The 113643-nt window shown below is 72.9% G+C and carries 108 protein-coding genes, 2 rRNA genes and 1 riboswitch (2 of these 111 only partly in view); of the genes, 34 read left to right on the top strand and 76 right to left on the bottom strand.

The annotated features are described in order from the left end of the window. Positions 1–84: the beginning of a GNAT family protein gene (locus tag O7542_RS02435; protein ID WP_281605619.1), read on the bottom strand. Its footprint begins 456 nt before the window's first position; the window shows 84 of its 540 coding nt (coding positions 1–84); the start codon lies at positions 82–84; its stop codon lies beyond the left edge, outside the window. A 78-nt stretch (positions 85–162) separates the two neighbouring features. Between O7542_RS02435 and O7542_RS02430 the strand changes: the two genes are divergently transcribed. Genes O7542_RS02430 through O7542_RS02410 form a run of 5 tightly spaced genes read left to right on the top strand, consistent with a single transcriptional unit; the run spans position 163 to position 2839 of the window. Then, positions 163–1086, top strand: a complete 924-nt coding sequence (locus tag O7542_RS02430; protein WP_064448156.1) for an ABC transporter ATP-binding protein — start codon at positions 163–165, stop codon at positions 1084–1086. A gap of 36 nt (positions 1087–1122) precedes the next feature. Further along, complete coding sequence (locus O7542_RS02425) at positions 1123–1914, top strand: ABC transporter permease (RefSeq protein ID WP_281605618.1); 792 nt, start codon at positions 1123–1125, stop codon at positions 1912–1914. Further along, the gene (locus O7542_RS02420; protein ID WP_281605617.1) at positions 1911–2462 is read left to right on the top strand and encodes a TetR/AcrR family transcriptional regulator; all 552 of its coding nucleotides are present in this window, start codon (positions 1911–1913) and stop codon (positions 2460–2462) included. The genes O7542_RS02425 and O7542_RS02420 overlap by 4 nt, the downstream gene beginning before the upstream one ends. 33 nt (positions 2463–2495) lie before the next feature. Next, positions 2496–2750, top strand: a complete 255-nt coding sequence (locus O7542_RS02415; protein ID WP_043329066.1) for a type II toxin-antitoxin system prevent-host-death family antitoxin — start codon at positions 2496–2498, stop codon at positions 2748–2750. Continuing rightward, positions 2747–2839: a type II toxin-antitoxin system VapC family toxin gene (locus O7542_RS02410; RefSeq protein ID WP_166456724.1), complete on the top strand. Its 93-nt coding sequence runs from the start codon at positions 2747–2749 to the stop codon at positions 2837–2839. The genes O7542_RS02415 and O7542_RS02410 overlap by 4 nt, the downstream gene beginning before the upstream one ends. A gap of 3 nt (positions 2840–2842) precedes the next feature. Here the strand turns inward: O7542_RS02410 and O7542_RS02405 are convergent, their stop codons facing one another. The 10 genes from O7542_RS02405 to ppdK all read right to left on the bottom strand — a co-directional run bounded on the left by O7542_RS02405 (position 2843) and on the right by ppdK (position 14575). Next, a complete protein-coding gene (locus tag O7542_RS02405; protein ID WP_043329065.1) occupies positions 2843–3385 on the bottom strand; it encodes a hypothetical protein in 543 nt (180 codons plus the stop codon). Then, positions 3385–5283, bottom strand: coding sequence for a DNA primase (gene dnaG / locus O7542_RS02400; RefSeq protein WP_043329063.1), 1899 nt, complete (start codon positions 5281–5283; stop codon positions 3385–3387). The genes O7542_RS02405 and dnaG overlap by 1 nt, the downstream gene beginning before the upstream one ends. 73 nt (positions 5284–5356) lie before the next feature. After that, a complete protein-coding gene (locus tag O7542_RS02395; RefSeq protein WP_013287928.1) occupies positions 5357–5602 on the bottom strand; it encodes a helix-turn-helix transcriptional regulator in 246 nt (81 codons plus the stop codon). A gap of 10 nt (positions 5603–5612) precedes the next feature. Further along, entirely contained in the window at positions 5613–6464 is an 852-nt protein-coding gene (locus O7542_RS02390; RefSeq protein ID WP_043329061.1) for an ABC transporter permease, read from the bottom strand. Beyond that, entirely contained in the window at positions 6461–7435 is a 975-nt protein-coding gene (locus tag O7542_RS02385) for an ABC transporter ATP-binding protein (protein WP_084789631.1), read from the bottom strand. The genes O7542_RS02390 and O7542_RS02385 overlap by 4 nt, the downstream gene beginning before the upstream one ends. A gap of 44 nt (positions 7436–7479) precedes the next feature. Next, complete coding sequence (locus O7542_RS02380) at positions 7480–9114, bottom strand: BCCT family transporter (RefSeq protein ID WP_069088860.1); 1635 nt, start codon at positions 9112–9114, stop codon at positions 7480–7482. Between the two features lie 172 nt (positions 9115–9286). Then, the gene (locus O7542_RS02375; RefSeq protein WP_113972670.1) at positions 9287–10123 is read right to left on the bottom strand and encodes a siderophore-interacting protein; all 837 of its coding nucleotides are present in this window, start codon (positions 10121–10123) and stop codon (positions 9287–9289) included. A 38-nt stretch (positions 10124–10161) separates the two neighbouring features. Beyond that, entirely contained in the window at positions 10162–11397 is a 1236-nt protein-coding gene (locus O7542_RS02370; RefSeq protein WP_281605616.1) for a deoxyguanosinetriphosphate triphosphohydrolase, read from the bottom strand. After that, entirely contained in the window at positions 11384–11749 is a 366-nt protein-coding gene (locus tag O7542_RS02365) for a VOC family protein (RefSeq protein WP_043329055.1), read from the bottom strand. Before O7542_RS02365 ends, O7542_RS02370 begins: the two co-directional genes overlap by 14 nt. A gap of 117 nt (positions 11750–11866) precedes the next feature. Then, the gene (gene ppdK / locus O7542_RS02360) at positions 11867–14575 is read right to left on the bottom strand and encodes a pyruvate, phosphate dikinase (RefSeq protein ID WP_281605615.1); all 2709 of its coding nucleotides are present in this window, start codon (positions 14573–14575) and stop codon (positions 11867–11869) included. A 310-nt stretch (positions 14576–14885) separates the two neighbouring features. Between ppdK and O7542_RS02355 the strand changes: the two genes are divergently transcribed. After that, a complete protein-coding gene (locus O7542_RS02355) occupies positions 14886–16646 on the top strand; it encodes a beta-N-acetylhexosaminidase (protein ID WP_281605614.1) in 1761 nt (586 codons plus the stop codon). 725 nt (positions 16647–17371) lie between these two features. Then, complete coding sequence (locus O7542_RS02350; RefSeq protein ID WP_064446171.1) at positions 17372–18028, top strand: C39 family peptidase; 657 nt, start codon at positions 17372–17374, stop codon at positions 18026–18028. Positions 18029–18087: 59 nt separating this feature from the next. Here O7542_RS02350 and dusB read toward each other — a convergent pair whose 3' ends face one another. Then, positions 18088–19251, bottom strand: coding sequence for a tRNA dihydrouridine synthase DusB (dusB, locus tag O7542_RS02345; protein ID WP_069087966.1), 1164 nt, complete (start codon positions 19249–19251; stop codon positions 18088–18090). A 178-nt stretch (positions 19252–19429) separates the two neighbouring features. Here dusB and O7542_RS02340 point away from each other — a divergent pair, with 178 nt between their 5' ends. Continuing rightward, complete coding sequence (locus O7542_RS02340) at positions 19430–20401, top strand: type IV toxin-antitoxin system AbiEi family antitoxin domain-containing protein (protein WP_043329045.1); 972 nt, start codon at positions 19430–19432, stop codon at positions 20399–20401. A 56-nt stretch (positions 20402–20457) separates the two neighbouring features. On the opposite strand, the gene O7542_RS02335 is transcribed toward O7542_RS02340, so the two are convergent. The 3 genes from O7542_RS02335 to O7542_RS02325 all read right to left on the bottom strand — a co-directional run bounded on the left by O7542_RS02335 (position 20458) and on the right by O7542_RS02325 (position 22860). Then, positions 20458–21837: a glycine--tRNA ligase gene (locus O7542_RS02335; RefSeq protein WP_013475540.1), complete on the bottom strand. Its 1380-nt coding sequence runs from the start codon at positions 21835–21837 to the stop codon at positions 20458–20460. A gap of 113 nt (positions 21838–21950) precedes the next feature. After that, positions 21951–22424, bottom strand: a complete 474-nt coding sequence (locus tag O7542_RS02330) for a hypothetical protein (RefSeq protein WP_043329042.1) — start codon at positions 22422–22424, stop codon at positions 21951–21953. Between the two features lie 94 nt (positions 22425–22518). Then, a complete protein-coding gene (locus tag O7542_RS02325) occupies positions 22519–22860 on the bottom strand; it encodes an antibiotic biosynthesis monooxygenase family protein (RefSeq protein WP_030503150.1) in 342 nt (113 codons plus the stop codon). Positions 22861–22887: 27 nt separating this feature from the next. Here O7542_RS02325 and O7542_RS02320 point away from each other — a divergent pair, with 27 nt between their 5' ends. The 6 genes from O7542_RS02320 (at position 22888) to O7542_RS02295 (ending at position 26823) form a co-directional block, all read left to right on the top strand. Continuing rightward, positions 22888–23151 (top strand): DUF6703 family protein, encoded by a 264-nt coding sequence (locus tag O7542_RS02320; protein WP_030503149.1) that lies wholly within the window; start codon positions 22888–22890, stop codon positions 23149–23151. 88 nt (positions 23152–23239) lie between these two features. Next, positions 23240–24181 (top strand): metal ABC transporter substrate-binding protein, encoded by a 942-nt coding sequence (locus tag O7542_RS02315; RefSeq protein ID WP_210887406.1) that lies wholly within the window; start codon positions 23240–23242, stop codon positions 24179–24181. Then, positions 24178–24942: a metal ABC transporter ATP-binding protein gene (locus O7542_RS02310; protein WP_030503147.1), complete on the top strand. Its 765-nt coding sequence runs from the start codon at positions 24178–24180 to the stop codon at positions 24940–24942. The genes O7542_RS02315 and O7542_RS02310 overlap by 4 nt, the downstream gene beginning before the upstream one ends. Before the next feature lies 1 nt (position 24943). Beyond that, positions 24944–25819, top strand: coding sequence for a metal ABC transporter permease (locus O7542_RS02305; RefSeq protein WP_043329036.1), 876 nt, complete (start codon positions 24944–24946; stop codon positions 25817–25819). 43 nt (positions 25820–25862) lie between these two features. Then, a complete protein-coding gene (locus tag O7542_RS02300) occupies positions 25863–26165 on the top strand; it encodes a metalloregulator ArsR/SmtB family transcription factor (protein WP_030503145.1) in 303 nt (100 codons plus the stop codon). 52 nt (positions 26166–26217) lie between these two features. Further along, positions 26218–26823, top strand: a complete 606-nt coding sequence (locus O7542_RS02295) for a hypothetical protein (RefSeq protein ID WP_274479213.1) — start codon at positions 26218–26220, stop codon at positions 26821–26823. Positions 26824–27222: 399 nt separating this feature from the next. Here the strand turns inward: O7542_RS02295 and O7542_RS02290 are convergent, their stop codons facing one another. The 4 genes from O7542_RS02290 to O7542_RS02275 all read right to left on the bottom strand — a co-directional run bounded on the left by O7542_RS02290 (position 27223) and on the right by O7542_RS02275 (position 31482). Next, positions 27223–29196 carry an acyl-CoA dehydrogenase family protein gene (locus tag O7542_RS02290; RefSeq protein ID WP_274479214.1) on the bottom strand — a complete coding sequence of 658 codons (1974 nt, stop codon included), beginning with the start codon at positions 29194–29196 and terminating at the stop codon, positions 27223–27225. A 108-nt stretch (positions 29197–29304) separates the two neighbouring features. Then, positions 29305–29808 (bottom strand): DUF6328 family protein, encoded by a 504-nt coding sequence (locus O7542_RS02285; protein ID WP_043329032.1) that lies wholly within the window; start codon positions 29806–29808, stop codon positions 29305–29307. A 91-nt stretch (positions 29809–29899) separates the two neighbouring features. Continuing rightward, positions 29900–30649 carry an SIS domain-containing protein gene (locus tag O7542_RS02280; protein WP_030503141.1) on the bottom strand — a complete coding sequence of 250 codons (750 nt, stop codon included), beginning with the start codon at positions 30647–30649 and terminating at the stop codon, positions 29900–29902. Continuing rightward, on the bottom strand, positions 30646–31482 hold the full coding sequence (locus O7542_RS02275; RefSeq protein ID WP_199495982.1) for an alpha/beta hydrolase: 837 nt from the start codon (positions 31480–31482) through the stop codon (positions 30646–30648). The genes O7542_RS02280 and O7542_RS02275 overlap by 4 nt, the downstream gene beginning before the upstream one ends. Before the next feature lie 76 nt (positions 31483–31558). After that, positions 31559–31665, top strand: a riboswitch (TPP riboswitch). A gap of 75 nt (positions 31666–31740) precedes the next feature. On the opposite strand from O7542_RS02275, the gene O7542_RS02270 reads away from it, so the two are divergent. The 3 genes from O7542_RS02270 to O7542_RS02260 all read left to right on the top strand — a co-directional run bounded on the left by O7542_RS02270 (position 31741) and on the right by O7542_RS02260 (position 34655). After that, entirely contained in the window at positions 31741–32331 is a 591-nt protein-coding gene (locus O7542_RS02270; RefSeq protein WP_064448685.1) for an ECF transporter S component, read from the top strand. Positions 32332–32439: 108 nt separating this feature from the next. Continuing rightward, positions 32440–33858: an ABC transporter ATP-binding protein gene (locus O7542_RS02265; protein WP_113972677.1), complete on the top strand. Its 1419-nt coding sequence runs from the start codon at positions 32440–32442 to the stop codon at positions 33856–33858. Further along, positions 33855–34655: an energy-coupling factor transporter transmembrane component T gene (locus O7542_RS02260; protein ID WP_113972678.1), complete on the top strand. Its 801-nt coding sequence runs from the start codon at positions 33855–33857 to the stop codon at positions 34653–34655. The genes O7542_RS02265 and O7542_RS02260 overlap by 4 nt, the downstream gene beginning before the upstream one ends. 275 nt (positions 34656–34930) lie before the next feature. Here the strand turns inward: O7542_RS02260 and O7542_RS02255 are convergent, their stop codons facing one another. After that, the gene (locus tag O7542_RS02255; protein WP_069087973.1) at positions 34931–35224 is read right to left on the bottom strand and encodes a hypothetical protein; all 294 of its coding nucleotides are present in this window, start codon (positions 35222–35224) and stop codon (positions 34931–34933) included. 344 nt (positions 35225–35568) lie between these two features. On the opposite strand from O7542_RS02255, the gene gndA reads away from it, so the two are divergent. Continuing rightward, positions 35569–37011, top strand: coding sequence for an NADP-dependent phosphogluconate dehydrogenase (gene gndA / locus O7542_RS02250; RefSeq protein ID WP_281605613.1), 1443 nt, complete (start codon positions 35569–35571; stop codon positions 37009–37011). Between the two features lie 15 nt (positions 37012–37026). On the opposite strand, the gene O7542_RS02245 is transcribed toward gndA, so the two are convergent. The 4 genes from O7542_RS02245 to recO form a co-directional block, all read right to left on the bottom strand. Continuing rightward, positions 37027–37251 (bottom strand): hypothetical protein, encoded by a 225-nt coding sequence (locus O7542_RS02245; RefSeq protein ID WP_043329023.1) that lies wholly within the window; start codon positions 37249–37251, stop codon positions 37027–37029. Positions 37252–37372: 121 nt separating this feature from the next. After that, the gene (locus tag O7542_RS02240; protein WP_013287960.1) at positions 37373–37558 is read right to left on the bottom strand and encodes a hypothetical protein; all 186 of its coding nucleotides are present in this window, start codon (positions 37556–37558) and stop codon (positions 37373–37375) included. Positions 37559–37628: 70 nt separating this feature from the next. Further along, positions 37629–38441: an isoprenyl transferase gene (locus O7542_RS02235; protein WP_166457763.1), complete on the bottom strand. Its 813-nt coding sequence runs from the start codon at positions 38439–38441 to the stop codon at positions 37629–37631. Next, complete coding sequence (gene recO / locus O7542_RS02230; protein ID WP_043329020.1) at positions 38438–39310, bottom strand: DNA repair protein RecO; 873 nt, start codon at positions 39308–39310, stop codon at positions 38438–38440. Before recO ends, O7542_RS02235 begins: the two co-directional genes overlap by 4 nt. Positions 39311–39412: 102 nt before the next feature. On the opposite strand from recO, the gene O7542_RS02225 reads away from it, so the two are divergent. After that, positions 39413–40192 carry a DUF4097 family beta strand repeat-containing protein gene (locus O7542_RS02225; RefSeq protein ID WP_043331022.1) on the top strand — a complete coding sequence of 260 codons (780 nt, stop codon included), beginning with the start codon at positions 39413–39415 and terminating at the stop codon, positions 40190–40192. 6 nt (positions 40193–40198) lie between these two features. On the opposite strand, the gene O7542_RS02220 is transcribed toward O7542_RS02225, so the two are convergent. The 8 genes from O7542_RS02220 to O7542_RS02185 form a co-directional block, all read right to left on the bottom strand. Beyond that, positions 40199–41377, bottom strand: coding sequence for an acyltransferase (locus O7542_RS02220; RefSeq protein WP_043329018.1), 1179 nt, complete (start codon positions 41375–41377; stop codon positions 40199–40201). A 150-nt stretch (positions 41378–41527) separates the two neighbouring features. Next, on the bottom strand, positions 41528–42424 hold the full coding sequence (era, locus tag O7542_RS02215; RefSeq protein WP_064448689.1) for a GTPase Era: 897 nt from the start codon (positions 42422–42424) through the stop codon (positions 41528–41530). Further along, complete coding sequence (locus O7542_RS02210) at positions 42421–42807, bottom strand: hypothetical protein (protein WP_030503128.1); 387 nt, start codon at positions 42805–42807, stop codon at positions 42421–42423. Before O7542_RS02210 ends, era begins: the two co-directional genes overlap by 4 nt. Continuing rightward, positions 42800–44209 (bottom strand): hemolysin family protein, encoded by a 1410-nt coding sequence (locus tag O7542_RS02205; RefSeq protein WP_181373794.1) that lies wholly within the window; start codon positions 44207–44209, stop codon positions 42800–42802. Before O7542_RS02205 ends, O7542_RS02210 begins: the two co-directional genes overlap by 8 nt. Then, a complete protein-coding gene (ybeY, locus tag O7542_RS02200) occupies positions 44185–44658 on the bottom strand; it encodes an rRNA maturation RNase YbeY (RefSeq protein WP_030503126.1) in 474 nt (157 codons plus the stop codon). Before ybeY ends, O7542_RS02205 begins: the two co-directional genes overlap by 25 nt. A 38-nt stretch (positions 44659–44696) precedes the next feature. Continuing rightward, positions 44697–45755 carry a PhoH family protein gene (locus tag O7542_RS02195; protein WP_030503125.1) on the bottom strand — a complete coding sequence of 353 codons (1059 nt, stop codon included), beginning with the start codon at positions 45753–45755 and terminating at the stop codon, positions 44697–44699. Between the two features lie 134 nt (positions 45756–45889). Next, positions 45890–47266 carry a serine hydrolase domain-containing protein gene (locus O7542_RS02190; protein ID WP_281605612.1) on the bottom strand — a complete coding sequence of 459 codons (1377 nt, stop codon included), beginning with the start codon at positions 47264–47266 and terminating at the stop codon, positions 45890–45892. Beyond that, the gene (locus O7542_RS02185) at positions 47263–47607 is read right to left on the bottom strand and encodes a histidine triad nucleotide-binding protein (protein WP_013475524.1); all 345 of its coding nucleotides are present in this window, start codon (positions 47605–47607) and stop codon (positions 47263–47265) included. The genes O7542_RS02190 and O7542_RS02185 overlap by 4 nt, the downstream gene beginning before the upstream one ends. Before the next feature lie 93 nt (positions 47608–47700). Here O7542_RS02185 and O7542_RS02180 point away from each other — a divergent pair, with 93 nt between their 5' ends. After that, positions 47701–48462, top strand: a complete 762-nt coding sequence (locus tag O7542_RS02180) for an SDR family oxidoreductase (RefSeq protein ID WP_069087978.1) — start codon at positions 47701–47703, stop codon at positions 48460–48462. A 14-nt stretch (positions 48463–48476) separates the two neighbouring features. Here the strand turns inward: O7542_RS02180 and O7542_RS02175 are convergent, their stop codons facing one another. The 3 genes from O7542_RS02175 to hrcA form a co-directional block, all read right to left on the bottom strand. Continuing rightward, positions 48477–49211: a 16S rRNA (uracil(1498)-N(3))-methyltransferase gene (locus tag O7542_RS02175; protein WP_064448691.1), complete on the bottom strand. Its 735-nt coding sequence runs from the start codon at positions 49209–49211 to the stop codon at positions 48477–48479. A 1-nt stretch (position 49212) separates the two neighbouring features. Next, positions 49213–50358 (bottom strand): molecular chaperone DnaJ, encoded by a 1146-nt coding sequence (gene dnaJ / locus O7542_RS02170; RefSeq protein WP_176722776.1) that lies wholly within the window; start codon positions 50356–50358, stop codon positions 49213–49215. Positions 50359–50431: 73 nt separating this feature from the next. Beyond that, positions 50432–51454, bottom strand: coding sequence for a heat-inducible transcriptional repressor HrcA (hrcA, locus tag O7542_RS02165; protein ID WP_030503120.1), 1023 nt, complete (start codon positions 51452–51454; stop codon positions 50432–50434). Between the two features lie 233 nt (positions 51455–51687). Between hrcA and O7542_RS02160 the strand changes: the two genes are divergently transcribed. Further along, positions 51688–52332: a DUF4870 domain-containing protein gene (locus O7542_RS02160; protein WP_082931180.1), complete on the top strand. Its 645-nt coding sequence runs from the start codon at positions 51688–51690 to the stop codon at positions 52330–52332. Between the two features lie 39 nt (positions 52333–52371). Here O7542_RS02160 and hemW read toward each other — a convergent pair whose 3' ends face one another. Then, a complete protein-coding gene (hemW, locus tag O7542_RS02155; RefSeq protein WP_176722777.1) occupies positions 52372–53595 on the bottom strand; it encodes a radical SAM family heme chaperone HemW in 1224 nt (407 codons plus the stop codon). Between the two features lie 19 nt (positions 53596–53614). Here hemW and O7542_RS02150 point away from each other — a divergent pair, with 19 nt between their 5' ends. After that, positions 53615–54400 carry an enoyl-CoA hydratase-related protein gene (locus O7542_RS02150; protein WP_043331020.1) on the top strand — a complete coding sequence of 262 codons (786 nt, stop codon included), beginning with the start codon at positions 53615–53617 and terminating at the stop codon, positions 54398–54400. A gap of 149 nt (positions 54401–54549) precedes the next feature. Beyond that, complete coding sequence (locus tag O7542_RS02145) at positions 54550–55410, top strand: hypothetical protein (RefSeq protein WP_030503116.1); 861 nt, start codon at positions 54550–54552, stop codon at positions 55408–55410. 14 nt (positions 55411–55424) lie between these two features. On the opposite strand, the gene O7542_RS02140 is transcribed toward O7542_RS02145, so the two are convergent. From O7542_RS02140 to O7542_RS02110, 7 genes are all read right to left on the bottom strand, one after another. Then, a complete protein-coding gene (locus O7542_RS02140; protein ID WP_064448692.1) occupies positions 55425–56258 on the bottom strand; it encodes a carbohydrate ABC transporter permease in 834 nt (277 codons plus the stop codon). Further along, positions 56255–57241: a sugar ABC transporter permease gene (locus O7542_RS02135; protein WP_064448693.1), complete on the bottom strand. Its 987-nt coding sequence runs from the start codon at positions 57239–57241 to the stop codon at positions 56255–56257. The genes O7542_RS02140 and O7542_RS02135 overlap by 4 nt, the downstream gene beginning before the upstream one ends. Then, complete coding sequence (locus O7542_RS02130; protein WP_187694229.1) at positions 57238–58530, bottom strand: sugar ABC transporter substrate-binding protein; 1293 nt, start codon at positions 58528–58530, stop codon at positions 57238–57240. The genes O7542_RS02135 and O7542_RS02130 overlap by 4 nt, the downstream gene beginning before the upstream one ends. Before the next feature lie 222 nt (positions 58531–58752). Continuing rightward, complete coding sequence (locus O7542_RS02125; protein ID WP_043328998.1) at positions 58753–59037, bottom strand: transglycosylase; 285 nt, start codon at positions 59035–59037, stop codon at positions 58753–58755. A gap of 250 nt (positions 59038–59287) precedes the next feature. Continuing rightward, positions 59288–59575, bottom strand: a complete 288-nt coding sequence (locus O7542_RS02120) for a GlsB/YeaQ/YmgE family stress response membrane protein (RefSeq protein ID WP_043328996.1) — start codon at positions 59573–59575, stop codon at positions 59288–59290. 220 nt (positions 59576–59795) lie between these two features. Then, a complete protein-coding gene (lepA, locus tag O7542_RS02115; protein ID WP_187694230.1) occupies positions 59796–61673 on the bottom strand; it encodes a translation elongation factor 4 in 1878 nt (625 codons plus the stop codon). 106 nt (positions 61674–61779) lie between these two features. Next, positions 61780–62316: a DUF4240 domain-containing protein gene (locus tag O7542_RS02110; RefSeq protein WP_043328995.1), complete on the bottom strand. Its 537-nt coding sequence runs from the start codon at positions 62314–62316 to the stop codon at positions 61780–61782. Between O7542_RS02110 and O7542_RS02105 the strand changes: the two genes are divergently transcribed. Both O7542_RS02105 and rpsT read left to right on the top strand, forming a co-directional pair. Then, a complete protein-coding gene (locus tag O7542_RS02105) occupies positions 62315–63391 on the top strand; it encodes a phosphotransferase (RefSeq protein WP_281605611.1) in 1077 nt (358 codons plus the stop codon). The genes O7542_RS02110 and O7542_RS02105 overlap by 2 nt on opposite strands. Positions 63392–63841: 450 nt before the next feature. Further along, positions 63842–64108 (top strand): 30S ribosomal protein S20, encoded by a 267-nt coding sequence (gene rpsT / locus O7542_RS02100; RefSeq protein ID WP_030503107.1) that lies wholly within the window; start codon positions 63842–63844, stop codon positions 64106–64108. Positions 64109–64281: 173 nt separating this feature from the next. Here the strand turns inward: rpsT and O7542_RS02095 are convergent, their stop codons facing one another. The 10 genes from O7542_RS02095 to pepN all read right to left on the bottom strand — a co-directional run bounded on the left by O7542_RS02095 (position 64282) and on the right by pepN (position 75294). Beyond that, positions 64282–64746, bottom strand: coding sequence for a hypothetical protein (locus O7542_RS02095; protein WP_043328992.1), 465 nt, complete (start codon positions 64744–64746; stop codon positions 64282–64284). Further along, positions 64743–65723: a DNA polymerase III subunit delta gene (gene holA / locus O7542_RS02090; RefSeq protein ID WP_043328991.1), complete on the bottom strand. Its 981-nt coding sequence runs from the start codon at positions 65721–65723 to the stop codon at positions 64743–64745. The genes O7542_RS02095 and holA overlap by 4 nt, the downstream gene beginning before the upstream one ends. 122 nt (positions 65724–65845) lie before the next feature. Next, positions 65846–68197, bottom strand: coding sequence for a ComEC/Rec2 family competence protein (locus tag O7542_RS02085; RefSeq protein WP_348651586.1), 2352 nt, complete (start codon positions 68195–68197; stop codon positions 65846–65848). Between the two features lie 59 nt (positions 68198–68256). Then, the gene (locus O7542_RS02080) at positions 68257–69135 is read right to left on the bottom strand and encodes a ComEA family DNA-binding protein (RefSeq protein ID WP_281605609.1); all 879 of its coding nucleotides are present in this window, start codon (positions 69133–69135) and stop codon (positions 68257–68259) included. A 126-nt stretch (positions 69136–69261) separates the two neighbouring features. Further along, the gene (locus tag O7542_RS02075; protein WP_281605608.1) at positions 69262–70038 is read right to left on the bottom strand and encodes an SDR family oxidoreductase; all 777 of its coding nucleotides are present in this window, start codon (positions 70036–70038) and stop codon (positions 69262–69264) included. Positions 70039–70047: 9 nt separating this feature from the next. Next, complete coding sequence (locus O7542_RS02070; protein WP_069088002.1) at positions 70048–70902, bottom strand: DegV family protein; 855 nt, start codon at positions 70900–70902, stop codon at positions 70048–70050. Positions 70903–70950: 48 nt separating this feature from the next. Further along, positions 70951–71580, bottom strand: a complete 630-nt coding sequence (locus tag O7542_RS02065) for a histidine phosphatase family protein (RefSeq protein ID WP_166457743.1) — start codon at positions 71578–71580, stop codon at positions 70951–70953. Continuing rightward, complete coding sequence (gene rsfS / locus O7542_RS02060; RefSeq protein ID WP_013287996.1) at positions 71577–71981, bottom strand: ribosome silencing factor; 405 nt, start codon at positions 71979–71981, stop codon at positions 71577–71579. Before rsfS ends, O7542_RS02065 begins: the two co-directional genes overlap by 4 nt. Positions 71982–72091: 110 nt before the next feature. Next, a complete protein-coding gene (nadD, locus tag O7542_RS02055) occupies positions 72092–72688 on the bottom strand; it encodes a nicotinate-nucleotide adenylyltransferase (protein ID WP_030503098.1) in 597 nt (198 codons plus the stop codon). 89 nt (positions 72689–72777) lie between these two features. After that, positions 72778–75294, bottom strand: coding sequence for an aminopeptidase N (pepN, locus tag O7542_RS02050; RefSeq protein WP_281605607.1), 2517 nt, complete (start codon positions 75292–75294; stop codon positions 72778–72780). Between the two features lie 66 nt (positions 75295–75360). Between pepN and O7542_RS02045 the strand changes: the two genes are divergently transcribed. Beyond that, entirely contained in the window at positions 75361–75579 is a 219-nt protein-coding gene (locus O7542_RS02045) for a DUF397 domain-containing protein (protein WP_013287999.1), read from the top strand. A gap of 7 nt (positions 75580–75586) precedes the next feature. Here the strand turns inward: O7542_RS02045 and O7542_RS02040 are convergent, their stop codons facing one another. Continuing rightward, positions 75587–75973, bottom strand: coding sequence for a hypothetical protein (locus O7542_RS02040; protein WP_210887427.1), 387 nt, complete (start codon positions 75971–75973; stop codon positions 75587–75589). A gap of 239 nt (positions 75974–76212) precedes the next feature. On the opposite strand from O7542_RS02040, the gene O7542_RS02035 reads away from it, so the two are divergent. Together O7542_RS02035 and O7542_RS02030 are read left to right on the top strand one after the other, a co-directional pair. Continuing rightward, a complete protein-coding gene (locus O7542_RS02035) occupies positions 76213–77478 on the top strand; it encodes a cytochrome P450 (protein WP_281605606.1) in 1266 nt (421 codons plus the stop codon). Between the two features lie 125 nt (positions 77479–77603). Beyond that, positions 77604–78725: a glycosyltransferase family 2 protein gene (locus tag O7542_RS02030; RefSeq protein WP_281605605.1), complete on the top strand. Its 1122-nt coding sequence runs from the start codon at positions 77604–77606 to the stop codon at positions 78723–78725. A 16-nt stretch (positions 78726–78741) separates the two neighbouring features. Here O7542_RS02030 and O7542_RS02025 read toward each other — a convergent pair whose 3' ends face one another. The 3 genes from O7542_RS02025 to O7542_RS02015 are packed head-to-tail and all read right to left on the bottom strand — an operon-like array spanning position 78742 to position 80649. After that, entirely contained in the window at positions 78742–79383 is a 642-nt protein-coding gene (locus O7542_RS02025) for a DUF3618 domain-containing protein (RefSeq protein ID WP_043328975.1), read from the bottom strand. Then, positions 79380–79832, bottom strand: a complete 453-nt coding sequence (locus O7542_RS02020) for a phage holin family protein (protein WP_210871270.1) — start codon at positions 79830–79832, stop codon at positions 79380–79382. Before O7542_RS02020 ends, O7542_RS02025 begins: the two co-directional genes overlap by 4 nt. Before the next feature lie 31 nt (positions 79833–79863). Next, positions 79864–80649, bottom strand: coding sequence for a hypothetical protein (locus tag O7542_RS02015; RefSeq protein WP_064448719.1), 786 nt, complete (start codon positions 80647–80649; stop codon positions 79864–79866). Between the two features lie 209 nt (positions 80650–80858). Here O7542_RS02015 and O7542_RS02010 point away from each other — a divergent pair, with 209 nt between their 5' ends. Further along, positions 80859–81323: a DUF4383 domain-containing protein gene (locus tag O7542_RS02010; RefSeq protein ID WP_197494991.1), complete on the top strand. Its 465-nt coding sequence runs from the start codon at positions 80859–80861 to the stop codon at positions 81321–81323. 85 nt (positions 81324–81408) lie between these two features. Next, positions 81409–82068 carry a DUF6766 family protein gene (locus tag O7542_RS02005; protein WP_043328972.1) on the top strand — a complete coding sequence of 220 codons (660 nt, stop codon included), beginning with the start codon at positions 81409–81411 and terminating at the stop codon, positions 82066–82068. 16 nt (positions 82069–82084) lie between these two features. Here the strand turns inward: O7542_RS02005 and O7542_RS02000 are convergent, their stop codons facing one another. From O7542_RS02000 to O7542_RS01955, 10 genes are all read right to left on the bottom strand, one after another. Beyond that, positions 82085–82534 (bottom strand): GNAT family N-acetyltransferase, encoded by a 450-nt coding sequence (locus O7542_RS02000; RefSeq protein WP_064448720.1) that lies wholly within the window; start codon positions 82532–82534, stop codon positions 82085–82087. 59 nt (positions 82535–82593) lie between these two features. Continuing rightward, the gene (gene obgE / locus O7542_RS01995) at positions 82594–84045 is read right to left on the bottom strand and encodes a GTPase ObgE (protein ID WP_043328970.1); all 1452 of its coding nucleotides are present in this window, start codon (positions 84043–84045) and stop codon (positions 82594–82596) included. A gap of 89 nt (positions 84046–84134) precedes the next feature. Beyond that, positions 84135–84389, bottom strand: a complete 255-nt coding sequence (gene rpmA / locus O7542_RS01990; RefSeq protein ID WP_013288010.1) for a 50S ribosomal protein L27 — start codon at positions 84387–84389, stop codon at positions 84135–84137. A gap of 11 nt (positions 84390–84400) precedes the next feature. Further along, positions 84401–84715 carry a 50S ribosomal protein L21 gene (gene rplU, locus O7542_RS01985; RefSeq protein ID WP_018787289.1) on the bottom strand — a complete coding sequence of 105 codons (315 nt, stop codon included), beginning with the start codon at positions 84713–84715 and terminating at the stop codon, positions 84401–84403. A 294-nt stretch (positions 84716–85009) separates the two neighbouring features. Beyond that, complete coding sequence (locus O7542_RS01980) at positions 85010–88441, bottom strand: ribonuclease E/G (protein ID WP_281605604.1); 3432 nt, start codon at positions 88439–88441, stop codon at positions 85010–85012. A gap of 130 nt (positions 88442–88571) precedes the next feature. Beyond that, entirely contained in the window at positions 88572–89291 is a 720-nt protein-coding gene (locus O7542_RS01975) for a TIGR03936 family radical SAM-associated protein (RefSeq protein ID WP_083296969.1), read from the bottom strand. 388 nt (positions 89292–89679) lie between these two features. Next, positions 89680–91119 carry a type VII secretion-associated serine protease mycosin gene (gene mycP / locus O7542_RS01970; RefSeq protein ID WP_281605603.1) on the bottom strand — a complete coding sequence of 480 codons (1440 nt, stop codon included), beginning with the start codon at positions 91117–91119 and terminating at the stop codon, positions 89680–89682. Between the two features lie 10 nt (positions 91120–91129). Then, positions 91130–92617: a hypothetical protein gene (locus O7542_RS01965; RefSeq protein ID WP_281605602.1), complete on the bottom strand. Its 1488-nt coding sequence runs from the start codon at positions 92615–92617 to the stop codon at positions 91130–91132. Positions 92618–92630: 13 nt separating this feature from the next. Continuing rightward, on the bottom strand, positions 92631–93068 hold the full coding sequence (locus tag O7542_RS01960) for a hypothetical protein (RefSeq protein WP_030503083.1): 438 nt from the start codon (positions 93066–93068) through the stop codon (positions 92631–92633). Positions 93069–93235: 167 nt separating this feature from the next. Further along, the gene (locus tag O7542_RS01955; RefSeq protein WP_043328969.1) at positions 93236–95221 is read right to left on the bottom strand and encodes a TIGR03960 family B12-binding radical SAM protein; all 1986 of its coding nucleotides are present in this window, start codon (positions 95219–95221) and stop codon (positions 93236–93238) included. A gap of 217 nt (positions 95222–95438) precedes the next feature. Between O7542_RS01955 and O7542_RS01950 the strand changes: the two genes are divergently transcribed. After that, positions 95439–97361, top strand: coding sequence for a hypothetical protein (locus O7542_RS01950; RefSeq protein WP_281605601.1), 1923 nt, complete (start codon positions 95439–95441; stop codon positions 97359–97361). Positions 97362–97365: 4 nt separating this feature from the next. Here the strand turns inward: O7542_RS01950 and O7542_RS01945 are convergent, their stop codons facing one another. The 3 genes from O7542_RS01945 to O7542_RS01935 form a co-directional block, all read right to left on the bottom strand. Next, complete coding sequence (locus tag O7542_RS01945) at positions 97366–98058, bottom strand: lysophospholipid acyltransferase family protein (RefSeq protein ID WP_069087994.1); 693 nt, start codon at positions 98056–98058, stop codon at positions 97366–97368. 143 nt (positions 98059–98201) lie between these two features. After that, positions 98202–101348 (bottom strand): isoleucine--tRNA ligase, encoded by a 3147-nt coding sequence (ileS, locus tag O7542_RS01940; RefSeq protein WP_281605600.1) that lies wholly within the window; start codon positions 101346–101348, stop codon positions 98202–98204. A gap of 301 nt (positions 101349–101649) precedes the next feature. Continuing rightward, positions 101650–103209 (bottom strand): alkaline phosphatase D family protein, encoded by a 1560-nt coding sequence (locus O7542_RS01935; protein WP_113972702.1) that lies wholly within the window; start codon positions 103207–103209, stop codon positions 101650–101652. A 193-nt stretch (positions 103210–103402) separates the two neighbouring features. Between O7542_RS01935 and O7542_RS01930 the strand changes: the two genes are divergently transcribed. Beyond that, positions 103403–103843, top strand: a complete 441-nt coding sequence (locus O7542_RS01930; protein ID WP_043328964.1) for a carboxymuconolactone decarboxylase family protein — start codon at positions 103403–103405, stop codon at positions 103841–103843. Between the two features lie 60 nt (positions 103844–103903). Here the strand turns inward: O7542_RS01930 and ndk are convergent, their stop codons facing one another. Beyond that, positions 103904–104329, bottom strand: coding sequence for a nucleoside-diphosphate kinase (gene ndk, locus O7542_RS01925; RefSeq protein ID WP_069087997.1), 426 nt, complete (start codon positions 104327–104329; stop codon positions 103904–103906). Positions 104330–104473: 144 nt separating this feature from the next. On the opposite strand from ndk, the gene O7542_RS01920 reads away from it, so the two are divergent. Then, a complete protein-coding gene (locus tag O7542_RS01920; protein WP_274479232.1) occupies positions 104474–105805 on the top strand; it encodes a glyoxalase/bleomycin resistance/dioxygenase family protein in 1332 nt (443 codons plus the stop codon). A gap of 87 nt (positions 105806–105892) precedes the next feature. Here the strand turns inward: O7542_RS01920 and O7542_RS01915 are convergent, their stop codons facing one another. From O7542_RS01915 to O7542_RS01905, 3 genes are read right to left on the bottom strand one after another with little or no spacing between them, the layout of a single operon-like run. Beyond that, the gene (locus O7542_RS01915) at positions 105893–106294 is read right to left on the bottom strand and encodes a DUF4233 domain-containing protein (protein ID WP_043328962.1); all 402 of its coding nucleotides are present in this window, start codon (positions 106292–106294) and stop codon (positions 105893–105895) included. After that, positions 106291–107643: a folylpolyglutamate synthase/dihydrofolate synthase family protein gene (locus O7542_RS01910; protein ID WP_209962937.1), complete on the bottom strand. Its 1353-nt coding sequence runs from the start codon at positions 107641–107643 to the stop codon at positions 106291–106293. Before O7542_RS01910 ends, O7542_RS01915 begins: the two co-directional genes overlap by 4 nt. Next, entirely contained in the window at positions 107640–110258 is a 2619-nt protein-coding gene (locus O7542_RS01905) for a valine--tRNA ligase (protein WP_113972704.1), read from the bottom strand. Before O7542_RS01905 ends, O7542_RS01910 begins: the two co-directional genes overlap by 4 nt. Before the next feature lie 69 nt (positions 110259–110327). Here O7542_RS01905 and O7542_RS01900 point away from each other — a divergent pair, with 69 nt between their 5' ends. Further along, entirely contained in the window at positions 110328–111005 is a 678-nt protein-coding gene (locus tag O7542_RS01900) for a hypothetical protein (RefSeq protein WP_043331013.1), read from the top strand. A gap of 346 nt (positions 111006–111351) precedes the next feature. Here O7542_RS01900 and rrf read toward each other — a convergent pair. Continuing rightward, positions 111352–111468 (bottom strand): 5S ribosomal RNA (gene rrf, locus O7542_RS01895). Positions 111469–111542: 74 nt separating this feature from the next. Then, positions 111543–113643, bottom strand: a 23S ribosomal RNA gene (locus O7542_RS01890); it runs 1008 nt beyond the window's last position.

The raw sequence follows: 113643 nt of genomic DNA, 5'->3' as shown, positions 1-113643 counted from the left end.
CTCCGGGTCGCTGTGCAGGCGGAACAGGTCCGGCGCGTCGTCGGGGGTGGGCGGGCGCAGCCGTACGCGCTCGGTGGCGAACATGCCGCGACGCTAGCGGCGGCAGGGCAGGTCGACAACCGGATTTGGCCACCCTACCGACCGGTCGGTAGGGTGGCGGGCATGACGCCGCTCGTCCTCGCCTCCGCCCTGACCAAGACCTACGGGACACGCGACGCCCTGCGCGCGCTCGACCTCGCCGTCGCGCCGGGCAGCCGGTTCGTCGTGCTCGGCCACAACGGCGCCGGCAAGTCCACGCTGCTGGAGATCATCGCCACCCTGCGCACCCCGACCTCGGGCTCGGTGCGCGTCGGCGGCTTCGACACCGTGACCCAGGCGCGGGACGCACGGCGGCTGATCGGCCTGGCGCCGCAGTCCAACGCGCTGGACCCCCTCGCCACCCCGGCGGAGGTGCTCGACTTCCACGGCGTGGCGCTCGGGCTCGGCCGCCGGCAGCGGGCCCGCCGCACGCGGGAACTCGTCGACCTGTTCGGGCTGGGCGAGCACCGCTCGTCCCGGGTGGCCAAGCTCTCCGGCGGCACCCGCCGCAAGCTGGACCTGGCGGTGGCGCTCGTCGCCGAGCCCGCAGTGGTGATCCTGGACGAGCCGACCACCGGCCTGGACCCGCTCGCACGCATCGACTTCTGGACCGAGCTGACCCGCCTCAACCACAGCGGCACCTCGCTGCTCATCTCGACCCAGGACCTGCACGAGGCCGACGTGCTGGCCACGGAGATCGCCGTGCTACGGGACGGCCGGGTGGTCGCCCAGGGCCCACCGGCGTCGCTCAAGGGGCGCGTCGGCGCCCGAACGCTCACGCTCGACCTGTCCGACGCCGCCGCCGCGACCGCGCTCGTCGCCGCGTCCGAAGCCGGGTTCCGCGCCGACCCCGACCACCCGGACCGGGTACGCCTCAGCGTCCCCGACGACCCCCGCGCGCTGACCGCTGCCCTGCACGAAGCCGGCGCGATCGCCGCCGACATCACCCGGCTCCATCTCACCGAGCCCTCCCTCGACGACGTCTTCGTCGCCCTCGCCGCTCGCTGAGGCGCGCCCCCACCGCACCCCGAAAGGCCCGACACCGTGCTCCCGCTCGCGCTCACCCCGCACCGCCGCTCCCCGGCCCCGGTCGTCCTCGCGGCGATCAGACGCTCGACCCGGGCCGTGCTCCGTACCCCGGCGCTGCTCGTGGCCCCGGTCGCCCAGTCCCTGTTCTTCCTGCTCGTCTACGCCGGGCAGCTCGACGCCGTGGGCAGCACCTACCTGGGCGGGACGAGCTTCATCGCGTTCCTGCTGCCGCTGATCCTGCTCACCGGCGTCGCCACCGGCGCGGGCGCGGCCGGCACGCTGGTGCTGGGCGACATCACCAGCGGATACCTGGACCGCCTCCGGCTCGCCCACGGGACCACGACGCCGTTCCTCGTCGGCCCGGTCGTCGCCGCGCTGCTCGCTGTCGTACTCCAGATGGTGGTGACCGTCGCCGGGGCCGTCGCGATCGGCTACCGGCCGGCGAGCTGGTCCGGCGTCGCCGGAATGCTCCTGCTGATGCTCGCGCTCGGACTCGGCGTCGCGCTGCTGAGCACAGCGCTCGCCATCCGGTCGGGCTCGGCGTCCACCACCAACCTGGTCACGCTCGTCGTGTTCGGCCTGTCGTTCTTCACCGGCGTGTTCGCGCCGGTCGACGAACTCGCCGGCTGGATGCGGGTGATCGCCACGGTCAACCCGCTCACCTATATCGTCGACACCGCCCGGCAGCTCGGCGGCGGCACGCCGCTCGCCGCGGCCCCGATCGGCGTCGCGGCGCTCGCCGCCCTCACCGTCGGCGGAACCGCCGCCTGCGCCCTCGCCCTCCACCACGCCAGGAAGAACCGATGAGCGACACCCGCACCCAGATCATGGACGCCTTCGCCGAACAGCTCGCCGCGACCGGCTACCAGGGCATCTCCCTGGTCGGCGTCGGCCGCAGCGTCGGCATCCAGAAGCCGTCCATCTACCACCACTTCCCGGGCGGCAAGGAGGACCTCTACATCGCGGTGGCGGAGCGGTACATCCGGGACGTCGGCGGCAGGATCTCGGCGGCGCTGGCCGGCCCCGGCGACGTGCCGCACCGGCTGCACGCGCTCGCCACCGTCGCCGCCGGGCAGCACGGCGACGCGATCACGTTCGAGCAGCGCATCTACGACACGCTGCCGCTCGTCTCCGCCGAGACCAGCGAGCACGTCTCGGGCCTCTACGTCGCCCTGATGCTGGCGCCGGTGACCCGGTTCTTCGCCGACGCGAAGGCGGAGGGCGCCGTCACCGGCGAACCGGAGTTCCTGATGAACGCGTTCCTGCACCTGGCCCGGGCGACCGACCTCACCGACGAGACCGGCCCCGCCCGGGTCGTCGCGCTCTTCCTCGACGGCGCCCGCCCACGTGCCTAAACTAAGAACTTAGCTAACCGAGGAGGGCGCGCCATGTCGGCTGAGGCTGTGCACTACAACATGCATGATGCCAAGACCCACCTGTCGCGCATCATCGAGCGGGTGGAACGCGGCGAAGAGATCATCATCGACCGGGCGGGCACCCCCGTGGCGAAGGTCGTACCGCTGGTGCGCCGGACCGACCGCACGGCGATCGGCTCCCTCGCGGGGCAGGTGGACCTCTCGGGTGACTGGGATTCGCCACAGACCAACGCCGAGATCGCCGCCGACTTCGGGATCGGCGCATGACCCTGCTGCTGGACACCCACGTCGCGCTCTGGGCCATCACCGGCGACGCCTCCATCCCGCTCTACGAGGTCGACGTCCTCAAGGTGTAGACCTCAGACGTCGGCGGGGGTGGTGGCGGCCCGCGCCGCTGCGACCAGCCGGGCGGTCTCGGCGGCCACGTCCTCGTCGTCCGTGGGCGTCCCCGGGTCGTAGCGGACCGTCCAGGTCAGCCCGTCGACGCCGGGCACCCGCCGGGCCGCGATCCGCCCGGAGCCGCCGGGCATCTCGTGGTGCGAGGTGTACGCCACCGAGCCGGTGACCCGGTCCCGGACCTGGTGCGGCAGGTCACCCGGGTCGACGAGCAGGTACGTCTCGGGGAGGCCGTCCGCCACCACCAGGTAGCCGTCGCGCTCGGCGACCGGCTCGGCCGGGGTGACAGTCAGCTCGCGGCCGGACCAGACCGCCTTGAGGATGTCGTGCCAGCCGAGGCGCTCCACCCGGCCGGGCAGCCAGAGGCCACGGTTGCTGGCGACCAGCACGCCGTCGTTGCCGCCCTCGCCGGTGCCGGCGGCGGCCCAGGCGAGCACCCGCTCGTCGGCGGCCAGCGGCGGCCGGTCGGCGGACGGCAGTTTCGGCCGGCGGTTGAACAGTCCCATCACAATCCTCCGGCGGCCTGCTCGCGCAGTGCCCGTGCGTGCTGTTCCAGCGACAGCAGTTCCCCGAACAGGGCGAAGTACTCGTCCTTGTTGCTCACCGGGTTGACCCGCTGGATCTTCGACTTGAGGTCACGGATGCGGCCGGTGACCGAACTCCACTGGAGCCGGGCCATGGTGATCGAGACGTACCTCGGGTCCGGCTCGCCGTCGATGCGCAGCGGCTCCACCGCCAGCTCGCCGATGAGCGCCTGCCCGGCCAGGTCGTCGCAGGCGTCGCGGACCCGTTCGATCCAGACCGCGCCGCCGGTGGCAGTGGACGCGCCGCCGGCCGCCGCCACGGCGGCGCGTACCGCGACGTGCACCGGGTGCTGGTAGTCGGTCACCTCGACCGCGTCGAACATCGGACCGGCCAGCACCGGCTCCTGCAACGCCAGCTTGAGCGCCTCCCGCTCCACCATGGAACGCGGACTGTCCACAGCGGGCGTGGCCCGGCCGGGGCGGGCCGGGGCGGCGGGGGCGGCGCCGCCGGCCTGCGGCCCGTGTGCCGCGTTGAGCACCGCGCGCTGCACCGGCTCGATCTCCATGCCGAGGTCGCCGGCGAGCTTGCGCACGTACTCCGGGCGCTTCTCCCGGTCCTTGATCTTCGCCACGAGCGGCGCGGCGCGGCGCATGGCCTCGACCCGGCCGTCGACGGTGTCCAGGTCGAACCGGCTGATCACGTGCCGGAGCGCGAAGTCGACGAGCGGCTCGCGGCGGGCCACCAGGTCGCGCACGGCCAGGTCGCCCTTTGCCAGGCGCAGCTCGCACGGGTCCATGTTGTCGGGGCTGACCGCGATGAAGGTACGCCCGACGAAGCGCTGGTCGTCCTCGAACGCGCGCAACGCGGCCTTCTGCCCGGCGGCGTCGCCGTCGAAGGTGAAGATGATCTCGCCGGCCCGCTCGTCGCTGTCGAACAGCACCCGGCGCAGCACCGAGATGTGGTCGCCGCCGAACGCCGTGCCGCAGGTCGCCACCGCCGTCGGCACGTCGGCGAGGTGGCAGGCCATCACGTCGGTGTAGCCCTCGACCACCACCACCTTGCCCTGCTTGGCGATCTCCCGCTTGGCCTGGTCGATGCCGTAGAGCACGTGCGACTTCTTGTAGATCGGCGTCTCGGGGGTGTTCAGGTATTTCGGGCCGTCGTCGTCGTCGAACAGCTTGCGGGCGCCGAAGCCGATCACGTCACCGGTGATGTCCCGGATCGGCCACATCAGGCGGCGGCGGAACCTGTCGATCAGCGAACCGGAGCGGGCCGGGCGGGACAGCCCGGCGGTGACCAGCTCGTCGTGGGTGAAGCCCTGCTGGCGCAGGTGCTTGGTGAGCAGGTCCCACCCGTCGGGGGCGAAGCCGCAGCCGTACCGCTCGGCGGCGGACCGGTCGAAGCCGCGCCCGGCGAGGAACTCGCGGGCCGGGCGCGCGCCGGCGGTGGTGAGCTGGGACCGGTAGAAGTCGACGGCGGCGGCGTGCGCGGCCACCAGGCGCTGCCGCTGCCCCTGCTGCGGGCGGGGACGCGGCGCGGACCTGTCGTCCTCGACGTAGCGCAACTGGATGCCGGCGCGGGCGGCCAGCCGCTCGACGGACTCGACGAAGCTGAGGTGCTCGGCGTCCATCAGGAACTTGATCGCGTCGCCGCCGACCCCGCAGCCGAAGCAGTAGAACACGTTGCGGGCGGGCGAGACGTTGAACGACGGGCTCTTCTCGTCGTGGAACGGGCAGAGCCCCTTGAGGTTGCCGCCACCGGCCGACTTGAGCGTCACCACCTCGGAGATGACGTCCGCGATGGCGGTGCGCTCGCGGACCAGCGCGATGTCCTCGTCCCGGATCCGCCCCGCCATGACCGCCACCCCCTCGGCGTACATCCTGCCCTGCCGGACCGACGATCCGGCGGCCGGGGGGACGGGCGTGTGGCCGACCACGCCCGTCCCCGCCGGCTCAGGCCGAGCGGGCCGCCGCGGGGTCGCCGATACGCGGGAACGGCTCGATGGAGAAGACCACCTCGACCGGCACCTCGAAGTACGCGGCGATGCGCAGCGCCAGGTGCAGGCTGGGCCGGAACTCGCCGCGCTCCAGGTAACCGACGGTCTGGTAGTGCACACCGAGCGCGTCGGCGAGCTGCCGCCGGGAGATGCCCCGTTCGGCGCGCAGCACCGCGATCCGGTTGTGCACGGTCTCGCTCATCGACGCCCTCTCATCCGACCCGCTGCATGGCCCGCTCCCGCCGGGCCGCGACCCGCGAGCCGGACTCCCGGCGGGCCATCCGGCGCAGCACCACCGGGGCCAGCACGAGCCCGAGCACCGCCCAGGCGCCGAGCACGCCGACCGTCTCCAGGTGCCGCCAGGAGCCGCCGAGTTCGACTGCTGCCAGGTCGCCGGGGAGCAGCGCCGAGCGCATGCCCAAGCCTAGCCAGTAGAGCGGGAACACCTGGGCGACGCCCTGCAGCCAGCCGGGCAGGCCGTTGATCGGATAGAAGATGCCGGACAGCGCGATCAGGCCGAAGATCGGCATCACCACCAGGCCCATGTTGCGCGGGTTCTCGATCAGCGAGCCGATCACCGCGCCCAGCGGCAGCGTCGCCACCAGCCCGAGCGGCACCACCCAGGCCAGCGTGAGCCAGGCGCCCGGGTCGCCGAGCCGCAGCCCGTCCAGGAAGAACAGCCCGGGCGTGAGCTGGATGACCACGCCGATCAGCGCGACCGCCGAGACCAGCACGATCTTGCCGACCAGGTAGCCGAGCATGCCGTCCGGGATCGCCTTGGCGCGCAGCAGCGTGCCGTCCTCCCGGTCGATGACGAGCTGGTTGGCCAGCCCGAGCAGGCCGCCGAAGAGCAGGCCCATCCCGAGCGCGCTGGGCAGCGTACGGGCGCCGAGCGAGAAGTCGGTGCCCGGCACCGTCGAGCCGCGCATCCAGAACACGGCGATCAGCAGCACCACGGTGGGGAAGAAGTAGGTCCAGAGATCCTGGCCGTTTGTGAACGTCGCGCGCAGCTCGATCACGCCGCGCCGCAGCCCGGCCCGTAGCGCGTTCGTGGTCGGGTTCATCGGTCCGCCTCCTGCTGCCACACCCGCTCGGCCCGGCCGGTCCGGATGCCGGTCTCCTCCTCGTGCACCAGCGCCAGGTACGCGTCCTCCAGGCTGGCCCGGCGCACCTCCAGCTCGCCTATCCGGTCGCCGTGCTCGCGGAGCAGGTCGCGCAGGAACGCGGTGGCGTCGGGGGTGGCGTGCACGTACCGCTCGCCGTCACGGGTCCAGCGCACCTCGGCGTCCCCCGCGACGCGCCGGGCGAGCTGGTCGGGCGACCCCTCGGCGATGATCCGGCCGCCGGCCAGGATGAGGATGCGGTCGGCCAGCTTCTCCGCCTCGGCCAGGTCGTGCGTGGTCAGCACGATCGTGGTCTCGTCCAGGTCGGCCAGGCGGTGCACCAGTTCGTGGAACTCGCGCCGGGCGGCCGGGTCGAAGCCGACAGTGGGCTCGTCCAGGAACAGCAGCTCCGGGCGGCCGACGATGCCCACCGCCACGTCCAGCCGGCGGCGCTGACCGCCGGAGAGCCGCGCCACCCGGCTGCCGGCGTGCGCGGTCAGGCCCACCGTCTCCAGCAGCTCGTCGACCGGCCACGGGCGCGGGATCCGGTCGGTGCCGTACGGCGCGTAGAAGTCGCCGAGGTGCGCGAGCAACTCCCGCACCCGCCACTTGCCGTGGTCGCGCCAGGACTGGAGCACCACGCCCAGCCGCGCGCGCCACCGCTCGTCGCCGCGGGCCGGGTCGCTGCCGAGCACGCGCACCGTGCCGGCCGAGGGCAGCCGGAAGCCTTCGAGGATCTCGATGGTGGTGGTCTTGCCGGCGCCGTTGGGCCCGAGCAGCGCCACCACCTCGCCCCGCCGGGCGGTCAGGTCGACGCCGTGCAGCACGTCGACGGCGCCGTAGCGCATACGCAGATCCCGCACGTCGAGGACGAGATCCTCGTCGGGCGGTCGGGGGGACGCGACGGCCCCAGGAAGTTCGACCGCAGTCATGCCTCGAAATGTAGCACCTATACTACAAACCGAGGTACCCCCACTCAGCGGCGCCGACTGTGGAACCAGCGGGTGACGGGGGCCGGCTCCTCCTCCTCGTACGACCGGGCCGCGTTCACCGCGGCGGCCAGGCCGGAGCGGCGGGGCCGGGGCCCGGCGCGCAGCACCGGATCGGCTGCCATCTCCCGGAGCACCGCGACGGCCAGGCCCAGCATCACCACGACGAACGGCAGCGCGACCAGGATGGTCGCCTGCTGCAGCGCGGCCAGCCCGCCGGCCAGCAGCAACGCCGCCGCGACAGCGCCGATCAGCACACCCCAGAGCACCACCACCCCGCGGTGCGGCCGCAGCGCGCCGCGCGAGCTGAGCGAGCCGAGCACCAGCGACGCCGAGTCCGCGCTGGTGACGAAGTAGAGCGCGATCAGCACCATGGCGAGCACGCTCGTCAGCGTGGCCAGCGGCAGCGCGTCGAGCAGCCCGAACAGCGCCTGCTCGGACCCGGCTTCCACGTCGGCCACCAGGTCCCGGGTGCCGGTGGTCTGCGTACGCAGGGCGGTCCCGCCCATCACCGCGAACCAGACGGTGCTCGCGCCGCTGGGTATCAGCAGCACCCCGATCAGGAACTGGCGGACCGTACGGCCGCGTGAGATGCGGGCGATGAACGTGCCCACGAACGGCGCCCAGGAGATCCACCACGCCCAGTAGAAGATGGTCCACGAGCCCAGCCAGGCCGGATCGGAGAACGCCCCGGTACGCGTCGACATGCGCACCAGGCCGCTCAGGTAGTCACCGACCGAGGCCGGCAACACCTCCAGCGTGTAGACGGTCGGACCGACCACGAACACGAACAGCATCAGTACGACGGCGATCAGCACGTTCGTGGTGGACAGCCACTTGACGCCCCGGTGCAGTCCGGAGAAGGCGGAGACGACGAACGCGAGCGTGAGCGCGCCGATGATCGTCAACTCGACGGCCCGGCCGTCCGGCACACCGGCCACCAGGTCGAGGCCGGCCGCCACCTGGAGCGCGCCCAGCCCGAGACTGGTCGCGGAGCCGAACACGGTGGCGAAGACGGCGAGCAGGTCGATCGCGCGGCCGAGCGGGCCGTCGGTCCGGTCGCCGAGCAGCGGCGTGAACGCGGACGAGATGCGGTTGCCCCGCCCCTTGCGGAACGTCGAGTACGCCAGGGCCAGCGCCGCGATCGCGTAGATGCCCCACGGATGCAGCGTCCAGTGGAAGAGCGTGTACTGCATGGCGGTCGCGGCGGCGGCCCCGGTCTGCGGCGCGACGCCGGAGGCGGGAGGCGGCGTCGCGTAGTGCTGGATCGGTTCGGCCACGGCGAAGAACACCAGGCCGATTCCCATGCCGGCGCTGAACATCATGGCGACCCAGGCCAGCGTGTCGAACTCCGGCTCGTCGTCGTCGGCGCCCAGCCGGATCCGGCCGAACCGGGAGGCGGCCACGACGACCGCCAGCACCAGGAAGGCGTCCGCCGCGAGCACGAAGAACCAGCCGAACGTGCTCACGGTCCAACTCAGCCCGGCCGCGCCGAACGACGCCAGGGAACCACGCGCGAACACGCCCCAGGCCACCACGGCCAGCACCCCGGCCACGCCGACCCCGAGCACCACCCGGTCGGCCGGCTGCGTCCCGGCCCGCTCCCCCACGTCTTCCCCCATGACCCCATCCTGGGCAGCGCAGCCGCCCGGGTAGGACGAAACGCCCACTCCGCCTCCGTCGATCTTGGAGTTGCGGCGCCCAGGATGCCCGCTTCACACCGGTATCAGAGGCGCCACAACTCCAAGATCGGCGTCGGGAGCGGGGGCGGCGGGCGGCGAGCGGCGAGGGCGGTCAGGAGGGGACGGCGGTGGCCTCCTCGGCCTCCACCGCGGCGTTCCAGGCCGGCTTGGTGGATCGCCAGCCCTCGTCGTCCAGGCCCTGCCGCCAGTAGCCGGAGATGGACAGGTCGCCCCGGGGCACGCCGCGCTCGACCCGCAGCAGCCGCCGCAGCTCCTTCACCGCGCCGGCCTCGCCGTGCACGAACGCGTGCACCCGGCCGGGCGGGAACTCCAGCGCCCGTACCGCCTCGACCAGCGGCTCGCCGTACGGGCGGCCGTCGCGGTGCAGCCAGCACACCTCGACAGCGCCCGCACTGGTCAGGGGCAGCTCGTCGGCCGGGCCGCCGACCTCGACGTACACCTTCGCGGGCGCGCCCGCCGGCAGCCGCTCCAGGGCGGCGGCGATGGCCGGCAGCGCGCTGTCGTCGCCCGCCAGCAGGTGCCAGTCGGCGGCCGGGTCCGGCGCGTACGCGCCGCCCGGCCCGGTGAACAACACCCGGTCGCCGGGACGCAGCGCCGCCGCCCACGGCCCGGCCAGCCCCTCGTCGCCGTGGTGCACCACGTCCACCGTCATCTCACCCGCCGCGGCGTCCCAGGCCCGCACCGTGTACGCGCGCAGGCGCGGCCACTGCTCCGCCGGGAACTCCCGCTTGATCGTCGCCAGGTCGACCGGGTACGGGTAGGTCACCCCGGCCGGCGGGAAGACGAACTTCACGTAGTGGTCGGTGTACGCGCCCACCGGCAGCCCGGCCAGCTCGGGACCGCCCAGGACCAGGCGGATCAGGTGCGGGGTGGGCCGCGTGGTCCGGACGACCGTGGCGGCGGTGAGCTTCTTCGGGCGGTCCGTCATGCCACTTAGGCTAGCCTAAGCTCGCCGGGTTGATCCGGTCAGCTCGGCGACACCAGGCGGGCGTGCCAGGCCATCGCGGCCGGATCGGTGAGCGAGGCGACCTGGTCGATCACCACGCGCAGCCGCGTGGCGTCGTCCGCCGCGTCCCGCCACAACGGCGCGAACACCGGGTCGAGCGCGTCCGGCGCCCGGTCCAGCAGCGCCGTCACCAGCCCGGCCAGGACGTCGCGCTGCCGCGCGTACCGGCCCTCGGCACCGGGGCGGCGCATCACGTACCGCAGCGCGATGCCCTTGAGCAGCGCGCACTGCGCCCGGGTCCGGCGCGGCACCTCCAGGTCGGCGGCGTAGCGGCGGTGCGGGCCGGGCCCGTGGCGCTGCTGCGTGGCGGCCACCACGCGGGAGACGAACCGGCCGGTGAGCACGCTCGTGGTGGCCTTCAGCGCGGCGAGCGCACGGTGGCTGCCGTCGTACGCGGCCAGCGGGGCGAGCACCGGGTCGGCGAGCAGGTCGGCGAGCACCTCGCCCAGGTCCTCCGGCGCCTCACCCGAGTACGTGGCGGACACGTCGGCGCAGAGCGCCCGCCGTTCGTCCGGGTCGGCCAGCAGCGGGCGCAGGTCGACGTATCCGCCGTGGATGCCGTCCTCGACGTCGTGCACCGAGTACGCCACGTCGTCGGCCCAGTCCATCACCTGGGCCTCCAGGCAGCGCCGGGTGCCGGGCGGCGCGCCCTCGCGCAGCCAGTCGAAGACCGGGCGGTCGTCGGCGTACACGCCGAACTTGCGCTCGCCGGGCCGGCGCGGCCACGGGTACTTGCTCACCGCGTCCAGCGCGGCCCGGGTCAGGTTCAGCCCGGCCGAACGCCCGTCCGCTGTGAGCACCTTGGCCTCCAGCCGGGTGAGCACCCGCAGCGTCTGCGCGTTGCCCTCGAACCCGCCGCAGGCGGCGGCCAGCTCGTCCAGCGCGTACTCGCCGTTGTGCCCGAACGGCGGGTGACCCAGGTCGTGGGCCAGCCCGGCGGTGTCCACCACGTCCGGGTCGCAGCCGAGCCGGGCGCCCATCTCGCGGGCGATCTGCGCGACCTCCAGCGAGTGGGTCAGCCGGGTACGCAGGAAGTCGTCGGTGCCGGCGGTGTGCACCTGCGTCTTCGCGGCGAGCCGCCGGAACGCCGCCGAGTGCAGCACCCGGGCGCGGTCCCGCTCGAACGGCGACCGGCCGTACCCGGTGTCCTTCGGCGCCTCGTCGACCAGCCGCGCCGCGTCGTCAGCCCCGGTCACCGTTGCCGCGTTGGCGCAACACGCAGAACTCGTTGCCCTCCGGGTCGGCGAGCACCGTCCACTCCACGTCTCCCTGGCCGATGTCGACGTGCCGCGCGCCCATGTCGACCAGGCGCTCGACCTCGGCTTCCAGGTCGGCCGGGCGCAGGTCGATGTGCAGCCGGTTCTTCCCCTCCTTCGGCCCGGCGACCGGGACGAAGACGAGACCGGGCAGCGTGTCGGGGGTGCGGCGGATCTCCACCTCGTCCGGCTTGTCGGTGACCACCTGATAACCGAGCGCCTCCGCCCACCAACTGGCGAGCCGGGACGGGTCCCGGGCGTCGATGGTCAGGTTCTCCCAGACGGCGGTCATGCGCCCACCCCTCCTGATCGACACGTGGCGGAAGCTCAGGTTACGCCGAGGAGGCCGGAAAGGCGCGCCAGGCGGTACGCGGGGCCGTCGATGAACACCGGCGGCCCCGCGTCGGCGTCAGCGGGAGTCGGAGCCGGTGGTGGTGATCGCCGCCCGGCCGGCCTCCAGGCGCGCCACCGGCACCCGGAACGGCGAGCAGGAGACGTAGTCCAGGCCGACCTCGTGGAAGAAGTGCACCGAGTCCGGGTCACCGCCGTGCTCGCCGCAGACACCCAGCTTCAGGCCCGGGCGGGCCGCCCGGCCCTCCTCGGCGGCGATGCGGACCAGCCGGCCGACGCCGTCGGTGTCGATCGACTCGAACGGCGAGATGCCGAAGATGCCCAGCTCCAGGTAGCGCCAGAAGAACGCGCCCTCCACGTCGTCGCGGGAGAAGCCCCAGCCCATCTGGGTCAGGTCGTTGGTGCCGAAGGAGAAGAACTCGGCCGCCTCGGCGATCTGCCCGGCGGTCAGCGCCGCCCGGGGCACCTCGATCATCGTGCCGATCAGCACCTCGACGCCGCTGTCCCCGACCACCTCGGCGATGATCCGCTCGGCCTCGGCGCGTACCGTCTCCAGCTCCTGCACGGCCCCGACGAGCGGCACCATGATCTCCGGGCAGGCCCTGCCGCCGTCGCGGACGACCGCCACGGCGGCCTCGGCGATCGCGCGGACCTGCATGGCGAACAGGCCCGGGATGACCAGGCCGAGCCGGACGCCGCGCAGGCCCAGCATCGGGTTCTCCTCGTGCATCCGCCGGACGGCGGCGAGCAGCGCCTCCTCCTTCGCGACGTCCTCACCGCGCTCCTGCGCGACTGCGACGTTCACCGCGAGCTGCTCCAGCGGGGGCAGGAACTCGTGCAGCGGCGGGTCGATCAGCCGCACGGTGACCGGCAGGCCGTCCATCTCCCGGAAGATCTCGATGAAGTCGGCCCGCTGCAGCGGCAGCAGCGCCGCGAGCGCGTCCTCCCGCTCCCGCGCGCCGGAGGCCAGGATGAGCCGCTCGACCAGCTCGCGCCGGTCACCGAGGAACATGTGCTCGGTGCGGCACAGGCCGATGCCCTCGGCGCCGAAGCGCCGGGCCCGGGCCGCGTCCGCGCCGGTGTCGGCGTTCGTGCGCACGCGCAGCCGCCGCGCCGCGTCGGCGTGCGTCATGATCCGGTGTACGGAGCGGACCAGCGCGTCGTCGGTGTGCTCCGGGTCGAGTTCGCCCTCGAAGTACTGCACCACCTCGGACGGCATGACCGGCACCTCGCCGAGGTACACCTTGCCGGTGGTGCCGTCGATCGAGACCACGTCGCCCTCGTTCACCACGTGGTCGCCCACGGTGAACCTCTTCGCCGGCACGTTCACGTCCAGCTCGTCGGCGCCGGAGACGCAGGTCTTGCCCATGCCGCGGGCCACCACCGCGGCGTGGCTGGTCTTGCCGCCTCGGGAGGTCAGGATGCCCTTGGCGGCGATCATGCCGTTGAGGTCGTCCGGGTTGGTCTCCCGGCGGACCAGGATGACCGCCTCGCCCTCGGCGGCCAGCTCGACCGCCCGGGCCGAGGTGAAGACGACCTTGCCGGACGCGGCGCCCGGGGAGGCGCCGATGCCCTTGGCGACCGCCTCGAACTCGTGGTCGAGCTGGAAGCGCGGGAACATCAGCTGGGCGAGCTGCGCGCCGTTGACCCGGTGCAGCGCCTCGTCCAGGTCGATCAGACCCTCGTCGACGAGCTGCCCGGCGATGACGAACGCGGCGGCGGCGGTGCGCTTGCCGACCCGGGTCTGCAGCATCCAGAGCTTGCCGCGCTCGATGGTGAACTCGATGTCGCAGAGGTCCTTGTAGTGCTCCTCCAGCCGGGCCATGATGCCGAGCAGCTGGTCGTAGGAGGTCTTGTCGAGCTGCTCCAGCTCCTGCAACGGCACGGTGTTGCGGATGCCGGCGACCACGTCCTCGCCCTGGGCGTTGGCCAGGTAGTCGCCGTAGATGCCCTGCGCGCCGCTGCCCGGGTCGCGGGTGAACGCGACGCCGGTGCCCGAGTCGGGGCCGAGGTTGCCGAAGACCATCGCCACCACGTTGACGGCGGTGCCCAGGTCGGCCGGGATGCGCTCCTGGCGGCGGTAGAGGATCGCCCGCTCCGCGTTCCACGAGTCGAAGACCGCGCGGATGGCGAGGTCGAGCTGCTCGCGCGGCTCCTGCGGGAACTCGCGGCCGGTGTGCTTGACGAAGATCTTCTTGTACGCGTCGACCAGCCCCCGCAGGTCGTCGGCGTCCAGGTCGAGGTCGTTGTGGGTGCCCTTGGCGCTCTTGATCTCGTCCAGCGCGTGCTCGAACTCCTCGCCCGGCACCTCGCAGACGGTCTTGCCGAACATCTGGATCAGCCGGCGGTACGAGTCCCAGGCGAACCTGTCGTTCCCACCCGCCTGGTTGCTGAGGCCGACCACGCTGCGGTCGTTGAGACCCACGTTGAGGACGGTCTCCATCATGCCGGGCATGGAGAACTTGGCGCCGGAGCGTACCGAGACCAGCAGCGGGTCGTCCGGGTCGCCGAGGCGGCGGCCCATCTCGCGCTCCAGGGACTCCAGGTGCGCCTCGATCTGCGCGGCCAGGCCGTCGGGCTCACGCCCGGTCGTCAGGTACGCCTTGCAGGCCTCGGTGGTGATCGTGAAGCCGGGCGGAACCGGCAGGCCGAGGTTGGTCATCTCGGCCAGGTTGGCCCCCTTGCCGCCGAGCAGATCCTTCAAATCCTTGTTGCCCTCGGCGAAGTCGTACACGTACTTGTGCTCGCCCGATTCCTGCGCTTCCACCAGAGCCTCCAACGCGCGCCATTGACACTTAACGAAGGTTTAGTTCGGACATACCCCGGGAGTGACCACCGGTAATCCCGGCTCGTCAGCGTCGGTGGGCCGAAGGCTAGGCGAGTTTCGTGAAACCTGGGAGCGTTCGGTGACTTTCGGCACAACGGTCGCCACTATGCGCGTTCGTACGGGTTGTTGGGAACGCTTCCACGAGCACGATCACGCAATTCCGCTTCCCCTCGTACTCTTGACTGACTGCGTCCCGCGGATCCTCACCTTTGCCATATCCCGCGCGAATACACCCCTCGGAGCCGTCGCCGTGCCGACCACACCCACCGCCCCGGAGACCGGGCCGGAGCCGACCGACACCCGTCCCACCAGCACGTCGGGTGAATTGCTGCCCGGCGTGGCGACGCCTGCCGCCGAGCTGGCGCGTGTCGCCGCGGGCCGTGCCACCGAGGTGCTCGCCGGACCGGCGCCGGTCCGGCTCGACGACGTGGTGCCCGCGCCCGAGCAGGTGTTCCCGGACCCCGCGGGCGACTTCACGCTGGGAGCGGACGCGGCGCTGCGGGTCAGCCCCGCCGGGCGGGACGTGGCCGAGCAGCTCGCCGCCTGGCTGCGTCCGGCCACCGGCTTCCCGCTGCCGGTCACCGACGTCCCCGCCCGGGGGGACGGCCCGCTGACGCTCACGCTGTCCCCGTCCGCCCCGGATGCCGCCGCTGCTCCCGGGACCCGGGCGACGGACGACGGCTCCGGCGGGCCGGCCGTCGGCGGGCTCGAGGGCGAGGGCTACCACCTCGACGTGACCGCCACCGGCGTCCGGATCACCGCCGCCACCCCGGCCGGCCTGTTCCACGGCGCGCAGACGCTACGGCAGCTCCTGCCGGCGGCGATCGAGAGCCCCACGCCGGTCGCCACCCGCTGGGCAGTATCCGGCGGCACGGTCGTCGACCGTCCGCGTTTCCCCTATCGGGGCGCCATGCTCGACGTGGCCCGGCACTTCTTCCCCGTCGAGGACGTGCTGCGGGTGGTCGACCACCTGGCCCGGTACAAGCTCAACCACCTGCACCTGCACCTCACCGACGACCAGGGCTGGCGGATCGCCGTCGACTCCTGGCCCCGGCTCACCGAAGTAGGCGGGGCGACAGCTGTCGGCGGCGGCCCCGGCGGCTGGTACTCCCGCGACGACTACCGGCGCATCGTCGCGTACGCGGCCCGCCGGCACGTCACCGTGGTGCCCGAGATCGACCTGCCCGGCCACACCAACGCGGCGCTTCTCGCGTACCCCGAACTGGCACCCGGCAAGGTCGCGCCACCGCCCTACACCGGCACCGAGGTCGGGTTCAGCTACGTCGACCCCGCCGACGAGCGGACGTACGCCTTCGTCGCCGACGTGGTCGGCGAGGTGGCCGCGCTCACGCCGGGGCCGTGGCTGCACCTCGGCGGCGACGAGGCGTTCAAGGTGCCGGCCGAGAGCTACCGCGCCTTCGTGGAACGGGCACAGCGGCTGGTGCAGGCCACCGGCAAGACGGTGGTCGGCTGGCACCAGCTCGCCCCGGCCGGGCACGTCGACGGGCGCGTCCTGCAGTGGTGGGGCACGAACGGCGACGACCCGGAGACCGCCGACGCGGTACGCCGGGGCGCCCGGGTGATCCTCTCCCCCGCCAACCACGCGTACCTGGACATGAAGTACGCGCCGGACACCCCGATCGGGCACGACTGGGCGGGTCTCATCGACGTGCGCCGGGCGTACGAGTGGGATCCGGGCACCCACGTGCGGGGCGTACCGGCCGAGGCCGTGCTGGGCGTGGAGGCGCCGCTGTGGACCGAGTCGGTGAGTACGCGGGCCGAGGTCGAGTACATGCTCTTCCCCCGCCTGCCCGCCGTCGCGGAGCTGGGCTGGTCACCGCGTGCCACGCACGACTGGCAGCGGTTCCGTAGCCGCCTCGCCGGCCACGGCCCGCGCTGGGCCACCGCCGGCATCACCTTCCACCCATCCCCCGAGATCCCCTGGCCCCCCACCCCCACACCCGTCCCCACCCCGCGCCGCCGCCCGGAGGACAGCCCTCGTCGATCATGAAGGTGGCGGCGACAAACCGGACACAAACCGCCGTCCACCTCATGATCGCCCGCTGCTGGCGGGAGGTCTTGGGGCACCGCGGCTTGATCGACTCCAGCTCGGCGAGGTGGTGGCATCAGAGGCTCCGCGACACCACCACGTCGGCGAGCTGGAGTTGATCACTACCCAGGGCCAGGGCAGCGCGCCGGAAAACGGACAGGTCACGCCCGCCGGAGCCGCGAACACCCCTCACCAAGCGCGTTGTCGACCAAGGAGTTTGCGGGATCTTGCAGTTGCCGCCCCGGAAAAAGGTGCGAATCGGGCACCTCAAGGGCCGCAAGTGCAAGATCGCGATCGAGGGTTGGGCGCTCGGGTGTGATCAAGGGGTTTGTGTCTGTTCTGGGTGGTCTGTCGGACACGAACTCCTTGATCAACGCCGGGCGGGCGCTGGGTGGATTGTCCGGGTTCGGGGTGGTGGGCGCCACGGCTGTGCTGGAATCGGGGCGGGGTGCGGGGCGTTGTACATGGCAGACCGCGCCACACCCGCCAACCACCCCGCCCCGCCCCGCCCCCGGCGGGCTGGGAATGAGGCCGGGACGCCGGTCGTTACATCCCCGAGCCGCCGGAGCAGGCCGTCCCCCTGGCCGCCCGAGCGAGCCACCGGCCCGACGCACATACCGGGCCACCTGATCTTTCTCTGCGGCATCCCCCATCGCCGCGTACCCCCGACAGAGAGGCAACTGATCATGGCTACCACTCTGCTGCGCAAGACCGTTCTGACCGCTGCCGGTGTCGTCGCCACCGCCGGTGGGATCGCCGGCCCCGCCGTCGCCGCCCAGGCCACCCCGGCCGAGCGCGCCGCCGCCCAGGTCACCACCGACCGCAAGGGCCACGGCGAGCGGGAACTCGACGTCCGCTACGAAGCCCAGCCCAACTTCTACTTCTGCGGCCCCGCCGCCGCCCGCAACGCGCTGAGCGTGCAGGGCAAGAACATCGACGTTCACGCCATGGCCGAGGAGATGGGCACCACCGAGGCCGGCACCAACTCCATCAACGACATCACCCCGGTACTGAACAAGGAGACCGGTAAGGACGTCTACAAGTCCACCGAGATCCCCGTGGACAAGGCCCGCGACCGCGACAAGGTCGACAAGCTGCGCGCCGACGTGGTCAAGACCGTCGACGACGGCCGTGCCGTGGTGGCCAACATCGCCGGCACCGCGACCGACACCGACGGCAACGCCCACTCCTTCGAGGGTGGCCACTACATCAGCGTGGTGGGCTACCGCGACGGCGGGAAGGTCGTGACGATCGCCGACTCGGCGAACCCGAACCAGGCCTCCTACCGGATGGACGTGGACGAGCTCGCCCGCTGGATCGCCAGCCGCGGCTACAGCTCCTGACCGAACACGAAGGGCCCGACCCCCACCACGGGGTCGGGCCCTTCGGCGTACCCGGGTTGTCAGCCGCCGGAGTCGTCCAGCTCGGCGCCGTCCGGCGGGGTGTCGTCGTCGCGGCTGGCCAGCCACCCGTCGGGCAGGAAGACCTTGCCCGGGGAGTTGGTGCGGCCGCGCGGCTGGCCGAGGTTCTCCACCGGGAACGGTACGGCCGGGTCGAGCTTGCCGAGCAGGTCGTCGAGCTGCGCCAAGCTCTCGATCATGGCGAGCGAGCGGCGCAGCTCGCTGCCGATCGGGAAGCCCTTCAGGTACCAGGCGACGTGCTTGCGGAAGTCGGTGCAGCCGTCCCGCTCGCCCCGGGCCGGGTTGCGGGCACCGGCCACGAACTGCTCCACCAGCAGCTCGGCGTGCCGGCGCATGGTCACCGCCACCTCGCCGAGCGAGGGCAGCCGCCGCTCGGGGCTGCCGTTGAACGCGGCCTCCAGGTCGGCGAACAGCCACGGCCGGCCCAGGCAGCCGCGCCCGATCACCACGCCGTCCACGCCGGTGTGCGCGACCATCCGCAGCGCGTCGTCGGCCTCCCAGATGTCACCGTTGCCGAGCACCGGCACGTCGAGCGCCGACTTGAGCGTGGCGATCGCGTCCCAGTCGGCGGTGCCGGAGTAGCGCTGCGCGGCCGTACGCCCGTGCAGGGCGACCGCCGCGACGCCCGCGTCCTGGGCCGCCAGCCCCGCCTCGACGTACGTCAGGTGGTCGTCGTCGATGCCCTTGCGCATCTTGACGGTGACCGGCACCCCGGCCGGTGACGCGGCGTCCACCGCGGCCCTGACCAGCCGGGCGAACAGACGGCGGCGCCACGGCAGGGCCGAGCCGCCGCCACGCCGGGTGACCTTGGGCACGGGGCAGCCGAAGTTGAGGTCGATGTGGTCGGCCAGGTCGCGCTCGACCACGATCCGCACGGCGGCGGCGGTGATCTCCGGGTCGGTGCCGTAGAGCTGGAGGCTGCGGGGCTGCTCCTCGGCGCCGAAGGCGATCATGCGGAGCGTCTTCGGGTTCCGCTCGACGAGCGCCCGGGTGGTGATCATCTCGCAGACGTAGATGCCGCCGCCCTGCTCGCGGCAGAGCCGGCGGAAGCCGACGTTGGTGATCCCGGCCATCGGCGCGAGCACCACCGGCGGCCACACCTCGTGGGGGCCGATGGTCAGCGCGGGCAGCGTAGGGGCAGTCACCGACCAAGTGTAAGGAAGGGCCCCTTATTAACGTCTCCGGTAGTGCAGGGGCCCCTTGTTAACAGGGCGCATATCACAGCCGGCCCGCCTCGCGGACGCGCTCCACAGCCGGGCCGGCTGTCCACAGGGCGGGCGAGCGGGCCACAGAAGGATCGGCGCAGCCCGCACGCTGCCGGGCATGCCCGAACAACCACCCGAACTCGGCGACCTGGCGGAACGCCAGCAGCAGATCGTCACGCGGACGCAGCTTCTCGGCGTCGGATACGACGACATGTACCTGTACCGGCAGACCCGGCGCGGCCTGTGGCAGCGCGTGCTGCCGGCCACGTACGCGCTCGTCACCGGCACCCTCACCGACGAGCAACGACGCATCTCGGCGGCGCTCTACGCAGGCGCCGACGCGCAGCTCACCGGCCTGGCCGCCCTGATCTGGTACGGCTTCCGGCACAGTCCGCGCACTGCTGACGTACACCTGATCCTGCCGCACCACGTGCGGCGCCGCTCGGCCGGTCACGCGGTGATCGCGCGGGCCCTGGAGCTTGATCCGCGGGCCCGGCGGACCACGCTCTATCCGGTGTGCTCGCCGGCGCGGGCGGTGGTGGACGCGGCCCGCGACCTGCGCCAGTTGCGGCCGGTACGGGCGACGGTGGCGGAGGCCGTGCAGCGCGGCTTCACCGATCTGGACAGCCTGGACGCGGAGATCCGCCGGGCCCGGCGCAGTCGCACCGCCCTGATCCGGAAGGCGTTCGCCGAGATCACGGACGGGGTCCGCTCCGCGCCGGAGACCGAGCTGCGGGAGTGCCTGGGCGGCAGCGGCATGCTCGGCGGGATCCTGTGGAACCCGCGGCTGTCGGCGGCCGACGGCACCCGCCTGCCGACGCCGGACGGCTACCTCGCCGACTGCGCGGTGGCGCTGGAGGTCGACTCGCGGGAGTACCACCTCAGCCCGACCGACTGGGCACGGACGCTGGACCGGCACAACGAGTTGAGCCGGTACGGGGTGCTGGTCCTGCACTTCACGCCGGCGCAGATCCGCAGGGAGCCGGGCCGGGTGCGGCGCACGGTCGAGGACGCGTACGCGGCCAGGCGCGGGGTGGGCGCCGCGACCGGCGTACGGGCGGAGCCGATCTCCCCCGGCGACGGGTGTTAAGAAGGGGCCCCTTCTCTACGCGAGGCGTTAAGAAGGGGCCCTTCCTTACAGCAAGGTCAGCAGCCGGGGAGGCGCTCGATCAGGTAGCGCTCGACCTGGTCCAGCGAGACGCGCTCCTGGGCCATGGTGTCCCGGTTCCGGACCGTCACGGCGTTGTCGTCGAGCGTGTCGAAGTCGACGGTGACGCAGAACGGCGTACCGATCTCGTCCTGCCGGCGGTAGCGGCGGCCGATCGCCTGCGAGTCGTCGAACTCGACCACCCAGCGCTTGCGCAGGTCGGTGGCGAGCTGCTTGGCCTTCGGCGACAGCGCCTCGTTACGCGACAGCGGCAGCACGGCGACCTTGACCGGGGCCAGCCGCGGGTCGAAGCGCATGACGGTGCGCTTGTCCACGCCGCCCTTGGTGTTCGGCGCCTCGTCCTCGTCGTACGCCTCGAGCAGGAACGCCAGCACCGCGCGGGTGAGGCCGGCGGCCGGCTCGATCACGTACGGCATCCAGCGCTCGCCCTTGCCCTGGTCGAAGTACGACAGGTCGACGCCGGAGTGCTTGCTGTGCGTGGACAGGTCGAAGTCGGTGCGGTTGGCGATGCCCTCCAGCTCGGCGAACTCGCTGCCGCCGAACCGGAACCGGTACTCGATGTCGACGGTGCGCTTCGAGTAGTGGGAGAGCTTCTCCTTGGGGTGCTCGTAGAAGCGCAGGTTCTCCTCGGACAGGCCGAGGTCGAGGTACCAGTTCCAGCGCTCGGAAAGCCAGTACTCGTGCCACTGCTCGTCGGTGCCGGGCTCGACGAAGAACTCCATCTCCATCTGCTCGAACTCGCGGGTCCGGAAGATGAAGTTACCGGGGGTGATCTCGTTGCGGAACGACTTGCCGGTCTGCGCGATGCCGAACGGCGGCTTCTTGCGGGCGACCGTCTCGACGTTCTTGTAGTTGACGAAGATGCCCTGGGCGGTCTCCGGGCGCAGGTAGTGCATGCCCTCGTCGCTCTCCACCGGGCCCAGGTAGGTCTTCATCAGGCCGTTGAACATCTTCGGCTCGGTGAAGGTGCCCTTGTTGCCGCAGTTGGGGCAGTTCAGCTCCGTCAGCGAGGTCAGCGGCTTGCCGTGCTTGGCCTCGTACGCCTCTTCCAGGTGGTCGGCCCGGAACCGCTTGTGGCAGGACTGGCACTCGGTGAGCGGGTCGACGAACTCGGCGATGTGGCCGCTGGCCTCCCAGACCTTGCGGGCCAGGATGACCGCCGAGTCGAGGCCGACGACGTCGTCGCGCTGCTGCACCATGGTCCGCCACCACTGCCGGCGGACGTTCTCCTTCAGCTCGACGCCGAGCGGACCGTAGTCCCACGCCGACCGGGTGCCCCCGTAGATCTCGCTGGAGGGAAAGACGAAGCCCCGGCGCTTGGCGAGGCTGGTGACGGCGTCGATACGGTCGGCTGGCATGTTTCCTCCTACGCCGGCTGGCGGTCGGCGCGGTTGAGATGGATAAAACCGGGCTGTTCGGGACAACGGTACGACCGCGTTCGTCCCGAGCCCAGCAGAATACCGGGGGCCGGTCAGCTCACCCCGCAGACCTCCACGCCGCCCGTCTGCTGGTCCGGCGCCAGCGTCACGGTCTGCGCCTCCCGCCGACCGCCGGCCAGCGTGACGTCCACCGGGACGGTGAGCGTGGTGATGTCGACCTCGCCGACCCGGTAGCCGGAGATCTGCGGCTCGGTGGCGACGCGCCGCACGAACTCGGGCCGCGGTTCGCGTCGGCGGAGGTCGTCGCAGAGCGTGTCGTACGCCTTGGACCACTCCCGGGCGACCAGTGCCTGGTAGTAGTCGCTGGTGACGGCCCGGCCCTGCTCGCCGATCGCCTGGGCGTTGCTCACGGCCAGGCCGACCACCGCCGCGCCGCCTCCGCCGCAGCAGATCAGCACGGCGAGCGCGCCCGCGCCGAGGCCGAGCCAGAGCCGGGTCCGCCCGCCCTCGGTGGGCGGGGCGGCGAACGGCGGCGCGGCACCGGGCCCCTGCGGCGGCGCGGGCACCCCGGGGTCCGCCGGCGGCGCGGGCGGAACTGACGACGGGGGTGGTGCGGCCGGTCCGGGAGCGGTCATACGCGCCAGGGTAGTGCCCCGGCACTCACCGGTAAGGACCTGCGGCCCGATCGCTGGCGACGACGACGATCTCACCCTCGGGGGCGGCGCTGGCGAGCGTCTCGTACGCCGACGGTTCGTCCACCGATCGGGCGAGCAGCGGCACGGCGGTGACCTTGACGTCGAACCCGCCGAGCGCCCGCCGGTACGCCCCGACCGACTCCCACTCGGTGAGCAGGCACCAGTGGTCCGGGTCGTCGAGCGCCCGCAGCAGCTCACCGCGCAGGTAGCCGGGGCGGGCGGCGAGCGCGGCCAGCGCGGCGTGCGCCTCCCGGGTGAACTCGTCCACCGTTTCGGCTTCCACCACGAACCGGTTGGTGACCAGCACGGCGTTCCTCCTCGTAGAGTTTGTGGCATGCAGCGTACGCAGAGTCCCGTGCTGTCCCGGTTGGCACGGCTCAACCCGACGGCGGTGTTCCTCGCCGTACTGGCCCTGATGCTGGTCGGCCTCTTCGCGCCCGGCCCGGCGGGCGGCGTCCTGCTGCTGGCGCTGGCCGGCGGCCTGGTGTGGCTGATGTCGGTCACCTGGCCGGTGCAGGCGCCGGCGACCCGGATGTTCCGGCTGGTGATGCTCACCCTGTTGATCGCGGTGGCGCTGGCGAAGCTCATGGTCGGCTGACGTACGGAAGCAGAGCCGAGCTGACCTGCGCTGACATGCAATCATGCGTTTTTGACAATAGTTTTCGTTGTCGCGGACAGTTGAGCCCATGACCGTTCGCGCACCCCGCCGTGTCCTGACCGCCACCGCAACCGCCCTGCTCGCCGCCGCCGGCCTGACCGCCTGCGCGGACGGCACCGGCGCCGCGAGCGAGCCGGGCAAGGTCGGCGTGGTGGCCGCGTTCTACCCGCTGCAGTTCCTGTCCGAGCGGATCGGCGGCGACACGGTCTCGGTCAGCAACCTGACCAAGCCCGGCGCGGAGCCGCACGACCTGGAACTCAACCCACGGCAGGTCGGCCAGGTCGTCGACGCCGACGTGGTCGTCTACCTCAGCGGCTTCCAGCCGGCGGTGGACGAGGCGGTGGAGCAGAACGGCGGCGACCGCGCGTTCGACGTGGCGGGCGTGACGCCGCTGCGCGACGCCGCCGCCGGTGGCCACGACCACGAGGGCGAGGCCGGGCACTCCGGGGAGAGCGGCGGCAAGGACCCGCACGTCTGGCTCGACCCGACCCGGCTGGCCACCATCGGCGACAAGCTCGCCGAGCGCCTCGGCAAGGCCGACCCGGAGCACGCCGCCGACTACACCGCCCGCGCGGGCGCGCTGCGCGCCGAGCTGACGAAGCTGGACACCGAGTACGCCGACGGCCTGCGCACCTGCAAGCGCCGGGAGATCGTCACCAGCCACACCGCGTTCGGCTACCTCACCGAGCGCTACCAACTGGAGCAGATCGGCATCAGCGGGCTCACCCCGGAGTCCGAGCCGTCGCCGCAGCGCCTCGCCGAGGTCGCCGAGGAGGCCCGCGAGCACCAGGCCGGCACGATCTTCTTCGAGACGCTGGTCAGCCCGAAGGTCGCCGAGACGATCGCGCGTGAGGTGGGCGCGAAGACGGCGGTGCTGGACCCGCTGGAGGGCCCGCCCGCCGACGGCGACTACCTCTCCGCGATGCGTACCAACCTGCAGACCCTGCGAACCGCTCTGGACTGTTCATGACCCCACCCGTGATCGAGATCGCGCACGCCACAGTCGGCTACGACGGCCGCCCGGTGCTGCGTGACGTCTCGTTGACAGTGACCGCCGGCGAGGTGGTCGCCGTGCTCGGCGCCAACGGCTCCGGCAAGTCGACGCTCGTGCGCGCCGCGCTCGGCCTGGTGCCGGTCGGCGCCGGGTCGGTCGCCCTGTTCGGCACGCCGCAGCGCCGCTTCCGGCAGTGGCACCGAATCGGGTACGTGCCGCAGCGGCTCGGCGCGGGCAGCGGAGTGCCCGCCACCGTACGCGAGGTGGTGGCGTCCGGGCGGCTGGCCCGCCGCGGCGTGCTGCGGCCCGCCGGACGGGCGGACCGGGAGGCGGTGGCGGCGGCGCTGGACGCCGTCGGGCTCGCCGACCGGGCCGGCGACCCGGTGTCCACGCTCTCCGGCGGCCAGCAGCAGCGCACCCTGATCGCCCGCGCGCTCGCCGGCGGGCCGGAGCTGCTGGTGCTCGACGAGCCGACCGCCGGGGTGGACGCGGCCAGCCAGGAGGCGTTCGCCGGGGCGCTGCGCTCGTTCCGCGACGGCGGCGGCACGGTGCTGCTCGTCGCGCACGAGCTGGGCCCGCTGCGCCCGCTGATCAGCCGGGCCGTGGTGGTGCACCAGGGCGGCATCGCCCACGACGGCGCCGTGCCGGAACCCGCCGGCCACCACGCCGACCCCGACCACGAGCACGTGCACCCGCACTGCGACGAGGAGCCCGCCCGGCTCTGGACAGGCATCTGAGATGGACCTCTTCCAGTACGACTTCATGCTCCGCGCCCTGGTCGGCGCGCTGATCATCGGGCTGGCCGCGCCGGCGCTCGGCATCTACCTGGTGCAGCGGCGGCTGGCCCTGATCGGCGACGGGATCGGGCACGTGGCGCTCACCGGCGTCGGCGCGGGCCTGCTGCTCAACCGCTCTCCCGTGCTGGTGGCGGTGATCGCCGCGACGCTCGGCGCGATCGTCATCGAGCTGGTCCGCGCGTACGGGCGCACCTCCGGCGACCTGGCGCTGGCGCTGCTGTTCTACGGCGGCATCGCCGGTGGCGTGGTGCTGGTCGGGCTCTCCGACGCCAGCAGCGGGGCGCTCAACGCGTACCTGTTCGGGTCGCTGACCACCACCTCGCAGGGCGACCTGGTCACCATCGGCGTGCTCGGCGCGGCGCTGCTGGTGACCATGCTGGTGCTGCGCCCGGCGCTGTTCGCGGTCTGCCACGACGAGGAGTACGCGCGCGTCTCCGGCCTGCCGGTACGCGCGCTGAACCTGATCATCGCGGTCGGCACCGCGATCACGGTGACCATCGCCATGCGGGCGGTCGGGGTGCTGCTGATCAGCGCGCTGATGGTGGTGCCGGTGGCCACCGCGCAGCAGGTGACCCGGGGCTTCCGGTCCACCATGGCGGCGGCCATGGCCCTGGGGCTGTTCGCCGCCGGCGCCGGGGTCTGGGTGGCGGCCACCGCTGACACCGCGCCCGGCGCGTCGGTGGTGCTGGTGGCGATCGGCTCGTTCCTGCTGGTCGCGCTCGGCGCGGCCGGTGTGCGGGCGCTGCGACGCCGGAGCGGGAGCGACCGGGCCGCGCCGCCGGTCGAGCCCGCCGAGCACGAGGTGCTGCTCGGATGAGGCCCTACCGGCTGACGCAGCTGGGATTGGTTACCGTTACAGGGTGACCGGCACGAACGGGTACGACGCCTTCGAGGGCGCGGGTGACCTGCTGCGCGCGCTCTCGGCCCCGATCCGGCTCGCGATCGTCAGCGAGCTGGCCGAGGGCGAGCGCTGCGTGCACGAGCTGGTCGAGAAGCTCGGCGCGCCACAGCCGCTGGTCTCCCAGCACCTGCGGGTGCTGCGCGGCGCCGGGGTGGTACGCGGGTCGCGGCGCGGCCGGGAGATCGCGTACGCCCTGGTGGACGACCACGTCGCGCACATCGTGGCGGACGCGGTCAGCCACGCCGGTGAAGGGCCCTCCTGAGGCGCGAAACTGTCTCGTGCCGGCAGGGCCGAGCCGTGGCAGGCTGTCCGGCGTGAAGATTTACGCCGACCGCTTTCCCACCGCCGCCCGCCAGTTCCTCACCGACCTGCTCGTGGTGGTCTGGGTGTACGCGGCGATCCGCTTCGCGCTGTGGCTGCACGACGTGGTCGAGAAGCTCGCCGTACCCGGGCAGAAGCTGGAGGGGGCCGGCGGTGGCCTCGCCGACAACCTGGCCGACGCCGGCGGCAAGGTCGGCCGCGTGCCGCTGGTCGGCGACGAGCTGACCGCGCCGTTCACCCGGGCCGCCGACGCCGCCCGCGCGGTCGCCGAGGCCGGCCGCGACCAGCAGGAGATGGTCGGGCAGCTGGCGCTCGGGCTGACCATCGCGGTGCTGGTGTTCCCGCTCGGCCTGGTGCTGTTCGGCTGGCTGCCGCTGCGGGTGCGCTGGATGCGCCGGGCCGCCGCGGCGAAGGCCCTGGCCGGCGCGCCGGCCGGCCGGGACCTGCTGGCGCTGCGCGCGCTGGCCGGTCAGCCGCTGTCGAAGCTGAACCGGATCGCGCCGGACGTCGCCGAGGCGTGGCGGCGCGGCGACGACGCGACTGTCGACGCGCTCGCCGCGCTGGAGCTGCGCGGGCTGGGGCTGCGCGGCGGCCGCTGACGGACCGGCTCCCGGCTCCCGGCTGATGCACTTCTCGGCGTTATGCCTCTGAGTCATATTTAAATATGCCTGAGAGGCATAACGCCAAAAACAGAGTCCTTCCTCTGGCACCACGTGACACCGCGTAACGGGTCGCTGGCCCCGCCTGAGGACCGCCGGTCCGACGGCACGCCGCAGGTCCGGCACCACGGCCACGGGCCCGGGCCACGCCGCGACACCAGCTCGCTCCCCCGGTTCGGGAACGGAGACCGGTGGGGCGCGGCCGAAGTTCCTGCGCGGCCGGGCAGTCGCCCGCGTGGACCGACGGGCGACGCCGTCCGCAGGCGCAGCACGCCGGAACCCGGCACCGCACCGGCGGACGACGACCGCCGCGCGGGCGCGCCGAGGCGTAGCGGTTGGTCAGCGGGCCGGCGGGATGCGGCGGCGCACGTCCTCGGCGGTGGACGGCCCCGGTTCCCAGCGCGCCACCCACGGCAGGTCGGCGGGCGGCGTGAGGACGCCGTCCTCCAGCGAGGCGTACCGGCCGGCGACGATCCGCTTGGCGGCGGCCACGTCGACCGAGTCGGTGTTCGACCACAGGCCGGTGAACAGCTCGTCGACGCGCAGCCGCGCCTGACGGCAGAACAGGTCGGCCAGCTCGACGTTCTCCGGGTGCGCGTCCCGCTCGGCGTAGGCCCGGACGCAGACCGCGCTCATCGCGAACAGCTCCGCGCCGATGTCCACCACCCGGCCGAGGAACGCCTGCTTACGCTCCATCTTCCCCTGCCACCGGGACATCGCGTAGAACGTCGACCGGGCCAGCTTGCGGGAGGTCCGCTCGACGTGGCGCAGGTGCCCGGCCAGCGGCCCGAACTCCTGGTACGCCCCGGGCGTCTGCCCCTTGCCGACAGCGAGCGTGGGCAGCCACTTCGCGTAGAAGGCGCCGGCCCGCGCGCCCGCCTTCGCCTTGCGGCCCAGCCCGGCGTCCGGGTCGATGATGTCGCCCGCCACCGACAGGTGCGCGTCGACCGCCTCGCGGGCGATAAGCAGGTGCATGATCTCGGTGGAGCCCTCGAAGATCCGGTTGATCCGCAGGTCACGCAGGAGCTGCTCGACGGCGGCGGGCCGTTCGCCCCGGGCGGCGAGCGAGTCGGCCGTCTCGTACCCGCGTCCGCCGCGGATCTGGATCAGCTCGTCGGCGATCCGCCACGCCATCTCGCTGGCGTAGAGCTTGACCAGCGCCGCCTCGATCCGGATGTCGTTGCGGTCGTCGTCGGCGAGCATGCAGGACAGGTCGAGCATGGACTCCATGCCGTACGTGGTGGCGGCGATGAACGACAGTTTCTTCGCCACCGCCTCGTGCTCGGCCACCGGTCGGCCCCACTGGACCCGGTCCGCCGCCCACTCCCGGGCCACGTTCAGCGCCCACTTCCCGGCGCCCACGCACATGGCCGGCAGCGAGAGACGGCCGGTGTTCAACGTGGTCAGCGCGATCTTCAGGCCCTTGCCCTCGCCGCCGATCACGTTCTCGGCCGGCACGAACACGTCGTGGAAGCGGGTGAGGCTGTTCTCCAGGCCGCGCAGCCCGACGAAGGAGTTGCGCCGCTCGACGGTGATGCCGTCGCTGTCGCCCTCCACCACGAACGCGGTGATGCCGCCGCGCCGCCCCTCGCCGGCCGGCACCCGGGCCATCACCACGAGCAGGGTGGCGAGCGTGCCGTTGGTGGCCCACAGCTTCACCCCGTTGAGCCGGTAGCCGGTGCCGTCCGCCGTCGGCTCGGCGGTGGTGGCGAGCCGGGCCGGGTCGGAGCCGACGTCCGGCTCGGTGAGCAGGAACGCGGAAACCTCACCGGCGGCTAGCCGGGGCAGGAACCGGTCCTTCTGCTCGGGCGTGCCGAACATCTTCAGCGGCTGCGGCACGCCGATCGACTGGTGCGCGGAGAGCAGCGCGCTGACCGCCGGGCTCACCGAGCCGACGAGCATCAGCGCCCGGCAGTAGTGCAGGTTGCTCAGCCCCAGTCCGCCGTACTTGCGGTCGATCTTCATGCCGAACGCGCCCAGCCCGGCCAGTCCGTGGAACACCTCGTCAGGGATGCGCGCGTCCCGCTCGATCGCCTCACCGTCCACCTCGGACCCCAGGTACGCCCGCAGCGAGCCGAGGAACTCGTCGGCACGGGCCACCTCGGCCGGGTCGGGGCGGGGCCACGGGTCGATCAGGTCGAGCCGGAACCGGCCGAGGAACAACTCCTTGCCGAAGCTGGGCCGGTCCCAGGCCGACTCGCGGGCCGCCTCGGCGACCTGGCGGGCCTCCTTCTCGGTGACCTGGCCCGCCTCTCCGGGCAGCGGCTCCGCGCCGTCGGGGGACTCGGGCCGGCTGTTCTGTGTCGTGGTCACGGCTGCCTCCTCGTCGGTCCGGCTGCGTCGACGCGCTCGACGAAAACGACGCTACCCCCGGGTGTTACCCAGGGGTAGCGCCGCGTGCACGTCCGATTTGGCGGACGGTCAGCCGCCGGTGAGCGTCTGCGGGTCGTCGTCCTCGTCGTCGATGTCGTCGTCGCCCCAGTTGCGGCGGCTGAACGGCAGGATCGCCCAGAAGATCAGGAACCAGAGGCCGGTGAGCGCGCTGAGCAGGAACGCGATCGGCCGGTCCAGCACGAAGTCGGAGACCAGCAGGACCGAGCTGACCATCGCGATCAGCATGAAGAACAGGCCGCCGGTGGCCATCCGGTGGGCGAAGCGGACCAGTTCCGGCTTGCGGCCCTGGCGGAACAGCGCCCGGTGGAACGCCACCGGAGAAATGATCATCGCGGCGGACGCGGCGGCGGTCAGCAGCGCCAGGATGTAGACGTCACGCTGGAACTCGGTGGTCCGGTCGAACCCGGCGCTGAACGGCAGCGTCAGCAGGAAGGCGAACAGGATCTGCACGCCGGTCTGCGCGACGCGCAGCTCCTGCAACAGATCGGCGAAGTTGCGCTGCCAGCGCTGCTTCTCGGATTCCTTCGACACTCGCGGACCTCCCCGGGAGACGGCACGGCCGGCGGGTGAACGCCCACCGGCAGGACCGCCTGTGCCCCGTACGGATGATCACGAAACCGGTTCAGGAACCGCGGCGGATCCGCCCCGCGTACCGTGCCTCCAGCTCGGCGTTGTGCTCGTCGCCGCCGGTGATGTTCGCGGACAGGTAGACCGGCGGACGCTCCCCCGCCGCGACCAGCCGGGCCACCACCTCGGCGACGATCTGCTGGGCGAGCAGCGCCGCGGTGATCGACGAGACCGCGCCCACCGCGCCGCCGCCCGGCAGCGGCAGCGTGGCGTCGCCGTACGGGGCGCCGTTGTCCAGCACCACGTCGGCGAAGTCGGCGAGCTTGCGGCCGGACGGGTGCCGCGACGTCATCCGGGCCGAGTGCTGCGCCGACGTGATCGCCACCAGCCCGTGCCCGCGTTCCTTCACGATGGACGCGAACTCGACCATCGCCCCGTTCACGCCCGAGTTCGAGGCGAGCACGAACACGTCCTGCGGCCGGATCGGCGCCAGCTCGTAGAGGCGGTGCGCCACCGCCGGGTCGCGTTCCAGCTTCGGGCCGAGCACGTCGGCCGGATCGCCGCCGACCAGCACCAGGTCACGCAACGCGATCCGGTTCGTGGGCACCAGCCCGCCGGCCCGACCGGCGATCTCCATGGCCAGCGCCTCGGAGTGCCCGGTGCCGAACGCGTGCACCACACCATCGGCGCGCAGCGCCGCTGCGATCAGGTCGGCCGCGTCGGCCACGTTGCGCCGCTGCTCGGCGGCGACCCGGCCGATCGTCTCGGTCACCACCGCCAGGTACGCCTCGGCGCTCACCGTCATGCCTCCTCCGTTCCTGCGCACCGGGCGAGGATCGCCTCGGCCAGCGGGCCGGGCGCCTCGTCCGGGATCCAGTGGCTGACGCCGGGCAGCGTCACGAACCGGTAGTCACCTGTGACGTGCGCGGCGCACGCCTGCGCGGCCGTCCGGCCGATCGCCACGTCCTTGTCGCTCCAGACGAACGTGGTGGGCACCCCGACCGGGGCGACCGCCTTCATGTCCGCCCCGGTCATCGCCCGGTACCAGTTCAGCGCCGCCGTCAACGCCCCCGGCTCGCGCATCGGCTCGGCGTACCGGGCCACCGCGCCGGCGTCGCCCACGCCGCTGAGCAGCTTGCGCAGCGTGGCGGCGTTCCACGCCAGCAGCACCCGCTCCGCCGTACCGGGCTTACGGAACAACGCTATGTACGCGGACTTGACCTTCTGCCGCGGGTCGGTGGCGAGCGCGTGCCCCATCGCGGCCGGGTGCGGCACCGACACCGCGGTCAGCGTCCGCACCCGCTCCGGGTGCGCCGCCGCCAGACCCCACGCCACGATCGCGCCCCAGTCGTGGCCGACCAGGTGGGCGCGGGTCACCCCGAGGGAATCCAGCACGCCGGCCGCGTCGGCCACCAGCTCCGGAATCCGGTACGCCCCGACGTCCGCCGGACGCGCGCCGGGCGAGTAGCCGCGCTGGTCGAGCGCGTACGTGCACAGCCCGGCGGCGTGCAGCGCGGGCGTCACCGCGTCCCACTCGCCGGAGTGCTGCGGGAATCCGTGCAGCAGCAGGACCGGGTCACCGCCCTCGGGGCCGCCGGCGCGTACCTCGAACGTCAGTCCCCGCGCATCCACCAGCATGATCGCCACCATACCGACACTCGCCCTGCTGGGCCGGGGCCCGTGGTCGGTGCTAGCGTCTGCGACGAGACAACTTCACATCCGACAGGGGAGCGCACAGCGCTGAGAGTGCGGGCCGGTGCCCGCAGACCCTCGAACCTGATCTGGGTAATGCCAGCGCAGGGAGTTCGGTCGACCTCCAGCCGCGTCGCCGTCCGGTGACCACCGGGCGCGGCGTGCGTCTTCTCCTGGTTCACCTCGACGAACTGGGAGCCAACCGTGAACCACACCGACAGCAACCGCTGGCGTACCGTCGACATCGTCGTCGCCTCGGTCATCGCCGTCACCTTCGGCGTCGTGTTCCAGCTCTGGAACATCCTCTGGAAGGGCAGCGACGGGCCGTTCGCCTTCTTCGCCCCGCTCCAGTCGGTCATGTACGGCGTCTGGCTCATCCCGGCCGTGCTGAGCGCGCTCATCGTCCGCAAGCCGGGAGCGGCGCTGCTCACCGAGACCGTCGCCTCGGCCGTCTCGGTGCTGCTCGGCTCCCCCTACGGTGCGATGGCGATCCTCCAGGGCGCGGTGCAGGGCCTGGGCGTCGAGGCGGTCTTCGCGGCCACCCGGTACCGCCTCCACCGGCCGCTCACGGCGGCGCTCGCCGGCGCGTGCGGCGGCCTCTTCGCCACGCTGTTCGACGCTCTCTACTGGTACCCCGGCACGAGCTGGACGACGTTCCGGCTGCCCTACATCGCGTTCGGCGTGCTCAGCTGTCTGCTGGTGGCCGGCCTGGGTGCGGTGGCCCTCACCCGCGCGCTGGCGAACACCGGCGTCCTGGACCGCTTCCCCGCCGGCCGCGACCGAGCCCTGGTCTGACGGCTCGCCCCGCCCCGGTGATCAAGGAGTTTGCGTCCGCCGGGCACGGTTTTCCGGACGCGAACTCCTTGATCACGCAGGCTGGGCCGGGAGAGGGGGTGGTGGGCGGTGAGCGGGGTGGTGCTGCGGGGGTTCGGGTGGCGGCACGGGGGACGGAAACGCTGGGCTCTGCGCGGGGTGGATCTGCGCGTGGAGAGCGGCGAGCGGGTGCTGCTGCTCGGACCCTCCGGCGCCGGTAAGAGCACGCTGCTGGCGGCGCTGGCCGGGCTGCTGCCGGAGGACTCCGGCGAGCAGGAGGGCACCGTCGAGATCGACGGGCTGGACCCGCGCAAGGCCCGCGAGCGCGTCGGCATCCTGTTCCAGGATCCGCAGACCCAGCTCGTCATGGCCCGTTCCGGCGACGACGTCGCGTTCGGGCTGGAGAACCGGGGCGTGCCCGCCGGGGAGATCTGGCCCCGCGTCGACGAGGCGCTGCGCCGGGTCGGCTTCCCGTACGACCGGGACCGGCCGACCGCCGCGCTCAGCGGCGGCGAGCAGCAGCGGCTCGCCCTGGCCGGCACGCTCGCGCTGCGCCCCGGACTGCTGCTGCTGGACGAGCCCACCGCCAACCTCGACCCGGCCGGCGCCGCGCTGATCCGCCGGGCCGTCGCGAACGCGCTCGACCCGGACACCACGATGGTCCTGGTGGAGCACCGGGTCACCGAGGCGCTGCCGCTGGTCGACCGCGTGGTGGTGCTGGAACCGGGCGGCGGGGTGCGCGCCGACGGGCCGCCCGCTGCGGTCTTCGCCGCGCACGGCGACGCGCTGGCCGCCGCCGGGGTCTGGGTACCCGGCCACGTCACGCCACCCCGGCACGCCACCACGCCGCCCGGCGACGTGCTGCTCACCGCGGAGCGGCTCGGCCTGCCCCCGCGGCTCGACCCCACCGATCTTCGGGTACGCGCCGGCGAGGCGCTCGCCGTCCTCGGCCCCAACGGGGCCGGCAAGTCCACGCTGGCGCTGCTCCTGGGCGGCCTGCTGAAACCCGGCACGGGCGGCGTCACCGCGTCGGCGGAACTGGCCGGGCGGGACGCGCGCACTCCCCCGTACCGCTGGCGGGCGCCCGCGCTGGTACGCCGGATCGGCTCGGTGTTCCAGGACCCGGAACACCAGTTCGTCACCGCCACCGTCCGCGACGAGCTGGCGCTCGGCCCGCGCCGCACCGGGCAGCCCCAGGCAGCGGTCAGCGCCACAGTGGACGCCCTGCTGGAGCGGCTGCGGCTGGACCGGCTGGCCGGCGCCAACCCGTACACCCTCTCGGGTGGCGAGGCGCGGCGGCTGAGCGTGGCGACGGCCCTGGCCACCGCGCCCCGCCTGCTGATCTGCGACGAGCCCACGTTCGGCCAGGACCGGCGCACGTGGCTGGAACTGATCGACCTGCTCGCCGAGCTGCGCGACGCCGGGCACGGCGTGGTGGCGGTGACCCACGACGAGGACTTCGTGGCCGCGCTGGCCGACCGGACGCTCACCCTGGGGGCGTCCTCGTGATCAACGTCGAACCGGTCGCCGCGCCGGGCGCTCCGCTGGCCCGGCGCAACCCGGTGGCGAAGCTGGCCGCCGCGATGGTGTTCACGCTGATCCTGGTGGCGACGCTCGATCCGGTGGCCCCGGCCGTCGCCATCGCCGTCGAACTCGCGGTGCTGCCGCTGTTCGGTGTTCGCTACCGGGTGCTGGCCCGCCGGGCGTGGCCGCTGCTCGCCGGTGCCGTCGGCATCCTGGTCACGCTTGTGCTCTTCGCGGCCGACCGCTCCGGCCCGGTGCTGCTCCAGGCCGGGCCGATCCTGGTCACCGAAGGGGTGCTCGTCACGGCGCTGGGCCTGGTGCTGCGGATGCTCGCGGTGGCGCTGCCCGGCATCGTCGTGTTCGCCACCACCGACCCGACCGACCTGGCCGACGCGCTGATCCAGAACGCGAAGGCGCCCGCCCGGTTCGCCATCGGCGCGCTGGCCGCGTTCCGGATGGTGCCGCTGCTGGAGCAGGAATGGCGGATGATCAGCATGGCCCGGCGGGCCCGTGGCGTGGACGCCGGCCGCAATCCGGTGGCGAAGCTGCGGCTGTTCGGGTCGACCGCGTTCACGCTGTTGGTGGGCGCGATCCGGCGCGGTACACGGCTCGCCGTCGCGATGGACGCCCGGGGCTTCGACGCGGGCACGCCGCGCACCGTGGCCCGCCCGCAGCGCTTCACCGGCGCGGACACGCTGCTGGTCGTGGGAGCGGCCCTCCTGGCCGCCGCCGCTCTGGCGACAAGCATCGCCCTGGGCACCTTCCGCCCCCTGATCGGCTGACCCCACCCTCGCCCCCGCCCTCGCCCTGCCCCGCCCCGCCCCGTTGATCATGAAGTTGACGGCACGGGTTGCCCGTTTTGTCGCCGCCAACTTCATGATCGACCGGCGTCGGGGAAGATCTTGGTAGGAAATGGTCCCTATAGGGGCCGAAATCTTCCTAGATCTCTAGGGACACCGGCGGTGGGGGCGAGCGGCGGGAAGGAGAAACGCTGCCCGGGCAAGGACCCGGATGAGGGGCCTGCCCGGGCAGCGGGCGACGGGAACCGGCCTGCCGGTCAGCTCCGGCGGAACGCGTAGAAGCGGGTCTGGCCGGCGCGCTGGCTGCGCCCGGTGACCCGGGCCTGCCGCCCTGCCGGTGGGCCGGATCGGGGCGGCGTCGCGGGCGCGCTGAGCAGGACCGGAGTCTCCGGTGACGCCGAATGCGGCGCCGCGTCCAGGGACACGGCGGACGCCACCGGCTCCGTCGGGAGCACCACTGCGGGCGGCGCGGTGAGCGCGTCGAGCGCCGGCGCGGTCACCTGCGGCGAGGACTGTTTGCGGGACTTCTTCGGATTGCGCTTCGCGGGCATCCGCGGGCCTCCTGTCGTGCGGGCGCGCCGACCGGGACGCGCCGAGCGAGGACTCCGGCGCATTCCGATCACGACAGACACCGCGACCGACGGTGGCGGGGAAGGATGCGGACGCCCGGAGCAGGACGGGTCCACGGCACTCGCGGCGGTGGACCGGGCTCGGAGGTGGGGCGTCACATACGCATGCGGCAACGCTATCGCGCCACCGGCGAGTCCCGCAGCCGAATTAAGCCGAGGGACGTACGGCCACCCACCGGTCACGCCCTGTGGACACCGTGGCCCACATCCTCGACGGCCGCGATACGGTCGCAGCACGGCAGTACGGACGAGAGGTGGCGGTACGCATGGCAGAGCAGGCGACGGCGCAGATCGGGGTCACCGGTCTGGCGGTGATGGGCCGCAACCTGGCCCGGAACCTGGCCCGCAACGGCTTCGCCGTGGCGGTGCACAACCGGTCGCCGGAACGTACCCGCAGCCTGGTCGCGGAGCACGGCGACGAGGGCACGTTCGTGCCGTCGGAGTCGCTCGCGGACTTCGTCGGCTCGCTGGAGCGGCCCCGCGCGGTGATCGTGATGGTGAAGGCCGGCGCCCCGACCGACGCGGTGATCGACGAGCTGGTCCCGCTGCTGGAGGAGGGCGACATCGTCGTCGACTGCGGCAACGCGCACTTCGCCGACACCCGCCGCCGGGAGGAGGCGCTGCGCGCGCACGGGCTGCACTTCGTCGGTACCGGCGTGTCCGGCGGCGAGGAGGGCGCGCTGCTCGGCCCGAGCATCATGCCCGGCGGGTCGGCCGAGTCGTACCAGAAGCTGGGGCCGATCTTCTCCAAGATCGCCGCGCACGTGGACGGCGAGCCCTGCTGCCGGCACGTCGGGCCGGACGGCGCGGGCCACTTCGTGAAGATGGTGCACAACGGCATCGAGTACGCCGACATGCAGCTCATCGCCGAGGCGTACGACCTGTTGCGGGCCGGTCTGTCGGCGAGCCCGGCGGAGATCGCGGAGATCTTCCGGGAGTGGAACGGCGGCGAGCTGGGGTCGTTCCTCATCGAGATCACCGCCGACGTGCTCGGCCACACCGACGCGGCCACCGGTCAGTCGTTCGTCGACGTGGTGCTCGACCAGGCCGAGCAGAAGGGCACCGGCCGCTGGACCGTGCAGAGCGCGCTCGACCTGGGCATTCCGATCACCGGCATCGCCGAGGCCACGTTCGCCCGGTCGCTGTCCGGGCACGCCGGCCAGCGCGAGGCCGCCCGCCGGGTGTTCGCCGACGCGGGCGAGAAGTGGCAGGTGGACGACCGGGAGACGTTCGTCGAGGACGTGCGCCGCGCGCTGCTGGCCAGCAAGATCGTCGCGTACGCGCAGGGCTTCGACCACATCCGCGCCGGCAGCCGGGAATACGACTGGAACATCGACCTCGGCGGCACGGCCACCATCTGGCGGGGTGGCTGCATCATCCGGGCCGGTTTCCTGGACCGCATCCGCGAGGCGTACGACGCGGAGCCGGACCTGGCGACGCTGCTCGTCGCGCCGTGGTTCGCCGAGCGGGTCAGCGCCGGCGTACCGGCCTGGCGACGGGTGGTGGCCGACGCGGCCCGGGCGGGCGTGCCGGCACCGGCCTTCGGGTCGTCGCTGGCCTACTTCGACGCGCTGCGGGCGCAGCGGCTGCCGGCCGCGCTGATCCAGGGGCTGCGGGACAACTTCGGCGCGCACACCTACCACCGGGTGGACCGGGACGGCTCGTTCCACACGCTCTGGGCGGGCGACCGCTCCGAAGTGGAGGCGTGAGCCCGGCCGGACACCTCACCAGGCCCGCTGGGCGTGCGGGTCGGGCGCCCAGCCGGCCGCCGGCTCGCCGGCCGCCAGTTCGCCGATCTCGCCGGAGCGGACCGCCGGGGTGTGCCCCAGTTCGGCGCACCACCGCTCGGCCAGCTCGGCGCACAGCCCGGCGACCGCGTCCCGGCGGTCCGGTTCCACCAGGTCGGCGGCGGCCAGGGCAGCAGTCATCTCGTACCGGAGATCGCGCATCCTCCACCCCCGTGGCGGGCGCGCACCCGGCGGCGCGCCCTGCGCCGATCGTAGAGCGCAACGCCCCGCGCCCGGCGGTAAAGCCGGATGCGGGGCGTACCGGTCGGGCCGACGTCGCAGGTCAGAAGAACCGGCGACGCCTGGCCTTCTGCGGCCGGATCAGGTCGGCGCCCTTGGTCAGCAGACGGCTCACCCCGGACGGGCCGCGACGGGCCTCCAGGGTGTGGCTGAGCCGGCGCGCACCGGCCGCCGCCAGCGGCACGGCGACCGCCATGACCGCCCACTGCGCGATCCGCTTCTGAATCATGTGGTTCACCTCCGCGTTTGCTGTCTGGAGGTATCGGTACCCAGAGCGGCGCGCCGGTAAGCCTGCCCCCTCAGGCGCCCGGGGCGACCGGGTTGGGCAGGGCGCCGCCGAAGCGGCGGTCGCGCTGGGCGTACAGCTCGCAGGCGTACCAGAGGTGGCGGCGGTCGAAGTCGGGCCAGAGCGTGTCCAGGTAGACCAGTTCGGCGTACGCGGTCTGCCAGAGCAGGAAGTTGGAGATGCGCTGCTCGCCGGAGGGGCGCAGGAACAGGTCGACCTCGGGCACCTCGGGGTGGTAGAGGTACCGCGCGACAGTCTTCTCGTTCACCTTGGCCGGGTCCAGCCGGCCGGCGGCGACGTCGCGGGCGATCCCGGCGGCGGCGTCGGCGATCTCCGCCTGGCCGCCGTAGTTGACGCAGAACTGCAGCGTCAGCGTCGAGTTGCCGCGCGACATCTCCTCGGCGGTCTGCAGCTCGGAGATGACGCTCTTCCACAGCCGGCCCGCGCGGCCCGACCAGACCACCCGTACGCCCAGGTCGACGAGCTGGTCGCGGCGGCGACGGATGACGTCGCGGTTGAAGCCCATCAGGAAGCGGACCTCGTCGGGCGAGCGCCGCCAGTTCTCGGTGGAGAACGCGTACGCCGACAGGTAGGGAATCCCCATCTCGATCGCGCCCTCGACGGTGTCGAAGAGGCTGTGCTCGCCCTGCTCGTGCCCCTTGGTGCGGGGCAGCCCGCGCTCCTTGGCCCAGCGGCCGTTGCCGTCCATCACGATGGCGACGTGCCGGGGCACCGCGGCGGGCGGCAGCGCCGGCGGACGGGCCCCGGAGGGGTGCGGGGTCGGCGGGACCGGCTCGCGGCGGGTCGCCCTCGTCGATCGGATCACTCGGTCATCTCCCTGTTCACACCGGCGACGGGCCCGGCGCCGGAGCGCGGCGGGGCCACATCCGGTCCCGCGCCGCCGGGCGACGGGACCGCGCCGGCCGCCGGGGCGCCCCGGTCGACCAGCGGCAGCGAGCGTAGCGCGCGTTCCAGATGCCACTGGAGGTGCGCCGCGACCAGCCCGCTGCACTCCCGGCGTACGCCGGTCTCGGCCGCGTCGGCGTACCCCCAGTCGCCGGAGGTCAGCGCGGACATCAGCTCCAGCGTGGCGGGCGCGGGGTGGGCGGCGCCGGGGGGCCGGCAGTCCGGGCAGACGGCGCCGCCGGCCGGTACGGAGAACGCGCGGTGCCGGCCCGGCTCGCCGCAGACCGCGCAGGCGGCGAGCGCCGGCGCCCAGCCGGCGAACGCCATGCCGCGCAGCAGGTACGCGTCGAGCACCAGCGTGGTGGCGTGCTCGCCGCGGGCCAGCGACTTCATCGCGCCGAGGGTGAGCTGGAACAGCCGCAGCGACGGTTCGCGCTCGACCGGGGTGAGCCGCTCGGCGGTCTCGGCGATCGCGCTGGCGGCCGTGTAGCGGGGGTAGTCGCCGAGGAACCGTTTGCCGTACAGCTCGATCGCCTCGACCTGGCTGACGGTGTGCAGCGAGCTGCCCTGGTTGCCCTTGGGGTCACCGGCGAGCTGGAGGTCGACGTGCCCGAACGGCTCCAGCCGGGCGCCGAACCGGCTCGTGGTGCGCCGCACGCCCCGGGCCACCGCGCGCAACCGGCCGTGCCGGCGGGTGAACAGCGTGATGATCCGGTCGGACTCGCCCAGCTTCTGCACACGCAGCACCACCGCGTCGTCGCGGTAGAGCTGTCGGCGGTACCCGGCCATCAGGCCATTCTCCCTCCGGGTGCGATCTCAGGGTCGGCTCGGGGTGGACCGGCGGGCGATCCCCGATGTGCCGGGCGCCGGGCCGGACCTAGTGTGCTGGCCATGGCTTCGCTCCGTACCGCGGTGGCCGCGACCGCTGCCGCCACGCTCATCGTTCTCTCCGGGTGTGACACCCTCTCGTTCCGCCGACTCGACTACGACCACACCGAGCAGGCGAAGATCACCCGGATCACCGTGACGGAAGACGGCTCCGGGGACGTCGTGGTCCGGGCCAACGGCCCGGCCGACCAGGTACGGATCAAGCGCGTCGTCCGCTACCAGGGCGACGAGCCGACCAGCCGGTACGAGATCAAGGGCGACGAACTCGTGCTGCCCACCGACTGCGGTCACCGGTGCAGCATCTCCTGGGAGGTGACCGCGCCGCCCGGCGTGGCGGTGAAGGGCGGGACCGCCTCGGGCAACGTCGACCTGACCGAGATCGGGGCGGTGGAGTTCACGCTCAGCTCCGGCGACCTGACCATCCGGGGCGCCACCGGAGAGGTCCGCGCGTCGTCCACGTCCGGCAACATCCGGGTGGTCGAGGCGGCCCGCCCGGTGCGGTTGCGGGCCCGTTCCGGCGACATCGAGGCCCGGCGCCTCGCCTCCGCGGTCGACGCCGAGACCACCTCCGGCAACGTCGTCGTGGAACTGGACCAGCCCGCTCCGGCCCGGCTGCACGCCACCAGCGGGGACGTGGACCTGGCCGTGCCGGCCGGCCGCTACCGGGTGCGGGCCGAGGCGAGATCCGGGGACACCGACGTGACGGTGACCGACGACCCGGGCGCGTCAGTGCTGCTGGACGTCTCCGCCACCAGCGGGAACGTGACGGTCACCAGCCGCTGAGCGCGGTCAGTCGGCGGCCGGGGCGTCCCGCCGGTGGCCGCCCGCGCCCGGCGGCGGGTCGTCCGCCCGGTCCACCGCGCGGCGCGGCGACGGGATCCGGGCGCCGGCGCCCACGAGCCCGTCCTGGGCGCCGGCGGGAGCCGGGCTGGCCGGGGCGGCCGCCGCCCGCTCCGCCACGGTCCGCCGCGGCCTGCCGGGAAGCAGTTCCGGGGTACGCCGGGCGGCCACGTCCTCGACCCAGCCGACCATCAGCGTCACCACGCCGACCAGCGCGAAGACCAGCCCCACCCGCAGCCACAGGCCGACCGGGTCGCGTGGCGACCAGCCGACCAGGCCGACGAGCGGGGTGAGCGCCACCACGAACGGCATGTGCCAGAGGTAGATGGTCAGCGCGCGCCGGTTCACCACCGTCACCGCGCGGCCGAGCGCCGGCACGCGGTCGACCCAGGTCACCCCGGCCGGCGCGCGGCCGATCGCGACCAGGATGAACGCGGCCGACCAGAGCGCGTTGCCCAGCGGGATGTCGTTGATGTCGTACCCGCGCGGGCCGGGATGGGTGAAGATCCAGGCAAGGCCGGCCGCGCCGACGACGGCGGCCACCGGCAGCAGCACCCGGTTGCGCATCCGGCGCAGCAGCCCGTCGTGGTGGGCGAAGCCGAGCAGCCAGGCGCCGAAGTAGAGGCCGAACTCGCGCAGCACCGTCGGCGGGTTCGCCAGGATGCCGGCCTCGATCGCGACCAGGAGCAGGTACGGCGCGGCCAGCGTGGGCAGCGGCGCCCGGCGGAACAGCCACAGCACGAACGGTGAGGCGAGCACGAACCACAGGTAGTCCCGCAGGTACCAGATCGGGCTGAGCGCCAGCCCGCCCCAGTAGTTGGCCGGTGGGTCACTGATCGGGAACAGCCAGAGCAGCACCTTCGGGCCGAACGCCAGCCCGGTGAGCAGCATGGCCGGCACGAAGACGGCGGCGACCACCCACAGCGACGGCAGCAGCCGGCGCAGCCGCCGCCCGACCGCGCCCACCCCGCTGCGGTCCAGCGACGCGGCCATCAGCGACCCGGCCAGGGCGAACATCACCGACATCGCCGGGAACACCAGCGTGAGCGTGGCGTAGCCGGTGACGTGGTACGTGACGACTCGGAGGATGGCCAGGAAGCGCAGCAGGTCCAGATAGCGGTTTCGCATCAGCTCGCGGCGGGGTCCGGGGGCAGAGACAATGGTCCCTACCCTGCTCCCGGACACCTCGAAACAACCACAGACGCCTATGAAAAGTGAGATGTCCCATAGGCCTGACTGATCCTGATCACCCGTCGCCGAGCACGCCCGGCCGAGGGCTCAGAAGCCGAGCTTGCGCAGCTGCTTCGGGTCGCGCTGCCAGTCCTTCGCCACCCGTACGTGCAGGTCGAGGTAGACCCGGGTGCCGAGCAGCTCCTCGATCTGCCGCCGGGCGGTGGTGCCGACGTGCTTGAGGCGGCTGCCCCGGTGGCCGATGACGATGGCCTTCTGGCTCGACCGCTCGACGTACACGTCGGCGTAGATCTTGGTGAGGTTGCCCTCCGGGATCATCTCCTCGACCACCACCGCGATGGAGTGCGGCAGCTCGTCGCGTACGCCCTCCAGCGCCGCCTCGCGGACCAGTTCCGCCACCAGGACCTGCTCCGGGTCGTCGGTGAGCATGTCGTCCGGGTAGAGCTGCGGCGAGGGCGGCAGGTAGCCGGTCATCACGTCGACGAGCGTGTCGACCTGGTGCCCGGAGACCGCGCTGACCGGCACCACGGCGGCGAACTCGCCCAGCTCGCTGACTGCGAGCAACTGCTCGGCCAGCCGCTTCTTGTCCACCAGGTCGGTCTTCGTCACCACCGCCAGCACGGTGGCCTTCAGGCTCGCCAGCTCGCCGGTGATGAAACGGTCGCCCCGGCCGACCGGCTCGTTCGCCGGCACGCACAGGCCGATCACGTCGACCTCGCTCCACGTCTCCCGGACCAGGTCGTTGAGGCGCTCCCCCAGCAGCGTGCGGGGGCGGTGCAGGCCCGGGGTGTCGACCAGCACGAGCTGCGAGTCCGGCCGGTGCAGCACCGCCCGGATGATGTGCCGGGTGGTCTGCGGCTTGTTCGAGGTGATCGCGATCTTGGTGCCGACGATCGCGTTCGTGAGCGTCGACTTGCCGGCGTTCGGCCGCCCGACGAAACAGGCGAAACCGGCCCGGTAGGGACGCGCCTCAGGCGTGGTCACTCGACCACCGTGCCGAGCACGGCGCCGTCCGGCGCGGCCACGTGGATCGGCGCGTCGGCGGACAGGTCACGCACCGCCGCGTGCCCCGCCCCGTCCAGCGTCGACGCCTCGGTCACCACCACAGCGGCCTCCAGCCGGCTCGCGCCCGCCGCCACCGCCGAAGCGACAGCCAGCTGAAGCGCGGTGAGCGTCAACGACGGCAGCGCAACGCTCGCCGCCGCGTACGTCCGGCCGTCCTGGTCGCGGACCGCGGCGCCCTCCACTGCCGCCACCCGGCCCCGCGCGCCCCGGGCCAGCACGACGAGCTTGGCGTCCTCGGCGCTCAGCTCGGCCGGATCGGCCGGGGTGGGCAGGGCGGCGGGCACGGCGGGTGTCTCAGGCATCGGCGGATTGCCTCTCCTCGGAACGGTTGTTGTCGCCACGGGAATCGGGCGGGTCGTTTCGGTTCGCGCCCTCCGGCGCGTCGCCCCGGTCGACGCGGCTCACCAGAACCGTGTCGATCCGGTTGCGCCGGCCGGTGGTGCCCTCGGCCATCAGCCGCAGGCCGGCCACCTCGGCCTCGGCGCCCGGGATGGGCACCCGGCCGAGCGCCTGCGCCAGCAGGCCACCGACCGTCTCCACCTCGTCGGTGGGCAGCTCGGTGTCGAACAGCTCGCCCAGATTCTCCACCGGCAGCCGCGCGGTCACCCGCACGGCCCCGTCCGGCAGATGCTCGACCGGCGGGCGCTCGACATCGTACTCGTCGGTGATCTCCCCGACGATCTCCTCCAGGATGTCCTCGATGGTGACCAGCCCACCGGTGCCGCCGTACTCGTCGACGACGATGACCAGGTGGTTGCGGGCCGCCTGCATCTCCGAGAGCAGGTCGTCCACCGGCTTGGACTCCGGCACGAACGTGGCCGGGCGCATCAGCTCGGCCACCGGCATCTGCCGGGCCGCCTGGTCGCCCTGCACCCGCCGGATCAGGTCCTTGAGGTAGAGCACGCCGAGCACGTCGTCGACGTTCTCGCCGATCACCGGGATGCGGCTGAACCCGGAGCGCAGGAACAACGCCAGCGCCTGGGCGAGCGTCTTGCGCTCCTCGATCCACACCATCTCGGTACGCGGCACCATCACCTCGCGCGCGATGGTGTCGCCGAGCGCGAAGACCGAGTGGATCATCTGGCGCTCGCCGTGCTCCACCACTCCGCGCTGCTCGGCCAGGTCGACCAGCTCCCGCAACTCCACCTGGGTCGCGAACGGCCCCTCGCGGAAACCCTTGCCCGGGGTGACCGCGTTGCCGATCAGGATCAGCAGCGACGCCAGCGGGTTGAGCGCGCGGCCCAGCCAGCGCACCAGCGGCGCGACCGCCCGGCCGACCGCGTACGCGTGCTGGCGGCCGATCGTGCGCGGCCCGACCCCGACCACCACGAAGCTCACCACTGTCATGGCGCCGGCGGTCACCAGCGCCGCCCGCCAGCCCGCGCCGAACGTGTCCACAGCCACCAGCGCGACCAGCGTGGTGGCGGTCAGCTCGGCCAGCAGCCGCAGCAGGAGCAGCAGGTTCAGATGGCGGACCACGTCACCGGCGACCACCTGCAGGGCCCGCCCGCCGCGCGCCCCGTCCCGGGTCAGCTCCGCGGCGCGGGCCGGGGAGACCGCTGCGAGCGCCGCCTCGGTCATCGCGATCAGGCCGGCGAGGACCACCAGCCCGGCGGCGAAGACCAGGAGTTGAAGATCGGGCAGGCCGGCGGGCGCGCGGACCGCCGCCAAGGTGTCCATCACCGCGACCGGGTCGACCGCCAGCTGGCCAGCAGCCGGGCCTGGAGACCGAACATCTCCCGCTCCTCCTCGGGCTCGGCGTGGTCGTAGCCCAGCAGGTGCAGCACGCCGTGCACGGTGAGCAGGTGCAGCTCGTCGGCCGCCGAGTGCCCGGCCACGGCGGCCTGCTTGGCCGCCACCTCCGGACAGAGCACGATGTCGCCGAGCAGGGCCGGCTCACCGCCGGCCGGGGCGCTCTCGCCCGGGCCGTGGTCGACGCTGCCCTCGTCCATGGGGAAGGCGAGCACGTCGGTCGGGCCGTCGCCGCCCATCCAGCGGTGGTTCAGCTCCGACATGTACTCGATGTCGACGAGCAGCACGGACAGCTCGGCGAGGGGGTTGACCCCCATCTCGTCGAGGGCGTGCCGCGCGACGGCGAGCACGGCGTCGGTGTCGACCTCGACACCCGACTCGTTGGCGATCTCGATGGACAACTGTCTTCCTCTGATGGTGTGACGGCTTGCGCCGGTGGTCAGCGGCGCCGGCCGGCCCGGCCGCCCTGGGCGGTCCGCCCGGGTACGGCGTGCACGCTCTGGGCCTGCTGGTTCTCCCGCTCGGCGTCCCAGCGGGCGTACGCGTCGACGATCTCACCCACCAGCTTGTGGCGGACCACGTCGGAGCTGGAGAGCTGGGCGAAGTGCACGTCCTCGACGTTGTTCAGGATCTCCCGGACCACGCGCAGGCCGCTGGTCGTCCCGCCGGGAAGGTCCACCTGGGTGACGTCACCGGTGACGACGATCTTGGAGCCGAAGCCGAGCCGGGTGAGGAACATCTTCATCTGCTCGGGCGTGGTGTTCTGCGCCTCGTCCAGGATGATGAACGCGTCATTAAGCGTGCGGCCCCTCATGTATGCCAGCGGCGCGACCTCGATCGTCCCGGCGGCCATCAGCTTCGGGATGGTCTCCGGGTCGAGCATGTCGTGCAGCGCGTCGTAGAGCGGGCGCAGGTACGGGTCGATCTTCTCGTTCAGGGTGCCGGGCAGGAAGCCCAGCCGCTCCCCCGCCTCGACCGCCGGGCGGGTCAGGATGATCCGGTTGACCTGCTTGGCCTGCAGCGCCTGCACTGCCTTCGCCATCGCGAGGTAGGTCTTGCCGGTGCCGGCCGGCCCGATGCCGAAGACGATGGTGTGCGCGTCGATCGCGTCGACGTACTTCTTCTGCCCGAGCGTCTTGGGACGGATGGTGCGGCCGCGCCGGGAGAGGATGTTGAGCGTCAGAACCTCGGCGGGCCGCTCGGCGCCGCCCTGCTCGAGCATGCCGACGGTACGCCGTACCGCGTCTGTGGTCAGGGTCTCGCCTTTCTCGATCAGTTCGAGCAGCTCACTGAAGAGACGCTCGGCGAGGGCGTTGTCGGCGGGCGCGCCGGTGATGGTGATCTCGTTGCCGCGCACGTGGACGTCGCTGTTGACCGAACGCTCGACGAGTCGCAGGATCTCGTCGCCCGCGCCGAGCAGGTTCACCATGATCTTCTGGTCTCCGACCGTGATCCTGGTCTGCACGCGCGGCGTGCCGGGAGGTGGGGTGCCGGTCATAGGTCGGGCCGTCGGGCCCTGCGCCACCTGCTCTCCGCTTCTCTGTGCCGGGCCCTGCTGGCGCGGCGTACGGTTACCTCCCATCGTATCGGGTCGGCACCGCGCACACCGCGCCCATTTCCGGCGCTCGGCGATCAGTCACCGGCGCGGAAGTCGTACCCGTCGAAGGTCTCCTGGCGGCGGGTGAAGCGGTAGGTCGCCCAGTGCATCCGGACCACCACGCCGTGCTCGTCGCGCGTGAGCCGCAGCAGCTCCCCCACCTCGCGGCCGGAGACCGTGCGGAACACGTCCGGCCGGTCCGGCAGCGGCGCGAACACCGCAGGCGGCTTCCCGGCCGGGTCGTCCGCGCCCCGGGCCCGCAGCGTCCCGTCGTGCCAGGAGAAGACGTACTCGAAACCCTCGCCCCACCAGCGGCCCAGCATGCCGCGCAGGTGCGCCGGCGCGGGCGGGCCGGGACGCCACGGCTCGATCTCCGCCGGGTCGTGCTCGGCGGCGGCGGCGAGCAGCCGGTGCGCCAGGTCGAACACCTCCACGCCGGCGCCGGACGAGCCGAGCACCGCGGCGCCCATCGCCCCGGCGGTGCCCTGCCCGCCGCGCCGCCCGTAGACGGCGGCGAGGAATCCGGGCATCGCGCCGTCGTGCCCCACGTGGGTCACCCGCTCGGGCTGCGGCACCAGGATCAGCCCGAGGCCGAAGCCGGCCGTCCAGACCGACTCGTCGGTGGTGGTGAGCGGCCAGCGCATCTCCTCGACGGTGGCCGCGGCGAGCACCGCGCCGTCCGGGTCGAGCGCCGCCGGGTCGGCCAGGAAGGCGGCCCACCGGGCCATGTCCGGCGCGGTGCTCCAGAGCTGGGCTGCGGGGGCCACCGCGCCGAAGTCGGCCGGTGGCTCCGGGTGGGCCTCGTCGGAGTACGCGTCGACCAGGAACCCGGTCGCGGCACGCTCGGTCGGGGTCGGACCGGTGGCGGTCAGCCCGAGCGGGGCGAGGACCCGGTCGGCCAGCACCTCGGCCCAGGTCCCGCCGCGCAGCCGGGCCACCATCTCGCCCAGGAGGGCCATGCCGAGGTTGGAGTAGTGGAAGCGCCGCCCGGTGGGCAGCACCCGCTCGACCCGGGCCAGATCGGCCAGCAGCTCCTCCACGGCCGGGGCGCGCAGGCTGTCCCACACGTCGCCGTGGGGCTCGCGTTGCAGGCCGGCGGTGTGCGACAGCAGCCGGCGTACGGTCAGCTCGCCGTGCGCCGGCAGGTCGAGGTGCCGCCCGACCGGGTCGTCCAAGTCGAGCAGGCCCTCGTCGCGGCACTGCATGACGAGTGCCGCGGTGAACGTCTTGGTGACCGACCCGATCCGGAACACCGTCTCCGGCCCCAGCGGGGTGTCGTTGCCGGTGTCGCCCACGGCGCAGGTCCAGAGCGGCCGGTCGGCGCGGTGCAGGGCGGCCGACACCGCCGGGATCCGCCCGGTGGCCTGGGCCTGGCGCACCATCCGGCCGAGCCGGTCGGAGACGTCGGTCATCGGCAGAGCATCGGGCCGAGCGGCGCGCCGCCGAGCAGGTGGGCGTGCACGTGGAAGACCTCCTGGCCGCCGTACGGGCCGGTGTTGAACATCAGCCGGAACCCGTCCACGGTCAGGCCCTCCTCCTCGGCCACCACGGCGGCGGTCTGGAGCACCTCCCCGGCCAGTTCGGGCGCGCCCTGGGCCAGCGTGGCCACGTCGGCGTAGTGCTCCTTCGGGATCACCAGCACGTGCGTGGGCGCCTTCGGGTCGATGTCCCGGAAGGCCAGGGTGGTGGCGGTCTCGCGGACGATGGTGGCCGGAATCTCCCCGGCGACGATCCGGCAGAAGAGGCAGTCCATCGCAGCAGTGTAAGGAGGGGCCCCCGCTTAACGCCTCCGGCATGGGAAGGGGCCCTTCTTAACACCCCGGGCCGGTGCGGCAGGATGGCCGCCATGGCGGGACGGGCGGTGCTGGTGACGGGGGCCTCGCGGGGCATCGGGCGGGCGGTGGCGCGAGCGTTCGCCGCAGGTGGGGACCGGGTGGCGATCCACCACCGGGACTCCGCCGAGCTGGCGGAGCGGCTGCGCGCCGAGCTGCCCGGCGACGGGCACGTGGTGGTACGCGCCGACCTGGCCGACCCCGACGCGGTACGCGCCATGGTGGACGAGGCGGCCCAGCGGCTCGGTGGCCTCGACGTGCTGGTGAACAACGCCGGTGTGTTCGGGCCGGCCGATCCCCCGCACCCGGTCTTCGAGAGCAGCTACGAGCAGTGGCGGGCGCGGTGGCGGGAGGTGCTCGACACCAACCTGGTCGGCGCGGCGAACGCGGCCTGGTGCGCCGCGCAGCACATGCGCGACAGTGGGGGCCGGATCGTCAACGTCTCGTCCCGGGGCGCGTTCCGGGGCGAGCCGGCCAACCCGGCGTACGGGGCCAGCAAGGCCGGGATGAACGCGATGGCCCAGTCGCTGGCGGTGGCCCTGGCGCCGTACGGCATCGGGGTGGCCTGCGTGGCGCCCGGCTTCGTCGAGACGGACATGACCAACGAGCACCTGAAGGCAGAGCGGGGCGAGGCGGTACGCGCGCAGTCCCCGTTCCACCGGGTGGCGCGTCCGGAGGAGATCGCGGCGGCGGTGCACTGGCTGGCGAGCCCCGAGGCCGAGTGGGCCTCAGGAACGATCATCGACCTGAACGGCGCTTCCTACCTCCGCTCCTGACCCACCCTCCCCCGCTACCAGTGGGTCAGGCGGGTGGCCAGGACTGTCAGGGCGGCCACGCCCGCTGTGGACGTACGCAGCACCGACGGGCCCAGGCGGACCGTGCGGGCGCCCGCCTCGGCGAACGTGGCCAGCTCGTGGTCGGCGATGCCGCCCTCCGGGCCGACCACCAGGACGATCTCCCCGGCCGTCGGCAGGTCGACTGTGGTCAGCCGGTCCTGCGCGCCCTCGTGCAGCACGAACGCGGCGGCCGCGCCGGCGATCCGGCGGGCCACCGTGGCGGTCGACTCGTCCGGGGCGCCGGCCACCACCGGCAGCCACGGGCGGCGGGCCTGCTTGGCCGCCTCCCGGGCGGTGGCCACCCACTTCTGCCGGGCCCGTACGCCCCGGTCGCCGCGCCACTGCGCCACCGAGCGGGACGCCGCCCACGGCACGATCTCGTCCACCCCGACCTCGGTCATCGCCTGCACGGCGAGTTCACCCCGGTCGCCCTTGGCGATGCCCTGCACCACGACGAGCCGCGGGACGGGCGCGTCCGCGTACCCCCGGCTGGTGACGCGCAGGTCGAGCGTGCCCCGGCCGACGGCGGTGACCACCGCGGCGGCGGTGCCGCCCCGGCCGTCGGCGAGCAGCAGCTCCTCGCCGGCCCGCAGCCGCTGCACGGTGGCCGCGTGGTGGCCCTCCGGGCCGTCCAGCGTCAGCGTGTCACCGGTGGGCAGCGCCTCGACCAGGAACAGCGGGGCGGACACCTCAGGCGTGCCCGTTGAAGGCGTCGCGCATCCGGGAGAAGAAGCCGCCCTGCTTGGTCAGCTCGGCGACCTCCTCGCCGCGGGTCTTGGCGAAGTCGCGCAGCATCCGCTCCTGGTCGGCGTCGAGCTTGGTCGGGGTACGCACGTCCAGGTGCACGTAGAGGTCACCCCGGCCGGTGCCGCGCAGGTGCGGTACGCCCCGGGCGCGCAGCCGCAGCGTGCTGCCGGGCTGGGTGCCGGGCTTGACGTCGACGGTCTCCTCGCTGTCCAGCGTCTTGATGGTCAGCCGGGTGCCGAGCGCGGCGGCGGTCATCGGCACCGTCACCCGGCAGTGCAGGTCGTCGCCCTTGCGGGAGTAGACGTCGTGCGGCCGCTCGTGGATCTCCACGTAGAGGTCGCCGGCGGTGCCGCCGCCCGGGCCGACCTCGCCCTGCTGGGCCAGGCGGATCCGCATGCCGTCCTCGACGCCGGCCGGGATCTTGACGGTCAGCGAGCGGCGGGTACGCACCCGGCCCTCACCGGCGCAGGTCGGGCAGGCATGCGGGATGGTGGTGCCGTAGCCCTGGCAGACGGTGCACGGCCGGGCGGAGACCACCTGGCCGAGGAACGTGCGCTGCACCGACTGCACCTCGCCCCGGCCGGCGCACGCCTCGCAGGTGGCCAGGTGGGTACCGGCTGCGGTGCCGGCGCCGGAGCAGGTGGTGCAGAGCACCGCGGTGTCGACGGTGATCGGCGCCTCGACGCCGAACGCGGTCTCGTTGAGGTCCAGTTCCAGGCGCAGGATCGCGTCCGCGCCGGGCCGGGTGCGCGGCCGGGGTCCCCGGCTGCCGCCCGCCGCGCCGCCGAAGAACGCGTCCATGATGTCCTGGAAGCCGACGAACGGACCGGCGCCGCCGGGCCCGCCCGGGCCGCCCATGCCACCGCCGCCGGGGGCGAGCGGGTCGCCGCCGAGGTCGACGATCTGCCGTTTCCGGTCGTCCGAGAGGACCTCGTACGCGGCGTTGATGTCCTTGAACTTCTCCTGGGCCTCCGGGTCCGGATTGACGTCCGGGTGGTACTGCCGCGCCAGCTTGCGGTAGGCGCGCTTGATCTCGTCGTCGGAGGCTTCCCGGCTCACGCCGAGAATGCCGTAGTAGTCCCTGGCCACTGCGTTAGGTGTCCTCATGTTCGTCTCGCGTCGCTCCGGTCGTCGGCCGCAACCGGCCGTCGGCCCTGACTGGTCAGTTCTGGGCCAGCAGTTCGCCCACGTAGCGTGCCACGGCCCTCACCATGGCGATATTGCCGGGGTAGTCCATCCGGGTCGGCCCGAGCACGCCGAGCCCACCGACGATGGTGCTGCCCGGTCCGTAGCCGGTGCTGACCACCGAGGCGGCCCGCAGGTTGTCGAACTCGTTCTCGTCGCCGATCAGCACGCGGGTGGTGCTCGGCTCGGTCTCGCCGATCAGTTTGAGCAGCACTACCTCTTCTTCGAGCGCCTCCAGGATCGGCCGCAGCGAGCCCTGGAAGTCGAGCAGGCCGCCCCGGGTGAGGTTGGCCTGGCCGGCCAGCGCGAGGCGCTCCTCGTGCCGTTCCACGAGCGTCTCCAGCAGCACCGTGGACAGCGTGGTCATGGCCGGGCGCAGGTGCGGCGCGGACTCGTCCACCAGGGCCTGCACCAGCGGCGGCGTCTCGGAGAGCTGGCTGCCGACGAGCTTCTCGTTCACCAGCCGGCGCAGGTCGGTCACGTCGTCGGCGGGAACCGGGGCGGGCAGCTCGACGAGCCGCTGCTCGACCCGGCCGGTGTCGGCGATCATGACGACCATCAGCCGGGTGGTGGAGATCGGCACGAGTTCCAGGTGACGCACCTTGGACCGGGCCAGGCTCGGGTACTGCACCACGGCGACCTGCCGGGTGAGCTGGGCGAGCAGCCGGACCGTGCGGTGCACCACGTCGTCCAGGTCGACCGCGCCGACCAGGAAGCGCTCGATGGCGCGGCGCTCGGCGGGGCTGAGCGGCTTGACCCGGGAGAGCCGGTCCACGAAGAGGCGGTAGCCGCGGTCGGTGGGCACCCGGCCGGCGCTGGTGTGCGGCTGCCGGATGTAGCCCTCCTCCTCCAGCACCGCCATGTCGTTGCGCACCGTCGCCGGGGAGACGCCGAGCTGGTGCCGCTCGACCAGGGCCTTGCTGCCCACCGGCTCCTGCGTGGCGACGTAGTCCTCGACGATCGCGCGCAGCACGGCAAGTTTGCGGTCGTCGAGACCCATGTCCCCACCTCCTGACACACCTCGGCCGGGCCGGCACGCGGCATCCGCCGGGCGGCTGGCACTCGACTGTAGCGAGTGCCAGTCTACGTCGGCACCCCCACCGACGCGATGATCGCCTGACGGACCTGCGGTGCGGCCCACCACACCGCGCGGCACGCCAGGGCCGAACAGCCGGTCACGCTCGGTCTGTGTCGCCCTGGTGCGACTTGCCCGCTGGCCCTACCGTGACCTCCATGACTGAACCTCCTCGCCCTCCCGGAGCAGGGGACTCCGGCCCCCAGCCCGACCCGTCGGCGCCCTACGGCTCCGGCGAGCCGCCCACCGCTCCACTGTCCGGCGCGCCGGGCGCGGGCGGGTATCCCCCGCCCGGTGACTATCCGCCCCCGGGCGGCTACCCGCCCCCCGGTGCCCAGCCTCCGCCGGGCGGCTACCCGCCCCCTGGTGGTTACCCCCCGCCGGCCGGCGCGCCGGGCTACGGCGCCGGTGGCGGCTATCCCGGCGGTGGCGGCTACGGCCCGGCCGGGTACGCCAACAACGACGAGAAGACCTGGGCCCTGGTGGCGCACTTCGGTGGCGCCGCGGGCGTCATCATCGGTGGCGGTCTGCTCGGCTGGGTCGCCCCGCTGATCGCGATGATGACCCGCGGCCAGCAGTCGCCGACCGTACGCGCCCACGCGGTCGCGGCGCTGAACTTCCAGATCACCTGGACCATCGCCAGCGTCCTCGCCTGGGTGATCACGGTCATCACCTGCGGGATCCTGTTCTTCGTCCCGATGCTGGTCTGGCTGGTGCCGCTGATCTTCGGGATCATCGGCGGGGTCAAGGCCAACGAGGGTGTGCTCTACCGCTACCCGATGACCTACAACTTCGTGAAGTGACACCGCCGGCCGGCCGAGGGGGCGGCCGGCCGGCGCCGGTCACGGCAGCAGGTCGCGTACCACCGCGTCGGCCAGCAGCCGTCCGCGCAGCGTCAGCACCACAAGCCCCCGCGCGTACGCCCCGGCGTCGAGCAGCCCGGCGTCCCGGGCCCGCTCGGCGCCAGCCCGGCCGGGCTCGTCCAGCACGTCCAGCGGCAGCCCGGAGGCGAGCCGCACCCGCAGCATCACGTCCTCCATGTGCTGCTCGTCCGCGCTGAGCACCTCCCGGGCCAGTGCCGGCGAGGCGCCCTCGGCCAGCCGCGCCGCGTACGCGCTCGGGTGCTTGACGTTCCACCAGCGCACGCCGCCGACGTGGCTGTGCGCCCCCGGGCCCAGGCCCCACCAGTCGGCGCCGGTCCAGTAGAGCAGGTTGTGCCGGCACGCCGCCGCCGCCGAGCGGGCCCAGTTCGACACCTCGTACCAGGAGAAGCCGGCCGCGCCGAGCGCCGCCTCCGCGGCCAGGTAGCGGTCCGCCGCCACGTCGTCGGAGGGGTACGGCAGCTCGCCCCGGCGCATCCGCGCGGCCAGCCGGGTGCCGTCCTCCACGATCAGGGCGTACGCGCTGACGTGGTCCACCCCGGCGTCGACGACCTGGGCCAGCGAGGCGGCGAAGTCGTCTGCCGTCTCGCCCGGCGTGCCGTAGATCAGGTCCAGGTTCACGTGCTCGAACCCGGCGTCGCGCGCCTCCAGCGCGGCGGCGGTGGCCCGGCCCGCGCTGTGCCGCCGGTCCAACACCGCGAGCACCCCGGGTGCGGCGGACTGCATGCCCAGCGAGATCCGGGTGTAGCCGGCCGCCCGCAGCGTCTTGAGCGACTCCGGGGTCACCGACTCCGGGTTGGCCTCGGTGGTCACCTCCGCGTCGGCGGCCAGCCCCCAGACGCGGTCGATGCCGTCGAGGATCCGGGCCAGGTCGTCGGCGGGCAGCAGGGTCGGCGTGCCGCCGCCGACGAAGACGGTGTCGACCCGCTGCGGCGGCGAGTCGCCCAGCACCCGGGCGGCCAGCGCCAGCTCGGCCAGCACCGAGTCGGCGTACGTCTCCCGGCTCGCCCCGCCGCCCAGCTCGGAGGCGGTGTACGTGTTGAAGTCGCAGTAACCGCACCGGCTGGCGCAGAACGGCACGTGGACGTACACGCCGAAGCCGCGCGCGCCGACGGCGCGACGGGCGGTGGCGGGCAGCGATCCGTCGCGCGGGACGGGTTCGCCTTCTGGAAGGACGCCGGGCATGGCCACTAGTGTGCCCGGCATGACCTCTCCGGACGCTCTCGTGCGAGTCGCCACGGCCCGTGGGGTGACCACCCTCACCCTGGACAGCCCGCACAACCGCAACGCGCTCTCCACGCCCCTGATGACCCAGCTGCTGGCCGGGCTCGCCGACGCGGTCGCCGACGACGCGGTACGCGCGATCGTGCTCGACCACACCGGCCCGGTCTTCTGCTCCGGCGCCGACCTGAAGGAGACCGCCGCCGCGTACGCCAGCGGCACGGTGCCCGCCGGGATGCTCGGCGACGTGCTGGTGGCGGTGCGGGAGTGCCCGAAGCCGGTGGTCGCGAAGGTCGCCGGGCCGGCCCGGGCCGGTGGGCTGGGCCTGATCGCCGCCGCCGACCTGGCGGTCTGCGCGCAGGAGGCGACGTTCGCGTTCACCGAGGTGCGGATCGGGGTGATCCCGGCGGTGATCTCGGCGACCGTGCTGCCCCGGCTGGACCAGCGGGCCGCCGCCGAGCTGTACCTGACCGGCGACACGTTCGACGGCCGCCGCGCCGCCGAGGTCGGCCTGGTCACCGCCGCGGTGCCGGCCGGCGAGCTGGACGCCGCCGTCGAGCGTTACTGCGCCTCGCTGGTCAGGGGCGCGCCGGGGGCGCTGGCCGGGGCGAAGGAGCTGCTGCGCCGGCCCGCCGCGACTGACCTGCGGGCCGAGATCGCCGAGTTGGCGGCGCTGTCCACCGGGTACTTCCTCTCCGACGAGGGGCGTGAGGGCGTCATGGCGTTCCGGGAGAAGCGTCCCGCCGCCTGGGTGCCCGCCGGAGACTGAGGTGCGCGGCGGGGCCCGGCTGGTCACCTTCGGTGGTGGCGGGCCCCGCGCGGCGGCACGGCGCCGGTCACGTGCTGGCGGGACGGCCACTCGGCCGAGACGCGGCGGCGCGGGGCCGACGTACGCTTGGCGGACTGTCGGGACAGGGGGTGCGGGTGCGGACGCGAGCGGCGATCGTGGCATCTGGTGTTGCGGTGTGCGTACTGGCGCTGCTCGCGGTCTATGTCGTGACCAAGCAGTTCGGCGAGCACCTGCGGCTCCCCCTGGCCAGCCGGACCTGCACGGTGCAGGCCGACGGCGAGGTGGTGCTCGGCGCCGACCAGATGGCGAACGCGGCGACCATCGCGGCCATCGGCATGCAGCGCCGGATGCCCGAGCGGGCGGTGGTGGTGGCGCTGGCGACCGCGTACCAGGAGTCGCACCTGCGCAACATCGCGCACGGCGACCGCGACTCGCTCGGCCTGTTCCAGCAGCGCCCGAGCCAGGGCTGGGGCACCCCGGAGCAGGTCCAGGACCCGCGGTACGCGGCGAACAAGTTCTACGCCGCGCTGAAGAAGGTCAAGGGCTGGGAGCGGATGCGGGTCACCGACGCCGCCCAGCGGGTGCAGCGGTCGGCCTTCCCCGAGGCGTACGAGAAGTGGGCCGACGAGTCGGAGGTCCTGACCCGCGCGTTGCTCGGCCACGCGACCGGCGCGGTGGCCTGCACGGTGAGTTCGCCGCCGACGATGCGCGGGCCGGCCGCCGCCAGCGCCGTGCTGGAGAGCCTGTCGCTGGACTGGGGGCTGCCCCGGCTGGCCACGGCGACGGACCTGACCGCGCTCACCGTGCCGGCGGGCGACGACCGCAACGGCTGGCGGTACGCGCACTGGCTGGTCTCGCACGCCGACGACCACGGCGTGAAGAAGGTCCGCTTCGGCAACCTGGAGTGGACCGCCGAGCAGGGCTCCTGGGCCCGGGTGAAGGGCGACCCGGCCACCGAGGTACGCGCCGAGGTGTTCGCCGCGGCCTGACCGGCCCGCCGCCCTCAGCCCTTCACAGCTCCCGCGACCAGGCCGGAGACCATCCGGCGCTGCACCAGCAGGAAGAAGACGATCACCGGCAGGGTGAACAGCGTGGACGCGGCCATCACCGAGCCCCAGGCGGTGTCGTCGCGGCCGAAGAAGAACGTCATCGCCACCGGCAGCGTGTACTTCTGCTGGTCGTTGATGAAGGTCAGCGCGAAGATCAGCTCGTTCCAGGCGGTGATGAACGAGAAGATGCTGGTGGCGACCAGGCCGGGCGCGACCAGCGGGAACAGCACCTTGCGGAACGTCTGGGCCCGGCTGGCGCCGTCGATGGCGGCGGCCTCCTCCAGTTCCTTCGGCACCGCGGCGACGAAGCCGCGCAGCATCCAGACCGCGAACGGCAGCGAGAAGCCGAGGTACGTGAGGATCAGGCTGGGCAGCGTGTTGTAGAGACCGAGCCGCTGGATCATCAGGAACAGCGGGATGACCAGCGCCTCCAGCGGGATCATCTGCACCACCAGCAGCATGATCAGGAACGTAGTGCGCAGCTTGAACCGGAACCGGGCCACGGCTGTCGCGGCGAGCAGGGCGACCAGCCCGCTCAGCAGCACCGTGGCCCCCGCGACGAGCACGCTGTTGAGGAAGAAGTCGGTGAACGTCACGCCCGGGATCAGGTTGCCGGTGAGGATCTCCCGGTAGTGCTCCAGCGTCGGCTCGGCCGGCACCGGCCGGGGCGTGGACGAGAAGATCTCCCGGTTGGGCTTCAGCGACGTCGCCACCATCCAGTAGACCGGGAACGCGGCGAAGAGCGCGACCAGCAGGCCCGCGCCGTTGAGGGCGATCTTCTTCATCATTCGTCCTCCTGCCGCAGCACCATGCGGACGTACAGGGCGGTCACCACGAGCAGGATCACGGTGAGGATCACGGCGATGGCGGAGCCGAGGCCGTACTTCGGCGGCGGTGAAAACGCCTCCGCGTACGAGTAGATCGACAGCATGAACGTCGACCGGTCCTGGGTGCCGCCGGCCAGCACGAACTGCTGGGTGAAGACCTTGAAGTCCCAGATCGTGGAGAGCACCACGAGGATGCCGAAGACCGGCCGCAGGATCGGGAACGTCACCTTCCAGAACACCTTCCACGGGCCGGCGCCGTCGACCCGGGCCGCCTCCTGCAACTCCGTCGGCACGCTCTTGAGCCCGGCCAGCACGCTCACCGCGATGAACGGGAACGAGTGCCAGACCACCACGAGCGTCAGGATGGCGAAGAACAGCAGCGGGTCGTTGAACCAGCCGTACCCGGTCCAGTCGCTGCGCCCGAACAGCGCCGTGGACAGCCCGTCCGGGAGCTTGTTGAACAGCCACGTGACCAGGCCGCTCGTGTCGTCGAAGATCCACTTCCAGACGATCGTGCCGGTCAGCGCCGGGGTGGCCCAGGCGAGCATCACGCAGCTCGCCACGAACGTGGCCATCTTCTTGCCCAGGCGGTTGAGCAGCAGCCCGACCAGCGTGCCGAGGACCATCGTGAGCGCCACGTTGGCGACCGCGAACAGCACCGTGTTGCGCAGCACCGTACGGAAGAACGGGTCGCCGAGGATCTGCGCGTAGTTGGCCAGGCCGATCCACGGCCACTCGCGGTCGCCGCGCAGCTGCCGGACGCTGTCCAGCTTGTGGAAGGACATCCACACGACCTGGCCGAGCGGCCAGAGCAGCAGCACGGCGATGATCGCCAGGCAGGGCAGGAGCAGCAGGTACGGAAGGTGGTCCACCCGGCGACGGCGCCGCCGCGCGGGGGTCTCCCGCGCGGCGGCCTCGCCGGTGGCCTCGGTCAGCGTGGTCACTTGGCGTTGAGGATGCTTTCGATCTCGGTGGCCGCGTCGGCGGTGGCCTTCTCGACCGTCTTCTGGCCCTTGATGACCGAGCTGTTCATCGCCTGGGTCACCGTCTTGGTCCGGCTGACCTCGACCCACTTCGGGGTGAGCGGGGTCAGCTTGGTGTTCTGGATGGCCGTGGCGAACGCGGCCATCACCTTGTCGTTGGCGTAGTCACCGCTGCTGACCAGGTCCTGGTAGACCGGGAAGAACCCGAGGCTGCTGGCGAACTCCTTGTCCTTCTGCTTGCTCAGCAGCACGGTCATGTAGTCCCAGGCCAGCGCCGCCCGCTCGCTGTCCTTCCAGATGGCGATGTCGGAGCCACCGGCGAACGCCGGGGCGGCCTTGCCGTCCGGGCCGGGGATCGGGAACGTGCCCCAGACCTTCTCGATGTCCGGGTTGTCCTTCTTCATCGCGCCGCCCTGCCAGCTACCGGCGAACGCCATCGCGGCCTTGCCGGTGGCGAACTGGGTACGGGCGTCGACCTCGTTCCACCCGGCGGCGGCCGGCGGGGCGACCTTGTGCACTGTCACCAGGTCGGTCCAGAACTTGACCGCCTTCTGCGCCTCGGGGGTGTTGTAGCCGGACTTCCAGGCGTCCCCCTCCTTGGTGGCGATCTCCGCGCCGGCACTCCAGAGGAAGGAGTAGAACGGCAGCTCGGAGTTGCCGGGCAGGGCGATGCCGTAGGTGCCGGGCTTCTTGGCCTGCACGGCCTTCGCGGCGGCGACCATCTCGTCCCAGGTCGTCGGCGGCTTCACGCCGGCCTCGGCGAACCAGTCGGTGCGGTAGTAGACGGCGCGCACGCCGGCGTACCACGGCACGCCGTACTGCTTGCCGTCGAGCTGAGCGTTCTTGACCAGGTCGGGCAGGATGTCCTTGCCCTCGGACCAGGCGTTGAACTTGTCCGAGACGTCGGCCAGGGCCTCCTGAGCGGCCCAGCCCTGGGTCTCGGTGTTGCCCAGCTCGGTGACGTCCGGGCCCTCGCCACCGGCGAGCGCGGCCTGGAACTTCTTCGGCGCCTCGAGCCAGGGGATGTACTGCACCACCACGTCGGTCTCGGGGTGCTTCTTCTTGAACTCCGCCTCGACGCTGTCGAGGAACGCGGTCTGGGCGTCGCCGCCCTCACCCATCATCCACACAGTGAGCTTGCTGTTGTCGGCGGCCTTGTCGTCGTCGCCGGAGCCACCGCACGCGGTCAGCACCAACGCGGCCGACGCCACGATGGCGGTGACCGGAGCCAGCCGCTTCCACCTGTTCACGCCATATCTCCCTCAGGGCCGTTTGGCACTAACCTTCTCCGCCGCACCTTAGTAGGAAAATTTCCTTTACAACAGGGGGTGTTCGTGACGGAGGGCACAGGCGACCGTATCGCAGCCGGGGCCCGGCCGACATCGATGCCGTCCGGGCAGTTCAGAGCCCACGAACGCCGACGGGCGCCCGGCCGGTGAGGCCGGGCGCCCGTCGAGGCGCGTGGTGCGGGGTCAGTAGCGCGAGACGCCGCGGCGACGGCCGACACCGGCCACCAGGGCCACGCCGATCGCGGCGAACAGCACCTGCAGCATCAGCTCGCGCCAGTCGATGCCGGCGGTCTCGGCGAAGCCGGAGGCCCGGGCGACGAGCGTGCCCAGAAGCGCGGCGCCGACGCCGATCAGCATGTGCAGCCACATGGGCATGTTCTGCCGGCCCGGCACGACCAGCCGGCCCAGCGCGCCGACGATCAGACCAACGACCAGCGCCGTGATGATGCCCCAAACGGTGAGCTCCATGGTCGCCCTCCTCCTTAAGATCCGGTCACACGTTTTTGTGTGGTTACTGTCGTGATCGCTAAGTTCCCGACCGCCCGGAAATCCAAACCGACTCCGATGACGAATTGTTCAGACGTACCCTGACCTGCTGCTTCTCCCCGAAACCCGGCGCGGCGGGCGGGCCCGGCACACCGACGGGGTTCAATGCGCCGAATACGCCGACGGGTGCCCGGCCGATGCGGCCGGGCACCCGTCGAGGCGCGTGATGCGATCAGTAACGCGAGACGCTGCTGCGGCGGCCGACGCCGGCCACCAGGGCCACACCGATGGCGGCGAGCACGACCTGCACGGCCAGCTCGGCCCAGTCGATGCCGGCGGTCTGCGTGGCGATGCCGAGCGCGCGGGCCAGGACGGTGCCCAGCAGCGCCGCGCCGACGCCGATCACCATGTGCAGCCAGATCGGCATGTTCTGCCGGCCCGGCACGACCAGCCGGCCCAGCGCGCCGACGATCAAACCCACGACCAGCGCGGTGATGATGCCCCAGACGGTGAACTCCACGGTCGTCCTCCTAAAGCGATTTCGCACGTTCTGTGCGGTTGCTGTCGTGACCGCTAAGTGCCCGACGCATCGAAAACCGAAACCGGCCGCATCGACCGCCACCCTCCCGGCTGACGCGAACCCGCAGGTGGGAGCGCTGCCAGAGGCTTAAAATCTCCTGGGTACGCGAACGGCCGGCGCCCCTGCGAGGGGACGCCGGCCGCTGCGCGGAGCCGGACCGCTACTTCTTGCCGGCGGGCTTGCCGTCGCCGGAGTCGGACGAGAGCGCCGCGATGAACGCCTCCTGGGGGACCTCCACCCGGCCCACCATCTTCATCCGCTTCTTGCCCTCCTTCTGCTTCTCCAGCAGCTTGCGCTTGCGGCTGATGTCACCGCCGTAGCACTTGGCGAGCACGTCCTTGCGGATCGCGCGGATGGTCTCCCGGGCGATCACCCGGCTGCCGATCGCCGCCTGGATCGGCACCTCGAACTGCTGGCGCGGGATCAGCGAACGCAGCTTCGCCGCGATCGTCGTGCCGTACGTGTACGCCTTGTCCTTGTGCACGATCGCGCTGAACGCGTCGACCGGCTCGCCGTGCAGCAGGATGTCCACCTTCACCAGGTCCGACGCCTGCTCGCCGGAGGGCTCGTAGTCCAGTGAGGCGTAACCCTTGGTACGGCTCTTGAGCTGGTCGAAGAAGTCGAAGATGATCTCGGCCAGCGGCAGCGTGTAGCGCAGCTCCACCCGGTCGGCGGAGAGGTAGTCCATGCCGAGCAGGCTGCCCCGGCGGCCCTGGCACAGCTCCATCACCGCGCCGACGTAGTCGTTCGGGGTCAGCACCGTCGCCCGCACCGTCGGCTCGTACACCTCGGCGATCTTGCCGGTCGGGTACTCGCTCGGATTGGTGACCACGATCTCCTCGCCATCCTCCTGGATGGCCCGGTAGACCACGTTCGGGGCGGTGGAGATCAGGTCGAGGTTGAACTCCCGCTCCAGCCGCTCCCGGATGATCTCCAGGTGCAGCAGGCCGAGGAAGCCGCAGCGGAAGCCGAAGCCCAGCGCGCCGGAGGTCTCCGGCTCGTAGACCAGCGCGGCGTCGTTGAGCTTGAGCTTGTCCAGCGCCTCGCGCAGGTTCGGGTAGTCCGAGCCGTCGATCGGGTAGAGCCCCGAGTAGACCATCGGCTTCGGGTCCTTGTAACCGCCGAGCGCCTCCTTGGCCGGGTTGTTGTTGATGGTGACCGTGTCACCGACCCGGGACTGGCGCACGTCCTTCACCCCGGTGATCAGGTAGCCCACCTCGCCGACGCCGAGCGCCTCGGCCTTGACCATCTCCGGCGAGATGACACCGATCTCCAGCAGCTCGTGGACCGCGCCGGTGGACATCATCTTGATCCGGTCCCGGGCCGAGATCCGGCCGTCGATCACCCGGACGTACGTGACCACGCCCCGGTAGACGTCGTACACCGAGTCGAAGATCATCGCGCGGGCCGGGGCCTCGGCGTCACCCACCGGCGGCACGAACTGCCGGACGATCTCGTCCAGCAGGTACGGCACGCCCTCGCCGGTCTTGCCGGAGACCTTGATGCAGTCCGCCGGATCGCCGCCGATCAGGTGCGCCAGCTCCTCGGCGTACTTCTCCGGCTGGGCGGCCGGCAGGTCGATCTTGTTGAGCACCGGGATGATGTGCAGGTCGTTCTCGAGCGCCAGGTAGAGGTTGGCGAGCGTCTGCGCCTCGATGCCCTGCGCGGCGTCGACGAGCAGGATCGCGCCCTCGCAGGCAGCCAGCGAACGGGACACCTCGTAGGTGAAGTCCACGTGGCCCGGAGTGTCGATCATGTTGAGCACGGCCGTCTCACCGGCCCGTTCGCCCTCGCGGATCGTCCACGGCATCCGCACGGCCTGGCTCTTGATGGTGATGCCGCGCTCGCGCTCGATGTCCATCCGGTCCAGGTACTGCGCGCGCATCTGCCGTGGGTCGACCACACCGGTGAGCTGCAACATCCGGTCGGCCAGGGTCGACTTCCCGTGGTCGATGTGGGCGATGATGCAGAAGTTCCGGATGCGCGCCGGGTCGGTGGCACCAGGAGCGTTCGCGCCGGGATCGAGCGTCGGTGGCACAGCGGTCCGTTCTGGTCGGCTGACGTGAGCGGGCCGGCGCGCCGCCGGCCCCCTCCATGGTCCCACGTCGCCCCGGGAGCGCCCGGACTCCCCCTTTACTCCACTGCTATTCCACGGGTGGCTCCACGAAGAGGGTGGCCAGCCTCGGCAGCCGACGCCGGGCCTCCTCCTCGTCGTCGAAGTCCCAGAAGTCGTTCAGGTCGGGCACCGGCACCGGGTCGCGCTCGGCCGGCAGGTCGGTCGCGGTGGCCTTCCGGTACGCGTCCCACGGCACCGCCAGCATGTCCTCGCACTCGAACTCCTCGCCGCTGAGCGCCGCCGCCCGCACCTGCGGCAACTCGGCGAGCGAGTCCGGGTCGCCGACCGCCTTGGCGAACACCGCCCGGCCCTGGGTCATCAGCCAGCCCCGGAAATACTCGAAGCCGTCGTCCGAGGCGCCGCCGTTGATCAGGTACGCCGCGCCCCAGAGATCCACCCGGTAGGAGGCGGCGAGCACCCGCCGCTGGTGGTGGGCGTACCCGACGATCTCCTCCGGGTCGCGCTCGGCCAGCAGCGCGACCGCCCGGGCGGCGACCGCGTCGGGCTCTCCCCCGGCCCCGGCGCGGGCGTCGTCGATCAGCTGCCAGAACTCGTCGGTCCTCATGGCAGGCAGTCTGGCAGAGCCCTCCGACGCGCCGGTTCGCCGCGCGCCGCCGGTGCGGCGGGGCGGTTCGGCCCGCGTGCGGCAGCATGGTGCGGTGCGTGCGATCTCACTCCCGCCCGTCGCGTACGGGTCGACGGCCGTGCGGCCGGGCTGGGCCGACCTGCCGGCCGGGCTGCGGAACGCGCTGGCCGCCCGGCTCGGCGGCCCACCGGCGGCGGTACGGGTGGCCGCCGGCGGGTTCACCAGCGGATTCGCCGCCGTGCTGACCGGCCCCGACGGTGAGCGCGTGTTCGTCAAGGCGGCGGCGCTGCACGGGCAACGGCACCTGGTCGACTGGTACGCCCACGAGGCGGCGATCCTGGCCCGGCTCCCGGCCGGCCTGCCGGTGCCCCGGCCGCGCTGGGCGCTCACCGAGTCCGGCTGGTACGCGCTGGCGCTCGACGCGATCGACGGGCACACCCCCGCGCTGCCCTGGGCGCCGGCCGAGCTGGACGCCGCTCTCGCCACGTACGCCGAGGTGGCCGCCGCCCTCGCCGACCCGCCTGCGCAGCTGGCCGCGCTCCCGCTCCCCCGGCTCGCGGACCTGGCCCGCGACGACATCCTCTGGTGGGGCGAGGTGGCCGCCGGGCGCGAGCCGCTGCCCGAGCAGGCCGCCGGCGCCCCGCTGGCCGAGCTGGTGGCGCTGGAGTCGCGCCTGCCCGGGTACGCCGACGCGGCCCCCGGGCTGGCCCACGGCGACCTGCGGGTGGACAACCTCCTGATCGACTCCGGCGGGCGCGCCTGGCTGTGCGACTGGCCGTGGCTCTGTCACGGGCCGGCCTGGTTCGACCTGGCCGGGCTGCTGCTCACCGCGTACGCCAGTGGCCTGGACGCGGACGCCGCGTTCGCCGGTCACCCGGCGGTGGCAGGGGCGCCCGCTGATGCGCTGGACGTGACGCTGGCCGCGCTGGCCGGCTACTACCTGACCGGAGCCGCCGCCGAACCGTCGACGGCGTCCCCGCACCTGCGCGCCCACCAGCGCTGGAGCGGCGAGCAGGCGCTCAGCTGGCTGGCCGAGCGGCGAGGCTGGTCCTGACCCCACCCCGCCGGTTCCCCATGACCCACCCGGTTCGGCGAAGTGGCCGCATCCCACCGAACCGGCCCTCTCCCCCCTTGATCCACACCAGCACGGGGAAGTAGCGGCATCACACCGCCCCTGACCCCGCCACCTCCCCGAACTGGCGCGCCCGTCCACCGGCCCTCGCCCTTGATCCACACCAGCACGGGGAAATGGCCACATCACACCGGCCCTGGCCCCGCCACTTCCCCGAAGTGGCGCGCCGCTCGACCAGCCTGGAAACGCCGATCGGACTGGTGTGATCGCTGGGTGCGACGGCATGCTGGTGACGGTGGCAGGTGGGCCCCGGCCGGAGGCGTTTTGGCTCGTCGGGGACCGACCTGGTAGCCTGGCTTTTCGCGCGGCGATGACGCATGCTCGTCGTGCGCGAAAGCAGACCAACCCGAGCTATCAAGACGAGGCTGTCGCGTGGCGAACATCAAGTCCCAGATCAAGCGCAACCGGCAGAACGAGAAGCGCCGGCTGCGTAACAAGTCGGTCAAGTCGTCGCTGAAGACCGCCATCCGGAAGTTCCACGAGGCTGCCGAGGCGGGCGACGCCGAGAAGGCCACCGTGCTGATGCGTGAGGCCACCCGGAAGCTGGACAAGGCTGCCAGCAAGGGTGTCATCCACGCCAACCAGGCGGCCAACCGGAAGTCGGCGATCGCCAAGCGCGTCGCCTCGTTCTCTGCCTGACCGGCACCGCAGATCCCGACCGGAAGCCCCGGGGCCATCGAGCCCACGGGGCTTCCGGCTGTCCCACTCCGATCACGCCGCAGATCTTGGTACGAAACGGCCCCCTGAGGGGCGGTTCCGTACCAAGATCTCCGCGCGAAGGCGCGGGGCGCGGCGCGGGGGAAGAGGCGCTGCTAGCGCTCGGTCGGGCGGTCGAACGTCGCGCGTTGCGGGTGGTGGTAGCGGACGCCCCGGGAGTCGGCTGGCGTGCCGCCCGGCAACGACCGGACGCTCCGGACCGCGCCGCTCGGCAGCGCGCGGGCGCTCGCGGGCACCCGGGCCCGGCCGACCACCGGCTCCATCTGCCGCCGGAAGCGGTCCCGCTCCTGCTCGGGCACCAGCGCCGCGGTGCGGACGACCATCTCGGCGACCACGTCGTTGAGCTTGACCATCGCGGCCACCGCGACCGGCAGCACCAGCACCGCCCACCAGCTCACCAGTTCGGCGAGCGCGAGCAGCACGGCGAGCGCCATCGCGCCCTCGAAGAACAGGAAGCAGAGCACCCCGCCCGGGTTGACGAAGCGCAGGCCCAGCACCCGGGCGTAGAGCGGGCGGTACCGTTCCTCGTCCGTGGCCACAGTCGACCACGATCGGGTCACCGGGCGCCGCCCTGCCGGGCCGCGGCCACCGAGAACACGGCTCGCTCCAGCGCGTACGCCCGGTCGTCGGCGCCGCCCTTGACCGCCGCGTTGCACTCAGCGGCCACCCGCATCGCCTCGACCAGGCCCTCGGGTGTCCAGCCCCGTGCCCGCACCTGAGCCTTCTCGATCTTCCAGGCCGGCATGCCCAGCGTCTTGGCCAGCTGGAACGGGCTTCCCCGCCCGGCGGCGGCGACCCGGGCCACGGTTCGTACGCCGTCGGCCAGCGCGTCGGCGATCGGCACCGGATCGACGCCGACGTGCAGCGCCCAGCGCAGCGCCTCCAGCGCGCCGGGCACGTCGCCGACCATCGTCGCGTCGGCCACCGTGAAGCCGGTCACCTCGGCCCGCCCCCGGTAGTAGCGGGCCACCGTGTCCGCGCTGATCCGCCCGTCCGTGTCGGCGAGCAGCTGCGAGCAGGCGGCGGCCAGCTCACGCATGTCGTTGCCGACCGCCGCGACCAAGGCGTCGGCCGCGTCCGGCGTGCACTTGCCCCCGTTGCGACGGATCTCGTCCCGCACGAAGGCGGCCCGTTCCCGGTCGCCCTTGAGCTTCATCGCCGGCACCACCGTGGCACCGGCCGCCCGAAGCCCGTCGGCGAACGCCTTGCCCTTGGCCCCGCCCAGGTGCAGCACGACGAGCTGCACGTCCGGGTCGGGGTTCTTCGCGTACGCCAGTAGCGCGGTGGACAGGTCCTTGCGGGCGTCCTGACCGGAGCGGAGCACCAGCACCCGGCGGCCGCCGAACAGCGACGGGCTGAGCATCTCGGCGATCTCGCCGACGGTGAGCGTGCCGGCCTGGTATTCCCGCACGTCCACGTCGGGGTCCACCTCGCGGGCCCGGGCGACGGCTTCGGTCACCGCTCGCGTGGCGAGCAGCTCCTCGTCGCCGAGGACGAGCACAATAGGAGGCAGGTCGGCGGGGGTCACGTCGCCCATACTCGCACGCCCTCCGACCCGATCGGACCTGGTCATCGAGGACTGTGACGGCACAGCCCGCACTCAGCGCAAATCCAGACATTTGACTTGATCCACCATCTATCGCAACAAGATTGGCCACCTCACCGCTGTCGTACCGGATCGGGGCCGCGCGTCACCACGGCGAGGCCGGCGCCGACGCGCACGGCGGCCAGGTCACCGCCGGTGTCGGTACGCAGCACCCGCGCGCCGCCCCGGGCCAGCCGGTCCAGCAGCCCGGCGTTGGGATGCCCGTAGTCGTTGTCGACGCCCACGCACACCAGCGCCACCGCCGGGCGCACCGCGGCGAGGAACTGCGGATCCTGGTACGCCGAGCCGTGGTGGGCCACCTTCAGCACGTCGGCCCGGATCGCGGCGGCCGGCATCGTCTCCAGCATCGCCCGCTGCTCCTCCGTCTCGGCGTCACCGGCGAGCAGGACCCGTACCCCGGCCACGGTGGCGGTCAGGACGAGTGAGTTGTTGTTCGGGTCGGACCGGCTGCCCCGCAGCGGGTACGGCGGCCCCACCGCGACCAGGTCCACCGCTCCGGCCCGCCAGCGCCAGCCCGCCTGCGCGGCGGCGAGCGGCGCACCGGCCCGGCGGGCCGCCTCGCGTACCTGGGCGGCGCCGTAGGGCGGCTCGGACCAGGACGGACCCACCACCGCGCCCACCCGCCGGCCCCGGAACACCCCGGCCACGCCGCCGACGTGGTCGACGTGGAAGTGACTGACCACCAGCAGCGACACCTCACGTACGCGCAGGCGGCGCAGGCAGGCGTCCACGCCGGACGGGTCCGGTCCGGCGTCGACCACCACGGCCCGGCCGGCCGCCACCGGCAGCACCACGGCGTCCCCCTGTCCCACCGCGCACGCCACCACCACCCAGCCGCGCGGCGGCCAGCCGGAGGCAAGCAACCGGATCGGCACCGCGCCGAGCACCACCGCCATCACCACGACCGCGACCAGCCGCCGCGCCCGGCGTCGGCGGAAGGCGAGCAGCAGCGCCACGCTCACCCCCGCCAGCAGCAGGGCCCCGGCCACCCCGCCCACCCAGGGCAGGTTCCCGGCCGGCAGGTCCGCCCCGTGCGCGGCCACCGCCACCAGCCAGCGCGCCGGCCAACTCGCCAGCCAGGCCAGGAACTCCGCGCCGCCCGGCCACACCGGCGACAGCACCGCCGCCAGCACACCGAGCACAGTGGCGGGCGCGACGGCCGGCACCGCCAACAGGTTCGCCGGCACCGCCACCAGGCTCACCGTCGCGGACAGTCCGGCGATCACCGGGCCGCAGGCGAGCTGCGCGGCGGCCGGCACGGCGAGCGCCTCGGCCAGCCCGGGCGGTACGCCCCGGCGGCGCAGCGCGTCCCGCCATCCCGGCGCGAGCAGCAGCAGTCCCCCGGTGGCGCAGACCGACAACGCGAACCCCGGGTCGCCCGCGAGGTCCGGGTCGTACAGGACCAGTCCGGTGACCGCCGCGGCGAGCGCGGGCAGCGCCGACCGGGACCGCCCGGCGGCCAGCGCGGCGAGCCCGATCGCACCCATCGCGGCGGCGCGCACCACGCTCGGCGAGGGCCGGACCAGGATGACGAACCCGACCAGGGCGAGCACACACAGCGTGGCGGCGGTACGCGGACCGGCGCGCGCCCAGCGGGCCAGCAGCAGCACCGCACCGACCACTATCGCCACGTTGGAGCCGGACACCGCGTTGAGGTGCGTCATCCCGGTGGCCCGGAAGTCCTCCTCCACCTCGGGCAGCAGCCGGCTGGTGTCCCCCACCACGAGGCCGGGCAGCAGCCCGCCCGGCGCGTCCGGCAGCGGCGCACAGGCGCGCTGGAGCCCTGATCGCAGCACCCCGGCCGCCCGTTGCGGCCAGGACGCGCTGCCGCGCAGCGTGGGCGGGTCGGCGGCGGAGAGCACGGCGGCGGTCAGGTCACCGCCGCGCGGGGCGGACAGCCGCCCCTGGGTGGTGACCCGCTGACCCGGCAGCAGCGGCCGCCAGGCCGGGTCGGTGGCCAGCACGAGGGCGCGTACCGGGCCGGTGACCCGCGCGCCGTCGCCTCCGGTGAGGCGGACCAGGTCGACGCGGACCAGGAGCATCGGTGGCCGGCCGGGGGCACCGCGTACCGGGCGGGGATCGTCGCGCAGCACCAGGTCGGCGGTGACCACTGCGCCTTCGGCGACCAGCGCTCGTACCGCCGTGGCGTCGCGGATCGCGAGCCGGGCGCCGGTGGCGGCCGCCCCGCAGACCACGCCGAGCAGCACGGCGACCGCGATCCAGCCGTAGCGGCGGGCCGGCTCGCCCGGTCGACCGAGCACACCGCAGCGGCGCAGGCCCGCCAGGAGGGCGAGCGCGGCGGCGACGGCGGCCGTCCACACGGTCGCCCGGACGGTGAGGTGCAGCCCGGCCAGCGCGGCGAGCCACGCGGCCGCCGCCAACCCGGCCAGCCGCAGGTCGGGCACGTCGCGGACAGGCGCAGGGTCACCGTCGAGGACGGGCGAGGCAGGGGCACGCCGGCCGGTCACACCGTCACCAGTTCCTTGAGCTGCTCGTACCGGGCGTCGCCGATGCCGTCGACCTGCCGCAGGTCGGACACGGACCGGAAGCCGCCGTGCTGGTCGCGGTGGTCGAGGATCCGCTGGGCGAGCACCGGGCCGACGCCGGGTAGCGCGTCGAGCTGGGCAAGCGTCGCGGTGTTCAGGTTGACCGGTCCGGCCGGCGCCGCAGGTCCGCCCGGCGCACCGCCTGCGCCCGCCGCGGCGGGCCCGCCCGGTCCCGGTGGGGCGGTCACGCCGACCAGGATCAGTTCACCGTCGGTGACCTTGCGGGCGGGGTTGAGCAGCGCGACGTCGACGCCGGGCAGCGCGCCGCCTGCTGCCTCGACGGCGTCGGCCAGCCGGGCGCCGGCCGGCAGCCGGACCAGGCCGGGGCGGCGGACCTTCCCGGCCACCGCGACGACCACCTGACCCGGTGCGCCGGCTGACGCGGGCACCCCGGTGACCGCCTCGGTCGCCGCGCCCACAGGCGCCTCGGAGGGCGCCGTCACCGGCGGCACGGGTTCGGTGCTCGGACGCGAACGCCAGGCCCAGACGGCGGCCACCACGACCACCACTGCCGCCACCGCCGCGAGCGCCCGCACACCCCGGCGGCCGGGATCGAACGCCCCGGGTCCGGGCAGCCGGGACGCCAGGCCGCGCGCGGCCACCGGAGCATCGTGGGACGGGCCTTCGTCGGCGTACGGCTCGGCGGACCAGGGGTTCGCCCCGGACGAGGGCTCCCGCCCGCCGTCGCGCTCCGGGAAGCCGGGACGCAGCCCGAGACCCGGCTCGGCCTCGCCGGGCCCAGGCCCGAACAGCCGGGCGAGCCGCCGCCGTACCGTCGTCTCCTCGTCGTCTGGCACGGCTCGGGACGCTACGGCGACAGCTCGTCCCGCATCGGCCGATGAACGCTCACCTGTGGACAACCAAGGGACTGTGGACACACACCCGATCAAGCCGTGGCCGTGCTAGGTGGCCGAAAACGGCAGTCAGCGCGCCTCCGGGTCCAGGCCGAGCGCGGCCCGTCCCCCGTCGACCGGCACGACCGCGCCGTTGACGAACGAGGCGCGGTCGGAGAGCAGGAACGCGACCACCTCGGCCACCTCGTCGGTACGCCCGATCCGGCCGAGCGGGTGCAGCCGGGCCATCTCCGCGTCGACGTGCGCGACCTCGGCCGGGTCGAGTCCGGCCAGGTAGGCGGCGTGCCGTTCGGTGTGGACGGAGCCGAGCGCCACCGCGTTGGCGCGGGTCCCGTGGCGGCCGTAGTCGACGGCGAGCGCCCGGGTCAGCCCTTCCAGCGCGGCCTTGGCGGTGGCGTACGGCAGCGCGCCCGGCACCGCCCGGCGGGCCTGGTGGGACGAGACGTTGACGATCGCGCCGCCGGTCCGGGCGGCCAGGAACCGGCGTACGGCAGTGCCGGCCCCGGCCACGGCGGGCCGCAGGTTGAGCGTGATCAGGTCGACCACCTCGCTCGCGGGCGCGCGGTGCAGGTCGGCGTCGCGGAAGACGGCGGCGTTGTTGACCCAGCCGGCCAGCGGCGCGTACGCCTCGGCGCGGTCGGCGGCCCGGCCGGTGACCGCCTCGTCGCCGGCGTCCCCGGTCACGGCGTGCAGCCGGTCGGCGAGTGGATGCCGGGCCAGCCAGTCCAGGGCGCTCGTGTCCCGTTCGACCACGACCACGATGCCGCCGTCGGTGGCCAGCCGCTCGACGATCGCCCGTCCGACGCCCCGGCCCCCGCCGGTGACGACATACGACCGGAGGTTCATCCGGCCACCCTAGGGTGTACGGCGGTGGACCACCACGCACGCCAGCCCCGGCCCGGCGTGGGCGGCGACCACCGCTCCGGCCTCGGTGACGTACGTGTCGTGCAGCCGGTCGCCCAGCCGCTCGGTCAGCGCCGTCAGCAACTGCTCGGCCCGCTGCGGCGCGGCGAGGTGGTGCACCGCGACGTCGACCTGGGCGTCGTCTGCCGCCTCGACGGCGAGGTCGACCAGCCGCGCGACTCCCCGGCTGGCGGTACGGACCTTGTCCTTCACCACGATCGCGCCATCAGGCATGTGCATGATCGGCTTTACCGAGAGCGCGGTGCCGAGCAGCGCCTCGGCCGCGTTGATCCGGCCGCCCCGGCGCAGGAACTCCAGCGTGTCGACGTAGAAGTAGATGGTGGTGCGGGCGACCGCGTCCAGCGCCGCGTCGCGTACCCCGGTCAGGTCGGCGCCCGCCGCGGCGGCCGCGGCGGCGGCGAGCGCCGGGAAGCCGAGGCCCATGCCTGTGGATCGGCTGTCGACGACGGTGACGCGGTCGTCGCCGATCTCGGCGGCGGCGAGCCGGGCGGCCTCGACGGTGCCGGACAGCTCGGCGGACAGGTGCACCGACACCACGCCGTCGGCGCCCTCGGCGAGCAGCGTGCGGTAGACCTGCGCGAACTGTTCGGGCGCGGGCCGGGACGTGCTCACCGAGACCCGCCGGCCGCTCAGCGCGCGGGTGGCGTCGGCCGGGGAGGTCTCGACGCCCTCCAGCCCTTCCGCGCCGTTGAGGACGACTGTGAGCGGGACGACGGTGAGCCCGCGTGCGCGGGCCAGGTCGGAGGGCAGGTAGGCGGTGGAGTCGGTGACGACCGCGACGGGCATGACCGGCACGCTAGCCGATGGCGCTGTGACGTGCCGGGGCCGGAGGTGTCAGACCGCGTCGGTGAGCGCCGCCCGGGTGACCAGACCGACGTTGTGCGCCCGCAGGTGCCAGCCCCGGACGCCGTTGTGGCGCAGTTCGGTCCAGTGGCAGTTCGCCAGCGAGCCGAGGCTGCGCAGCACCGTGTGGTCCCAGCCGAGCAGGTGCCCGACGCCCTGCCGGGCGCCGCCGCCGTGGGTGGTCACCACGACCGTGCCGCCGACTGCGAGGTCGGCCGCGTCCTGGAACCCGGCACCGAGCCGGGCGCCCAGGTCACCCAGGGGTTCGAGGCCGGCGCCCGGGTCCGGGTCGCCGGCCCGCCAGCGGGCGTACTCGTCGGGGAACCGTTCGGCCACCTCGGTCAGGGTGAGGCCCTGCCACTGGCCGAAGTGCCGTTCCCGCAGCCGCGCGTCGGTGCGGACCGGCAGCCCGGTCAGCGCCGCGAGCGCGGCGGCGGTGTCGGCGGCCCGGCGCAGGTCGCTGGCGACGATCGCGTCGGGGCGCAGCGCGGCGAGTACCGGGGCGGCGGCGTGGGCCTGCTCGCGGCCGAGGTCGTTGAGGGGCACGTCGGTCTGGCCCTGGACGCGGCTCGCGGCGTTCCAGTCGGTGTTGCCGTGCCGCCAGATGATCAGGCGGGTCATTCGGCGGTGGCGGTGCCGGCGGCCGAGTCGGCCAGGTCGCGATCGGTGAACGGGATCTGCGGGCAGTCCTTCCAGAGCCGGTCGAGCGCGTAGAACTCGCGCTCCTCGGTGTGCTGGACGTGCACCACGATGTCGACGTAGTCGAGCAGCACCCAGCGGCCGCCGCGCTCGCCTTCGCGGCGCACCGGCTTGGCCTTCTCCGGCAGCTCCAGCAGGCGCTCCTCGATGGCGTCGACGATGGCGAGCACCTGACGCTCGTTCGGAGCGGCGGCCAGCAGGAACGCGTCGGTGATCGCGAGCTGGTCGCCCACGTCGATGATGACGATGTCCTGTGCCTTCTTGTCGGCCGCGGCCTGGGCGGCGGCCATCGCCAGCTCGTGCGCGCGCTCGGAAACTGTCACCGTTCTCCTTCGATCAACCGTGCGACCCTCCAAGCCTCTCACACCCGGCGGTGCGGCGACTTGTCAGTTCTGGTCGATTTCAGGCACAAACGGGGACATAAAGCGCGGAATCACCGCTGATAGAGACGTCGTTTCGCGATGTACTGCACCACACCGTCGGGCACCAGGTACCACACCGGTTCGCCCCGGGCGACCCGCGCGCGGCAGTCGGTCGAGGAGATCGCCATCGCGGGCACCTGCACGAGGCTCACCGAGTCGGCCGGCAGGTGCTTGTCGGTCAGTTCGAAGCCGGGCCGGGTCACGCCGATGAAGTGGGCCAGTTCGAGCGCCTCGTCCAGATCCTTCCAGGAGAGGATGCGCTCCAGCGCGTCCGCGCCGGTGATGAAGAACAGCTGCGCCTTCGCGCCGTACTCGGCGTGCAGGTCGCGCAGCGTGTCGACGGTGTAGGTGGGGCCGCCGCGGTCGATGTCGACCCGGCTCACCTGGAAGCGCGGGTTGGAGGCGGTGGCGATCACCGTCATCAGATAACGGTCCTCGGCCGGGGTGACCGCTTCCTCCGCCTTCTGCCACGGCTGTCCGGTGGGCACGAAGACCACCTCGTCCAGACCGAACCGGTCGGCCACCTCGCTCGCCGCCACCAGGTGCCCGTGGTGGATCGGGTCGAACGTGCCGCCCATGATGCCGACCCGCCGGATGTCTTCCTCCACTCAGCGATCGTAGGCCGCCCGCCCGGCGGCCCCGGGCGGGGTCCGCCGTCGAGCGCGCCGGGCGGTCCCCCACCCGGCGCGCTCCCAGCTCAGGCCGACGCGGCGGCCACCGCCGTCCGGGCCACGAGCGCCCGGCGCATGTCGTCGTCCAGGTCGGTCACCCACCGCCGCAGGCCCGGCGTCAGGTCGTCGCGGGCCAGCAGCGCCGCGGCCATCTCCCGGGTGGGCTGCGCCACGGCGTAGCGGGGGTAGGCGGCCACCGTGACCGCGTCGGCCACCCACGCGGTACGCAGACGCGCCGCCGCCGGCATGTCGGTGAAGTAGCGCTGCACGTACCCGGCGGTCAGCTCTGCCTGCTCGGGCTGCCAGAAGCCCTCGGCGGTCGCCTCGACCAGGCGGTTGGACAGCTCGGTGCTGCGGGTGACGATCTCCCAGGCGGCCCGCTTCGCGTCGGCGTCGGGCAGCGCGGCCCGGCACGCGGCGGCCTGCTCGGCGCCGGTGGCGCTGCGGTCGGCGTCGGCCTCGGCGTCGATCTGCGGCGTACCGGCCGCGCCGAGCACCACCAGCCGGCGCAGCACCGCCCAGCGCAGGTCGGTGTCCACGGCCAGCCCCGACGGCACGTCCTTACCGGCCAGCCAGCCGGCGAGCATCGCGGTGTCGGTGGTGGCGGCGATCAGGCCCCGCGCCGCCGCCAGTTGCAGGGAACCGCCCGCGGGGGCCGAGTCGAGCAACGCCGCGCAGGCGCTCGCCACCCGCAGCAACGCCGCGTCCCGGCCGAGCGGGTCGAGGTAGCGGTCGATCAGCCGGCGACTGAGCAGCAGCACGTCCTCGACGATCGTCACCTCGGTCTCGGCGGGCAGCGCCGCCGCAATCAGCGCGGCCAGCGCGCCGGCCGGCCGTTCCCCGTCGGTGACCGCGTCCAGCGCCTCGCCCCAGAGCAGCGCCCGGGCCAGCGGATCGTCGAGCCCCGGCAGCAGCAGCGGCACCGCGTCCGCCGAGGCCGGGTCGAGGCGGATCTTGGCGAACGTCAGGTCACCGGCGTTCGGCAGCACGAGCCCGGTGGCGGGCCGTCCGACCAGCTCGGGCAGCGGCGTCCGGCCGCCGTCGGCGTCGGGGTCGAGGTCGACGTCGAACCGGTACGCCGGGCCGTCGGCGGTGTGGTGGGCCACGCCGATACGGTGCGGCCGCAGCACCGGGTGGCTCGCCGGGGCGGTCTGCACGATCGCCACGTCGGTCCACCGCCCGTCGGCGTCCACGGCGGTGTCGACCCGCAGCGTGTTCACCTGCGCGCGGCGCAGCCAGCGTTCCGCCCAGCCGTCCAGGTCGCGGCCGCTCGCCGTACCCAGGGCGGCCAGCAGGTCGGCGAGTGTCGCGTTGCCGAAGCGGTGCGCGGCGAAGTGCGCGTTCAGCCCGGCCAGGAACGCCTCGTCACCGAGCCAGGCGACGAGCTGGCGCAGCACGCTGGCGCCCTTGGCGTACGAGATGCCGTCGAAGTTCAGCAGCGCCCGGGCGGCGTCTGCCACCTCCTCCGGCGCCACCGGATGGGTGGAGGGGCGCTGGTCGGCGGTGTAGCCCCAGGCCTTGCGACGGCTCGCGAACGTGGTCCACGCCCGGTCGAACCGGGTCGCCTCGGCGGTGACCCGGGTGCCCAGGTATTCGGCGAAGGACTCGTTGAGCCACAGGTCGTCCCACCAGCTCATGGTGACCAGGTCGCCGAACCACATGTGCGCCATCTCGTGGGCGATCGTGGTGGCGCGCAGCTCCCGCTGGGTGTCGGTCACCGCCGAGCGATAGACGTAGTCGTCGCGGATCGTGACCAGGCCCGGGTTCTCCATCGCGCCGGCGTTGAACTCGGGCACGAACGCCTGGTCGTACTTGTCGAACGGATAGCGTTCGGCGAACAGCTCGTGGAAGCGGTCGAAGCACTGCCGGGTGACTGTGAGGATCTCCTCGGCGTCGGCATCCAGGTGCTCGGCGAGCGAGCGCCGGCAGTAGAGGCCGAGCGGGATGCCGTCGTGCTCGGCGCGCAGCACGTGCCACGGCCCGGCGATCAGCGAGACGAAGTAGGTCGCGAGCGGCTCGGTGGTGGCGAACTCCCAGCGGCCGGGTGCGGGCCGGTCGGCGAGCGGCCCGTTGGCGGCCACCGTCCACTCCGGTGGCGCGGTGACGGTCAGCGTCACCGGCGCCTTCAGGTCGGGCTGGTCGAACGCGGCGAAGATCCGCGGCCCGTCGTCCAGGAAGGACATCGCATACAGGTAGGTCTCGCCGTCGGCCGGGTCGACGAACCGGTGCAGCCCTTCGCCGGTGTTGGAGTAGGCCATCTCAGCCTCGACGGTGAGCGTGTTGTCGGCGGCCAGGCCGGTCAGCGGCAGCCGGCCGTCCGCCAGCAGGGCCGGGTCGAGGTCGCTGTCGTTGAGGCGGGCGGCGAGGAGTCGGCGCGGTTTGACGTCGACGAAGGTCTCGGCGCCGGGGGTGGCCCGGAACCGGATGGTGACGGCGGAGCGGAACCGCTCGGCGTCGCCGGTCAGGTCGAGGTCCACATCGTAGGACTCGACGGTGATCGACGCGCGGCGCGCGGTCGCCTCTGCACGGGTGAGGCTCGGCATCCGCTTATCCTGCCCGATGTGGTCCGCTCGGGCCGCCTCGTTACGCATGGCGATGGAGGAGCAGCGATGGGTCAGCACCCCAAGGGCGATTTCGACCTCTCCCGGGCGGTTTGGCAGCGGGCAGAGGGCGACACCTCCGAGGGAGCGGTCGAGGTGGCATTCGTCGACGACCTGATCGGTATGCGCAACTCCGCCGAGCCGGACGGGCCCGTGCTGGTCTTCACCCAGGCCGAGTGGGACGCGTTCGTCGCCGGCGCCCAGGACGGCGAGTTCGACCTGGACTGAGCGCACCTCAGTCACCGTCGCCCCAGCCGAGGCCGCCCGGACCGGGCGCGTGGTGGAAGCCGGGGTGAGCGGCCACGTCGGCGCAGCGCTCGCCGTCGGGCCCGACCGCGTCGCAGAACAGCCGCTCGGCCCGGTGCCAGGCGTCCGCCGGGGACAGGGCCGCCGCGCCGAGCGCCAGCTCCGGGCGGAGCAGGCCGAGCGCTTCGGCGTACGCCACCGCCTGCTCCCGCGCGACGGCGGGATCGGTGGCGGCGAAGCCCAGGTGCACGGTGAAGTACCGCGGTGGGCGGGCCCCGGCGCGCCGGGGCCCGCCGATCAGCGGACCGTCGCGGCCGTCCCCGCGCAGCCCGGCCCACGCCTCGCGGTGCCGCCGTGCCGCGCTGTCGTCACGCATCAGTGCCCTCCCCCGTCGCCGGTGACCCTCGCCGGACACCACGCCGGCGGGCGCCGGACCGGTAGCCGCCGGTCCGCGTGCCTTGAGGGAACCAGCTTTTCCGCCGCCGGGGAGGGGCCAGCGTCCGCCCGACCGGCTGGCCCCTCCCGCGTGCGGCCCGAGCTGCTGAGATGAAGGGTTCGGCGGCGTCGCCCGGGGTAGGTAGGCAGCGCCGCCGAACCGCGTCAGGAGCAGCCGACATGAGCACCATGCCGAGCGACCGGAGCCCGGACAGCACGCTCGCCTTCATCCGGGAGGGCTACCGCTTCGTCGGCTCCCGCTGCGACCGCCTCGGCACGGACGTGTTCCAGACCCGGCTGCTGCTGGAGCCGACGATCTGCCTGCGCGGCCGGGAGGCCGCCGAGCTGTTCTACGACGAGGAGCGGTTCGTGCGGCGGGGCGCCATGCCGATGCGCGGGCAGCGCACGCTCACCGGTGTCGGCGGCGTGCAGGGCCTGGACGGGCAGGCGCACCGGGTCCGCAAGGCGATGTTCATGTCGATCATGACGTCGGCCGCGATCCGCCGCCTCGGGGAGATCTTCGACGAACAGTGGCAGGCCCGGATCCCGGTCTGGGCCCGCAACGGCCCGGTGGTGCTCTACGACGAGGTGGGCGAGATCCTGACCCGTACGGTCTGGGCCTGGGCCGGGGTGCCGCTGGCCGAGGCCGACGTGCCGCGCCGCACCGCCGAGATGCACGCGATGATCGAGGCGCCGGCCGCGCTGGGCCCCCGGCACTGGCTCGGCCGGCTCGGCCGCTACCGCGCGCAACGATGGGCCGGCGACCTGATCGAACGGGTACGCGCGGGCGCGGTGCCCGCCCCGGAGGGCAGCGCGCTGGCGGTCGTGGCCGGGCACCGGGACGAGCGGGGACTGCCGCTGCCCCGCCGGATCGCCGCCGTGGAACTGCTCAACGTGCTGCGCCCCACAGTCGCGGTGGACCGGTACGTGGTCTTCGCCGCGCTGGCCCTGCACGACCACCCGCACTGGCGGGACCGGCTGCCCGGCGACGACGCCGCGACCGAGCGGTTCGTGCAGGAGGTACGCCGCTACTACCCGTTCTTCCCGGTCACCGCGGCCCGGGTGCGCCGCTCGTTCCAGTGGCGGGGGTACACGTTCCCGCAGGGCCGGCGGGTGCTGCTCGACCTGTACGGCACCAATCACCACCCGGACATCTGGCCGGAGCCGGAGCAGTTCCGCCCCGAGCGCTTCACCGGCTGGCGCGACGACCCGTTCGGCCTGGTCCCGCAGGGCGGCGGCGACCACTTCACCGGCCACCGCTGCGCCGGCGAGTGGATCACCATCGAGCTGATGAAGCGGGCCGTGACTAACCTGACCGGCGCGATGGACTACCGCGTACCGCCGCAGGACCTGGCGCTCGACCTGGGCGCCATGCCGGCGTTGCCGCCCAGCGGGCTGGTGCTCGACGGCGTACGCCCGGTCGACGCGGTACGCCCGCTGCGCTGAACGGGCACGCTCCCTCCCCGGACGGTCGGGCGGCACGGGTACACCGACGATGCGCAGCGTGCCCGAAACGGTTTCAGCAGCCGCGTTCCGGGCAAGTCGCGTCACCCGGCACGAGGGGAGACGACATGACCCGACCGACCGCCGCGCCGCCGCGCGACGAGGGCGCCGCGTCCGCGCCGGTCCGGCTGCCGATGGCGTACGTCCTGCCGCTGCGCGCCCACGACGACGGCGGCCTGGACGAGCTGACCGCGTACCTGCGGGAGCTGAGCCGCTGGGTCGACGTGGTGGTGGTCGACGGATCGGCGCCGGAGCTGTTCGCCCGGCACGCCGCCGCGTGGGGCGGGCTGGTGCGGCACGTGCCGCCGGACCCGGCGCTGCGCGGACGCAACGGCAAGGTGCTCGGCGTGCTCACCGGCGTCGCGCTGGCCCGGCACGAGCACGTGGTGATCGCCGACGACGACATCCGGTACGACCTGCCGGCCCTGGCCGCCGTGCACCAGCTGCTGGACGGGGTCGACCTGGTCCGCCCGCAGAACCACTTCGACCCGCTGCCGTGGCACGCCTGGTGGGACACCGGCCGGACGCTGCTCGCCCGCGCGTTCGGCGGGGACTGGCCCGGCACCCTCGGGGTGCGGCGGGGCACGTTCCTGGCGATGGGCGGCTACGACCCGGACGTGCTCTTCGAGAACCTGGAGCTGGTCCGGACCGTGCGCGCGTACGGCGGCAGCACCGCCACCCCGGCGTGGCTGTACGTGCGGCGGCTCCCGCCCTCCGCGGCGCACTTCCTCGGGCAGCGCGTCCGCCAGGCGTACGACGAGACGGCCCGGCCGGCGTGGCTGCTCGCCGCGCTGGCGGTGCTGCCCGCGACGGCGGCCGCGCTCGCCACCCGCCGGCCCGGGCTGCTGCTGCGGGCCGGGCTGGCGGTTGTCGCGGTGGCGGAGCTGGGCCGGCGACGGGCCGGCGGCGCGGCGGTGTTCCCGGCGCACACCAGCCTGGCCGCGCCGCTCTGGGCGCTGGAACGCGGGCTGTGCGCGTGGCTGGCGGTGGGCCGGCGGCTGCGCGGCGGGGTGCCCTACGCGGGCGCCCGGCTGCGGACAGCGGCCAACTCCACACGTGCGCTGCGGCGGCGGACGACCCGGCACCGCCCGGACGAACTGGTGCTCTGGGTGCAAACCGGGTCGATGCCCGCTGAGGTGAAAGGAAGGGCCCCTTCTTATCGCGAGGCGATAAGAAGGGGCCCTTCCTAACCGAGAGCGCGGGCCTTCAGGAGGACCGCGCCTGCTCGGCGCTGTGCCGCACGTCCTGCGCGGCGGCGCGGCCGTCGTCCTTGACCGCGTACGCGGCGTCCTGCGCGGTGGCCTTCACCGACTCGGCGGCGTGCTGCGCGGGCTCGCGCAGCTCCTCCTTCAGCTCACCGGCGACCTCGCCCAGCTTCTCCTTGACCACGCCGCCGTGCTCGGCGGCCTTCTCCTTGACCTGCGCGGCGACCTGCTGCTCGCGGCGGGTGGCGGGGATCAGCGAGGAGACCAGCATGCCGACGCCGAAGGCGATCACGCCGGCGGCGATCGGGTTGCCCTCGGACTTGCGCCGCACCACCTGCGGCGCCCGGTGGGCGGCGTCGCTCACCGTGGCGGCGGCCGAGTGCGCCTTGTCGCCCACCGTGGACGCCATCGAGGAGGCGTGGTCGCCCACCGAGTGGGCGGCGTGGCCGGTGCCGTGGCCGAGGTCCGATGCGGTTCCCATCACCTTGTCCTTCACGTTCGTCAGCGCGCTACGCACGCGCTGCTTGCGGTCGTCGACGATGCGGCCCGGGCTGACCTTGTACGCCAGGGCGTCCACGTCCGAGCTGAGGTTGTTGCGGGTGGCTTCGATCTCGCGGCGGATCTGCTCGGGATCGGTGCTCATCGGGTGACTCCCTCCGGGTGCGGCTTGAGCGCGTCGGGGATGCGCTGCACGCTGTCGTTCGTCTGCTTCAGGCCGCGGATCCGCTCGGCGTTCTTCTTGCCCATCGAGTACAGGACCGCCGCGACAGCGGCCCAGACGACGGCCACGATCAGCGCGGCCAGCCCGGAGTCCATGACGTTGTCGAGGAACTGCCAGATCGCGATCGAGACGAAGAGCGCCACCATGTAGCCGCCGAAGCCGGCGCCGCCGAACAGGCCGGCGGCCTTGCCCGCCTTCTTGCCCTCCTGGCGGATCTCCGCCTTCGCCAGTTCGACCTCCTGCCGCATCAGCGTGGACAGGTCAGTGGTGACCTGGCGCATCAGGTCGCCGAGCGAGCTGCCGCGCACCTCGTCGGCGTGGGGCGGGGCGCCCGCCGCCTGATAGCCGGGGTCCTGCGTGGGTACGGTCATGCCGTCGCCTCCCTTCTGCCGGTGCGGCCGGTCACGGGCGGGGAGCGCCGGTGGACGGGACGCCCGGCAGCGGGTCGGTGCGCTCCGGCGGCGGCAGCGGCTGACCGGTGCCACCCGCCGGGTCGGCCCAGGTGTTCGGGGCGCCGCCGGTCGGGTAGGTCGCGCCCGGCGCGGAGTAGCCCGGGTCCGGCTCGGCGTAGCTGCCCGGCGTCGGGTCGAGGTAGCCGCCCGGCGGCACCTGGTCCGGCACCTCACGCGCGGTCGGGATGACGGCCGTGCGGTCCGGGTCGTACGCCGGCCGCGCGCCGCTGTTGTCGTCGCCGAGCGCGGTGATGTTGCGGGTGAGCCGCCCGGCGACCACGCCGAGCAGCGCGGCGCCGACGAGGAACGTGCCGGGGTTGCGGCGGGCGTAGTTCTTCACCTCGTTGAGCAGGTCGCCCGGCTCGCGCTGCTCCAGCCAGCCGGCCACGCCGTGCACCCGCTCGGCCGCCTGGTGTGCCAGCTCGGTGACCGGGCCGGAGCCGCCACCCTGCTGCGCCATGGTGCGCATCTCGTCGGCGAGCGACCGCAGGCCGCTGGCGGCGCGCTGCTGCTGCTGACCGGCCTGGGCGGTGACCTGGCTGCGGGTCTCGCCGTAGAGGTCGCGGGCCTGTCGCTTGGCCTCGCCCACCACCTCCCGACCCTGCTCCTTGGCGGTCTGCGCCACGGCGCCACCGGCGCTCGCGGCGTCGGAGCCCACCTGGCGGGCCTGGTCACGCACGCCGCCGCCGTTCGTCGACTGGTACGTGGCAGAAGTCGGGGAAAGATCCTGAGTCATGATGTCCCTTCCGCTCGTGTGTTTCCCAGCGGGTGTTCTCGGGGGGTACGCGGATTTGTTTCCGCATGACAATCGCCCTACCCCCGGTCGACCGGTCCATGCCTGATTCGTGATTTCTCTGCGGGAGCGACCCGCTCCGGTCAGAGAATGGAATGCCTGCCCGCCCGGGCGGCGGCGAGTCCACGGGGGTGACAGGGATGGCACGTGACGTGCGCGAACACGCGCCCGCCCGGCCTACGGTGCAGAAGGTCGCCCTCGCGGCGGCAGCCGTCTTCGCGCTGATCGGCGTACTCGGTTTCGTACCCGGCATCACCACGCACTACGGCGAGATGACGTTCGCCGGGCACCACTCCGAGGCGAAGCTGCTCGGGGTGTTCCAGGTGTCGGTGCTGCACAACCTGGTGCACCTGCTGTTCGGCCTGGTCGGTCTGGTCATGGCGCGGCGGCTGGCCGGGGCGCGGGTGTTCCTGGCCGGCGGCGGCGCGCTCTACCTGGTGCTGTGGCTGTACGGCTTCGCCATCGACCGGGATGCCTCGGCGAACTTCGTGCCGGTGAACGACGCCGACAACTGGCTGCACCTGTTCCTCGGTTTCGGCATGCTCGCGGCCGGCCTGCTGCTCAACAACAACCTCGGCACCGGCACCCGGGTGGAGGCCCCGTTCGACCGTCCCTGACCAGGCGCGACACGCCGGTGCGGGGTTTGTCCCGACCCGATGCCGGGCAGGAGGGCAGGCGCGAGCGGGTCGAGGAGGTCCGGCGATGCCACGGTGGTTGCGCGACAACATGCTCTCGGTCGCCATGCTCGGCGCGTTCCTGGTCTTCCTGCTGCTGCAGAGCGTCTTCGGCTGGCAGGTGCACAACGAGGAGCTGAGCCGGTACGGCATCGAGCCGCTGAGCTGGTGGGCCTATCTCGGCACCGGGCACTTCGCCGAGGCGGTGTTCGAGAACTGGGAGTCGGAGTTCCTCCAGATGGGCGGCTACGTGCTGCTCACCGCGTACCTGGTGCAGAAGGGCTCGGCCGAGTCGAAGCCGGAGGACCAGACGGACCGGCCGGAGGACAACCGGGACCACGCCCGCCCCGACTCGCCCTGGCCGGTACGGGTCGGCGGGCTGCCGCTCGTGGTCTACCGGAACAGCCTCGCCATCGCGCTTCTGATGATCTTCGGCGGCTCGTTCCTGGGGCATCTGTTCGGCGGCGTGGCCGCCTACAACCAGGAGCAGGCGCTGGAGAGCGGTGCCGCCCCGATCAGCGCCTGGCAGTTCCTCGGCACCAGCGACTTCTGGTTCCAGTCGATGCAGAACTGGCAGAGCGAGTTCCTCGCCGTCGGCGTGCTGATCCTGCTCAGCATCGTGCTGCGCCAGCACGCCAGCCCGGAGTCGAAGCCGGTCACCGCGCCGCACGCCCAGACCAGCGCCTGAGCGTCAGGCCGGCCGATCAGGCCGCCACCGGCAGCCGCTTGGCGAAGCAGACGCTGTACGGGTTGTCCACGTACTCGCCGTACACCGGGATCGGCTCGTAGCCGCTGGACCGGTAGAGCGAGATCGCGGCCGGCAGGTAGGTGCCCGTCTCCAGGCACACCGTGCGGTGCCCCGCCCGGAACGCCAGCTCCTCCAGCGCGACGAGCAACTGCCGGGCGATGCCCCGCCCCCGGAACGCCGGTCGCACGTACATCCGCTTCAGCTCACCGGTGTCGGCGTCGAGCGCCTGGAGCCCACCGCAGCCGACCGCCCGGCCGCCCACCACGGCGGCCAGGTAGTGGATGTCGGTGTGCACGACCGTCACCTGCCCGTCCAGCCCGCCGTCCGCGTCGCGCAGCTCACGCTGCTGGGCGACGACGAGCGCGGCGATCTCCGGGTCGGTGGCGGGACGGGACTCGATCAACATGCCCGTACGCTAGATCCGCCGGATTTCGCGCAGGTTTCCCGCCACCGTCCCGCAGACGGCTACTCGACGTCCGCTTCCGCCGCGGCCGCGGCCTCGATCTCGTCCTCCGGGCGGACCCGGCGGGCCTTGCGGGCCGCCAGCCGGTCGGACGCCGACGGACGGTTCGACTTCTCCTCCAGCCGCACGTCGGTGCCCCGGTTACCGGGTACGAAGTCGACACCGGCGTAGAGCGTTGGTTGCCAGTCGAACTCCCGTTCGCCGATGCGCACCAGGTCACCGGCCTGCGCGCCGGCCTTGGCGAGCTTCTCCTCGACGCCGAGGCGGGCCAGCCGGTCGGCCAGGTAACCCACCGCCTCGTCGTTGTCGAAGTTGGTCTGCTTCACCCAGCGCTCCGGCCGGCTGCCGCGCACCGTGTACGAGCCGTCCGGCTCGGCCTCGATGGTGAAGCCGGCGTCGTCGACCGCCTTCGGGCGGATCACGATCCGGGTCGGCTCGGCCGGCGGGGCGGCCCGACGGCCCTGCTCGACCAGCTCCGCCATCGCGTACGTCAGCTCGCGCAGGCCCTCGCGGGTGGCGGTGGAGACGTCGAAGACGCGCAGGCCACGGGCCTCCAGGTCGGGGCGGACGATGTCGGCGAGGTCCTTGCCGTCGGGCACGTCGACCTTGTTGAGCGCGACCAGCCGGGGCCGGTCGGCGAGCCCGCCGTACTGGGACAGCTCCGACTCGATGGCGTCGATGTCGGCGAGCGGGTCGCGGCCGGGCTCAAGCGTCGCGGTGTCGACCACGTGCACCAGCACGGCGCAGCGCTCGACGTGGCGGAGGAACTCCAGGCCCAGGCCCTTGCCGCTGGCCGCGCCCGGGATCAGGCCCGGCACGTCGGCGACGGTGAAGGTGTGGTTGTCCACCCGGACCACGCCCAGGTTCGGCACCAGCGTGGTGAACGGGTAGTCGGCGATCTTAGGCTTGGCCGCGGAGATCACCGAGATCAGCGACGACTTGCCGGCCGACGGGAAGCCGACCAGGCCCACGTCGGCGACGCTCTTGAGCTCCAGCACCACGTCCAGCCGGTCGCCGGGCTCACCCAGCTCGGCGAAGCCGGGCGCCTTGCGGCGGGCGTTCGCCAGCGAGGCGTTGCCGCGTCCGCCCCGGCCGCCCCGGGCCGCCTCGAACGTGGTGCCCACGCCGACCATGTCGGCCAGGACCTCGCCGTCGAGGCTCTGCACCACGGTGCCGTTGGGCACCTTGATGACCAGGTCGCGGCCGTTCGCGCCGTCCCGGTTCGAGCCGGCCCCGCCCTTGCCGTTCTCGGCCTTCAGGTGGGGCCGGAAGTGGAAGTCGAGCAGCGTGGTGACCTGCGCGTCGACCACCAGGGACACGCTGCCGCCGTGGCCGCCGTTGCCGCCGTCCGGCCCGCCGAACGGCTTGAACTTCTCCCGGTGGATCGAGACACAGCCGTGCCCGCCGTCGCCGGCCTGCATGTGCAGGACGACCCGGTCAACGAACGTCGTCACGACGCCAATCCTTCCAGCGGGGTCCGCCCCGCGCGTGAAAAGGCGAAGCGGGCCGGGACCAGAGGTCCGCGGCCCGCTTGGCCAGAAAACTACTGCTGCGGCACGATGCTGACGGTCTTGCGACCGCGCTTGGTGCCGAACTGAACCGAGCCGGCGGCCAGCGCGAACAGCGTGTCGTCGCCGCCACGGCCGACCAGGTCACCGGGGTGGAACTTGGTGCCACGCTGACGGATGAGGATCTCACCCGCGCTGACGACCTGACCACCGAAGCGCTTCACGCCGAGCCGCTGGGCCGCGGAGTCACGGCCGTTACGCGAGCTGGACGCACCCTTTTTGTGAGCCATTGGAGGACGACCTACTTCCCGCTGGAGATGCCGGTCACCTTGACCTGGGTCAGCGGCTGGCGGTGACCCTGGCGCTTGTGGTAGCCGGTCTTGTTCTTGAACTTGTGGATCCGGATCTTCGGGCCCTTGGTGTGCGCGGCGATCTCGCCGGACACCGCGACCTTGGCGAGCTTCGCCGCGTCGGTCACCAGGTCGTCACCGTCGACGAGGAGCACCGCGGTGAGCTTCACCGCGTCGCCGGGGGCACCGGCGAGCTTCTCGACCTCGATCACGTCGCCCTCGGCGACCTTGTACTGCTTGCCGCCGGTCTTGACGATCGCGTACATCGGAGGCGGACTCCCTGTCGTTGAGGCTGCTGGCGTCTGTTCCACCGCTGCCGGTTGTCACACCGTCGGCGGTCGTTCCCACGGCGTCTCGCCGGGAGCCGTGACACCGGCGGCGCGGGCACGCGGGAACTCGGCACACCAAAGTGCGCCGCAGGCAAGCCTACGCCATACCCGGCCCGCTCCCCAAACCGGGCTGCCGGTAGGCGGCTCTTCCGCGCGGCCCACCGGCACGACAGGGCCCCCGCGCCACACGCCAGGCGTGGATCGGGGGCCCTGTTCGCGCAGGTCAGTGCCCTACGGCCGGGTACGCCGCCGGGCGCCGCCACGGCGGGTCCGCCGGCGCGGGGCGCCGCTGTCGTCGTCGCTGTCGCCGTCACCGATCGCGTCCGGGTCGTCGGCGGCGGCCAGCCGGGCCGAGTCGCCCTCCTGGCTGTCCGCGACCGCCGGGGCGGCGGGCGTGTCCGTCTCGAACCGGGACAGGTCGTAGCCCTGGGTGTCGTAGTAGTCGTCGTCGGTCTCGACCACCTCGGCGACGGTCCGCTCCGGCGGCGCGACCGCAGCGGGCGGCTCGGTGGCGGCCTGCGGCTGCGCGGCCGGTTGCTCCGGTACGGCCTCCACGGCCGGCTTCTCCGCGGCGGCCTTGCGGCCCCGGCGTCGGCCGCTCTTCTCCTCGGCCGGCGCGGCGACCGCCGAGGCGACCGCCTTGACCTTCTCGCCCGCGCCGCCGCGCGGCTTCTCCGGCACCGGCTCGGTGTGAATGATCACGCCCCGGCCCTTGCAGCACTCGCAGGTCTCGCTGAACGCCTCCAGCAGGCCCGCGCCGATGCGCTTACGGGTCATCTGCACCAGGCCGAGCGAGGTGATCTCGGTGACCTGGTGCTTGGTGCGGTCCCGGCCCAGGCACTCGGTGAGCCGGCGCAGCACCAGCTCCCGGTTCGACTCCAGCACCATGTCGATGAAGTCGATCACCACGATGCCGCCGAGGTCGCGCAGCCGCAGCTGACGCACGATCTCCTCGGCCGCCTCCAGGTTGTTGCGGGTGACCGTCTCCTCCAGGTTGCCGCCGGAGCCGGTGTACTTGCCGGTGTTGACGTCGATGACGGTCATCGCCTCGGTGCGGTCGATCACCAGCGAGCCGCCGGAGGGGAGGAAGACCTTCCGGTCCAGCCCCTTGAGGATCTGCTCGTCGATCCGGTACTCGGCGAACACGTCCGCCACCCCGGCGTGCCGGCGCAGCCGCGCCACCAGGTCCGGCGAGACGTGCGACAGGTACGACTCGACCAGGTCGTACGCGGACTCGCCCTCGATGACCAGCTCGCGGAAGTCCTCGTTGAAGAGGTCCCGGACCACGCGGATGACCAGGTCCGGCTCCTCGTAGAGCAGCACCGGGGCACCGCCCTCGGTCGCCTTGGCCTGGATGTCCTCCCACTGCGCCTGCAGCCGCTTGACGTCACGCGCCAGCTCGTCCTCGCTGGCGCCCTCGGCCGCGGTCCGGACGATCACCCCGGCGCCGTCCGGCACCAGCTTCTTCAGCGCGTCCCGCAGCCGCTTGCGCTCGGTGTCGGGCAGCTTGCGGCTGATGCCGGAGGCGTTGCCGTTCGGCACGTAGACCAGGTGCCGGCCGGAGAGCGCGATGTGACTGGTCAGCCGCGCGCCCTTGTGCCCGATCGGGTCCTTTGTCACCTGCACGAGCACCGAGTCGCCGGAGCGCAGCGCCTGCTCGATCGAGCGCGCCCGGCCCTCCAGGCCGGTGGCGTCCCAGTTGACCTCGCCGGCGTACAGCACCGCGTTGCGCCCGCGCCCGATGTCGACGAAGGCGGCCTCCATGCTCGGCAGCACGTTCTGGACCTTGCCCAGGTAGACGTTGCCGGCCATGGTGGCGGACGAGTTGCGGGTCACGTAGTGCTCGACCAGCACGCCGTCCTCGAGCACGGCGATCTGGGTGCGGTCGCCGCGCTGGCGGACCACCATCACCCGGTCGACCGCCTCACGGCGGGCCAGGAACTCCGACTCGCTCAGGATCGGCGGCCGGGTACGCCGCTGCTCGCGGCCGTCCCGGCGGCGCTGCCGCTTGGCCTCCAGCCGGGTCGAGCCGGAGACGCCCTGCACCTCGTCGACCGGCTTGCGCGGCTCACGGATCTTGACGACGGTGGGCACGCCGTCCTCGGCGGCGGTGTCCGCCTCCCCCGCGCCGCGGCGGCGACGGCGGCGACGGCGGCGGGTCATCCCCTCGCCGTCGGGCTCCTCGTCCTCGGCGGACTCCTCGGTCTCGTCCTCGGCGGTCTCGGCCGCGGCGGGCTCCTCGACGTCCTCGTCGTCGGCCTCGTCGGCGCCACCCTTGCCCCGGCCCCGGCCCCGGCGACCCCGGCGACGACGCCGCCGGCCGGCCGCCGTCTCGTCGTCCTCGTCGATCTCGGCGGACTCCTCGGCCTCGGCGGCCGGCTCCTCCTCGACGACCTCCGGCTCGGCCTCGGCCTCGGCCGGCTCGACCTCCCGGCGGGCGCGACGGCGGCGCCGGCCGGTCTCGACCGCTTCCTCGATCGGCTCCTCCGCCGCCGGGTACGTGACCTGGACGGCGGGCGCCTCGTCGGGCTGCGGCGCCATGAACAGGACGGTCGGCGCGGAGAGCGCGGCACGACGCCGCCGGGTGGTGGGCGGCGTCGGCTCGGCCGGCTCCTCGTCCACGCGCGGCACGGCGGCGCCCGTCGACACGACGCCCGTCGCGTCCGCGGGGCCGCCGCTGCGGGCCAGGTCGACCTCGTGGGTACGCGCACCCGCGGCGCTCGCGTCCTCGACGGTCCCGGCCTCGGCGTCCTCGTCCTCGACGTCCTCGCCGATGCCGGCGATCGCCTTGTCACCGACGGTGGCCCCGCTCCCGCCGGTGGTGGCAGCATCCCCGGTGGCGGTGGTCCGGTCGCCGGTGGCGGCCTTGTCGCCGGTGGCGGTGGCCGTGTCCCCGGAGGCGGCCTTGTCGGCGGTGGCGGCGCGGCGGCGGGTGCGGGACCGCCCGGCGGTAACCGTGCTCTCCGCGACGCCGGCCTGGCCCGGCGCGGTGGCCTCGGCACCGTCGATGTCGGCGCGGCCCTCGGCGATCAGGTCACCCCCGGGCGCGGAGACCGGCCCGTCGATCACCCCGTCCGTGGCCGTCTGCCCGCCGGCGGCGGTCTCGTCCGGCGCGACGGTCTCGGCAGCCGGCGGCGTGGCCTTGCGACGACGGGTCCGGGTCACCTTGACCGGCGGCACGACCTCCTCCGAGGCGGCCTCCACACCTGCCGCGGCCACCGGTTCCTCGACCGCCTTCGCCGGGGTCGCCTTACGACGCCGCCGGGTGGTCTTGGGCGCGGTGTCCAGCTCTCCGGCGATCGGTGCGAGCACCTCGGCCTGCGGCGACTCGCCGCTGCCGGTCGCCGCGGTGGACGCCTCGACCGGCGCGTCGGTCTGCTCCGGCTGGTTCAGCGGGGCGGCCTTGCGACGGCTGGCCCGCTTACGGGCCGGCGGCTTGGTCTCGGCGACGCCCTCCAGGGCGGCGACGCCTTCAGCGGTGGCGCCTTCCGCACTGGCGACGCCCTGGGCGGTGCCGTCGTCGGCGCTGCCGGAGGCGGCACCCTGGGCGCCGGCGGAGGCCGCGCTCGCGGCGCTGCCGGAGGCGGTGGCGGCGTTGTCGGCGGGCGTCCCGGTCGGCTCTGCGCCGGTCCGTTCGCCGCCCTCGGGCTCGTTCTCGAGCATGGACGCTCTCCAGTTCTGGCTGCCCCGGGCGCGGGTGAGCGCTGCCACGCAGGGTTGCCGCAAAGGTGTTTCCGCCGGGCGCGCAAACGCGCGACCGCCGAAGTCTGCCTGCCAGAGCGTTGACCGACGGTCAGCGCTCTCCGATGGTTGCCCCGTCGCGATCCGCTTCCAACGGATCGACGATCTCGCCCTGCGCGGTCAGCGTGCCCTGCGCCAGCCGGATCACCTTCGGGGTGACCGGCGGCTCCAGGGCGGCCACCGCGCGGAGGCCGGACAGGACGTCATCGGGCCGAACGGACGGGGTGACCTGCCGCACGACCAGTTCGAGTATCGCACACGGTACGGCCGCCGCTTCGGAAGGCGTCTCAGACGGAGACACCACATCGATGGACACCACTGCCGCACGGGCGTCGAACGTACGCCGCCCCTGCTTGGTCATCCGCTCGACCAGGACCTCCTCGGCGGCGGTGAAGGCCGCCACGGCCCCCGCCAGCACCTTCGGGTCGACCTCGGGCAGCTCGATCCGCCAGTACGACGCCTCGATCCGGTCGGCGAGGCTGCCGCCGGTGGCCTCCACCGCGTCGAGCACGTCGAGTCCGGGCGAGAGCGCGGCGTCGAGAGCCTCGCGCAGCCGCGCCGGGTCGACCGGCTCACGCAGCCCGATCTCCAGGTACTCCGCCTCGCTGGCCACACCTGTGGGCGCCGCCGAGGCGTACGAGATCTTGGGGTGTGGGGTGAAGCCCTGGGAGAAGGCGATCGGCACGCCGGCCCGGCGCAGCGCGCGCTCGAAGGCCCGGGCGAAGTCCCGGTGCGAGGTGAAACGCAGCGGTCCCCGCTTGGCGTACCGGATACGGACCCGCTGGACGACGGGGGCCTGGCCGCCCTCGGGTTGAGGCTTTCTGGCGATCGTGAGCTCCTCGGCTGTGCCTGCGTATCGGTCCCATCCTGGCGCAGCACCCACGGTGCCCCACACCCGGGGCCACCCCACCCACCCCAAACCGCCCCAAACCCCCGCCCGCTCCTCTGCTCCGGCGGCCCGCTCCCGCCGTGATCAAGGAGTTCACGTCCAGCTCCCACGCCCCCGAGACCCCAAACCCCTTGATCACCCCACCCGGCCTGCCGGGTCGGGCCGACAAGGGCCGGCGATCATGAAGTTGGCGGCGGAATTGGAGATCGACATCGCCGCCAACCTCATGATCGACGGGGTGGGCCGGAGGGCCGGGAGAGGTTGGGCGGGGTCAGGAGCGGTTGTCGTGGGGCGGGGTGGGCTGGGCCGGGGGTGGGTAGGCGCCGGGGCCGGGCTGGGGGTGGGTGCCCTTGGGCGGGTATCCGTCCGGCTGGGACGGGGCGCCAGGGTGCGGTGCGGTGCCCGGGCGGGCGTAGGCGCCGGGCGACGAAGGGCCGCCGGGTGGGCCGTTGCCGGGCGGCGGGCCGTAGCCGGCGGGGTGGCCGGCCGGGACCGGCGGGCCCTGGTCGGGCATCCGGTCGAGCGCCTCGTCCGGGATGTCGGCGGCGCGCGCCAGCTCGCGCCGGTGCCGGCGGCGGTTCCAGATCAGGAACACCACGAGCGCCAACAGCACCACCAGCGCCACGGCGATGCCGATGCCGACCACCATGACCTGCTGGTCGGTGGGGCCGCCCCGGTCGCCGTAGTCGGTCACGTCGAAGTCTTCGTCCTCGGCCGCGGCCGGTGGCGCGGACGCGCTGGCCGGAGCGGCGCCGAGCAGCGGGTTCGCCGACACCGACGGCACGTCGGCGGTGAGCGCCGCCACCGGGTCGATCCGGCCGAAGCCGAACTGCGGGTCGCGGCCGGGCGGGCCGGCGTCCCGGGCGGTACGGATGATCCGGTTGATCACGTCGGGTGCGGAGAGCCGGGGGAACTTCGACCTGATCAGCGCCGCCACACCGGCGACGATGGCCGTGGAGTCGGACGTGCCGTCGCCCCAGCCGTACCCCCGGTCGGGTCCGATGTTGTAGACCTCGTCCCCCGGAGCGGCGACCACCGCCTCCGGGCCCTGGGCCGAGCCGGGCCAGAAGCCGCCGCCCCGGGTCGTGCCGGTCACCGCGATCACGCCGGGGATCTTCGCGGGTGAGGCGATGTCCGGGCCGAGCTTGCGGACGTTGCCGGCGGCGGCCACCACGACCACGTCGCGTTCCAGCGCGTACCGGATCGCCGCCTCTTCGCCCTCGTCGACGGCGCCGGCGTGCCCGTAGGACAGGTTGAGCACCCTCGCGCCGCCGTCCACCGCCATCCGGATGCCGGTCGCGGAGTTGCCCGCGTCGGCGCCCTTGTCGCCGGACGGCGTGCGGATGGGCAGGATCCGGGCGTCCGGCGCGACGCCGACCACCCCGGTCCCGTTCGCCGCGATGATCCCGGCCATGTGGGTGCCGTGGCCGTCCGGGTCGCGCCGGCCGTCGCCGGAGTCGAACGTGCTGCGCCCGGCCAGGAGCCGGCCGCGCAGATCCGGGTGGCCGGCGTCGGCGCCGCTGTCGACCACTCCGACCACGACACCACGCCCGGTGGAGATCTGGTGTGCCCGGTCGATCCGCAGCTCGTCGAGGTACCACTGCTCGGCCCGGCGGGGAGCGCCGACGGCGGGCTGCGCGGCCCCCAGCACCATCAGCCCGGCCGCCAGCGCGGCCACCACCGGCCGGAACGCGCCGACGTGCACCGTCATCCGTCCGTCCTCATCGCAGGATGCCCGGGGACGCACCGTCACCGGCGCCCCACGGATCGTCGTCCTCAGTCAACCACGACGAGTGGTCGCCACCGCCGCCGCCATGCCCGGCGCCGCCGTGGCCGCCCATCATCCCGCCGCCCATCATGCCCGCGCCGGCCAGGCCACCACGCGCGCCGGCCGCGCCCGCGCCTCCCGGCCCCGCGCCCGCCGCCGCCCGCAGCGCGCCGGCCGCGCTGGTCAGCGGGGGCACCTTGCCGTTGCCGCCGCCGACCATGCCGGGCAGCGCACCCACGCCCATGCCACCGGCCGCGCCGAGGCCACCGCCGCCGATGCCGCCCGCCGAACCCAGCCCGGCACCACCGCCACCGCCACCGAAGCCGGCGCCGGTGCTCAGTCCGGCGCCGCCACCGCCGAGGGTGCTGCCCGGACCGCCCGGGGTGATCGTGCCCGGCCCACCCGCGCCGGCCAGGCCGGTGCCGTATTCGGGACTGCCGGAACCCGGGGCGCCGGCGCCGGGCAGGCCGGTGCCGGGCGGGGTGTACGAGCCGCCGCCGGGGCCGCTGCCACCGAACTCGGGCACGCCGGTGGTCGGCGGGGGCGTGAACGAGCCGCCACCGCCGACACCGCCACCGCCGCCGCCGATGCCGGTGCTGCCCAGCGAGGGCATCCCGCCGCCGCCACCACCGGCACCGCCGCCACCGCCGCCGCCGGGCAGCCCACCGCCGGGCACTCCCGACGGGGGTACGCGGGGATCCGCGCGGTAGCCGTCGTCGAGCCGCCCGTCGGGCTGGGGTACGACCAGCTTGGGACGCTCGGCCTCGACCGCGGCCGGCAGCGGCGACATCGCCTTGTTGGCCGCCTGCTGGTTGTCGCGGTACCAGTTGTCCAGGTGGGACTTGGTGTCCCACCAGCCGCCGCGCTTCTGGTCGTTGGCGTTGCCGTCGATCTTCATGGTGGCTTCGAGGTCGTCGGCCTTGTCGCGGAACGCGCCGTCGGCGTAGAGCGCCTGGTTGGACTGGTAGTCGCTGCGCAGGGCGGCGAGGAAGCCGGACTGGCTCTCGCCGTCGCGCGCGTCGTCCAGCTCGGTGCCGCCGGGCAGGCTCCACTCGTTCCAGCCGAAGTTGTCCATCAGCGGGATCGGGATGCTCGCCACCGCCGTACGGATGTCGCCCTCGATCCGCGACAGCGCGCCACTGACGTTGCTGGCGTGCGTAATGAGCTCCTCGATCTCTTTGCCGATCTCGCCCAGGTGCTCGCGGTACGCGTCGCCGCCGCTGCCCTGCCAGCCGGCGAGCAGCCCGGGGAGACCGCCGGTGTGCGGGCGCTCCTGGCCGGGCGCGATCGGGCCGACGAACGAGCGGCCGACCAGCGAGTCACGCAGATGGCCGAGCGCGGTGGACAGGTTGCGCCAGCCCGCGCCGACCGAACCCACGGTCTCCGGATCCGCCGAGAGCGTCACCTCACGGACGCAGCGCTCCCAGGTGCCTCCTGCCATGACCGTCTCCCCCTCAGGCCGTGTACGGGTAGGTGGGCTGCTGCCCGGCGTCCGGCGGCGGGGCCGCGGTCTCCAGCAGCCGCTCGATGTCCTTGCCGTTCGCGGCGTTGCGGGCCTCGGCGTCGCGGAACGCCTTGGCGATGTCCTGCGTGCCCTGCTTCAGGCCGGCCAGCTTCATGGAGATGGCCTTGAGGTGGGCCTCCATGCTGGCCGTGGACCTGGTCAGCGCCGCCCACTGCATCCGGGCGTCCTCGTACGCGCCGAACGGGGTGCCGTTGGGCACCGTCTGCGCGTTGCCGCTGTCGCCCTTCATCCGCTCCTTGATGCGTTCCATCTCGTAGCCGATGGTGTCGTCGACGTACTGCTTGAGGCGCTCGACGTACTCCGCCGCGGCGTCCAGGTCCTCGACGCTGACGTGCAGATCGCCGGTATCCGGCGGATTGATGCCCATGCCTGCTGTCCTCCCCGCTACCGGCCCTGGCCGGTCCATTACGGACGCAGCGTATCGAGGATGCACCAGTCGGGGCAGCCCCACCCCGCGCACGCGCGCGGTCGCCCGGAAGGACGACGGAGCGCGGGAACCCGGTCGGGTTCCCGCGCTCCGGTACGGTCCGTGCCTCAGCCCTGGGCGGCGGCGGGCAGCTTCAGTCCATTGACCGGGGTGAGCGGCAGCAGCTTGCGGCCGGTCGGGCCGATCTGGATCTCGGTGTCCATGGACGGGCACACGCCGCAGTCGAAGCAGGGCGTCCAGCGGCAGTCGTCCTGCTCGTACTCCGACAGCGAGTCCTGCCAGTCCTGCCAGAGCCAGTCCTTGTCCAGGCCGGAGTCGAGGTGGTCCCAGGGCAGGACCTCCAGCTCCTCGCGCTCGCGGGTGGTGTACCAGTCGAGGTCCACGCCGTACGCCGGCAGCACCTCGGCGGCGGCGTCCACCCAGCGCTGGTACGAGAAGTGCTCGCTCCAGCCGTCGAACCGGCCGCCGTTCTCCCAGACCTTGCGGATCACCGCGCCGACCCGGCGGTCGCCCCGGGACAGCAGGCCCTCGATCAGCGACGGCTCGCCGTCGTGGTAGCGGAAGCCGATCGCCCGGCCCAGCGACCGGTCGCTGTTGATCGCCTGCTTGAGCAGCTTGAGCCGGCCGTCGATGACCTCCGGCCGCTCCATCGAGGCCCACTGGAACGGGGTGTGCGGCTTGGGCACGAAACCGCCGATGGAGACCGTGCAGCGGATGTCCTTGGACCCGGTCGCGGCGCGGCCGGCCCGGATCACCTCGTGCGCCATGTCGGCGATCTCCAGGACGTCCTCGTCGGTCTCGGTGGGCAGGCCGCACATGAAGTAGAGCTTCACCTGCCGCCAGCCGTTGGAGTACGCGGTGACCACGGTGCGGATGAGGTCTTCCTTCGACACCATCTTGTTGATCACCTTGCGGATCCGCTCCGACCCGCCCTCCGGGGCGAACGTCAGACCGGTCCGCCGCCCGTTGCGGGACAGTTCCTGGGCCAGGTCGATGTTGAACGCGTCCACCCGGGTCGAGGGCAGCGACAGCGAGACGTTCGTGCCGGCGTACTGCTCGGCCAGGCCGGAGCACATGTCGCCGATCTCCGAGTGGTCGGCCGACGACAGCGACAGCAGGCCGACCTCGTGGAAGCCGGAGAACTCCAGCCCTTCCTTGACCATCTGGCCGACGGTGGTGATCGAGCGCTCCCGCACCGGACGGGTGATCATGCCGGCCTGGCAGAACCGGCAGCCCCGGGTGCAGCCCCGGAAGATCTCCACCGCGTACCGCTCGTGGACCGTCTCGGCGAGCGGGACCAGGGGCTTCTTCGGGTACGGCCAGGCGTCCAGGTCCATCGTCGTGCGCTTGTGCACCCGGAACGGCACGTCCGGGCGGTTCGGCACGACCCGCTGGATGCGGCCGTCGGGCAGGTAGTCGACGTCGTAGAAGCGCGGCACGTAGACGCTCTCGGTCCGGGCCAGCCGCAGCAGCAGCTCGTCCCGGCCGCCCGGGGAGCCCTCGGCCTTCCACTCCCGCACGATGGCGGTGATCTCCAGCACCGCCTCCTCGCCGTCGCCGAGCACCGCGGCGTCGACGAAGTCGGCGATCGGCTCCGGGTTGAACGCGGCGTGCCCGCCGGCCACGATCACCGGGTCGGCGTCGGTGCGGTCGGCCGCGAGCAGCGGGATGCCGGCCAGGTCGATCGCGGTGAGCAGGTTGGTGTAGCCCAGCTCGGTGGAGAACGAGACGCCGAACACGTCGAAGTCACGCACCGGGCGGTGGGCGTCGACGGTGAACTGCGGCACGCCGTGGGCGCGCATCAGCTTCTCCAGGTCCGGCCAGACCGCGTACGTCCGCTCGGCCAGCACGTCGGGCAGCTCGTTGAGCACCTCGTACAGGATCTGCACGCCCTGGTTGGGCAGGCCCACCTCGTACGCGTCCGGATACATCAGCGCCCACCGGACGGTGGCGGCGTCCCAGTCCTTGACCACCGCGCCCAGCTCTCCACCCACGTACTGGATGGGCTTGGTCACCTGCGGCAGCAACGGCTCCAGCCGAGGCCAGACCGAGTTGGCGGCGGCGGGACGCGGGGTGGTGGACGGGGCACTCATGATGCCCAAGCGTACGCGGTGCCCCCGCCCCGCCGTCCCCAGCCGCCACACCCGCGCCCGTGTCCGCCGCGTTGATCAAGGAGTTTGCGGGCTGTCCCGCGCTCCCACCGGACACGAACTCCTTGATCACCGGAGTGGGGCCGGTGAGCGGGCGGGATTAGTCCTGGGTGGCGGGGCGGTACTAACCTCGCAACGGGCGCGAGAGGAGATAGCCGCGATGCCGCAGCCGCAGCCGGGGGCGGGCCGGCCGGCCGACGGGGCCGAGGAGCCGACCGTCATCGAGCCGGCCACCGCCGTCGACACCGAGGACGCCACCGGCGCCGCCGCTCCGGCGTCGCCGTCCGCCGCGCCGGGAGCCGCCGCACCCGAGGGCCGGCCGTCCACCACGCCGGACACCGCCGCGCCTTCGCACGACGCGGCCCCGCAGCCGGGGACCACCGAGGCCGAGACGCCCACGAACGAGGTCGACGCCACCGCGCCCGCGACGCCCACGGACAGGGTCGAGCCCACCGGAACCGAGAAGCCCACCGAGAAGGTCCAGCCCATCGAGACCGAGACGCCCACCGCCAAGGTCCAGCCCACCGGAACCGAGACACCCACCGACAAGGTCCAGTCCGCCGCGACCGAGACGGCCACGGACAGCGCTGAGGCCCTCGCCGCCGGCACCGAGACGCCCGCCGACAGCGCTGACGCCCCGGCAACCGACGCCGAAACACCCGCCGAGACCGCCGGAACACCGGCCGACAACACCGCGACAGCCGCCGGGGGGACCGACACCGTCCCGCAGGTGCCGGTCCCACGGGCCCGCGGGTCGGCCCCGGTGCCGGGCCGGACCACACCCGCCCCCACTCCCCGCACGGGCCGCCAGCCGGACCCGACCCGGATCGACGCGGCCCCGCAGCCGCCCGCGGCCACCACCACGCCGGACCCGACCCGGATCGACGCCGCGCCGCAGCCACCCTCGGCCACCACGCCGGACCCCACCCGGGTGGACAACGCCCCGAACCTGACTGGGAACGCACCGAACGCCACCCGCGTCGAGGCGCCCCGCTGGAGCGGCTCCGCCGCCGTCCCGCCACCGCCGCCGAGCCGGCCCCGCTGGGGCGCGTCCGCCGAGCCCACGCCGGTGCCGCCGTTGGACTCGCCCGAGCACGCCACGCCGGTCGACCCGTGGGAGGGGGTGGACACCGCCGGCTGGGAGCTGCACGCGCCGGAGCTGCCGCCCCTGACGCCGACGCTGCCGTACACCGCGCCCTGGTCGACGCCGAACCCCCACCCGGCCCACCCGGCGCCGCCGCAGCCGCCCCACCCGCAGCCGCCCGCCGCGCGGGTCTCCACGCCGCCGCACCACCCGGCACACCCCGCCGCACCGGCCGCCCGGCCGGTCTCACCGCCGCCGCATCACCCGGCCCGGCCGGTGTCGCCGCCGCACGCGCCGCAGTACCCCGCCGCGCCGGCCGCCCGTCCCCTGCCACCACCGGCGGCTCCCGCCCCGGCCAAGCCGGCGCGGCCGCCGAAGCAGCGCCGGGGCAAGGCCGGGCCGCCGGTCGCGCCGCCGCCGGGCTGGCAGCAGCCGCCCAAGCGGACCCGCCGACGGCGTCGCTGGCCCTGGGTGCTGCTGCTCAGCGTCGCGTGTTGCTGCGGCCTGCCGCTGTGGTGGTTCCAGCCGATCTCCAGCCAGTACCCGGCCCGCGCCAGCCTCCCGGACCAGATCGACTCGATGCGGCTGCGCCAGGACGAGCGCAGCCAGGCCGCCGCCGAGGAGCTGAAGAGCCGGGTACGCGAGTCGAACCTGCTCGCCGAGGACACGTTCGCCGGTATCTACACGACGAGCGACGGCAAGCGGGTGACGTTGTTCGGCAGCACCGGCCTGCGGTTCAGCCCGGAGTCGGACGCCAAGGCGGAGATCGACCGCCTCGCCGGGGAGTACGGCCTGAAGGAGTCGGTGAACGTGGAGACCGGCGTCCGGGGCCGGTACGCGCGTTGCGCGGTCGGCCGGGCGGACGGCGACTCGGTGGTGGTCTGCGCCTCGGCCGACCACGGCAGTCTGACCACAGGCGTGTTCACCCGGTTGTCCGTGGACGACAGCGGGCGGCTACTGAACGATCTGCGTCAGCGCGTGGTGGTGCCGAAGTCCTGACCGCTCAGGCGGTCTGCTCACCGGCGGCCTGGTCGGCGCGCTTCGGCGCGTAGCGCGGGACGTACTCCTGGCCGCTGAGCTTCTGGATCTCGGCCATCATCTCGTCGGTCATCGCGCGCAGCGACGTGCGGTCGTCGGGACGGCCGGTGAAGTCCAGCGGCTTGCCGAACTTGATGGTGATCTTTGCGCGGCCCGGTCGCGGGATCCGCGTACCGATCGGCTGGGCCTTGTCGGTGCCGGTCACGCCGACCGGGATGATCGGCACGCCGGCGGCGATGGCCAGCCGGACCGTGCCGGTACGCCCGCGGTAGAGCCGCCCGTCCGGCGAACGGGTGCCCTCCGGGTAGACGGCGACCAGGTCACCGGCCTTGAGCACCGGGATCGCCGCGTCGAACGCGGTGAGCGCGGCCCGCCCGCCGGCCCGCTCGACCGGGATCGCGCCCAGCCCGGTGAGCACGAACTTGGAGAAGCCGCCCTTGAGGCCGGTGCCCTTGAAGTACTCCGACTTGGCCCAGAACGCCAGGTGGCGGGGCACCACGGTGCCGAGCAGCAGCTCGTCGGCGACGGAGAGGTGGTTGCTGGCGAAGATCGCGCCGCCGGTCGCCGGGATGTGCTCCAAACCCTCCACGTGCGGACGGAAGGCCAACCGGAGCGCGGGCGCCACGGTGAGCTTGCCGATGGTGTAGAGCAGGGGCACGGGTCCTCCGGCGGTCGTACGTGAAACAGGCGCTGTCACGGTAGCCGACGCGGCCGTCCGTCACCGAGCGGGTGGCCCGCAGTCCACTCGCTGGGGCTGGGCCCTCCCCCACCACGGGGGCGGGGGAGGGCACCCGGTCCGGCTCAGACCTTCCGGACCGTCACTGTGACCCGCTCGCCGTCGCCGGCCTCGCCGGCGAAGCCGTCGAGCCCCTCGGCGAAGTCGATGCTGTCGGCCAGCACCTCCCGGGCCACGAACTCGGTGTACGCGGCGACCGCCGCGCGTACCTCCTCGGAGGCGGAGACGGCCACCGTGATCCGGTCGGAGACGTCCAGGTCGGCGTCGCGGCGGGCCTGTTGCACGACCCGGACCACGTCCCGGGCCAGCCCTTCGGCGGCCAGCTCCGGCGTGACCTCGGTGTCCAGCACGACCACGCCCTCACCGCCTGGCAGCGGCGCGGAGTGCTCGGCGTCGGCGGCGACCAGGCGCAGCTCGTACTCGCCTTCGGCGAGCGTGACCCCGGCGGCGACCGGGGCGCCGTCGCGCAGCTCCCACTCCCCCGCCTTGACCGCCTTGATCACCTGCTGGACGGCCTTGCCGACGCGCGGGCCGAGCGCCCGCGGCACCACCGTGAGGACCTGCTGGCAGTACGCGGACACCTCGTCGGTGAGCACTACCTCCTTCACGTTGACCTCGTCGGCGACCAGGTCGGCGAAGGGCCGCAGCTGGGCGGCGACGGGCGAGGCCACTGTCAGCTTCGCCAGCGGCAGCCGTACCCGCAGGCCCTTGGCCTTGCGCAGGGACAGCGCCGCCGAGGCGACCGACCGCACGTTGTCCATCGCGGAGACCAGCTCGTGGTCGGCCGGGAACTCGTCCGCCCGCGGCCAGTCGGTCAGGTGCACCGACCGCTCGCCGGTCAGCCCGCGCCAGATCTCCTCGGCGGTCAGCGGCGCCAGCGGCGCCACCACCCGGCACAGCGTCTCCAGCACCGTCGAGAGCGTGTCGAACGCGTCAGCGTCGCCGGCCCAGAACCGGTCCCGGGACCGGCGCACGTACCAGTTGGTCAGCGCGTCCAGGTAGGACCGCACGGTGGCGCACGCGCCGGAGATGTCGTACGCGTCCATCTGCGCGCCGACGGTCGCCACCAGCTCGTTCGTCTTCGCCAGCACGTACCGGTCGAGCACGTGCGTGGAGTCGGTACGGCGACGCGCGGTGTAGCCGTCGGCGTTGGCGTAGAGCGAGAAGAAGTACCAGACGTTCCACAGCGGCAGCAGCACCTGGCGCACCGCGTCCCGGATCAGCGACTCGGTGACCGCCATGTCGCCGCCGCGCAGCACCGGCGAGGACATCAGCATCCACCGCATCGCGTCCGACCCGTAGGAGTCGAACACGTGGTAGACGTCCGGGTAGTTGCGCAGGCTCTTGGACATCTTGCGGCCGTCCGAGCCGAGCAGGATGCCGTGGCTGATGCAGTTGCGGAACGCCGGCCTGTCGAACAGCGCGGTGGCCAGCACGTGCATGGTGTAGAACCAGCCGCGGGTCTGCCCGATGTACTCGACGATGAAGTCACCCGGGTAGTGGTGCTCGAACCACTCGCGGTTGGAGAACGGGTAGTGCACCTGGGCGAACGGCATCGAGCCGGACTCGAACCAGCAGTCCAGCACCTCCGGCACCCGGCGCATCATCGACTTGCCCGTCGGGTCGTCCGGGTTGGGACGGACCAGGTCGTCCACCGCCGGCCGGTGCAGGTCGGTCAGGCGTACGCCGAAGTCACGCTCGATGTCGGCCAGCGACCCGTACACGTCCACCCGCGGGTAGTTCGGGTCGTCGGAGCGCCACACCGGGATCGGCGAGCCCCAGAACCGGTTCCGGCTGATCGACCAGTCGCGGGCGTTGGCCAGCCACTTGCCGAACGAGCCGTCCTTGATGTGCCCGGGCGTCCAGTTGATCTGCTGGTTCAGCTCGACCATCCGGTCCTTGAACTTCGTCACCGCGACGAACCAGGACGACACCGCCTTGTAGACCAGCGGGGTGTCGCAGCGCCAGCAGTGCGGGTAGGAGTGGGTGTAGGTGTCCTGCCGCAGCACCACGCCCCGCTCCTTGAGTTCCCGGATCACCGGCTTGTTCACGTCGAAGACCTGCTCGCCCTGGTACGGCGGCACCAGCGCGGTGAACCGGGTGTGGTCGTCCACGGTCACGACGGTGGGGATGCCGGCGGCGTTGCAGACGTTCTGGTCGTCCTCACCGAACGCGGGGGCGAGGTGGACGATCCCGGTGCCGTCCTCGGTGGTGACGAAGTCCGCGGCGAGCACCTGGTAGGCGTTCTCCCCGGCCGGCTCGACCAGGAAGTCGAACAGCGGCGTGTAGCGACGCCCGACCAGGTCCCGGCCGTACACCGTGCCGACCTGCTCGTACCCCTCCAGCTCCTTGGCGTACGCGCCGAGGCGCGCGGCGCCGACGACGTAGCGCTCACCGTCGCGTTCCAGCACCGCGTACTCGATGTCGGGGCCGACGGCGAGCGCCAGGTTCGACGGCAGCGTCCACGGCGTGGTGGTCCAGACGCCCAGCTTGACCGGCCCGCGCAGCGGCTCCGGCGCGTTCTCGTCAGCGGTCAGCCCGAACCAGACGGTGAGCGTCGGGTCGTGCCGGTCCCGGTAGACGTCGTCCATCCGGGTCTCGGTGTTCGACAGCGGGGTCTCGCACCGCCAGCAGTACGCCAGCACCCGGAAGCCCTCGTAGACCAGGCCCTTGTCGTGCAGGGTCTTGAAGGCCCACATGACGCTTTCCATGTAGTCCAGGTCGAGCGTCTTGTAGTCGTTGGCGAAGTCGACCCAGCGGGCCTGCCGGGTGACGTACCGCTCCCAGTCGTGCGTGAACTCCAGCACGGAGGTGCGGCAGGCGTCGTTGAACCGGGCCACGCCGAGGTCGAGGATCTCCGCCTTGGTGGTGATGCCGAGCTGCTTCTCGGCCACCACCTCGGCGGGCAGGCCGTGGCAGTCCCAGCCGAACCGGCGCTCGACGCGCCGGCCGCGCATGGTCTGGTAGCGCGGCACCACGTCCTTGACGTAGCCGGTGAACAGGTGGCCGTAGTGCGGCAGGCCGTTGGCGAACGGGGGGCCGTCGTAGAAGACGTACTCGTTCTCGCCGTCGCGGCCGGCGTCGCGGGCCTCGACGGACGCCTCGAAGGTCTTGTCGGCCGTCCAGTGCTCCAGGACCCGGCGCTCGACCGCGGGCAGGTCCGGGCTCGCCGGGACACCGGCGCCGGACGGGTCGTGCAACGGATAGGCCATCGCCTGTCGCTCCTCAGCAGCTCACTCGTCTGTGCTCTGCGAGGACGAGCCGGATCCGGTACGCCGTGACCGGCGTGCCGGGCGTGGCCCGCGGTACCACCCCGCTTGGCGGCCGAGGTGCGACCGCCCGCTCGTTGGCCGGCTGTGACGGGCCGTCCCGTCCGGTTCTACTGGGCCGGTCACCCGGCTGTTCCTCCGGAGGCTCACCGGTGATGGCCGGGTCGTCGCCTGTGCGTTCAAGCGTACTCGACCCCCTGCCCGCCGTGCCGCGCCGCCGGGTATTCCACTGCCCGGCGAGGTGTCAGCGGCGCGACGGGGCCGGGAGGGTGGTGGTCCAGAGCGAGGCGCCGGAGCGGTCCCGCAGGTGGACCGTCAGAGCCGCCGACGGGCCGTCGATCGTGACCTCGCCGAAGTGCTGGAAGCCCTCGGCCGGGGAGGTGTTGGCGCGCGGCGGGGCGTGCACGAACACCGCCTTCGGGCCGAACGTGCCGTCCAGCGCGTTCGGGCCGAATGCGCCCGCGTGCGCCGGGCCGGAGACGAACTCCCAGAACGGGCTGAAGTCCCGCACCGCCGCACGGGCCGGGTCGTAGTGGTGGGCGGCGGTGTAGTGCACGTCGGCGGTGAGGAACACCAGCCCGGTCACCCCGGCCCGGTGCGAGGCGCGCAGCACCTCGGCGAACTCCAGCTCCCGGCCGGCCGGCGCGCCGTGGTCGCCCTGCGCCACGCCCTCCTGGGCGTCTGCCCCGTCCGGCACCACCACGCCGATCGGCAGGTCGTTGGCGATCACCTTCCAGGTGGCCCGGGACGCGCGCAGCTCCCGGATCAGCCACTCCCGCTGCGCCCTGCCGAGCAGCCCCCGGTTGCGGTCGGCGTACGTGTTGCCGTCGTTCGGGTCCTTGTAGGTGCGCATGTCCAGCACGAACACGTCCAGCAGCGGCCCGTACGACAGCTTGCGGTACATCGGCCCGCCGGCCGGCACCGGCAGCCACTCGTGGAACGCCTGCCGGGCCCGGGCGGCGAGCACGTCCACCCGCTTCTCGCCGTACCGCTCGTCGGTCAGGATCTCCCCCGGGTACCAGTTGTTCACCACCTCGTGGTCGTCCCACTGGTTGATCTGCGGCACCTCGGCGGCGAACGCCCGCAGGTGCTCGTCGAGCAGGTTGTACGCGAACTGCCCCCGGTACTCGGCGAGCGTCTCGGCCACCTTGCTCTTCTCCGGCGTCACCAGGTTGCGCCAGGTGCGCCCGTCCGGCAACACCACGCTCTCGGTCAGCGGGCCGTCGGCGTACACGGTGTCGCCGCTGCACAGGAAGAAGTCCGGGCGGCGCTCCCGCATGGCCCGGAAGATCGCCAGCCCGTCGAAGTCGGGGCTGATCCCCCAGCCCTGCCCGACGATGTCGCCGGTCCACACGAACCGCACGTCACGCCGCTGCTGCCGCCCGGGGGCGGTGGCGAACGAGCCGGTCAGCGGCTCGCTGCACAGGCCGTGCCGGTCCAGGCTCTCCACCCGTACCCGGTAGTGCAGCCGCTGGCCCGCGGGCAGGCCGCGCAGGCGGACCTTGCCGGTGAGGTCGCCGGTGGGGTCGACCACCGGGCCGCGCACCAGGCGGGCGCCGCGCAGGTCCGGCCGGCGGCTCACCTCGACCAGCATCCGGCCGGGCCGGTCCGCGCGGGTCCAGACCAGCGCCGAGTCGGCGGTCACGTCGCCGCTCTGCACGCCGTGGGTGAGCAGCGGCCGGCCGCCGGGCCGCAGGCCGGGTGCGGCGGGCGCGCCGGGCGCGCCGAGCAGCGCGCCGCCGGCGACTCCGGCGCCGGCGACCAGGCCGGCGCGGAGCAGGGTACGTCGATCGATGTGCGTCATGGGTTCTCCCGGTCTCGGCAGTGTCGCCAGCCCGGTCTACCGGCCGCAGGTGGCCGGGAACTCCGGTCGAGGTGACCGGAACGTCAACGACTGTTGTCGGCCCGGCCATGACCACCGTCACACCGCAGGCGCGTCACGCCGCGCCCGCCGTGCCCCGTCCTGTGCGCGTACCCCAACCAACGAGGAGGCGGCGATGAGCCGGATGGACATGGCGGCGGTGGCGCCGGAGGCGTACCAGGCCGTGCTGGGCCTGGAGAAGTACGTCCGGACGAACGTGGACCACACCGTGCTGGAGCTGGTGAAGCTGCGGGCGTCGATGCTCAACGGCTGTGCGTTCTGCGTGGACATGCACAGCCGGGAGGCGCTGGGGGCCGGGGAGGACAGCCGCCGGCTGTTCGCGGTCGCGGCGTGGCGGGAGGCGCCGTTCTTCGACGAGCGGGAGCGGGCCGCGCTGGCCCTCACCGACGCGGTGACCCGGCTCGGCGAGCACGGCGTGCCGGACGACGTCTGGGACGGCGCGGCGAAGGTGTGGTCGGAGAAGGAACTGGCCGACCTGGTGGTGGCGATCGCCACCATCAACGTGTGGAACCGGGTCGCGGTGACCTGCCGGACGCAGCCGCCGGCGCAGGTCTGATCGCTGACACACGACGGCCCCGGTCCCGCCAGGAGCGGGCCGGGGCCGTCGGCGCGTCGGTCAGGCCAGCTCGGGGAACCAGAGCGCGATCTCGCGCTTGGCGCTGTCCGCCGAGTCGGAGGCGTGCACCAGGTTCTCCCGGTTCGACAGCGACAGGTCGCCCCGGATCGTGCCGGCGGCGGCCTTGCGGCCGTCGGTGCTGCCGATCATGGCGCGCACCACCTCGATCACCTGGTCGCCGGAGAGCACCAGCGCCACGAGCGGGCCGCTGGTCATGAACGTCTTCAGCGGCGGGTAGAAGGGCTTGTCGACGTGCTCGGCGTAGTGCTGGTCGGCGAAGTCGCCGTCCATGGTCCGGGTCACCATCGCGTCGATCCGCAGGCCCTTGCGCTCGAAACGGGACAGGATCTCGCCCACCAGACCGCGGCGCACCGCGTCGGGCTTGATCAGTACGAGCGTCCGCTCGTCCGGGCTGCTGCTGGACACGCTGGTTTCCTCCTGCGCACTCAAACGGGGTCGGCTGGGTACGGTCAGCGTAGCGACCCGGTCCCGGCGCCGGCGCGGCGGCTGCGTCTTCCCTGGCCCGCCGTGGCGGCCTAGCCTGGCCCTGGAACCCCTGGGAGGTCCACTGTGGCGAATGGCGGGAACCGCACGATCGCGCCGGTACGCAAACTGATCGGCACGGTGCTGGGCACCGTCGCCACCTTCGTGACGGTGTTCGGGCTGGGCATGACCAGCTGGGCCATCGTGGCGCTCGGCGTCGCGCTGCTGGTGCTGGCGATCGCGCTGGCCACGGTACGCGGCGGCGGTCGCACCTGGGTGATCGGGCTGGGGCACGTGCACAGCGCCTCCGAACCACCCACCCAGTACGCGTTCGGCCGCTGCGAGCTGCAACTGGTGATCGACGCGCCCGGATTGCCGCCCCGGTCCAAGAAGATCATCGAGCCGCGGGTGCCGGTCGCCAAGTGGCCCTCACTCGGCCAGGCGCTGCCGGTCCGGGTGGCGCTGGACGACCAGCGGCACGTGCGCGTCCTCTGGGACGAGGTGCCCACCCACGCGGAGACCGCCGCCGCGGTGGCCGACCTGCCGCCCGAGTACGACACCCCGGACCCGCTGGACGAGCCGCTGATCGCGCAGGAGGCGCCGCCGTGGGCCGGGCGCGCGCCCGAGGACGACTTCCGCGACGACTACCCGCCCGCGCCGGAGGAGTACCTGGACGACGTGCCGCCCCGGGCCGAGGAGCGCGAGCCGGTGGTGCTGCACCAGAGCCCCAGCGGCCGGATGGTGCTGGAGGGGCAGCTCGTCGAACCGGCAGCCGCCGGCCCGCTCCCCCGCCGCGCCCCGGCGCCCCGCGTCCCGGCCGAGGAGCCGATCGGCGCCCCGGCACCCGACAGCACGCGCGCCGAGGCGGCCGACACCATTCCCGTCGAGACCGTGCCCGACCCGATCGACGTGCCGCTGGACGACCCGGCGGACGCGCCCCGGCGCTCCGACACCCCGCCCACCGCCGAGGAGCTGGACGAGGCCATCTTCGGCCCGTCCGGCTCGTCCGGCCCGGCGGACGCGGCCGAGCCGGACGGGCTGGGCAGCCCGATCAGCGGCGTCGGCATCACCCTGCTCGTCACCGACCTGGACCGGTCCCTCGACTTCTACCGCGAGCTGGGCTTCGACGAGCTGGACCGGGGCGAGGGCAACGCCGTGCTCGCCTCCGGGCCGACCCGGCTGGTGCTGCGCCGGGTCACCGGCGCCGCCCCGATCAGCCGCCGGCTGGTGCACGTCAACCTCGAGGTGGACGACATCCAGGGCGCGTACGAGCGGCTGCGCGAATCGGGCGTCCGGTTCACGTACGCGCCGCGCGTGGTCAACCGGGGCACCAAGCTGGAGGTGTGGGCGGCGGCCTTCCGCGACCCCGACGGTCACGGCGTCGCCCTGACCCAGTGGCGCACCCTCGCCGAGGTGTAAGGAAGGGCCCCTTCTTAACGCCTCAGGTAGAGGAAGGGGCCCTTCTTAACACAACACCGCGCGGGACCGCGCCGCGCGCGACGGCGCTCAGCCGAGGATGACCCGCCGCACGTGCAGCGCGTACGCCCACACCAGCGCGAACATCACCCCGAGCGCGAACAGCGACCAGTGCAGCAGCCCGGAGAGCAGCAGCAGACCCTGAAGCACCGTGCCGGCGTGCCACGCCCACGGTCGGCGCATCAGGCCGGCCAGCACCACGCAGGCGACCGCCAGCGCCACGATCGCGCCGATCGCCGCGCCGCTCAGGTCACCGCCGACCACCCGGATCGGCTGGATGGCCAGCAGCAGCACCAGCGCCTCCAGCGCCATCGTGCCGGCGCCCAGTCCACGTACCGCCTTGTCCGGGTTCCGGAGCCCGGACCGCCGCTCGCCGCCCGCCTGCTCCGGACCGGCCTGGTCCGCGTCCGGGCCATGCTGCGGGCCGGTCATCGCTTGAGCAGCCGGCGGGCGTCGGCCACTGTCACCACCGATCCGGTGACCAGCACGCCCACCCCCGCCAGCTCGCCCGGCACGTCCGCCTCGGCCTCCGCCACCGCCGCCTCGATCGCGTCGGGCATCTCCCGGGCCACCTGCACCCGCTCCGGCCCGAAGATCTCCCGCGCCAGCGCGGCCAGCTCGTCCACCGGCATCGCCCGGGGCGAGCTGTTCTCCGCCACCACGATCGAGTCGAGCACCGGTTCGAGCAGTTCCAGCAGGCTCGCCGCGTCCTTGTCGCCGAGCACCGCCAGCACGCCGACCAGCTTGCTGAACGCGAACTCCTCCTGCAGCGCGGCCACCGTGGCGGCCATGCCGTGCGGGTTGTGCGCGCCGTCGAGCAGCACCGTCGGCGCGGTCCGTACCCGCTCCAGCCGGCCCGGCGAGCTGGTCGCGGCGAAGCCCTCCCGGACCGCCTCGATGTCGAGCTGCCGCCGGGCCCCGGCGCCGAGGAACGCCTCCACCGCGGCCAGCGCCACCGCCGCGTTCTGCGCCTGGTGCGCGCCGTGCAGCGGGATGAAGATCTCCTCGTACACGCCGCCCAGGCCCTGGATGGTCAGCACCTGGCCGCCGACGGCGACCGCGCGGCGCAGCACGCCGAACTCGGCGCCCTCCCGGGCGACGGTGGCGTTGACCTCGGCGCAGCGTTCCAGGATCGGGCGGGCCGCCTCCTCCTCCTGCGCCGCCGCGATCACCGTGGCGCCGGGGTGGATGATGCCGGCCTTGTGCAGCGCGATGTCCTCGATCGTGTCGCCGAGCCACTCGGTGTGGTCCAGCCCGATCGGGGTGATCACGGCGACGCCGGCCTGGATGACGTTCGTCGCGTCCTCCGCGCCGCCGAGCCCGACCTCCACCACGGCCACGTCGACCGGGGCGTCGGCGAACGTGGCGAACGCCAGCGCCGTGGTCATGTCGAAGTACGTCAGCGGCTCGGCGAACCGCTGGTCGACCAGCTCGGCCAGCGGAGCGATCTCCCGGTACGTGGACACGAACCGCTCCTCGCTCACCGCCTCGCCGTCCAGGCTGATCCGCTCCCGGACGGTCTCCAGGTGCGGGCTGGTGTAGCGGCCGGTGTGCAGCCCGAACGCCCGCAGCAGGGAGTCGATCATCCGGGCCGTCGAGGTCTTGCCGTTGGTGCCGGTCAGGTGAATCGACGGGTACGCCCGCTGCGGGCTGCCCAGCAGGTCGAGCAGGGTTTCGATCTTCTCCAGCTCGAAGTGCATCCGGGTGAAGCCGCGCGCGTTGAGCGCGGCCTCCACCTCGGCGAACGCGCTGCGGTCGGTGCGGTCGGTGCGGTCGCTCACGAGGGCAGCGCCTCCAGGGCGGCGTCGATCCGGACCAGGTCCGCTTCGGCCACCGCCAGCCGTTCGCGGATCTTCGCCACCACCGGCTCGGGCGCCTTGCCGACGAACGCCGGATTGTCCAGCTTCGCCCGCGCCTGGGTGGCCTCCTTCTCGGCCGCCGCCCGGTCCTTGGTGAGCCGGGCGCGCTCGGCGGCCACGTCGATCGAGCCGCGGGTGTCCAGCGCGACGCTGACCGCGCCGGGCATGGCCAGCGTGGCGCTGGCCTGGAAGTCGTCGCCGGGCGCGTCGAGCCGGGCCAGCGAGCGCACCAGCGGCTCGTGCGCCGCGATGCCCGCGCCGGTCAGGCCGTCGAGCCGCGCGGCGACCCGCTGGGTCGGCCGCAGCCCCTGGTCCGACCGGAACCGCCGGACCTCGGTCACCACCCGCTGGAGGGTGGCGACTTCGCCTTCCGCGGCGTCGTCGACGAGGGTACGGTCGGCGACCGGCCAGGACGCCGTCAGTACGGTCTCGCCGCCGCTGAGCGCGGACCACAGCTCGTCGGTGACGAACGGGATGACCGGGTGCAGCAGCCGCAGGAGCTGGTCCAGCACGTGCCCGAGCACCCGCCGGGTGGCGTCGGCAGCCGGCCCGCCCTCGGCCAGCACCGGCTTGCTCAGCTCCACGTACCAGTCGCAGACGTCGTCCCACGCGAAGTGGTAGAGCAGGTCGCAGACCTTCGCGAACTCGTACGCCTCGAACTGCTCGTCCACCTCGGCGGTGACGTGCGCCAGCCGGGACAGGATCCACCTGTCGACGGTGGAGAGGTCGGCGGCGTCCGGCAGCGGGCCGCCGGTGTGCGCGCCGTTGAGCAGCGCGAACCGGGTGGCGTTCCAGAGCTTGTTGCAGAAGTTGCGGGAGCCCTGGCACCACTCCTCGCTGACCGGCACGTCCTGACCGGGGTTCGCGCCGCGGGCCAGCGTGAACCGGGTGGCGTCGGCGCCGAACCGGTCGATCCAGTCCAGCGGGTCCACCACGTTGCCGAACGACTTCGACATCTTCTTGCCGTGCTCGTCGCGGACCATGCCGTGCAGCGCCACCACGTCGAACGGCTGCACGCCGTCCATCGCGTACAGGCCGAACATCATCATCCGGGCGACCCAGAAGAACAGGATGTCGTAGCCGGTGACCAGCACGCTGGTCGGGTAGAACTTCGCCAGGTCCGGGGTGCGCTCGGGCCAGCCGAGCGTGGAGAACGGCCACAGGCCGCTGGAGAACCAGGTGTCCAGCACGTCCTCGTCCTGCCGCCAGCCCTCGCCGGACGGCGGTTCCTCGTCCGGGCCGACGCAGACGATCTCGCCGTCCGGGCCGTACCAGACGGGGATGCGGTGACCCCACCACAGCTGGCGGGAGATGCACCAGTCGTGCATGTTGTCGACCCAGGCGAAGTAGCGCTTGGCCAGCTCGGCCGGCTCGATCGCCACCCGGCCGTCGCGCACCGCGTCGCCGGCGGCCTTCGCGAGCGGCCCGGTGTTGACGAACCACTGCAGCGACAGCCGCGGCTCGACAGTCGTCTTGCAGCGCGAGCAGTGCCCCACCGCGTGCAGGTACGGCCGCTTCTCGGCCACGATCCGGCCCTGCTCACGCAGCGCCGCGACGATCGCCGGGCGGGCCTCGTACCGGTCCAGGCCCTCGAACGGGCCGGGCGCGGTGATGATCCCGCGCTCGTCCATGATCGTCAGCGAGGGCAGGTCGTGCCGCTGGCCGATCTCGAAGTCGTTCGGGTCGTGCGCCGGGGTCACCTTGACCATGCCGGTGCCGAAGCTCGGGTCGACGTGCTCGTCGGCGACGATCGGGATCCGCCGGTCGGTGAGCGGAAGCTCCACCTCGGTGCCGATCAGGTGCCGGTACCGCTCGTCGTCCGGGTGCACCGCCACCGCGGTGTCACCGAGCATCGTCTCGGCGCGGGTGGTCGCCACCACCACCTCGTCGCCGTAGCGGATCGAGACCAGCTCGCCCTCGTCGTCGGTGTGCTCCACCTCGATGTCGGACAGCGCGGTGAGGCAACGCGGGCACCAGTTGATGATCCGGTTGGCCCGGTAGATGAGCCCGTCGTCGAAGAGCTTCTTGAACATGGTCTGCACGGCCCGGGACAGGCCCTCGTCCATGGTGAAACGCTCGCGGTCCCAGTCGACGGCGTCGCCGAGCCGGCGCATCTGGCCCAGGATCGCGCCGCCGGACTCGGCCTTCCACTGCCAGACCCGCTCGACGAACTTCTCCCGGCCGAGGTCGTGGCGGGACAGCCCCTCACCGGCGAGCTGCCGCTCGACCAGGTTCTGGGTGGCGATGCCGGCGTGGTCCATGCCCGGCAGCCAGAGCGCCTCGTACCCCTGCATCTTCTTGCGCCGGGTGAGCGCGTCCATGAGCGTGTGCTCGAACGCGTGGCCCATGTGCAGCGAGCCGGTGACGTTGGGCGGCGGGATGACGATGGTGAACGGTGGCTTCTCGCTGTCCGCCGACGCCCGGAAGTGTCCGCCGGCTACCCACTGCTCGTACCGTCGCTGCTCTACCTCGCCGGGCTGGTACTGGCCGGCGAGGGTCGGGGCGTCGGGGCGTCGGGCATCCAGTCTCTCGGTCACCCTGAAAGTCTACGGAGCGCTTTCGAGGACCTGACGTGCGCCACCGGTGATTCGCGTACGGTGGCGGTCATGTCCGACGCGCATCTCACCGAGCGCCCGGTCGACGGGGGTTCCGATCCGGTCGAGCTGACCGAAGAGCCGATCGAGCTGAGCCGCCGCGACCCCGCGCAGGAGCCCGAACGCCGGCCCGTCTCCCGGCGCCGGAAGATCGTCCTCGCCGCCCTGCTGGCGGCCGGCCTGGCCGGCGCCGGCGTGCTCGGCCTCGGTGGATGGCGGGTGCTCCAGCAGAAGGACACCACTCTCGGTCAGCCCACCGAGGTCGCCGGGCTGGTACGCGACGACAGCGAGCGGGCCCGCAGCACCGCCGACTACCTGCGCGACGGGCTCGCCGCCGACATCGAGCTGGACCGCGGCTACGGTGCCGTCTACTCCGACCGCGGGGACGCCAAGCGCTCGGTGCTGCTGTTCGGCGGCACCACGCTGCTCTGGCAGCCCGAACGCGACCTGGACACCCTGTTCGGGCTGATGGCCGACGAGACCGGCCGGGTCGCGGGCCTGCGCGAGGTGGACGCCGGCCGTTTGGGTGGCGTGATGAAGTGCGGTACGACGAGCGGCGACGGCGGTGACTTCGCGGTCTGCGGGTGGGCCGACCACGGCAGCGTGGTGATGGGCATGTTCCCGGGCCGGACGGTCGACGCCGCCGCGGCCCTGTTCCGGGACATCCGAGAGTCCGTCCAGACGCGCTGACCGCGACCTCGGCGGGCACTCGTCCACGCCAGTGCGGCGAGGGGACAGGCACCCGCCCCGTCACGTCGCCGTGGTGACGGGTGCCTGTCCCCGCCCTGGTGACCGCTCCCCGCAACGGCCGCCCGGTTCGCCACTACGGGGAGGTGGCTGCATTCCCGGCACGCCGTTGCCGCCACCTCGGCGTAACGGCCCCCCGGATCGCCATTACGGCGTAGTGGTGGCCGGTTCGGCGGTTCGGGGAAGTGGTGGGTGGTCCACCGTTCACGCGCCGGCATGAGGGCCGGTTTTCGGGGTGGACGCGTTTCAGGGCCACCCCCGTGAGGGGTGGCCCTGAAATCGAATGTTTGTCCGGCGGTGTCCTACTCTCCCACACCCTCCCGAGTGCAGTACCATCGGCGCTGGAGGGCTTAGCTTCCGGGTTCGGAATGTGACCGGGCGTTTCCCCTCCGCCATGACCGCCGTAACTCTATGAACATGTCAACCAACCCTGTGGGTGATCGTTTGTTCAGAGTTGCACAGTGGACGCGTAGCAGCTTGGTAGTCAAGTCCTCGGCCTATTAGTACCGGTCAACTGAACCCGTTACCGGGCTTACATTTCCGGCCTATCAACCCAGTCGTCTAGCTGGGGGCCTTACCCCACAAAGTGGGTGGGATACCTCATCTTGAAGCGAGCTTCCCGCTTAGATGCTTTCAGCGGTTATCCCTTCCGAACGTAGCTAACCAGCCGTGCCCCTGGCGGGACAACTGGCACACCAGAGGTTCGTCCGTCCCGGTCCTCTCGTACTAGGGACAGCCCTTCTCAAGTATCCTACGCGCACGGCGGATAGGGACCGAACTGTCTCACGACGTTCTAAACCCAGCTCGCGTACCGCTTTAATGGGCGAACAGCCCAACCCTTGGGACCTGCTACAGCCCCAGGATGCGACGAGCCGACATCGAGGTGCCAAACCATCCCGTCGATATGGACTCTTGGGGAAGATCAGCCTGTTATCCCCGGGGTACCTTTTATCCGTTGAGCGACACCGCTTCCACATGCCAGTGCCGGATCACTAGTCCCGACTTTCGTCCCTGCTCGACCTGTCAGTCTCACAGTCAAGCTCCCTTGTGCACTTGCACTCAACACCTGATTGCCAACCAGGCTGAGGGAACCTTTGGGCGCCTCCGTTACCCTTTAGGAGGCAACCGCCCCAGTTAAACTACCCACCAGACACTGTCCCTGAACCGGATAACGGTCCGAAGTTAGATACCCAAATCAACCAGAGTGGTATTTCAAGATTGCCTCCACCCATACTGGCGTATAGGCTTCACCGGCTCCCACCTATCCTACACAAGCTAATTCAGATACCAATGTCAAGCTATAGTAAAGGTCCCGGGGTCTTTCCGTCCTGCCGCGCGTAACGAGCATCTTTACTCGTACTGCAATTTCGCCGGGCCTGTGGTTGAGACAGTGGGGAAGTCGTTACGCCATTCGTGCAGGTCGGAACTTACCCGACAAGGAATTTCGCTACCTTAGGATGGTTATAGTTACCACCGCCGTTTACTGGCGCTTAAGTTCTCCGCTTCGCCCTTGCGGGCTAACAGGTCCCCTTAACGTTCCAGCACCGGGCAGGCGTCAGTCCATATACATCGAATTACTTCTTCGCATGGACCTGTGTTTTTAGTAAACAGTCGCTTCCCCCTGCTCTCTGCGGCCATACAACGCTCCACCCGCGCGGGGCTTCACGTCTCCGGCCCCCCTTCTCCCTAAGTTACGGGGGCAATTTGCCGAGTTCCTTAACCACAGTTCGCCCGATCGCCTCGGTATTCTCTACCTGACCACCTGTGTCGGTTTGGGGTACGGGCCGCTAAGAACTCGCTAGAGGCTTTTCTCGGCAGCATAGGATCACTGACTTCACCTGAATCGGCTCGGCATCACGTCTCAGCCCCATGTGTCGCGGATTTGCCTACGACACGGCCTACACGCTTACCCCGGCACAACCACCGGCCGGGCTCAGCTACCTTCCTGCGTCACCCCATCGCTTGACTACTACCCGCCAGGTTCCCACGCTCCCCAACCTCAACCCGAAGGTCTTGGCCGGTTTGGGTGGTTAGCACAACGAGGTTCGTCAGGGTCGCTCTTTCGCGGGTACGGGAATATCAACCCGTTGTCCATCGACTACGCCTCTCGGCCTCGCCTTAGGTCCCGACTCACCCAGGGCGGATTAGCCTGGCCCTGGAACCCTTGGTCATCCGGCGGAAGGGTTTCTCACCCTTCTTTCGCTACTCATGCCTGCATTCTCACTCGTGCCGCGTCCACAACTGGGTCACCCCGCTGCTTCACCCCCGGCACGACGCTCCCCTACCCATCCACACACCTGCACCTGGCATCAAGGCCAGGCGAAGTTAAAATGTGAATGCCACAGCTTCGGCGGTGTGCTTGAGCCCCGCTACATTGTCGGCGCGGAACCACTTGACCAGTGAGCTATTACGCACTCTTTAAAGGGTGGCTGCTTCTAAGCCAACCTCCTGGTTGTCTATGCGACCCCACATCCTTTTCCACTTAGCACACGCTTAGGGGCCTTAGCTGGTGATCTGGGCTGTTTCCCTCTCGACTACGAAGCTTATCCCCCGCAGTCTCACTGCCGCGCTCTCACTTACC

The organism is Micromonospora sp. WMMC264 (genome assembly GCF_027497275.1).
Lineage (GTDB): Bacteria > Actinomycetota > Actinomycetes > Mycobacteriales > Micromonosporaceae > Micromonospora > Micromonospora chalcea.
Note: the sequence above shows the minus strand (reverse complement) of the source record. Positions and strands in the feature narration are given on the sequence as shown.

Coding starts and splice junctions, on each gene's coding strand:
- O7542_RS02310 (WP_030503147.1), top strand. CDS start 24,178: ATGACCCCACCCGTGATCGAGATCGCGCACGCCACAGTCGGCTACGAC.
- O7542_RS02420 (WP_281605617.1), top strand. CDS start 1,911: ATGAGCGACACCCGCACCCAGATCATGGACGCCTTCGCCGAACAGCTC.
- O7542_RS02210 (WP_030503128.1), bottom strand. CDS start 42,807: ATGCCTGAGACACCCGCCGTGCCCGCCGCCCTGCCCACCCCGGCCGAT.
- O7542_RS02340 (WP_043329045.1), top strand. CDS start 19,430: ATGCCCGAACAACCACCCGAACTCGGCGACCTGGCGGAACGCCAGCAG.
- O7542_RS02020 (WP_210871270.1), bottom strand. CDS start 79,832: ATGACCGTACCCACGCAGGACCCCGGCTATCAGGCGGCGGGCGCCCCG.
- O7542_RS02320 (WP_030503149.1), top strand. CDS start 22,888: ATGCAGCGTACGCAGAGTCCCGTGCTGTCCCGGTTGGCACGGCTCAAC.
- rplU (WP_018787289.1), bottom strand. CDS start 84,715: ATGTACGCGATCGTCAAGACCGGCGGCAAGCAGTACAAGGTCGCCGAG.
- O7542_RS02035 (WP_281605606.1), top strand. CDS start 76,213: ATGAGCACCATGCCGAGCGACCGGAGCCCGGACAGCACGCTCGCCTTC.
- O7542_RS02390 (WP_043329061.1), bottom strand. CDS start 6,464: ATGAACCCGACCACGAACGCGCTACGGGCCGGGCTGCGGCGCGGCGTG.
- O7542_RS02385 (WP_084789631.1), bottom strand. CDS start 7,435: ATGACTGCGGTCGAACTTCCTGGGGCCGTCGCGTCCCCCCGACCGCCC.
- O7542_RS02160 (WP_082931180.1), top strand. CDS start 51,688: ATGACTGAACCTCCTCGCCCTCCCGGAGCAGGGGACTCCGGCCCCCAG.
- dnaG (WP_043329063.1), bottom strand. CDS start 5,283: ATGTACGCCGAGGGGGTGGCGGTCATGGCGGGGCGGATCCGGGACGAG.
- O7542_RS02415 (WP_043329066.1), top strand. CDS start 2,496: ATGTCGGCTGAGGCTGTGCACTACAACATGCATGATGCCAAGACCCAC.
- O7542_RS01965 (WP_281605602.1), bottom strand. CDS start 92,617: ATGGCAGGAGGCACCTGGGAGCGCTGCGTCCGTGAGGTGACGCTCTCG.
- O7542_RS01955 (WP_043328969.1), bottom strand. CDS start 95,221: ATGAGTGCCCCGTCCACCACCCCGCGTCCCGCCGCCGCCAACTCGGTC.
- holA (WP_043328991.1), bottom strand. CDS start 65,723: ATGGGCGACGTGACCCCCGCCGACCTGCCTCCTATTGTGCTCGTCCTC.
- O7542_RS02140 (WP_064448692.1), bottom strand. CDS start 56,258: ATGATGAAGAAGATCGCCCTCAACGGCGCGGGCCTGCTGGTCGCGCTC.
- O7542_RS01950 (WP_281605601.1), top strand. CDS start 95,439: ATGCCGCAGCCGCAGCCGGGGGCGGGCCGGCCGGCCGACGGGGCCGAG.
- O7542_RS02220 (WP_043329018.1), bottom strand. CDS start 41,377: ATGCGAAACCGCTATCTGGACCTGCTGCGCTTCCTGGCCATCCTCCGA.
- hemW (WP_176722777.1), bottom strand. CDS start 53,595: ATGCCCGGCGTCCTTCCAGAAGGCGAACCCGTCCCGCGCGACGGATCG.
- O7542_RS02110 (WP_043328995.1), bottom strand. CDS start 62,316: ATGAGGACCGACGAGTTCTGGCAGCTGATCGACGACGCCCGCGCCGGG.
- O7542_RS02240 (WP_013287960.1), bottom strand. CDS start 37,558: ATGATTCAGAAGCGGATCGCGCAGTGGGCGGTCATGGCGGTCGCCGTG.
- O7542_RS02410 (WP_166456724.1), top strand. CDS start 2,747: ATGACCCTGCTGCTGGACACCCACGTCGCGCTCTGGGCCATCACCGGC.
- O7542_RS02275 (WP_199495982.1), bottom strand. CDS start 31,482: ATGCTGGTGGATGCGCGGGGACTGACGTTCGAGGTACGCGCCGGCGGC.
- gndA (WP_281605613.1), top strand. CDS start 35,569: ATGGCAGAGCAGGCGACGGCGCAGATCGGGGTCACCGGTCTGGCGGTG.
- O7542_RS01930 (WP_043328964.1), top strand. CDS start 103,403: ATGAGCCGGATGGACATGGCGGCGGTGGCGCCGGAGGCGTACCAGGCC.
- O7542_RS02430 (WP_064448156.1), top strand. CDS start 163: ATGACGCCGCTCGTCCTCGCCTCCGCCCTGACCAAGACCTACGGGACA.
- O7542_RS01900 (WP_043331013.1), top strand. CDS start 110,328: ATGTCCGACGCGCATCTCACCGAGCGCCCGGTCGACGGGGGTTCCGAT.
- O7542_RS02335 (WP_013475540.1), bottom strand. CDS start 21,837: ATGCCAGCCGACCGTATCGACGCCGTCACCAGCCTCGCCAAGCGCCGG.
- O7542_RS01935 (WP_113972702.1), bottom strand. CDS start 103,209: ATGACGCACATCGATCGACGTACCCTGCTCCGCGCCGGCCTGGTCGCC.
- O7542_RS02225 (WP_043331022.1), top strand. CDS start 39,413: ATGGCTTCGCTCCGTACCGCGGTGGCCGCGACCGCTGCCGCCACGCTC.
- O7542_RS02365 (WP_043329055.1), bottom strand. CDS start 11,749: ATGACCGCCGTCTGGGAGAACCTGACCATCGACGCCCGGGACCCGTCC.
- O7542_RS02065 (WP_166457743.1), bottom strand. CDS start 71,580: ATGACCCGCCTGATCATCTGGCGGCACGGCAACACCGACTGGAACGCC.
- O7542_RS02125 (WP_043328998.1), bottom strand. CDS start 59,037: ATGGAGCTCACCGTTTGGGGCATCATCACGGCGCTGGTCGTTGGTCTG.
- recO (WP_043329020.1), bottom strand. CDS start 39,310: ATGGCCGGGTACCGCCGACAGCTCTACCGCGACGACGCGGTGGTGCTG.
- O7542_RS02025 (WP_043328975.1), bottom strand. CDS start 79,383: ATGAGCACCGATCCCGAGCAGATCCGCCGCGAGATCGAAGCCACCCGC.
- O7542_RS01915 (WP_043328962.1), bottom strand. CDS start 106,294: ATGACCGGCCCGCAGCATGGCCCGGACGCGGACCAGGCCGGTCCGGAG.
- O7542_RS02075 (WP_281605608.1), bottom strand. CDS start 70,038: ATGAACCTCCGGTCGTATGTCGTCACCGGCGGGGGCCGGGGCGTCGGA.
- O7542_RS02395 (WP_013287928.1), bottom strand. CDS start 5,602: ATGAGCGAGACCGTGCACAACCGGATCGCGGTGCTGCGCGCCGAACGG.
- O7542_RS02255 (WP_069087973.1), bottom strand. CDS start 35,224: ATGCCCGCGAAGCGCAATCCGAAGAAGTCCCGCAAACAGTCCTCGCCG.
- O7542_RS02000 (WP_064448720.1), bottom strand. CDS start 82,534: ATGTTGATCGAGTCCCGTCCCGCCACCGACCCGGAGATCGCCGCGCTC.
- O7542_RS01960 (WP_030503083.1), bottom strand. CDS start 93,068: ATGGGCATCAATCCGCCGGATACCGGCGATCTGCACGTCAGCGTCGAG.
- rpmA (WP_013288010.1), bottom strand. CDS start 84,389: ATGGCTCACAAAAAGGGTGCGTCCAGCTCGCGTAACGGCCGTGACTCC.
- O7542_RS02195 (WP_030503125.1), bottom strand. CDS start 45,755: ATGACCGGCACCCCACCTCCCGGCACGCCGCGCGTGCAGACCAGGATC.
- O7542_RS02280 (WP_030503141.1), bottom strand. CDS start 30,649: ATGACGGTGAGCGCCGAGGCGTACCTGGCGGTGGTGACCGAGACGATC.
- O7542_RS02405 (WP_043329065.1), bottom strand. CDS start 3,385: ATGGGACTGTTCAACCGCCGGCCGAAACTGCCGTCCGCCGACCGGCCG.
- O7542_RS02030 (WP_281605605.1), top strand. CDS start 77,604: ATGACCCGACCGACCGCCGCGCCGCCGCGCGACGAGGGCGCCGCGTCC.
- O7542_RS02380 (WP_069088860.1), bottom strand. CDS start 9,114: ATGGGGGAAGACGTGGGGGAGCGGGCCGGGACGCAGCCGGCCGACCGG.
- O7542_RS01980 (WP_281605604.1), bottom strand. CDS start 88,441: ATGCTCGAGAACGAGCCCGAGGGCGGCGAACGGACCGGCGCAGAGCCG.
- O7542_RS02315 (WP_210887406.1), top strand. CDS start 23,240: ATGACCGTTCGCGCACCCCGCCGTGTCCTGACCGCCACCGCAACCGCC.
- O7542_RS02350 (WP_064446171.1), top strand. CDS start 17,372: ATGGCTACCACTCTGCTGCGCAAGACCGTTCTGACCGCTGCCGGTGTC.
- O7542_RS02190 (WP_281605612.1), bottom strand. CDS start 47,266: ATGACCGACGTCTCCGACCGGCTCGGCCGGATGGTGCGCCAGGCCCAG.
- hrcA (WP_030503120.1), bottom strand. CDS start 51,454: ATGGGTCTCGACGACCGCAAACTTGCCGTGCTGCGCGCGATCGTCGAG.
- O7542_RS02040 (WP_210887427.1), bottom strand. CDS start 75,973: ATGCGTGACGACAGCGCGGCACGGCGGCACCGCGAGGCGTGGGCCGGG.
- O7542_RS02005 (WP_043328972.1), top strand. CDS start 81,409: ATGCCACGGTGGTTGCGCGACAACATGCTCTCGGTCGCCATGCTCGGC.
- O7542_RS02105 (WP_281605611.1), top strand. CDS start 62,315: ATGGCAGGCAGTCTGGCAGAGCCCTCCGACGCGCCGGTTCGCCGCGCG.
- mycP (WP_281605603.1), bottom strand. CDS start 91,119: ATGACGGTGCACGTCGGCGCGTTCCGGCCGGTGGTGGCCGCGCTGGCG.
- O7542_RS02305 (WP_043329036.1), top strand. CDS start 24,944: ATGGACCTCTTCCAGTACGACTTCATGCTCCGCGCCCTGGTCGGCGCG.
- O7542_RS02245 (WP_043329023.1), bottom strand. CDS start 37,251: ATGCGCGATCTCCGGTACGAGATGACTGCTGCCCTGGCCGCCGCCGAC.
- ileS (WP_281605600.1), bottom strand. CDS start 101,348: ATGGCCTATCCGTTGCACGACCCGTCCGGCGCCGGTGTCCCGGCGAGC.
- O7542_RS02375 (WP_113972670.1), bottom strand. CDS start 10,123: ATGACGGACCGCCCGAAGAAGCTCACCGCCGCCACGGTCGTCCGGACC.
- O7542_RS02150 (WP_043331020.1), top strand. CDS start 53,615: ATGACCTCTCCGGACGCTCTCGTGCGAGTCGCCACGGCCCGTGGGGTG.
- O7542_RS02015 (WP_064448719.1), bottom strand. CDS start 80,649: ATGACTCAGGATCTTTCCCCGACTTCTGCCACGTACCAGTCGACGAAC.
- O7542_RS02070 (WP_069088002.1), bottom strand. CDS start 70,902: ATGCCCGTCGCGGTCGTCACCGACTCCACCGCCTACCTGCCCTCCGAC.
- O7542_RS02185 (WP_013475524.1), bottom strand. CDS start 47,607: ATGGACTGCCTCTTCTGCCGGATCGTCGCCGGGGAGATTCCGGCCACC.
- O7542_RS02180 (WP_069087978.1), top strand. CDS start 47,701: ATGGCGGGACGGGCGGTGCTGGTGACGGGGGCCTCGCGGGGCATCGGG.
- pepN (WP_281605607.1), bottom strand. CDS start 75,294: ATGCCGAGCCTCACCCGTGCAGAGGCGACCGCGCGCCGCGCGTCGATC.
- O7542_RS02045 (WP_013287999.1), top strand. CDS start 75,361: ATGGGTCAGCACCCCAAGGGCGATTTCGACCTCTCCCGGGCGGTTTGG.